The sequence below is a fragment of the Acinetobacter sp. NIPH 2100 genome (genome assembly GCF_000369805.1).
GTDB lineage: Bacteria > Pseudomonadota > Gammaproteobacteria > Pseudomonadales > Moraxellaceae > Acinetobacter.
Genome location: NZ_KB850224.1, coordinates 898,608 through 1,013,950, shown reverse-complemented (window position 1 = coordinate 1,013,950; position 115,343 = coordinate 898,608). Strand labels below are relative to the sequence as shown.

Here is a 115,343-nt window from a genome sequence, read left to right as displayed (position 1 = left end):
AGCGAGTTGAGTCAGCAGCTCAAAGACATTGAGCTTAAAGGTAAACAAAACACAGATTCAGCGCATCAGTTGATTGTTGCAATGACGGGTTTGACAGAACTTAAAGCCAACGAATGGTTGAATCAGCATGATCAACAACGTCAACAATTACAGAGCCAATATCAGCAAATTAAACAGAATTTCGAGCATGCCCGCCAAAACTTTGAGCAACAAAAAAGTGAACTGGAACAGCTCAAAACACAACAGCAGCATAATCAATCTAGATTGGCAGAATGTAAAACTGAAATAAGTATCTGGTTAGCAAAACATACTAATTTTAATGAAAATCAATTACTTGAGTTGCTTAAAATTTCATCAGAGCAAGAACAGCAGATACGTCTATCCTTACAAAATGCGGAACGCTTACGTAATGAAGCAGCATCTGCGCTGAAAACCGTACAAGAGCAGTTACATGCACATCAACAACAGCAACCTAAAATCGAGCATGGGCAGCTCACTGAGAACATCCGTCTAAATCTTGAAAGCTTGCAACAGCAGTTGGAGCAACGTGATCAACACAAACTAAAACTGGAAGTTCATCAGCAGAATGTCGCCAAACAGAAACAGTTTACCGAGCAGATTCTACAAATTCAGCAGCAAGAGCATCGCTGGAATAAGATTTCAAGCTTGATTGGGGATTCAAAAGGAAAAGATTTCCGTGATTTGGCACAACAATATAATTTAGACATTTTGCTGGAATACGCCAATCAACAGTTGGCGATGCTATCACAGCGTTATACCTTGAAGCGTTTAGATAACTCACTCAGCTTGGCAATTATCGACCATGATATGGATGGTGAAATCCGTTCGGTTGCTTCACTCTCAGGTGGTGAATCTTTTCTCACTGCCCTCGCGATTTCGTTGGCGATTGCCAATATGGCGTCTGGTTCCATGAAAATCGAATCGCTATTTATTGATGAAGGTTTTGGTACCTTAGATGCCTCGTCATTGCATATGGTAATGAATGCGCTGGATCAGTTGCAAAGCCAAGGTCGTAAAGTGATTTTAATTTCTCATATTCAGGAAATGCATGAGCGGATTCCCGTACAGATTCAGGTACAACCTGTTGGATCAGGTTCGAGTCGGATTGAAGTAGTGGGCTAATGAACATTCAATTGCTTCATACAGAACTATTAAAGCACTGTATCCAGTTTGAGACCGGCTTAACAGAGTATGAAATAGAAGCAATAGAGCAGCTTTTTAGATTTCACTTCCCTCCTGATTTGAAGCTCTTTTTAAAGTACGGACTTCCTGTTTCGGAAAATGAATGGAAATTTCCTCACTGGAGAGAAACACTTCATAGCGATAAAGCGAAAAATATGCTGATGGAGCGGCTCAACTGGCCTCAGGAAGGAATTGCTTTTGATATTAAAAATGGCTTTTGGCTAGATCAGTGGGGAGCCGCACCAGAGGAAATCTCAGACCGTCTGGCAATATTTGAGGAGCATTTTAAAACTTATCCTCAACTGATCCCCATTTACTCTCATCGTTATATTCCTGCTACACCACTTGAAAATGGAAATCCCATATTTTCAATCATGCAAACTGATATTATTTATTACGGGACAGACCTGATCAATTACTTTTGTAATGAATTTAACCTAGATAAAACGCTGTTTAATCAACTATTAGAAACTCCAAAATCGATTCAATTCTGGGGCACTCTGATCGAATTAAATAATAATTAAGACTTTGTTGAATAATCTCTTGCACCAAACAATGCTGTCCCGACTCTCACCATGGTTGAACCTGCAGCAATTGCAGCTTCCAGATCAGCCGACATCCCCATACTTAAGGTATCCCAATCTTGAGGCTGAGCATGTTGAGATTTCACTTGATCAAATAACGCTTTGGCATCTGCAAATGCAGCATGATTTTCAGGTGCAGGAATGACCATCAAACCACGTAAATGGATCTGTGGAAGCTGGCTGATTTGCTGAACCAATTCAGCCACTTCTTCTGGCTGGCAACCATCTTTTGAATCTTGTCCATCAATATTCACTTGCAGACAAATATTTAACGGCGCTTGCGATTCCAAACGCTGGTTAGATAAACGCTCGGCAATAATCAAACGATCAACCCCGTGTACCCAATCAAATTTTTCAGCCAGATGCTTGGTTTTATTACGTTGCACATGACCAATAAAATGCCATTCAATCTCTAGCTGTTTCAATTCTTCAATTTTTTCTAAGGCTTCCTGTAAATAATTCTCACCAAAACAGCGCTGCCCAACTGCATACATTTCCCGCAGGCTAGAACTTGGATGTGTCTTTGAAACAGCTAACAATTGCACAGTCGCAGGATCACGTTGAACATGCTGACAGGCTTGTTCTATTTGATTTAAAACAGTTTGGCGGGATTGTTGCGATTGATTCATTGACACAGTTCTCATTTACGAAATGTTTTTTTGCTTTCCCATTCTTTAAGGTGTTGGTAAGCCTGAATGAAAGCCTTATATTATTCTACAAAATAATGAGACTTTTGAGTTTGTTTCGGGGAAATTATGGATATTACAGAATTACTCGCCTTTTCGGTTAAAAACGGTGCATCAGATTTACACCTTTCAGCGGGTATGCCTCCGATGATTCGTGTAGATGGTGAAGTACGTCGTATCAATTTACCAGCGCTTGAACATAAAGATGTACACCGTTTAGTGTACGACATTATGAATGATAAACAACGTCGTGATTTTGAAGAAGATCTAGAAACTGACTTTTCATTTGAAGTCCCGAATATTGCCCGTTTCCGTGTCAACGCATTTAACCAGAACCGTGGTGCTGGAGCGGTATTCCGTACCATTCCATCGAAAGTGTTGACCATGGAAGATTTGGGACTCGGTACAATTTTCAAGGAAATTTGTGATTATCCTCGTGGGATTGTGCTTGTCACAGGCCCAACAGGTTCGGGTAAGTCGACAACGCTTGCAGCAATGATCGACTATATTAATGAAAACCGTTATGACCATATTTTAACGGTCGAAGATCCAATTGAATTTGTACACCAATCGAAGAAGTGCCTGATCAACCAACGTGAAGTACATCGTGATACACATGGCTTTAATGCGGCGCTCCGTTCCGCTCTACGTGAAGACCCTGACATTATTTTGGTCGGTGAGATGCGTGATCTTGAAACCATTCGCTTGGCATTGACCGCTGCGGAAACAGGTCACTTGGTGTTTGGTACTCTGCATACGACTTCTGCGGCAAAAACCATTGACCGTGTAATCGACGTCTTCCCTGCTGAAGAAAAAGACATGGTTCGTGCCATGTTGTCTGAATCTTTACAAGCGGTCATTTCACAAACGCTATTAAAGAAAAATGGCGGTGGTCGTGTGGCTGCACATGAAATCATGATCGGGATTCCAGCAATCCGTAACCTAGTGCGTGAAAATAAAGTCGCGCAAATGTATTCTGCAATTCAGACAGGTGCCAACTACGGCATGACTACTTTGGATCAAAGTCTGAAGACCTTGGTTTCAAAGGGTTTAATTAGCCCACAAACTGCACGCACTGTTGCAAAACAACCTGAGTCATTCCTATAAAAATAAATGGATTAGAGAAATATCATGGACTTTAATGATTTACTCAACTTGATGATTCAGCAAAATGCATCTGACTTATTTGTCACTGCAGATGTTGAACCTTCAATGAAAATTAACGGGCAGATTGTGCCTGTTTCCAAATCAAAACTTTCAGGGGAGATTGTCGGTCAATTGGTACAATCCATTATGACGGACAAACAACGTAAAGAATTCGCAGAAACCCGTGAATGCAACTTCGCGATCATGAATCGCGAAAAGACTGCACGTTTCCGTGTCAGTGCTTTTCAGCAACGTGATATGCCAGGCATGGTACTGCGTAAGATCGAAACTCATATCCCCACCATGGATGATCTAAAACTGCCTGAAGTACTCAAAGAATTGGCAATGACCAAACGTGGCATCATCATTTTTGTAGGCGCAACAGGTACAGGTAAATCAACCTCTCTTGCTTCGATGATTGGTTTCCGTAATCAAAATTCTAAAGGTCACATCATTACCATTGAAGACCCGATCGAGTTTGTACATCAGCACGGTGGCTGTATCGTGACTCAACGTGAAGTCGGAATTGATACCGATTCATTTGAAATTGCACTGAAAAATACACTACGTCAGGCGCCTGACGTGATCTTGATTGGTGAGATCCGTTCACGTGAAACCATGGACTATGCCATTGCTTTCGCAGAAACAGGTCACTTGGTCCTTGCGACCTTGCACGCCAACAATGCCAACCAAGCATTAGATCGTATTATTCACTTCTTTGAAGCTGACCGTCATAGCCAGCTGTATATGGACTTGTCACTCAACTTAAAAGCATTGGTGGCGCAGCAGTTAATTCCGACGCCTGATGGCAATTCACGTCGTGCAGCGATTGAAATTTTGATTAATACACCACTTTTAGCCGACTATATCCGTAAGGGTGAAATTCATGAGATTAAAGATCTGATGAAACGTTCGCGCGAATTGGGCATGCAAACCTTTGACCAAGCATTATTTGATCTTTATAAAGCGGGACAAATTACCTATAAAGATGCGTTAAAGCATGCAGATTCGCCAAACGACTTACGCCTCACCATCAAACTTTCCGAAGAAGGTGCAGACCAGTTATTAAGTGCCAGCCGGAATATTACCTTTGATGGACAATAATTCAAACTAAGCCATTAAAAAAGGGAAGGTTTTTGTAACCTTCCCTTTTTTATTTGTTCAATTTTCGTGAACATTTAAATTTTTACTCAATACAGCTTATTTTTTACGATAAGCCTCTTGGCATTCTGCATCGCTACAGTAGCCATATAGATTTAACGAGTGTCCAGTTAAAGCAAATTGGTGTTTATCTGCAACTGAATGCTGCTCTTTCTCGATAATATCATTAGTAAATTCAACAACTTTATTACAGTTTAAGCATACTAAATGATCGTGATGATCTTCTTGCATGATTTCAAAAACTGAATGGTTGTTTTCAAAATGGTGACGCTGAATAATACCCGCAGCTTCGAATTGTGTTAACACACGGTAAACCGTTGCTAAACCAACATCTTCACCTTGCTCGAGCAAAGTTTTATAAATATCTTCAGCACTCAAATGATGTTGTTTTGAATTTTCTAATAATTCCAAAATCTTAATACGAGGAAGGGTAACTTTAAGTCCAGCTTTGCGTAAGTCTTGATTAGAAATCGGCATAAAAAAAGGTCTCTCAACAAATCTTAAGTTGGAATAGGCAATAGAGTTTAGATGCAGTATGATCTATCCTTGAATCAAATGCATCATCATTTATCAGGATAGTGTAGCAAAATGCAAAAAATCATGCTGGCGTTGTTCGTCACTACAGTACTTAGCGGTTGTTCAGTCTTTGGTGTTTATAAAGTTGATATTCCACAAGGAACACCATTAACCAAAGCACAAGCTTCTCAAGTACAAGTGGGCATGAGCTTTCAGCAAGTCCGTTTCTTGCTTGGTAGTCCAACAGTAACAGATCCACTGAATCCACAACGTTGGGACTACATCTACAACTATATCCCAGGCACTTATGCGAAAAAAGCAAAAATACCTGCGGCACACGGTCAACATTTAAAAGTTTATTTTGATGCGAATGGTAACGTAGAACGCTTAGAAGGTTTAGATACGATTCCAGAATCACAACCTGGTTTACCGGCATCAAAAGAAGCTATTTTGACTGCGCCACCACTATAACGGCTTTCCAGTAAAAAGAAACCCCTCATCGAGTCAATCATGAGGGGTTTTACTTATCAGCTTTATGCCTTAAAACGATTACCTTTAATAAATCGTCCAACAGGGTTCTTTGCCGCCCGATTACGACGAATGTCGTTCGGGTTAATGGTCAGGGCGCGATAGATTTCAACACGGTCACCTGCTTGCAGGACTGTATCTCCTTCGATCCGGCTACCAAAGACACCTAACTGTAAAACTTCTGGTAAGACCGTCTGTACTGCGATGCCACTGGCATCAATTGCCTGCAGGGCCGTCATTCCCTCACGAAAGCTGACCGCAATATGGAATTGCTGTTCAGAGCTTGAGTAAGCGACCCAAACTTGTTTCGCCTGTTCCATTAGACCATTTGTCCAATCACAGCAACGATTGCCACAACAATTGAAAGTGGTAAAACGATGCGAATCGCAATACGCCAGATGTTATAAAACAATTCATTGCTAAAGCCCATTGCTTTACGCAGATGACTAATCTTCATAATCCAGCCAGCAAACACGGCATAAATCAAACAAATCACCAGTCCCCAAAGCATGAGCACGGTATTAAAGATTTGTTCCACTTGTGGTACAGCCCAAACGACGATAGCAGCAAGCAAAATCACCCATTGAACCACGATCGCAAGCTGACGCTGTGCCAACTGTTCTTTTGCAAATTGAATCAAAAGTGCTGCTGACATAATGGCCGCAAATACCCATGCCAATGCAGGTAACTGTGCTTGGACAGAGAAAAAACCAAAGGCGATCACGGCAAGTAATTGCGCCGCCCAAATGGGCAAGGCTGTCGTTGTAGCTGCTTCCTGCTTTTTCACTGCTGCTAAACTCGTTTGCCAATACAAACCAAGCCCTAAACCGCTTGCAACCAAAGCTAGAACCGTGGCATTGCCCCATTCTTTAAACTCGATTCCAGTCCAGTGCCAAGCTGGCAAATGTGTCCCCATGACATTGGCTAGAATGAATGCTGCAATCACACCAATCATTGTCAACGCAATTAAAAATTGGCGAGGAATAAAAGAAAGTCCAAGCGCAATAACGGCGAGGATTGCAAAAACAACCTGCCCAGATACAGCAAGCGTAAACTGCTGACTCACTACATGTGTTGTGGCCGTCAATACACTGCCTGCAAAGAATGGAACGAATATGACAGCCAACCAGCCCACAAGACGCCATCTAGGTGAAGCATCTGCATCACGTGTTAAGGTTGAAAGTGCTTGTAATGCTGTGGTCTGCGAACGCTTTGCTAAAGCAATTTCAAGATAACCGATGGGTAATGCCAACAGAATCATGGTACCTAACCAAAGCAGCCAGAAATCGAATTGACGATCAATCTGGATTCCAACAGTCGGTGCCAATGTCGTAATCATGACAAAAGATAGGCAAAACGCCATCACTGGTGCAAGCCAGCGTGACAGAGTTGTGTCCTGCATAATGCATTCCTTGAAAAATCTTTGAACTCATTGCACTTTATGGAGTTTGCAATGAAATATTCAATCTATTTTGCCTTTCTCAAGCCTGAAAATCAAAACAAAAGATCTCGAAAGAAAGAAGCAAATCACCTTACGGTGATTTGCTGCGCACGAATTATTATATTATTAAGTAGATCCCTTATGTATCACTCATACCACACCTTATTATTGTTTATCATAAGGGATCTTTTATTATTGTCTTATTATTATGAGAAGAATCGAGAAAACCAGTTTTTCCCTTTTTTCTTTTCATTTTCTTTAATGATTCCAAGCATATTTTCTTTTACTGCTCCAACATAATCAGCATCATCATGCCGAATATGATTAATCAACCATTTTGATAGCGCCTCATGTAACTCGCTATCAATTTCCTGCCCGAGTTCAAAACGTTGACGATAAGTCTCTATCTTTTTGATAAATAAGTCATGTACACGTTTATGTGGTACACGATATTTATAGTTTGCTTCTTCTTGTAAGCTTTCTTCAAAAGTGAAATGCGACTGGGTATAATCAATAATATTATCTAAAATACCTTTTAATTTTGCACGATCGTCGCTATCTTTTAATTCATAAATTTCATTAATATAATCTAGAATACGACGATGTTGATCATCGATCACCTCGATTCCTGTATTATATTCGACAGACCATTTCATACCCATATCGAACCCCAAACCATATTTGATTTATTGAATAAGAATATAATATCGGCAAATGAATTAAATAAAAACACAGCATTTTTGTCAGAATTTAAATATTTTCAAAGAAATAAATTAACCTATTGTTTTATATTTATTTTAATATTTATACCAATCAAAACACTCAAGTATTTTTTAACCAATAAGAAAAATTATCTATCTAATTTTATTGATATAACTAGAAAAACAACACTCAGATTCCATCAAAAAAAAACCTGCTAAATATATATTCTAGTTATATCTTATATATTAATACTGATCGGCTTTGGTTACTCGTTTTAATGCTGGGTTTTCTGCTTCCAGAATTAAACGTTCCACACGCGTAAGTGCATGCTGAATCGGTTTACCGTGCTGGAATAAAATCATTTCCCCAGCTTGGTATGCCTTCCATGCTTCATTATGCGTCAAAGGCTCCGTAGTAATTACTGCAACGCGATCTTCCGGCGTGGTGACCTGACTAAAATCGACTTCAACATCGAGATCAATTAAATGCGCAGGTTGAAATGGATATTCACGCACTAACCAATGTAACTTGGTGGTCGCATAGCTAAATAATGCTTTGCCATTGGACAAACAAAAATTGAATGTACCGTGCTCTGCAATTTGTGGCGAGATGCGTTCTAATAGTGAAAATATCTCTTCTAAACTTGGTTCAACATAGCCAAATTCTTCCACAAATTGATCCAGTAAATAGCAAAACGCTAATTCACTATCCGTATTACCGACAGGTTCAAATCGTCCGCTTAGTGTAGGGTTAAACTCGTGTAAATCACCATTATGGGCAAAAATCCAATGCCTACCCCAAAGTTCACGCAGGAAGGGATGTGAATTTTCAAGGTTGATTTTACCTTGTGTCGCTTTACGGATATGTGCAATGACATTGCGAGACTTGATCGGATAATTACGTATCAGATCGGCAATTGGGGATTCCACCGCAGATTGATTGTCAACAAACAAACGGCAAGCTTTATCTTCAAAAAAAGCGATTCCGAAACCATCACAATGATCAGACGTCACCCCTGCTCGTTGAGAAAAACCACGAAAAGAAAAAGTGATATCTGTCGGGGTGGCGCAATTCATTCCTAATAGCTGGCACATATCTTTTAACTATCTAACATCTATGCCTATTGTGCATGAGGTGCAGATGCCTTGTAAATCTTAATATGTGCTCACTATTAGATTAAGAATGATAAGAGGTTCTGTTGATATTACACAGATGCTTGCGACAGAGGGTATTTTTGGCTCATACGAGGCAGGGCTTGTAAAATTTAGTGACTCTAAATGAACAAGACATAACGACGTAGCAGCAAAAAATATCCCTGTCCCGTAGGGTTATGGCTAAAACAGCTCTAAACGTCGGTATGAAACTTGATAAGGACCATCATAGTAGGTATTTCATGCATTGATTATGTTGTTTTAGCTCATAACGCAATGCATGGTTGAAGTATCAACAAAACCTTACTAACGTTGCACCATTTTGTTCATCACAAAAGAAGTAGCAATCTTATTCACTTCAAGGAAAACAAAATAATCCAAGCATTTAAAATCTTCGTCATAAAATGCTTGTTTCGATAGTTTCGACTGCATTCCTAAATAGGTCTGAAACAGTTTTGGCATGCGTTCATCTTGTGGAAAGCTATAGTCGGGACGCTCTGGCTCAAAGCTACGTTTTGAACGGATATCAATGGTCTGATGATCACCCAATTGCTGAATCTGACGATGGGTATAATAGGCACGTGCCAAATTATCATCCAAATGGATACTGACACAGCCCATTAAGTATTTAGCACGCATTGACCAAAGTACTTTAGGGGTCAAGTTCAACCAGAGCATTGAGAGTGCTTTACCTGAACGGAATTTAGGGTGCACGCAAGTACGTCCAATTTCTAAGACACTGGGTAAGTGAGATAAATGCGGGACAATTTCGAACTCTTGGGCACTATAACTTTGCCCGATCTCATAGCCTTGGAACAATTTAAGACGGGTATAAGCGACAATTTCGCCTGTCCATTTTTCACGTAATACCGCATGCTCACAACCAAAATCATAAAGGTCTTGATCTAGACCGTCTTCAAAGTTCATACCAAATTGATGACTAAATTGCGTTGCTCTAAAGCGTTGTACTTCTTGTAATTCTTTTAAATTATCCACCCATTCAAAACGGAATTGATTTTGAGCTGGCTTGTGGCGTAAAGGTAAAGTCAATGTCTGGCGATATTGATTTAGTTTTTCTAGCATAATGAAAGCTCCTTATGACTAGACCTACCTTAAATTGCTTAAATGACATTGCGATGACTAAAACATGAACAGGTCATGACAAAAAAAGAGACCTGCTTGAGGTCTCTTTTAAAACAAATAAAATTAATGTTTCGCGCGATTGGTAATGAGTGTACCCACACCATGATCGGTAAAGATTTCCAGCAAGCTCGCATGTGGCACACGACCATCAACAATATGCGCACTGACCACACCGCCTTTAACAGCATCTAAGGCACAGCCAACTTTTGGAATCATACCGCCATAAATCACGCCTGTTTCGATCAAACGATCAACTTCTTGCGTACTTAAGCCTGTGAGCAGGTTCTTATTTTCGTCCAATACACCCGTAATATTGGTCAATAAAATCAACTTCTCAGCACCCAAAGCTTCGGCAACTTTACCAGCCACGAGATCTGCATTGATATTATAGGTATTGCCTTCTTCATCAACACCTAATGGTGCAATGACAGGAATGAAATCACTTTGGGTAAACATTTCCAGCACATCAGTTTTCACGCCAGTGACTTCACCAACCATACCCAAATCAATTTGCGAAATAGAACCGTCCGCTTCCTGTTTTTCCATCAGCAGTTTGCGTGCACGTAGTAAATTACCATCTTTACCAGTCAAACCAATCGCACGACCACCATGTTGATTAATCAGGTTGACGATCGATTTATTGACACTACCACCGAGTACCATTTCAACCACTTCCATGGTCGCTTCATCGGTCACACGCATGCCATCAATACGATCAGACTCTTGTCCTAAGCGTTTCAGCAATGAATCCACCTGTGGACCACCACCATGTACAACGATAGGGTTTAAACCCACTGTTTTTAACAACACGATGTCACGGGCAAATGAACTTTCCAACTCAGGATCAGTCATCGCATTGCCACCATATTTTACAACCAGCGTTTTTCCTGCAAAACGTTGGATATACGGCAAAGCTTCGATCAAAATTTTTGCTTTATCAATGCCGATATGCTCATGTGGCATGCGTCTCTCCTTTTAGACCTGTGCGAGTTCTTGTGCAATCTGTGGATATTGATCTTGCAACATAGAAACAAACTTCTGACGAATTTCAATTAATCTGTTCTGATTATCAGCATCAAAACGGACGGTAAAATATTCACCAGTATTTGATGCTCGAATAATGCCAAATCCATCGTCAAAATCAAGTCTTACGCCATCAATTTTACTTAAACGAGCGCCTAAACGGTGACTTAAGATTTCAATATCATTTAAAACCTGCTTAGGATTGGCATCATGTGTCCCAATATAGGTGTCTTCAGTGCAAAACCGTTCTGGATACGCTGCCAATAAATCAGACAGGCTGGTTGCCTCAGATTGGGTTAAATACTCCATCACGCGTAGTGCAGCATACAAGCCATCGTCATAGCCAAAGCCACGTCCATCATTAAAAACGTAGTGACCTGCATATTCACCACCGAACACCGCACGCCCTTGCGATTGAGACAAATAAGCACGCAGGAAACTACTGCCTGTGCGGATCATTTTCGCTTGCCCATCTAAATGCTGCACGGTATCAGCCACCATGCGAGAACACTTCACATCAAAGACAATTTCTTTATGTGGATGTTGCTGCAAACACATCTGAGCAAACAGTGATAGTAAACGGTCTGGGCTAATAATATGCGCGTGTTCATCCAACAAAACCACACGATCTCCATCACCATCCAATGCAATACCGAGATCGGCATTTTCGGCAACAATTGCGGCTTGTAACTTCATTAAATGTTCTGCATGAGACGGATCTGGTGCGTGATCAGGAAAATGTCCGTTGGCTTCGCAGCGTAAAGCAATCACCTCGCAGCCCAGTTTTTCTAAAACCAGTTTGGCACAACGCCCTGCCGAACCATGCAATCCATCTAAAACGACTTTTAATGGTCGTGCTAACTGAATGTCACTGATCAATGCTTTCTGATATTGCAAACAATATTGGGGAACAATTTGGTGTGCGGTATTTTTTAAGTGCAGAATATGTTCAAGATTGGGTATAGACACTTGTGCGAACTGCCCCACCTGTTGGATGGTTTCTGGTGTTGGGGGTTCACCTTTTAAAATCCATTTAATTCCATTATCGGATTTCGGATTGTGGCTGGCTGTCACCATCACACCATTCCCCCCAAAATCCCGGGCAATGTAATACATCATTGGGGATGAACAACAACCAATATTGGTCACCTGTAGACCCTGTTGTTCAAAAATATGTTGAAGGATATGAGCATAGGTTGGACTGGTTAAACGTGCGTCATAACCAATCACAACATGGGTTTGCTCAGCATTTTTATATTGTGATGCTAAAGCATAGGCGATAGAACAAATAATATTCGGTGTTAAATTGCTCAACTTCCCGCGAATATCGTAGGCGCGGAAAATGTTCAGAGGAAATGTATGTTTTATATTCACTGTAAGCCCCTATTTTTATAATCTTTTGATCTATAAAAAAAAGCAGAAACTATTAAGAAATTAATTAACCCTTATTCAGAAAAATTAAAGTAATCAGTCAGCTGCTTTGTAATATATATCGAGGCAACAATCAATATGAAAAATGCAATGTTTTTCAGCAAAACATTGCATTTAAAGTGATAATTACTTAAAAAACTTATTGTTTTCCTGTGTGCCCAAAACCGCCTGCACCACGCTCAGTTGCAACAAATTCATCTACTTGTTCGAATTCTGCCTGTACCACTGGAACCAGTACATATTGTGCTAAACGCTCACCTGGCTCTAAACGGAAGGTATTTTGTCCACGGTTCCAAACCGACACCATCAACTCACCTTGATAATCTGAATCAATTAAACCCACCAAGTTGCCTAATACGATACCGTGTTTATGACCTAGCCCTGAACGCGGTAAAATTAAACCAGCAAAGTTTGGATCTTCAATGTAGATCGCCAAACCTGTCTTTACTAAAACCGTCTCACCTGCAGCAATATCAATCGCTTCATCTAAACATGCACGTAAATCCAAACCTGCTGAACCTGTCGTCGCATAAGAAGGCAACGCCCACTCTTGACCTAAACGAGCATCTAATACTTTAACTTGAACTTTCATTAAATTTCCTACTTACAATTTTTTAACGTTTCAACAATGCTTTTAAATTAGCAAGGTACTGCTGGGCCTGTTCCTTCGGATCAACATTGGGTGCTAGTTTCTTCTTACGACCATGCCATTCCAGATCATCTTGTGGCATTTCGTCCAAGAAGCGACTTGGTGTCATTTGACGCATTTGTCCACCATTCTTACGCTGTTCCGCAAGGGTTAACGTTAAACCTTGACGCGCACGGGTAATGCCCACGTACATCAAACGACGTTCTTCTTCGACAGTTTCAGATGCGATCGAGTTTTTATGCGGTAATAACTCTTCTTCCAAACCAATCATATACACATAAGGAAATTCCAAACCTTTCGCTGCATGCAGCGTCAACAAATTCACCTTATCCGTATCTTCCTCTTCTTGTTGCTGCTCAAGCATATCTAGCAGCACCAATTTACGAATCACACTCTCAATATTCTTCTCATCGACATCATCAGTACGATTCAATAAATTTTGAATGCTGCTATAAAGGCTTTCAATACTGTCAAGCTTGGTTTTTTCCTGAGCAGGCGTCGCTGCCTGTTCACGGATATAATCGATATAACCTGCTTCGTTAATCATCTGACGAACCTTTGGCATTGGCTCATCATCGTCGAGTAATTCACGTGTAAATGTCGCGATAAATTCGGCAAACTCATGCAATTGAGTTGATGCCTTCTTCGGCAAGACCATTGCCAAACGCTGATCTGAAGATGCTGTCAGCAAAGACAAGGTATTCTCTTGTGCGAATAAACCGAGTTTTTCTAAGGTCACAGGACCAATCGCACGTTTTGGCGTATTAATAATACGTAGGAACGCACTGTCGTCTTCAGGGTTAATGATCAAGCGTAAATAGCTCATCACATCCTTAATCTCCGCGCGTGCGAAGAAGGATTGACCACCCGATAATTTATAAGGAATCTGCATTTGACGCAGTTGCGTTTCAATCACACGCGCTTGGAAGTTTCCGCGATACAGCACCGCATAATCTTTCCAGTTTTTACCATTCATCAGCTTATGCGTGATCAAATCTTTCACCACGCGTTCAGCTTCATCATCATCGTTTAAACAGGTGATCACACGAATGGTTTCGCCATGACCTTTATCACTCCACAATTTCTTATCAAAGATATGCGGGTTATTCTCAATCACGGCATTGGCTGCTTTTAAGATACGACTGGTCGAGCGATAATTTTGCTCAAGTTTAATGACTTTGAGATTATGGAAATCATCTTTCAATAAGGCCATGTTTTCAGGCTTTGCTCCACGCCAAGCGTAAATGGACTGGTCATCGTCACCTACAGCGGTAAACTGCCCCATCACACCCACGAGCAGCTTAACAAGCGTATATTGCGCAGTGTTGGTATCTTGATATTCATCCACCAATAAATAGCGAACACGGTTCTGCCATTTGTCACGCACTTCGGCATTTTCCTGCAACAAACGCGTTGGCATTACGATCAAGTCATCAAAATCGACTGCATTGTAGGCACGCAGATTTCGCTCATACAGCTGATAAAGATGAGCAAATTGCACGTCTTCAACCGTTTCACAGGTAGAATGCGCTTGTTCTGGTACGATTAGATCATTTTTCCAATCTGAAATTTTCTTCATTGCCTTGGCAAGCAGTTCTTTACTCTCTGCACCAGACAAATTGTCACGCTGCATCAAATCCATCAAAATTCGTTTGCAGTCATCGGCATCTAAAATAGAGAAGTTATTTTTAAGCGGTAGATGTTTTAATTCTAAACGTAATAAGTTTAAACCAAAGGTATGGAAGGTCGAAACCGAAAGACCTTTTGCCTCTTCACGTGAAAGCAGCTTTCCGACACGTTCTTTCATTTCACGTGCAGCCTTATTGGTAAAGGTCATTGCCGTAATACGATAGGCAGGAATACCACACTGCTGCACCAGAAACGCAACTTTTCGGGTAATTACAGAGGTTTTACCAGAACCTGCACCTGCAAGTACCAGCAATGGCCCCTGAACATATTTCATGGCTTCAAGTTGCTTGTCATTGAGTTGACTGGCAGATGACATGGGACGTACCTCTCTCGTTTCCGAGCCTGTTTTTTCGAGCACAATTATAGACATCTCTGTTTTAGAATCCCAATAGTAAATCTAGGGATATGTATAAATTATGATGTCTTACACAAATACCACGCCATAGCTTGTCGTCTATTTCAATATGCAATAAAAAAGCCACCCGAAGGTGGCTTTTTGAAATCAGTAAAAATTACTGTTTAGCATAAATGCTGATTTCTACACGGCGGTTTTGCTCTTTACCAGAAGCAGTCGTGTTTGAAGCGATTGGGTTCGCTGAACCTAAACCTTGCGCATCAATACGGCTACCCGCAATACCTTGACCAGCTAAGTAGTTTTTAACTGATTGAGCACGTGCTTGAGATAATGGGATATTGATTGAGTCATTACCCGTGTTATCTGTATAACCTGTTACAAGGATCGCACTCTTGTTATCTTCACCTAAAGTTTGCGCTACTTTATTCAAAGTACCGTAGAAGTTAGGTTTGATGTTTGATTTGTTGGTATCAAACGTGATGCTACCTGGCATGATCAATTGTACAGAACCATCTGGGTTACGGCCTACTTCTACACCAGTACCCGCCATTTGTTCACGTAATTTTTTCTCTTTGTTGTCGAGGTATAAACCACCCGCACCACCGAGAATCGCACCAATTGCCGCAGCACGGTTGTTTTGCTTACTTGAGTTTGCGTTACCCTTAGATACACCATAACCCGCAGCTGCACCAATTAATGCACCTAAAGCAGATTTGTCATACTCAACGCCGCCAATGTTATTACCTGTTGTTTGGCAACCAGAAAGTACCAATCCAGCCCCTACGAGTGTTGAAATTACTAATGCACGCATCGCGTAGCTCCTGTCTATGTATTTTGTTGTCTGGACAAATAATGAATGAGAAAATTGAGCTAGACCATTGATATTTTGTTAATAATAAACACTTTATTTATATTTTTGTAATATTTTGATGCATTTTACTTGAACAGAACCACACAATCCCTTCATTGTTGCATCAATTATCATAAAAAATATTTTTAGAGATATTCATCACATTAAATAATCTTGCAAGTTTTAGTCATTGGGAAGCGAAAGATTTGCAACATTGATCGGAAAAAAGCCCCTAAACCACCTAAATATATAAAAATTGTCACATCAATCAAATATACAGTTGTATTTCAACCTCTGTTGTTTATAGTTGAACCACCTCTTTTCCAAATATCTGCACTCAAGGTTTGATTTATGTCTACCGCAAATAAAAAAGCATCCTTATTGCAAAAGACCAGTAAAGGATTGGCCGTCAGCTCAGTGATTACAGGCAGCACTTTTTTTCATGGTCCTCCTGTTCTGGCTTTAGGTCTTACTAAATTATTCAAAAAATCAGCAAAAATAGATGAAACTAATATTCAACTCGCCAACAGTTGGATTAAGGTCAACAACCAACTCATTGAACATATCCTACCCAACTTAAAATGGGATATTAGCATTGATGAAAAACTCGATCTCAATTTACAAGGTCGATATCTCATGATGTGTAACCATCAAAGTTGGGTGGATACCACGGTAAATCAATATTTTGGTTTAACCCGTATGCCACTGACCCGCTTTTTTACCAAATGGGAACTTATTTTTATTCCTTTCGTTGGACAAGCATTCAAGATTTTGGGCTTCCCGATGATGAAGCGCCACACCAAAGAACAAATTGCAAAAAATCCAGAACTAAAATCACGTGATATGCTGGAAGCGCGTAAAGCATGTGAACAGTTACTCAGCCAACCTTTTACTTTATTGAATTATTTAGAAGGCACACGTTTTACCCCTGAAAAGCATGCGCAACAGCAATCGCCCTATCAAAACCTACTCAAACCGAAAGCAGGTGGTTTAGCTTTGGCACTGAATATTCTGGGCAATCAAATTGATGCTTTTGTGGATATGACCATTGTTTATCCTGATGGTGCACCAGGTTATGGCGAGTTTTGGTTGGGAGATGTCTCACGTATTGCCGTCGATTTACGTAAAATAGATATTCCAGATTGGGCACGTAGTGGTAATTATGAAGATGATCCCGTTTATCGTGAACGCTTCCAAAAATGGGTGGACCAAATCTGGACTGAAAAAGATCAGTTAATTACCCAAATGAAATCCAAGTATCATTAATAATCTCATCAGGGATTGAGCACAAACATGACCCAGCAGGACTCAGGAAAAAACTCTAAATATAGCTATGTCAATCCGAGCAGCAAGTTCTTCAAGCTGTTCCTTGTCTATGACATTTTCATGGTGTTTATTATTGTTTTTAATTTGTTCTGCCTAGGCATGAACTTTTTCTTGATGAGTAATATTGGTGCATGGTTTTTTAATACCATCCACCTCGCAAATGTACTCGATTTCTATCGTAGTTATTTACATCCTTGGGTAATTACCACCGAAGCATGGTTCATTATCTTTTTGATTGCTGAACTCTCGATTCGCTGGTTCCTCTCTATTGTACAAAAGCATCATGCGCGCTGGTGGTTCTTTCCCTTTATTCATTGGTACGAAATCATTGCGATTATTCCGCACTTCCGTTTTTTACGTTTATTCCGCGCGGGTATTATCGCCTACCGACTGCACGAACTGGGCTATAAAGTGGTCCCAGATGGAATTCGGGTCAAGGCCCTTTTCTACTATCGCGTGGTAATGGAAGAGTTGTCTGATCGTGTTGTCATTACCGTCATTGATGGAATCCGACATGAACTTGAAACCAGTTCCAGTCATAAAAAAATTATCCATGACCTTGTTGACCACCATCGACAATTGTTTACTGTGACACTTTCATCCATGTTGCAGGAATCTTTAGCAACCGCTTTACAGCAACAACAACCGCTGATTACTCAAAAAGTCGGTGTTATTGTCAATCAAGCCATTGAAGATACACCTGAACTGACGCAATTATTGCGCTTGATCCCGATTGTGGGTAGTCGAATCGAACAGCAAATCCAAAGTATTGGACAACGCTTAGGCGAAAATATTAGCGCAGGTTTAATTGAACCGTTTACGTCGGGCTCAGTTCAAAGACCAAATGAAAATTATCAATTCATTGCAGAGAAAGTTAGTGAGCTGAATATCGATAATCAGTACTTAGAAGAATTGGTCGAATCAGTGGTATTTGAAAGCCTTGAAGCGATTCGAAAACAAGTAAAAGTAAAGCAATGGCAGCAAACTTTGCAAGAATATGATCAATTGGATAAAAAAGCAGAATGATTACAAGAAAAATTACCAATCAAGCTAGAGAATTCGTGTAATTTGTTCTAGCATTTGCTTTTATTTACAACTGCTTTAACACAATAGAGCGCTTAAAAAGCCCTGAAGGATAAATTATGGCTGATATACGGATTACGGGCAGAATGGTGAATTTTAGTCGACTGACTTTCGACACAAATGACCATAATGCAATCCGACAGCAACTTACCAGCACGCTGAACGAAGGTTCTTATCTCGGAACATTGGTCATTCTAGACAGTACCGTTGAGCAAGAGTTAATCGCATTAATTCAGCTGTTAATCGATTTAGGTTTACAGCCCATGGCCGTTATTGATGGCATTTTGGGTGATGAAGCGCGTGCCATCCAATTCCCTGTTCTTGCTCCAGATCAACCGTTACAACGGATTAAAGCATCAAAAGAACAAGTGGTTGAGCATGCTCCTGCTAAAGCAGCCGATCACTCAGCAATACAAACACCACAAAAAAATACATCGAATGCATATATCACCTCTTATCATGATGAGATTTTGCGGACAGGCCAATGTTTGGTACAAGATCAAGGCGATATTATTTTAAATGCTGGCATGAATAGTGGATCAGAAGTGATTGCATCTGGAAATATTCACATTTATGGCAATGCTCGTGGTAGAGTCATTGCAGGTGCGGGTGGACAAGCTGCAGCACGTATTTTCTGCCATTCGCTCGAAGCAGAATTAGTCTCTATTGCAGGGACGTATTGTGTAGCAGATGATATTCCTAAAGATATGATCAAAAAGCCTGTACATATTTATTTAAATAACAAGCAAGAACTTGAATTTGAAGCCTTGCAGTTTTAATTTAACAAATGAAGTTTTAAAAGCACCAATAAGCCCTTTTAGGGGCGTATGACCATAAATAGGAGTGGATTCGGTGGCCAAAATTGTTGTCGTAACGTCAGGCAAAGGTGGTGTAGGTAAAACTACAACAAGTGCATCTTTTGCAACAGGTTTAGCCCTACGTGGTCATAAAACTGTTGTGATTGATTTCGATGTGGGTTTACGTAATCTTGATTTGATCATGGGCTGCGAACGCCGCGTAGTGTATGACTTTGTCAATGTCATTAATAATGAAGCACGCCTACAACAAGCACTTATTCGTGATAAAGAGATTGAGAACTTATACATTCTCCCTGCGTCACAAACACGTGATAAAGATGCGTTGAGCGATGAAGGTGTTGCACGTGTGATTGATGAGCTTTCTCAAGAGTTCGATTACATCATCTGTGACTCACCTGCGGGTATTGAGCGCGGTGCAATTTTAGCGATGTACCATGCGGATGAAGCAATCATTGTAACAAACCCTGAAATTTCATCAGTACGTGACTCGGACCGTATTATTGGTATGCTGGACAGCAAGACCAAAAAAGTTGAACAAAACGAAGGTCGTATTCGTAAGCACCTATGTATTACACGTTTTAACCCAGAGCGTGCGGATAAACAAGAAATGCTGACGATCGATGATATTTCGAAAGATATTTTACGTGTGCCAACTTTGGGTGTCATCCCTGAGTGTCCGAGCGTACTTCAAGCATCGAACGAAGGTAAACCAGTGATTCTGTATACAGAAGAAAAAGCTGGACAAGCCTATGATGACTTAGTGGCTCGCTTCCTTGGCGAAGACCGTCCTTATCGACACATTGCAGTACAGCCAAAAGGTTGGTTAGCTAGACTATTTGGAGCGTAATTATGGCAGGATTCTGGAGTAAACTTTTTAGCAGTGATGAAAAACCATCAAGTGCACAAACTGCCAAAGATCGTTTAAAGGTAATTGTTGCCTCTGAACAAGGTTTAGGCCGTCGCCTAGGCCAAGACAAAATCGACCAGATGAAAAAAGAAATCATGCAGGTTGTGAGTCGTTATGTTCGTGGTGTGGATGAACAGCATATTCAAATGCAAGTTCGTTCAGAAGCAAATATCGAAATGTTAGAAATGAATATCAATTTACCTGAAGATCGATAGAAGTTTTTTCATTAGCGATTTTTCGCAAATAAAGGCAGAATACGCGGGTGGATTTGGAAAGTAGGACTTTCCCCACTCCAAGTATTTTGCCTTTATTATTTTATAAGACTGAGGAGATTGTCATGGCATTATCACAGCCAGCAACTTTCAATGAAGAATGGTCAGATGAGCGTGTGTTTGCCTACCTTAACCAACTTCCTCCAACTGGCGTAAATGCTGACTTTCATGTGCTCTACCATGCATTCAAACATATGCGTCCAAATGACTATGAACGCTTGATTACCCAGTTTTTGGCTGATGGTCGTGATCTCAATGCAACTAATCCTGAAGGACAACGCATTCATGATGTGATTGCACAGTTCCCACGCCAAAAAGAGGGTTTCTTGGAAGTTTTAGCAAAGTTTGCTTAAGTACTAAAAAATAAAGCCATATCGCTGCAATAAAAAAGCCTCTATTGATAGAGGCTTTTTTATTAGGCTATTCAGATTAGACTAGAATATCACGCTTACCATTTGCTCCCATCGAGCTCACGATTCCATTCTCTTCCATTTGGTCGATAATTCGTGCTGCACGGTTATAGCCCAAGCTAAATTTACGCTGTAACGATGAGGTTGATGCTTTACGTGTTTCTAAGACAAAGGATACACATTGGTCATAAAGTGCATCACGACTTGGATCACCATCGCCATCTTCAAAACCACGTGATGTCGGTTCTTCATCAAATGGAGTCAGGATTTCATCCACATAGTCTGGTTCACCACGTTCACGCCAAGCATCACAAATACGGTTGACTTCATCATCACTAATAAAGGCACCATGCACACGCTCAGGTTCGATCTTACCAGGCCCAAGGAACAGCATATCACCATGGCCGAGCAAGTCTTCTGCTCCACCTGCATCGAGAATGGTGCGTGAGTCAATCTTACTGTTAACACGTAGTGCGACACGAGTTGGAATATTAGCTTTAATCAAACCAGTGATTACATCTACTGATGGACGCTGAGTGGCAAGTAAAAGATGGATCCCCGCTGCACGCGATTTCTGCGCCAAACGGGTAATCATTTCTTCAGCTTTTTTACCCACTTGCATGATCATGTCAGCAAACTCATCCGCAACAATCACAATCGACGGTAAAGGTGCTAAACGCGGAGCACGCTCACCGACAACTGAATCACTAGCTTTCCATGTTGGATCAATCAGATCCTCACCATTGGCAATTGCTTCTTCAACTTTACGGTTATAATCGCTCAGTTTACGAATTTTTAGGAATGACATGAGTTTATAACGACGTTCCATTTCATTAACACACCAATTGAGCGCGCTGACCGCATCTTTCATGTCAGTCACAACAGGTGTTAACAAATGTGGAATATCATTATAGTTAGCTAATTCAAGCTGCTTTGGATCGATTAAAATTAAACGTAACTGATCGGGGGTGTATTTTAGCAACATCGAAAGAATCATCGAGTTCACTGCAACTGATTTACCTGAACCAGTGGTCCCTGCAACCAACATATGCGGTGCTTTACCGAGGTCAGTAATTACTGGATTGCCTGAAATGTCTTTACCCATCGCCATAGAGAGCAAACCCGCAGGGTCTTCAAAAGCTGGCGTTTTCAATAACTCAATCAACCGTACCATTTCACGGCTACTATTAGGTACTTCAATCCCGATATACGGTTTACCCGGAATAACTTCAACCACACGCACAGAAGCCATCGACATAGAACGTGCTAAATCGCGGGAAATATTAGTGACTTTAGACGCTTTCACACCGGGTGCAAGATCCAATTCAAAACGCGTAACAACAGGACCTGGCTGAGCTTCTACCACCTGCGCTTTTACGTTAAATTCTTGCAACTTGATCTCGAGCAATTCAGAAAGACGTGACAATTGCTCGGCTGTAAAGTTCACTTTCTTATTTGGATCAACTTCATCCAATAGCTCTAAACCAGGTAAGGTTGGTAAATCACGACGTTTTTGTGCAACTTGCATTGAACGTGACATTGGACGGCCAAATGCATCTGTCAAAGGTGCATCTAAATCAAAGTCATCTTCAATTTCTAAATCAGACTCAGGCTCGACTTTACCCGCGGTTTCTTGCCAAGCTTCAATGAAAGCTTCTTTAGACAAAGTTTCTTTGGCTACTGAGTTGACTTCAATCGGTGCCTTCACGAAAGCAGATGATTGCGCATAGCTGGTGCTTCGAGGACTGCTATTTTCAGGTTCTTCGTCTACCAGAAGATCATTGAAATCGTCTCGTTCTTCTCGAATGCTATTGTGGTTTTCATCTTGAGCTGACGTTTGAATCGGAGAAGAATATGATTGCGGTGTTATTTCTGTCGATCGAGCAGATTCGGTAATTAAAGCTTCAATATCTGCTTCAAATTCAGCCTCAGGTACATGATGGTTTGCCGTTGTGGCAGGTTCTTGTGTAAATGGAGTATGCAAATCTGTCGCTGTCTTACTATTCGGTACAGCAGCCAACAATTCATCAAAGATTTGATCATCATTCCAATCTAAGTTGCTGGTGTTCGCTTGCTGTGTTGACAAGTTGGTCCCTGCCGCAGGCGCATAGTGTGCGGAAGCATTCGCTGAATCATCAGCAGCTCTTAATAACGCATCAATCTCCTGCTTGTGACTGGCATCATCACGTTGTAATGCGCGCCATACTTCACCCGTTTGCACCAGACGTTGACTTTCTGTCTCAAACTGATGAGCGCGTTGTAAGGTCTGTTCAAAATCTTCGACCTGTTCTGCAACTTGAGGTTGAGAACTGTGCTGTTGCTCTTTCGCCACAACATCGGCAAATAATTTTTCAGCCATCAATTGATGATGTGAATCATCAATTTTAATCAATTTCGCCTGAACTTGATTCGCTTTAGCTTCACTAGTATCTGCTACAGGATCAGGCTCAGTTTGTACTTTATTCTTAATTGCAGGTGTATCGGCAGCGGCTAATTGCTCAGTCAGATCATAAGCAGATTCGTGCTGCGGCACATTTTTATAAAACAAATCTTGTAAATATGCGGGTGTATTTTTCAACGTAATCCAAGTCTTATTCCACTGGATACCAAAGGCTAAAGTAAGCAATAAAATACTAAATGCCAGTAAAAACAGGGTTGCACCGTAAATGGTTAATAATTGAGATAAACTCTGCCCCAACTCATAACCAATGATGCCGCCTGCTGCATTGTCCAATGTATCCGCTGGTGTATTCCAATGTAGATACAATAAACTTGAAATTGAAAGAATTAAGAAGAACTGGGCAGCATAACGAAATGGACGGTTTAAAAAGCTTCTTGGCCACCAGACCTGAATGGCCTCGATAAACAAGAACAATGGAATGAGCAAGCTTGCCCAACCCAAAAATCCAAACAGTAAATCTGCGATCCAAGCACCTGCTACACCACTTGCGTTTGAGACCTGTTGGGTATCACTGGAAATATGCATCCAACCCGGATCAAACGGTGTATAAGTCACTGTGGCAAGAAATAAATAAATGCCAAAAGAAATCAAAAATAATGTCATTAAAAAGCGTTGTGCATAAACACTTGACACCGCAGTCATATACAGTCCTGTAACCCAATTCGTTATTTGTTAGTATCTTTTAAGGTCTAAATTACCTTAATCAATAAGTTTTATATTATGCACTCGTTCTTACAAAAAAGATGCACGATTGTTTACTGTTGTTGTTAACATCCTGCTCGGATATAGCTCAATTCGATTGAGTTAATCAGTATTATCCCGATGGATTTAGCCCACTCCCCTTCGGATTCACGTATAATTTTAGCAGTTTTGATATAAAAAGGATGTTCTTTAATGAGCGCTCGTCACTCACGGTTAATTATTTTGGGTTCTGGTCCTGCAGGTTACAGCGCAGCAGTGTATGCAGCACGTGCGAACCTCAAGCCAACACTGATTGCGGGTTTGCAATTAGGTGGTCAATTAACAACGACCACTGAAGTTGATAACTGGCCAGGTGACCCAGAGGGATTAACTGGTCCTGTACTCATGGAGCGTATGCAAGCTCATGCAGAACGTTTCGGTACAGAGATTGTCTACGATCATATTAATGAAGTAGATCTTCAAACCCGTCCATTCGTACTTAAAGGCGATATGGAAGAGTACACATGTGATGCGTTGATTATTGCAACAGGTGCAACTGCACAATACTTAGGTCTTGAATCTGAAGCTGCTTTTATGGGGCAAGGTGTGAGCGCATGTGCAACATGTGATGGTTTCTTCTACAAAAACCAAAATGTCATGGTTGTTGGTGGTGGTAACACTGCGGTTGAAGAAGCACTGTATTTATCAAATATCGCAGCACATGTAACACTGGTTCACCGTCGTGATAGCTTACGTTCTGAAAAGATCTTGCAAGATCATCTTTTTGCCAAAGAAAAAGAAGGTAAAATCAGCATTATCTGGAACCATCAAGTGGATGAAGTTTTGGGTGACAAAACTGGTGTAACCGCAGTGCGTATTCAATCAACTCAAGATTCAAGTACGCAAGATGTTCAAGTTCAAGGCTTGTTTGTTGCAATCGGACATAAGCCGAATACGGGAATGTTTGATGGCCAGCTTAACTTACGTGATGGCTATATCCAAGTGCATAGTGGTACTGCGGGTAATGCAACAGCGGCATCGATTGAAGGTGTTTTTGCGGCGGGTGATGTTGCGGACAGTATTTATCGTCAGGCGATTACTTCTGCGGGTTCAGGCTGTATGGCAGCATTAGATGCAGAGAAATATCTCGATAATTTAAACTAATCGGGCCAAAATTCAAGAACCACCAGACTTTGGTGGTTTTTTTATGCCTGCGTCCCTACAATCAAAAAATGACGACTTTTTGAATCTACATTTTGAGATAATTAATAGGGTAAATAAATGACAACAACATGGACCAACGGCTATCAAACTGAGGTGAATTATACCTATGGCTATTATCGTGACCTCAGCCCGAATTTCCAAAAGTTTTGCTTATTGTTAAATGGTATTGATAGTCCCGACTTTCAGGAAAACCAAACCCATTGCGAACTTGGTTTTGGTCAAGGCGTCAGCATCAATATTCATGCAACCTGTAATGAAGCAAAGTTTTACGGTACAGATTTCAACCCGGCCCATGCAGCGCATGCCAATCAACTGGCTGAACAAAGTAAGACTGAACATTATTTTTATGACGATAGCTTTGAAGAGTTACTCAACCGCCAAGACTTGCCGATGTTTGACTCAATCAGTTTACATGGGATCTGGAGCTGGATTAGCTATGAAAACCAGCACATTATTTTAAAATTTATCCGTAAATTTTTAAAACCCAATGGTATTGTCTATATCAGCTATAACTGTGTAACAGGTTGGGCAGCCAATATGCCGATCCGAGAGTTATTTCATAGTCACTTCAAATTCAATAGCAAAAGTACCAATCCCTTGCAAAAGGTCAATGAAGCCCTAGAGTTCAGCGATGAACTGCTCAAACAAAACCCTATTTTTGCGCAACGCAATCCGAATGCAATGCAAAAAGTCGCGGATTTAAAGCAACAAAATCCAAACTACTTGATTCATGAATATCTAAACCAAGACTGGCAATGTTTTTCTTTTCAGCAAATTGTCCGTATTTTAGATGAAATTAAACTGTCTTATGCAGGTTCAACTGATCTCAGTACTCACTTAGATAACATCAATTTCTCCCAACAACACCAAGCATTTTTAAATGCCATTGAACATCCAATTTTCAAAGAACAATGTCGAGATTATTTTGCCAACACACAATTCAGACGTGACTTGTTTATTCGCGGTAAAAATAATTTAACACCTCTACAAGTACAAGAACGATTACGTAAGACCGCCTTTATCTTGCTTACAGCGAAGGAACAACTCCCAACCAACATCAATGGTTTATTAGGCACCTTTAATTTAATCGAAGAAATTTATAAACCAATTGGTGATAAGTTCGCGCAGGAAAACTATCGACCATTGACCATTGCGGAATTAGAGCAAAGTTTTCCACAGTTAAATTATGCAAAAATTCTCAATGCCTTGGTGATTTTATCGCACCTAGGTTTGGCGCAACCTTGTCAAATATTGGAACCAAAACAAGAAACGTTGGAACAGTGCCAACGCTTAAATCACTATTTACTCAAGCAAGCCAACTTCCATCAAAACTATAGTGTCTTAGTCAGCCCATTAACAGGTATTGGCATCCCAACTGAGCATTTCCATCAATTGTTCTACCGTGCACATTTTGTTGATGGCTTAGCAGCAGCAAGTGACTTTGCAGATTATGTTCAGGATGTCATCAGTCAGTTGAATTGGTTGGTTTTAGACAGTGAAGGAAAAACCGTCACTGATCGAGAAAAAAGCCTCGAAATTATCCAAGGCAAAGTGCAGCTTTTCTTAGACAGCAACAAACTCCAAATTGCCAAACAGCTGCGTCTATTTAACTAAGCCCAGCGATTGAATGGCAATGACAAAGATTGCCATTCAATACAACTTCAGTTAGCTTAGAATCAGTCTCATTAATTTCTTCTTCTATGCAACAGCTCCCCCCTTCACAATATATTTTCCCCAATCCAATTGAAGCTGATCCCGAAGGTCAAGGATTTATCTGTATTGGTGCAGATCTTTCACCCTCGACTTTATTTGAAGCCTATACGCATGGCTTATTTCCTTGGTTTAATGAAGATGAGCCGATTTGTTGGTGGAGTCCTGAACCACGTTGCGTGATCGAACCCCATGCCTATACACCGAGTAAGTCTTTAATCCGCAATATGAAAAAGCATGATTATCGAATTACCATTAACCATGCCTTTGAAGAAGTGATCCGTTCTTGTTCATTGCCTCGAAGCTACACCAACGAAACTTGGATTAGTGACGATATTATTGATGGTTACTGTGCGCTATTTGAAGCTGGTTATGCTTATAGTGTTGAAGTCTGGCGGCAGGATAAATTGGTCGGTGGACTCTATGGTGTCAGTATTGGTAAAGGCTGTTTCGGTGAATCGATGTTTAGCACTGAAACTGATGTTTCTAAAATGGCATTCTATACGCTAATGCTGATCGGACAGGAAAATCAACTGCCTTGGATTGACTGCCAATTGGTCAATGATCACCTTTTAAGCCTCGGCGCGAGTACACTTTCTCGCCAAGACTATCTTAAATCGTTACAAGATGTAATTATTGCCCCCTCTATCAATTGGAAAAGTTATCAAGAACGTGTATTTTCAAGTAAAACAATAGCAGTTTTTGCAAAATTAGACGGTTAACGGATTAACACCTTGGAGGGACAGATTAATGAAATCATATCAACCCAAGTCCCTTTTAAATGACTTACAGTATTACATTACGCCACCACATGATTGCAGTTATCTTGATAACAAATCAGCGCGAATGGTGTTCTTAGACCCAATTCACCGTATCGATGTGGTGACTTTGTCAGAACTTTCTCGTGTTGGTTTTCGTCGCAGTGGTGATTTTGTCTATCGTCCAGAATGTCATTTATGTCGCCAATGTTTATCCTGCCGCGTTCCCGTTCAAGAGTTTAAAATGAACAGTAGCCAGAAAAAGGCATGGAAACGCAATCAAGATTTACAAATGAGTATTTTGCCGACCTCGCAGGCCACTCAACAACACTACGACCTATATGAACGTTATATTAATGAACGTCACTCAGATGGCGATATGTATCCAGCCAGTTTGGATCAATTTGAAAAATTTTTGGTGCATAGCTGCACAGAGAGTTTTTTTATCGAGCTTTGGAAAGACCAAAAGCTGATTGGTGTTTCAACTTGTGATTTGATGGATGACGGACTTTCAGCCGTTTATACGTTCTTCGACCCAGATGAACAACGTCGTTCTTTAGGTGTGTTTGCGATCCTCAAACAAATCGAATATGTACGCACATTAAACCTAGACTACTTATATCTAGGTTACTGGGTGCCGCATTCATCTAAAATGAATTATAAATCGCAATATACACCACTCGAATTATTACTTGATGGTCAGTGGCGCAGACTCAACCGCCCACTCTCAGATAATGAAATTCATCAACTTGGCAACTCATTAATGAGTACATTGCCTTCCGAGTGGAATAATTTAATTATTAAATAAAGCCGCAAAATCATCAGTGCATGTTTTGACCATAATCACAGCATGCTCTCTTGAGCCATCCGTATTTGGGTAATAATTTTTGCGTAAATCAATTTGATGAAAACCGGTCTTTTCATACAATCGAATAGCCGCTGTATTACTTTCACGTACTTCTAAAAAAATCTGGATCGGATTATTTTTTAATTGTTGAATTGAACTTTCTAACAACGCATAACCAAGTCCCTTACCCTGTTGACTAGGATCAATTGCCATCAACAATAAATTCGCTTCATCCAGAACTGGCTGCAAAATACAAAAACCCACCACTCGATTGGCTTGTTCATAAACCGTACATTGATAGGCAGCAAAGGATTCCTGAAACTGCTGCTTCGACCATGGATGGGTTTGGACTAAAGCTTCAATTGCAGCAACACGATCTAAATCTTTTTCTTGCATCAATCGAATCACGATCTATTACCTTTAAAAATACTGATGCAGATTATCAGCAATTTAAAGCAAAATTTGAATAAAAAAATGGGCAGTTTTCACTGCCCGTTGAAGTTAACTCAGATTAAAGCCCAACTCAGCACGCCATTTATTCAATAACGCAGTGGTATCCTGATCATTGGGATGAAACTTCAGTCTTAAGAAATCCAATAAGGTTGGGATTTGACGGGTCATAAACCCTTTATAACCATACATAAATTTGATCATGTATTTGGTATCACGCCATGTAAGCTTGTCATCAGTACGCAAAAGTTTCGCTGTGAAATAAGACTGGGTAATAAAGATCAGTCCCATTGCAATCACCAATGCCAATGAGCGCATAAAATAGGCTTTCGCACCTTGACCATACATCGCTTCATACACATCAAAAGCGACCGCCTTATGTTCATTTTCTTCTACCGCATGCCACATCCATAAATGGTACATGGTTTGATCCATAAACATCGCTTGAATGTCTGGATTACTTAACAGCTCTTCTGCAATGGTTGAAGTAAAGTGCTCTAATGCACACGTCCCAGTAAGCCCGATCATCTCTTTACTAAAACCAAAAGGTTTGAGTATTTTTGAAGCAACACCAATAGTGCGGTTAATCAAGCGCCCTGTTTGAGCTTCTAATTCACGAACATCATAACCATAAGCTTGTGCTGAAGCATTAAAAGCCAAATGTTCTTTAGAATGCATCGCTTCTTGACCAATAAAGGCACTGATCTCTTTCTGCAGTCGCTGATCGGCCAATTTAGGGTCATTACGTACCGCACGTGTACTATTCACAAAGAATTGTTCACCCTCTGGGAATAGTGCTGAAAGCGCAGTCATAAAATGTGTTAATGCTGCATCACCATTGGCCCAATAACGAGGCACTTCAGCAAATTCAAAGTCCATTCGGCGTACAGGAAAACTGGCGCCAGCTCGGTTTGAAATATTGACTTTAGCATTCATTCCTTGTTCTCCTATACGATAGATATTCATCATTGATCACTTTCTATACTTCATTTATACGCTCTTTTAAATGCAGGTAATAAGTGCAGATAAGGTCAGAAAAGCATCATCTTAGGACATGTCAACAGATTCAAAATATTCTATGAAATGAAAGATTAAAAATATAAAAGGGCAACCAAGTTGCCCTTTTATAAACGATGTTTGTTGAATGAATTTGTACAGATTACAAACCTAATTTCGCTTTCCAATCTTGCAATAATTGTACGGTGTCTAAGTCATTCGGATGGAAACCTGGTTTAAAGTAAGCCAGCATTTCACCTGCCATACCTGAAATAATTCCTTTTGATGGACTATAAGCATATTTATAAATCATGCCTAACTCTTTTAAATTCAATTTTCCATCATCTTTCAAAAGCTTCACCACAAATGAAGATTGGGTCAGGAAAATCGCCACCATCGCAACAACCAAAGCACTATTGCGTAAAGCGTAAGCTTTCACACCACGCCCAAAGATTTCTTCATAAACATCATAAGCAACTGCTTTATGTTCATTTTCCTCTACTGCATGCCATAACCACATATATTCCATAGTCTTGTCTTGCATCAATTCTTGGATATATTGGTTACGCAATAGCTCCGATGCAATTGTGGCAGTAAAGTGCTCAAGTGCCGTTGTGGCTGTTAAGTCCACCATTTCTTGAGTCATACCGAATGGTTTAACCAATTTGGCAAATAATTTACGGCCCGTTTGAATGACAACGCCAGTTCTTCTTTCCAGCGTTTCAATATCATGACCATATTTTTGAGCTGAAGCATTGAAATTGACATGCTCTTGGGTATGCATTGCCTCTTGCCCAATAAAAGCACTGATTTCTTTTTGCAATTTTTCATTGTCTTTAATGGCTGGGTGATAACGTACAGCACGGACTGAATCGATAAATAATTTCTCACCATCTGGAAACAAGGCAGATAAGCCAGTCATAAAATGAGTTAATCCAGCAGAACCACTCACCCAATACTCAGGAACTTCATTAAAATCAAAATTCATACGACGTACTGGGAAACTTGCACCTGCACGATTTGAAATATTTACTTTAGCATTCATGCTGCCTACTCCTTTTCAGTGGTTTATTTCCACTGAGCACTTTTGTTCGTTTTCTTGAGTTTTATATTACGGTTTTATCTGAATCAATTAAGTGCAGTTTAGGACAGCGTAGTATCAGTTTAGGACACTCTTACAAAAAAATTGTCGAACAATAGACGAAAAAAACACCCCAGAGGGGTGTTTTTTTTCACTCTAAGCGATTATGCAGTTACTTTAGCAACAACACCAGCGCCTACAGTACGACCACCTTCACGGATCGCAAAACGTAGACCTGGGTCCATTGCGATCGGGTGAATTAATTCTACTGACATCTCAACGTTGTCACCAGGCATTACCATTTCTACGCCATCTTGTAATTTGATCGCGCCAGTTACGTCAGTTGTACGGAAGTAGAACTGTGGACGGTAACCGTTAAGGAATGGAGTATGACGACCACCTTCTTCTTTAGAAAGTACGTATACTTCTGCATCGAATTTAGTGTGCGGCTTGATTGTACCTGGCTTAGCAAGTACTTGACCACGTTGTACATCTTCACGCTTAGTACCACGAAGAAGAACACCACAGTTCTCGCCTGCACGACCTTCGTCAAGCAATTTACGGAACATTTCTACGCCAGTTACAGTTGTTTTAACCGTATCTTTGATACCTACGATTTCAACTTCTTCACCAACTTTTACGATACCAGCTTCTACACGACCAGTTACTACTGTACCACGGCCTGAGATAGAGAATACGTCTTCGATTGGCATTAAGAATGCTTTGTCGATTGCGCGCTCTGGCTCTGGAATGTAAGAATCAAGTGCAGCAACTAAATCGATTACAGCTTTCTCGCCATAAGGACCGTCGTTACCGTTTAATGCTTGAAGCGCTGAACCACGGATGATTGGAGTGTCATCACCTGGGAAGTCATAAGTAGAAAGAAGTTCACGAACTTCCATTTCTACTAATTCAAGTAATTCTTCATCATCAACAAGGTCACACTTGTTTAAGAATACGATGATGTAAGGTACACCAACCTGACGTGAAAGAAGGATGTGTTCACGAGTTTGTGGCATTGGACCATCAGTCGCAGCACATACAAGGATCGCGCCGTCCATCTGAGCAGCACCAGTAATCATGTTTTTAACATAATCGGCGTGGCCCGGGCAGTCTACGTGAGCGTAGTGACGGATTGGAGAATCGTATTCTACGTGTGAAGTATTAATTGTAATACCACGTGCTTTTTCTTCAGGAGCTGAGTCGATTTGTGAGTAATCTTTCGCTTCACCGCCGTAAGTTTTTGCACAAATAGTTGCAATCGCAGCAGTTAAAGTTGTTTTACCATGGTCAACGTGACCAATTGTACCCACGTTTACGTGTGGTTTATTACGTTCAAACTTGGCTTTAGCCATGATGATCTTCCTTTATAAACTGCTCATGAGGGTCGCCCATGAGCACTTGGTTTTTTAACTAAATTTAGTTGGGTAATATAGTAATCGAAAGATTACTCGTCGTCACCTTTTTTACCGCCAGCTTGGAACTTAGCGATGATGCCTTCAGCCACGTTACGTGGTGTTTCAGCGTATTTAGCGAATTCCATAGAATAAGTCGCACGACCTTGAGACATAGAACGCATTTGAGTCGCGTAACCAAACATCTCAGCCAATGGAACTTCTGCTTTAATGGCTTTAGTTCCACCAGGAAGATCATCCATACCTTGAACCATACCACGACGACGGTTTAAGTCACCCATGATATCGCCCATGTAGTCTTCTGGAGTTTCTACTTCAACTTTCATGATTGGTTCAAGAAGGATAGGATCCGCTTTCATGAAACCGTCACGGAAAGCGTATGAACCTGCCATTTTGAACGACAATTCATCAGAGTCGACATCGTGGTAAGAACCATCGAATAATGTCGCTTTGATACCCACAACAGGGTAACCAGCCAATACACCATTCTTCATACGTTCTTGAATACCTTTGTCTACCGCACCAAAGAATTCTTTAGGTACAGTACCGCCGACAACTTCTTCAGCGAATAGGTATTCTTTACCAGCTTCTTCAACATCCATAGGCTCTAAACGAACATATACATGACCGAATTTACCTTTACCACCTGTTTGACGAACAAACTTACCTTCTTGCTCAACAGACTTTTTGATCGTTTCACGGTAAGCAACCATTGGTTTACCAATGTTCGCTTCAACACCGAATTCACGCTTCATACGGTCAACGATGATGTCAAGGTGAAGCTCACCCATACCAGCAATAATTGTTTGACCAGATTCTTCATCTGTACGAACGCGGAACGATGGATCTTCTTTCGCCAAACGGCCTAAAGCAATTGACATTTTTTCTTGGTCAGCTTTAGTTTTTGGTTCAACAGCCAATGAAATTACTGGCTCTGGGAATTCCATACGCTCAAGTGTAATGATGTTTTTCTCATCACATAATGTATCACCCGTAGTAACGTCTTTAAGACCTACACACGCTGCGATATCACCTGCACGGATTTCATCAAGATCTTGACGTTCGTTCGCATGCATTTGCACGATACGACCGATACGTTCACGCTTAGATTTAACTGGGTTATAAACCGGATCACCTTGTTTAAGAACACCAGAGTAAACACGTACGAATGTTAAGTTACCTACGAACTTATCGTTCATGATTTTGAACGCAAGTGCAGAGAACGGAGCTTCGTCAGATGCTTCACGAGATGCTTTAGTTTCATCTTTGTCGTCAAGAATACCTTCAATTGCTTTAACTTCTGTTGGAGAAGGTAAGAATTGAATTACAGCATCCAACATACGTTGAACACCTTTGTTCTTGAACGCTGAACCACAAAGCATAACTTGGATTTCAGACGCCAAAGTACGAGTACGTAAACCAGCGATGATTTCTTCTTTAGAAAGATCGCCTTCTTCTAGGTACTTGTCCATTAACTCTTCAGATGCTTCAGCCGCAGCTTCAACCATCTTAGTACGCCATTCGTTCGCAGTATCAACGAGGTCAGCAGGAATATCACCGTATTCGAACTTCATACCTTGAGATGCTTCATCCCAGATAATCGCTTTCATTTCGATGAGGTCAACAACACCTGCAAACGTATCTTCTGCACCAATTGGCACAACGATAGGAACAGGATTACCGCCTAGACGCGTTTTAACTTGATCAACAGCACGGAAGAAGTTTGCACCAGTACGGTCCATCTTGTTCACGAACGCTAAACGAGGCACTTTATATTTGTTCGCTTGACGCCATACAGTTTCAGACTGAGGTTGTACGCCACCAACTGCACAGTAAACCATGCACGCACCATCAAGAACACGCATAGAACGTTCAACTTCGATTGTGAAGTCTACGTGTCCCGGTGTATCGATTACGTTGATACGGTGTTGTGGGAATTGGCTACTCATACCTGACCAGAAACAAGTGGTTGCAGCAGAGGTAATTGTAATACCACGCTCTTGCTCTTGTTCCATCCAGTCCATTGTTGCTGCACCATCGTGTACTTCACCAATTTTGTGAGATACACCTGTGTAGAACAAAATACGTTCTGTTGTAGTTGTTTTACCTGCGTCGATGTGCGCAGAAATACCGATGTTACGGTAATTACTAATCGGGGTTTGGCGAGCCATGATGTCTACATTCCTAAATGTTATTTTTAAAACAGGACGCATCAATTAAATTGATGCGCACGAATATCCAAGCAGGCAACTTAAATACCCGCAAAGCCCCCACTTTGATAGAGAGCGATGTTGAATCGAGCTGCGGTACGCATGAATATTCTCCTGATTAGGGACTGTTTTATCCGCTTAGAAACGGTAGTGAGAGAAGGCTTTGTTGGCTTCAGCCATACGATGCACGTCTTCACGTTTTTTGATCGCAGAACCTTTACCTTCAGCTGCATCAAGCAACTCACCAGCAAGACGTAAAGCCATCGTTTTTTCAGAACGCTTAGCAGCAGCATCTACTAACCAACGCATAGCTAAAGCAGTACGACGGGATGGGCGTACTTCCATAGGTACTTGATAAGTAGCACCACCAACACGGCGTGCTTTTACTTCAACCATAGGACGAACTTTTTCAAGAGTAGTCTCGAAAAATTCAACTGGGTCTACTTTGTTTTTTTCTTGAACGCGGTCTAAAGCACCGTAAACGATACTTTCAGCAATAGATTTTTTACCATCTTGCATTACGTGGTTCATGAATTTAGCGATTGTTTGGCTGCTAAATTTTGGATCTGGAAGGATCTCACGAGCAGCGACTACGCGACGTCTTGGCATTTTAATACACCTAATAATATGACACTTCAGGATAATCCAGCAGTTTGTACGAGTGTCATGTACTTTCGCTGGCCTTACTATACGTCGCTTGAATTACAAAACTATGAAGAATTCAAACAAGCGAAACGCTAAAGGGTTGCTTGGACTAGTTTCCTAGAATTACTTCTTAGGACGCTTAGTACCGTATTTAGAACGTGACTGGTTACGATCTTTAACGCCAGCACAGTCTAAAGAACCACGAACGGTATGGTAACGTACACCTGGTAAATCTTTAACACGACCACCACGGATAAGAACAACACTGTGCTCTTGTAGGTTATGACCTTCACCACCGATATAGCTAGAAACTTCAAAACCTGAAGTTAAGCGAACACGGCAAACCTTACGCATTGCTGAGTTAGGTTTTTTAGGTGTAGTAGTATAAACACGTGTACATACACCACGACGTTGTGGACAAGCCTTCAACGCAGGAACTTTAGATTTTTCAATCAAAGTTGTACGACCCTTACGGATCAACTGATTTGTTGTTGCCATTTGGCAATTCTCCCGTTATTAAACAACCTTAAAAAAAGAAAAGAACCTCTTTTTAAGGGCACATAATTGTAAGCTAAGAAGTAAAAATGGTCAACATTTCAAGTGTCGACCATTTCTGAAGTTTGTTGTGTTTTTAATACCTAAAACACCACACCCACATTTAGCTATGTTTTGTTGAGGCTGGCTCTATATCAATTGATTTTTGCTCAGCGGTGATTTCTGTTTCAGCATCCTCAAAAGTTTCATCTTGCAGCACCTTTAATGCAGGCTGTTGCTCTGCATGAGGATGCTCAACCACATGCTGTTCAGCAAGTTGTTGAATTCCAGCTTCAACCTTGTCATCTACAGCGACTGTTGGTGTTGTATTGTCTTTGGTTTTAACGGTTACATTGGTAATCACATCATTCGGTTCGTCTAATGAGGTCTTATTATTTTCAACTGTTGTAGAACTTAATAACCGTGGACTCGCCTTCTTCAATAATGCTTCTGCTTTAAAATATGCTTCTAGCGGCGAAATCTTTTCATTCGGATATTCATTCATATAAAAGCGTGCAGCACCAAAAATCGATTGCGATTTATGTCCAACATCTTCTAACAGTCTCCAACTATAGAAACCACCCAGTGCTGCGCCTGCGATTGGTGTCAGTTTACCAATCACTGAAGCTTGAGGAATACGATTGAGCCAGTTCCATTTAAACTGGCCACTTTCATCCACCAGCCATTTTTTTACCAACTCTATATCATTATTCGAACCTAGCAATTGCTGAAACTGTTGCAAATCATGGGTTTCCAACATGGATTTCAAAGCTTTTAACGCAACCAACAAGGTTTGTTTTTCTGCAACCAGACTCAAATCAATTTCTTTAAAGATAAATGCAACAATTTCTTGGTCAGCATCTTCAGATAAATCAAAACCGTGTGAACGGCCCGTTTGATAAATTGTTCTCAAGGTCAAAACAATAGATGCTGGGATATCGATTGCAGCACCCCAAACACCCGTTGCACCTGTAATTGCACCTTGCGCGGCAGCTAATAATTTATTTTGTTCGATCAAAGCCTGACTCAAACGCTGTGAACGCCCTGTATCTGTCGTCAGTTCCATAATATCTTTCACCCCTGCTTCCTCAAGGATTTTTTCAGTCAGGGAACTATTCGAACTAAATTCATTTAACCACTGAAATAAATAGTCTGAGACCTTATCGCCTAAATCTGGCGATACAAAAGAAGCCACACTATTCACTCGATTATAATGACGGCCTAATAATTGATGCGATAGTTTTGGGAATTGTTGACGCAGCATTTGTTGAGGATTTTCATATTTCTCTACCTCAAATGGACTTTTGAAACGTGCTTTTCCTTCAACAATATTGGATGAATTTGCAAGTTCTGCACCCGATGTGGTTGGGGCAACTTGAAATTTCTGTAATTCTGAACTGAGCTTTTTAGCCACTCCAAAGGCTTGTGCAAATAAACCTGAAGATTGCTTGTTTTTAGATTTTGTCATCAAGTACCTCTGTTGTGTAATCTGTGCATTTCTAGGTAAATACTAGGTTGAATGCAGATTTATCTCAACTTTTATCTGTGTTCTTTCTTTACGTTTCGTCACAACATCGCGAATATTTACGAATATTTACACAACTGGAAATAGGCATAAGATTTGCCATAAGAAATAAAAAACCTTTCTGCTATCATGGTGTCATTCACTCATAAGCCATTTTAATCGTTATTTTTCTCCTGATTTGTATTCATAGCGAGATGCACAGGGCTTAAGTATTACCATAAAAGGGATCTGTAAATGAAACGTGTTGTAATCACTGGTATGGGCATTAACTCATGTATCGGTAACTCTTTAGAAGAGGTCACTCATTCTTTAAAAAATGGAATCTCAGGAACACGTTTTAATCCGACTTATGCCGAACTGAATTTTAAAAGCCATGTCAGCGCAGCAGCTGCACAAGATTTTGACGGGATTGACCGCAAAGTTAAACGCTTTATGGGCGTATGTGCCATGTATGCCTACAACACCGCAATTGCAGCCGTAGAACATGCAGGGCTGAAACAAGAAGATTTAGCAAATAATCCTCGTTATGGAATTGCGGGTGGTTCAGGTGGTAACTCAACTGCATCAGTTGTCGAAATGGTTAAACTTTTAGAAGAGAAAGGCGCACGTAAAGTCGGTCCATTTTTCGTTCCTCGCAATATGAGTAACACGATTACAGCCAATGTTGGCGTTGCGTTAAAACTTCAAGGTGTTGCGCACTCGATTACCAGCGCATGTGCAACTTCTGCCGATGCCATTGGTTATGCCTATAACCTGATTCAATTGGGTAAACAAGATTTAATGCTTGCTGGGGGTGGCGAAGAAGATCACTGGTCTCAAAGCTTGTTGTTTGATGCCATGGGTGCATTGTGTTCAAAATATAATGACAGCCCTGAAACTGCATCACGTCCATATTCAAAAGATCGTGACGGTTTCGTTATTGCAGGCGGTGGTGGTTTCGTGGTGCTTGAATCACTTGAACATGCGCAAGCACGTGGTGCGAATATTTTAGCTGAAGTAATTGGCTATGCTGCAAACAGTGATGGTGCAGACATGGTTGCCCCAAGTGGTGAAGGCGCGACACGCTGTATCATCATGGCACTGGATGAAGCAAAACAGCACGGCGTAGAAAGTATTGACTATGTCAACACACATGGTACATCAACACCAGCAGGTGACGTGACCGAACTTAAAGCAATGGAACGTGCATTTGGTGAAGGACAAGTTCCGCCACTCAGTTCAACCAAATCAATGACGGGTCACAGCTTAGGTGCTGCTGGTGTTCAGGAAGCGATTTATTCTGTCTTGATGATGCAAAATGACTTCATTGCACCAAACATCAACGTGACTGAGCTTGATGAGGGCGCGCAAGGTTTCGATATTGTACTTGAAAAACGTGATGCAAAACTGAATACTGTCATGAGTAACAGTTTTGGCTTTGGCGGTGTAAACGCCTGCCTTATTTTCAAGAAGTGGGATGCATAATCCTGCGTAGGATTATCGATGGATGCACCTTCTGATGCTTTCTTGTGGGTAAAAGCATTACATATTATTGCCGTGGTTTGCTGGTTCGCTGCATTGTTCTACTTACCACGCCTTTATGTCTACCATGCCATGAGCGAAGATGCGGTAAGTCATCAACGCTTTGAAGTCATGGAACGTAAGTTGTATCGCGGGATCATGTGGCCGTCTATGATTGCCACACTCATTACGGCTCACTTTCTCGTTGATTGGGGTGATGCAACCCGACATTATCATGAAGCCTTATGGTTTTATCTTAAGGTCGGTTTGGTAGGCCTATTGGTGATTTACCATTTTGTTTGCGGTTATTACCGTAAAAAGCTGATTGGCAATGCCCACTATAAATCACATAAGTTCTGGCGTTTTTTTAATGAGATGCCGACCCTGATCTTATTTGCCGTGGTCATCTTAGTGGTGGTAAAACCTCAGTTTTAACTGAGGTTTTTTTATTCTAGAATAAAAAATAACTAATGTTTTTTCACGCTTGAATTCCAGATGATCAAACCATTTATATACAGATTAAAAGCGCGATTGATTTCCAGCTTAATTTTTTATCTCAAAATGAATCAATTTCAATATCGGGGATTGACGTCTGGCGAAATCAAAATTGCTCGCTCGGTCTTTGGCGAACTCATCGATTATGCACAAATAAAGATTTTTAATATCCCCTATCTACCTTGGCAACCTGCCAATATTTTTATGGCACCGAACGGCAACTTATTTGTACATCAGAAATATTTCCGTCCTGACTATTCAATATGTTCAATGTCCCTACAAGGAATCTTTATTCATGAGTTGGCGCATATTCTACAGTTTCAGCAAGGAACCAATGTCATTGTTAAAGGCGCAATACTTCAAGCAGGCTATTACCTCAGCTTTAAGCAATACAACCCATATCGATATCAATTTATAAGAAACAAAGCCTTTTCGAGTTATAACATCGAACAACAAGGTGATATTGCACGAGATGTGTTTTTCCACAAAATCCCCAACATTCTTCTAGAAAAATAAAAAGCCCTGTCAGTTTCAACTACAGGGCTTTTTAAGTAAGCATTTTGCAAGAAAAATTATGCAGTAGTGCCTTTTTGAGTTTCAGTTTTAAGCTCATGACTATCATCCATATCAGTCGTAAAATCTACACGCATCGCATCCTTAACAATGGTACCAATACGCCCGACACCAATAGCTAAAGCTAAGGCGATTACAGGCAATAAAATCGTTGAAGTCATAATTTCGTACCTCTTTATTTAAAATGACTATTTAATAAATCAGCTTAAGCTTGTTGATCTTGTTCACGGAACATTACTGTTCCAATACGACCAACAACGACAGCTAAACCAAAAGCAATGACTGGAAATAATAAAACTGACATCGTTCGTTACCTCATCCAAAATGAATTAAAATTTAATGATCAATTAAACTTGTTGATCTTTTTCTTGGAACATCACTGTACCCACACGACCAACCACTACAGCTAAGCCAAATGCAATTACAGGAAATAATAAAACTGACATTGTTGTTACCTCATCATTTTACGTGCTTGGGTACACTTGATGCGTATCAAAGTGCACATCCGTTCACATTAATTAGGATAATAGCAGTGCACAAATGTACACTCAAGTGTCGCAAAGATATTCCCGATGAACGGTATAAAAAACACACAACAAACGATCAAGCTATTGAAAATAATTACTTTATAAAAAAGCACAACTGTTCTATTTTTCAGATAGTATGCGCAACAAACCAAAAGTGATTCTTTTTACTCAAATTTTTTATTGTTTTTGCATGCTGTCATTGAGGTGTCACAGCAAAATGCGAAAATGACATGAAAAAAAACTTTATGTGACTCTATTCAATTTATTCACATTCATGCACCATAATCACGCAAACATTGAGAAATGTTGCTGTTTTATACAGAAAAACTTGTTATTTTTACGCAGAAAAATGTGCATTTAGTATATATTAGTAAACTTGTAATTTTTGTTTAAGATATAAAATGTTTGGCGCCATGATATACACTTGTTTTTAATAACTATACTTATATAAATCAAAAACTTGTATATCATAACTTGTTAAGACTTAGGATTAGGTTTGAATGAAAAATTTTAAAATTGCCCTTGCTCAATTCTCTCCGCATATTGGCAATCTTGATGCAAATACTCAAAAGATGGTTGAGCAAGCAAATTTAGCGAAACAACAACAGGCTGATTTGATCATCTTCCCTGAACTTTCTACATTAGGTTACCCTGCTGAAGACTTAATACTTCGCCCAAACCTACAAAAACGCACTCAAAAAGCGTTTGCTCAGTTAAGCGAAGTAAAAGATATTCTCATGGTGTTTGGTTTTGTGCACCAAACTGAAGACGGCCATCGTTATAATTCCGCTGCTGTAATGAAAGATGGACAAGTTTTAGGTGTTTATAACAAACACAACTTGCCAAATTATGGTGTATTTGATGAAAAACGCTACTTCCAAGAAGGCCATCAACATCTGGTTTTTGAATATTTAGGACATAAGTTTGGTGTCTTGATTTGCGAAGATGTATGGTCACTGAATACTGTGAAGCAACTCAGCCAACTGAATGTTGAAACGGTTCTGGTCTTAAATGCTTCACCTTATGAAGTAGGTAAACCACAGCACCGTATTCAAACCTTAAATGAGCTTGCTAAACAATTAAGTCTAAATATCGTTTATGTGAACCAAGTCGGTGGGCAAGACGATCTGATTTTTGATGGTTCAAGTTTTGTCAGCAGCAATAATGGACAACTGGTATTACAAGTACCAAGTTTCCAAGAGTCGATTGCGATTGCTGAATTTGATGCCGAACAAAAACAATTTAAAACCGCAGATGCAACACCTGCTTTAGAAACCTTTGCTGAAATTTATCAAGCTTTGGTAATGGCAACACGTGACTATGTACAGCGTTCAGGCTTCCCAGGGGTAATTTTAGGATTATCAGGTGGGATCGATTCTGCTTTAACAATGGCGATTGCAGTTGATGCCATTGGTGCCGATAAAGTCCAAGCCGTGATGATGCCATATACCTATACCTCACAAATGAGTGTAGAAGATGCAACTGAACAAGCACGTCGTATGGGTGTTACATTCGGTATTGCCGAGATTCACCCAATTGTAAATAGTTTCATGCAGACCTTGTTCCCGTTCTTTGGCAACACACCAGCGGATGCGACGGAAGAAAACTTACAAGCGCGTACTCGTGGCACCCTGCTCATGGGCTTATCCAATAAGTTTGGTAACCTCGTACTCTCTACTGGTAACAAGTCTGAGATTTCAGTTGGTTATTGTACCCTTTACGGCGACATGGTTGGTGGCTTCTCAGTTCTCAAAGATGTCTATAAAACCATTGTGTTTGAGTTAGCGAAATACCGTAACACGCTAGATGAAACACCTGTGATTCCTGAGCGTGTCATTACTCGTCCACCATCAGCAGAACTCCGTCCTGATCAAAAAGATCAAGACTCACTCCCTGCTTATGATGTACTTGATGCTATCTTATATGCTTATATTGAAGAAGATCTCAGCCAAGCAGACATCATCGGCAAAGGCTATGAAGCCGCAGTCGTAGAAAAAGTGATTCGTTTGGTTGATCGCAATGAATACAAGCGTCGTCAGGGCGCGATTGGACCACGTATTAGTTCACGTGCCTTCAGTCGTGAGCGACGCTACCCGATCGTCAACGGATGGACCGCGAATGACTGAAAAAATTGTTTCTGAAAAGTCACAATTACTTGCTCAAGCACTTATGCTTGAGCAAGTTGCATTTTATAAACACCAACTCACCACTCAACTTTCTGCTGATTTTTTCCAGCAATTTATTCAGCTTTTTCTCCAACATGCACCCAACATCCAACTCAAAGAAGTGGTGGAGTTAGAGCAAATCCAAGCCGTGGTAAAACGCTATGCTTTTGAAATGCAGCTTGGTGCAGGTTTATTAGAGTTTATTGGGGAAATTGCACAAAGACTGCATGTATTCTCACTGCAATCATCAGCTCAGTTACAAGATATATTTTCAGACCACCAATTTGAAATGTGGTTATCCAAATTTTTGGAACTTGAAAATATTCGCCATTATTTGAATCAATTTTTAAAAGAAAGCCCTTCTATTCAACAGTTGTGCCAATACATTGCGACCACAACTTTGCAAAACAAACTGCCAAAACTATTTACTCAGTCCGATGAAGAGCGAATTTCTGAGAGCAAATATGAGTGGCAACACAAATTAAAAAGTTTTTCTCATCGCCAGCAGCAACGCATTGAGCAGAAAATTGAAGAGAGTATCGCCCGCTTCATACAAGAACAATTGGTCGATCTCAGTTTGCTTTCAAATGATGATTTAGAGAGCCTTGCACGCAATGTTTGGGACGATAACAAAGCCAAACCGTTATCTGAATATACCAAACAAGTCACACCACTGGATGTGGAAGAATTCTTTGTGATGATTTATGAGTATTGGAAAGAATTGCGTCAATCCTCTTTCATACAAGATTTGATCTTATACGGCGTGAAAGTCTTTTATGACTTCTATAAAGATGAAAGTCTGGAAGATGTTTTTGCTGCAATTGGTATAGAAGAAACAGATTTACTCAATGAAGCGGTGCGTTTTTATCCAAAAGCTGTCGTTGCATTAGATGAGCATGATGTACTGGAACCGATCATCACTTTAATTTTAAAACCTTTCTATGAAAGCGCCCAGACGCTCGCCACAATCGAAAAACATCTATAAACAACAAAGCCTGTAAATAAATGAATTATTTACAGGCTTTTGCACATCTGATCTATTATTTTTACATATCACGTAGATAAAAAGAAACCACGCAGGAGCGTGGTTTTTAAAATGGTGGCTATGACGAGACTTGAACTTGTGACCCCCGCATTATGAGTGCGGTGCTCTAACCAACTGAGCTACATAGCCGTAAACTGTGTGCGCATTATCTAGTGTTCAGCATTACGGGTCAAGTCTATGATCTTGAAAATATAGAACATATGAACAGTTTTTATGCTATCAACCATCAATTGATCACTTTTCAGCAAATCTAATCACAAACTTAAAAATTGAATCAAGATAAACGCTGTCATTGTTCAGAACTGAATGATGCAAAGCCTTTTTGAAGATGATAAAAACTGCAGATAAAAAGAGACCACGCAGGAGCGTGGTCTATAAAATGGTGGCTATGACGAGACTTGAACTTGTGACCCCCGCATTATGAGTGCGGTGCTCTAACCAACTGAGCTACATAGCCGAAAACTGTGGGCGCATTATCTTAACTTTCACTACACACGTCAAGCACAATTTTCAAAAAATCTTTGAAGTGGGCCTGTAAGCCGGGTTCTGTCGAGGACGATCATTCCTCTAGGCGTACAATCACTCATACGCTCAAGCGACCTACCCGAATCCAGCACGGGCCGTGCCTCAGGATTCCTATTTGGTCTTGCTTCTGGTGGGGTTTACCTTGCCGTGAACTGTTACCAGACACGCGGTGCGCTCTTACCGCACCCTTTCACCCTTACCGAATCCTACCTAGCCTCCCTTTATTAAAGGGAGGAACGGAGGGATTGGCGGTCTACTCTCTGCTGCACTTGCCGTCGGCTTTCGCCGCCCAGGCGTTACCTGGCACCTTGCCCTATGAAGCCCGGACTTTCCTCCCCTGTTTCAGTCACGGAGACCTCCACAGCAGCGACCGTCCGGCCCACTTCGTGGCGCATCTTATCAAACTTAAGCGTTAATTGCTCGCATTTTTTTGCCCAGTTAATTTTTTGTATTTCGCCATCAGGTCATCATGCGATTCGACATGTTGAGGATCGAGCGGAATACAATCAACTGGACAAAACAACTGACACTGTGGCTGATCATGATGACCGATGCATTCTGTACAGAGTGCAGGATCAATCTCATAAATCAGCTCACCCATATAAATGGCTTCATTCGGACATACAGGTTCACAGACATCACAGTTAATGCATTCATCTGTAATATATAAAGACACGCTACCAACCTTGTTGATGTTTACGTTCAAAGGCCTCAACCACAACGGCAGGCACAAATTTAGTCACATCACCTTGTAAACGAGCAATTTCTCTTACCAATGTCGATGAGATAAATGAATATTGCTCAGAGGGAGTTAAAAATACCGATTCAAAATGTGGGTCAAGTTGACGGTTCATATTCGCCAATTGAAACTCATATTCAAAATCTGAAATTGCTCTTAAACCACGTAGTACTGCTGTTGCACGCTGTTCACGGAAGAAATTGACCAACAGACCATCAAAGCCAACAAACTCAACATTGGTCAAATGACTAAGAGAAGCTTTGGCTAATTCAACACGCTCTTCTAAACTAAACACAGGATTTTTATGATGGCCAATCGCGATTGCAACCACCACCTCATCAAACATTTTTGATGCTCTTGCAACCAAATCAACATGTCCATTGGTAATTGGATCGAAAGTCCCCGGATAAATCACACGTGTTTTAGACATGCGTTGTACTCTAGTTAATGAGATAAGACGCGTATTTTAACAAATCTTCGGCCTAAACGCGAAATTCCTAAACAATGGAAAAAGGTTGCGTTTTACGGCACAATAGCTGTAATTGTGGAAGTTTAGATTATGGCGCAAGCAACAGTTGTAAAAAAACATAATGGTGGCACGATTGCTCAAAACAAAAGGGCGCGTCACGATTACTTTATCGAAGAAAAATTTGAAGCAGGCATGTCCTTACAAGGTTGGGAAGTAAAATCTCTACGTGCGGGACGTATGACGCTCACAGAAAGCTATGTAATTTTTAAAAATGGCGAAGCTTTTTTATTGGGCTCACAAATTCAGCCTTTATTGTCTGCATCAACCCATGTGGTTCCAGAAGCAACACGTACGCGTAAGTTGCTGCTCTCTCGTCGTGAGTTAGAAAAGCTTTTGGGTGCAGTCAATCAAAAAGGCTATTCATGTGTACCATTGGCTTGTTACTGGAAAGGCCGTTTGGTTAAGTTGGAAATTGCACTGGTGAAAGGTAAGCAATTACATGACAAGCGTGCTACAGAAAAAGATCGTGACTGGCAACGTGATAAATCTCGCCTGCTGCACAAATAAAAAAAACCTCCAGTGATTGGAGGTTTTTTTTATTCAAGATTAAACAGAGACATGCGTTAATCTTAATTCTGCTAAATATTTTCCAAACTTACGTGCTGTTTCTAAATCACCTTCTGGTGGGGTAATTTCAACGCTGGCATTATCAGACTGGGTCATTAAGCCTAAAAAGCTCGACATACGGTTAATATCTAACGAACTTCTTCCCGTCGGCATAAATGGCAAACCAGCCCACAACATGCCATGTTGCATCGCAAATAAGTTAATTTGCTGCAATACCGCCAATTTGTCTCCACTGAGACCGCCGCCATTAGTAAAACCAGCAGCCAATTTGCCTTGCCATGCCCGCGCTAACCAACGTTTAGACGAGTCTTCCATAAACTGTTTCAATGCGGCTGTCAGACTGCCCATATAGGTTGGGCAACCGATAACAATCACATCTGCTTGGTCCAATAGATCCCATTGTGGCGCAGCCACAGAAATGAGATGCACTTCTGCACCTGCCTGCTCGGCACCTTGAGTAATATATTGTGCAACTTTGGCGGTATGCCCATAAGGACTATGATAAACCACACAAACTTTAACTTGAGGAGTAATTTGCTCAATAACAGACATGGAGAATTTTAAAAACCAATGAATTAGATCAAGTTTAACATTTTCACTACGACATGGCGAATCAACAACGCAACGAATGCAATTTATTGCATAAATACAAAAGTTGCCATTCGCCCTGTTTTTGCATCACGGCGATAAGAGAAATAGTCTTCGGCTTGTTGATATGAGCATTGATCTCCACCTAAAACAGTTTCGACACCCAAATGTTTTAAAATAAAGCGAGCAATCGCATAAAGATCCGCTTGATATTTATCCTCAACCTGACCAGCAATAAAAGCAGTGTCGAGCTCAGGATATTTTTCACAAAATGCTGCCTTGACTTCTGCTCCAACCTCAAAACACGGTTGACTAATCGCAGCACCCAACCATGCCCAAGTGGGTTTAGATTTCATTTCAGCAACTGTATTTTCAATGATTCCACTGGCCAAGCCACGCCAACCTGCATGTAGATTAGCGACCTCAGTTCCCTCATGGTTACCCAATACCACGGGCAGACAGTCTGCTGTCATCATCATTAAGGCATGGCCAGCACGTTGCGTCACCAAACCATCGCCTTCAAGGGCAATAAATGGAATCTGTTCATTCACGGTATGACAGATCGTGCTATGGGTTTGCGTCATCCAGGTCATTTTATCTACACCAAATGCAGCAAACTGATTCAACAAGACCATCCGATGCTGCTGAACACGCTGCGCATCATCATTCACATGCAAAGCCAAATTAAACCCAGCCAGGTTTTGATTCAATGTTGCAATGCTTTGAGGATGTTCAATCCGTGTTTGACCGACATAAATACCCTGAGGCAGACCTTGTACAAATTGCATAAAATTCCTTCCAACCTCCCGTTTCAAAGGGAGGGAGCTGAATATGTCACCCTTTATTAAAAAGGAACTTTACTTAATAGGCTTCATTTTCGCTGCGTAATACTTCAAGCAACTGAGTAAAATCTTCAGGCCAAGGTGCTTCAAACATCATCTCTTCACCCGTACGTGGATGCACCAAACCAAGTTTGGCGGCATGTAATGCTTGGCGCTTAAAGCTGCGCAGCATATCAGTTAATGTTTCTGATGCACCTGCTGGGAAGCGAACACGATTGACATAGACAGGATCACCCACCAAGCCATGCCCAAGATAACTAAAGTGCACACGAATTTGATGCGTACGGCCGGTTTCTAGCTGCGCCTGAATTCGGGTAAAGTCACGGAAGCGCTCTTTCACATTATAGTGCGTTACTGCATCACGCCCGCCCGGTAAGATCGCCATTTTGATACGATCTACAGGATGACGCTTAATCGGTTCGTCAATAGTGCCGCCTGCAATGACATTGCCATAAACAACCAGATCATAAACACGATAAACAGTTTTCTTGGCCAATTGCTTGCTCAGAGAAAATTGTGCTTCCAAGTTTTTTGCAACCACCAATAAACCACTGGTGTCTTTATCAATACGATGTACTAAACCTGCACGAGACAGCTCTGCCAATTTTGGGGCGTGATAAAGCAAGGCATTAACCAAAGTTCCAGTTGGATTACCTGCACCTGGATGAACCACCATCCCGACTTCTTTATTGATCACAATAATATCGTCATCTTCATAGACAATATTTAAAGGAATATTTTCTGGCTGGCTTGAGGTTTGTGCTTCAAGTTCAACTTCAAGCGTGAGGAGCTCATTACCTTCACAACGGTACTTGGGTTTAACAATGTTACCATTTACCAACAGATGCCCGTCTTTCATCCATTGCTTGAGTTTCTCGCGTGAAAAGTCACTCCAGACCAATGCGGCAACCTGATCTATGCGTTGGCCTAAATAGTCTTCATCAAGTTGAATTTGCAACGATAAACGTGTTGCAGTTGAGTCAGAATTATGATTATCTGCATCGACAGAATCTTCGAGTAAGAAATCTGTTTCAGAGATGTTTGAATTGGAAGATTGTGCTGAAGTCATTTGATGATCGGTACAAAAATGGTTTAATAGCACCATTGTAGCTCATTGCCCAGAATAACAGAGGAGTTTTTATGTCGCTACCACGTTATAAAATTACGGTGCTTGCACTTTCTTTAGGTGTAGCATCTGCATTTGTGGGCTGTAGCAGCAATCCAAGTAAGAAAGAAGTGGTGGATAAAGGACCACAATCAAGTGAACAAGTTTATTTCGACAAAGCACAAAAATCGCTTGATCGTAATCAATATACTGATGCAGTAAAGTCACTTGAAGCTTTAGATACCTACTATCCGACTGGGCAATATACACAACAGGCTCAACTTGAGCTTCTTTATGCGAAATTCAAACAAAAAGATTATGAAGGCACAATTGCGCTTGCAGATCGTTTCATTCGTTTAAATCCGCAGCATCCAAATGTCGATTATGCTTACTATGTTCGTGGCGTAGCCAACATGGAACAGAATTACGATAGCTTGATTCGTTATACCTCTTTACAGCAATCACACCGTGATGTCAGCTATGTGAAAGTGGCATATCAAAATTTTGTTGAACTGATTCGTCGTTTCCCAAGTAGCCAATATTCAGTAGATGCGGCACAACGCATGAAGTTTATTGGTCAAGAACTTGCAGAAAGTGAGATGAATGCAGCACGTTTTAACATTCAGCGTAAAGCATGGCTGGCTGCTGCTGAACGTGCACAATGGGTAATTGAACATTATCCACAGACGCCGCAAACGCCTGAGGCATTAGCCACTTTGGCCTATAGCTATCAACAGCTTGGTGACAAAGCGACCTCGCAACAATATATTGATATTTTAAAACTAAACTATCCGAACTTGGTCAAATCGAATGGCGAAGTGAATTTACGTGCAGCACGTAAAGAAGGAAGTTGGGTTAACCGCGCAACGCTAGGCTTACTTGGTCGTGAATCAAAAACCAATCAAGTTAAAGATGAAGCGAAAAGCGATACCGAACAACGTAGCTTAACCAATCGTTTAAGTCTTGGTTTGTTGGATAAACCAGAAACTGAACAAGCAGCACCTGCGCCAGTCGCAGCGCCTGAAGCACCTGCAGCGACAACGGAAAATAAACCAAGTTGGAAAAACCGTTTAAGCTTTGGGCTGTTAGATAAGCCTGAAGCTGAAAAAACAGCTGAGGATGATGCTGCAAACTAATCTGCAATCTTCTGATACACCAAACAGGCAAGTATTCCCTTGCCTGTTTTTCATTTTATGCAACAATGATTTCTGACATTTTTGCCGAGCAAGGATGTTCTCCCCCTGTTTGAGATGGTTAAACGCGCATGGCAATTCCACAACATACGATTGATCAAATTTTAGATCGAACCGACATTGTCGATTTGATCGGTCAACGTGTGAAGTTAAAAAAGACTGGGCGAACCTATTCTGGCTGCTGCCCTTTCCATCAGGAAAAGTCACCCTCATTCCATGTTTATCGAGATAAACAGTACTATCATTGTTTCGGCTGCCAAGCCAACGGTAATGCCATTCGCTTTTTAATGGACATCGATAGTCGTAACTTTGTCGACGTGATGAAAGATTTGTCTAATCAGACAGGCGTTGAATTACCAAAAGATAATCACGACAATAAAAAACTTTCTTATAAACGCAGCCCACAACAGACCGCAGTTCCACAAATAACACCACCAAAACAAGAACAACCAACCGCACCAGCCCAATCTATCCATGAAGCACTGGACGATCATTTTGTCGATATGGATCGCTTTATGGATGATCCTTTTGCACAATTTGATCCTTCATTTAACATTGAAGAACAAGTACAAGAAGGCAACCTCTATGACCTGTTGGAAAATGTTGCGCAGTTTTATGAACGTCAACTGCCCAATAGCCAAAAAGCACAACACTATTTCAAACAACGTGGTTTATCTGCACAAACCATTCAATTTTGGCGTTTAGGGTATGCCCCAGAAGATTGGCAACATTTAGAAAAAGCCTTTCCACAAGATATTGAAGGTTTAAAACAAATCGGTCTGATTCGTTCCAGCGATAGTGGTCGAGATTTTGACTTATTGCGCGAGCGCGTGATCTTTCCAATCCGTGATCATAAAGGTCGTGTTGTTGGTTTTGGTGGTCGTGCCTTAAACGATGAAATCAAACCCAAATACATCAACTCCCCTGATTCCGAAGTCTTCCATAAAAATCAATTGCTCTATGGCCTATATGAGGGTCGTAAACTTAAGGCCAATGACTGGTTCATGGTTGAAGGCTATATGGACGTGATTGCCTTACAGCAATATGGCATCAATGGTGCAGTCGCGACACTCGGAACAGCCAGTAACGCAGATCATTTAACCACGCTATTTAAACAAAATTCTCGTATCACAATTGCATTTGATGGTGATGCCGCAGGGCAAAAAGCAGCACGAAGGACTTTAGAAATTGCGCTTCCGCTGCTTAATGATGGTCGTGAATTAAAATTCTTTGTGCTACCCAATGAACACGATCCTGACTCGCTGATCCGTCGTGAAGGCTTAGAAAATTTCCAAAAACTATTACAGCAAGCGCCGCTGCTATCAGACTTTGTGTTCGCACATTTGACTGGACAGCATGATATTAGTTCCCCAGAAGGCAAAAGCTTGGTGATGGGTGAACTGCGTGAATTGACGGAATTGTTACCCAAACATGGTTCATTTCGTTATTTGCTCACGCAATCTTTCCGCGAAAAACTCGGTCTCGGCAAACGCTTTACCCCTCAGATCAGCCATGATGCATCTTTATCTTTTAACATTCATACCAAAGATGAAGATTTTGCGGTAGCAATTTTGATGCATCACCCGTTCCTGTATATTCATTTTGAAGAATTACGTGCAGTGATTGATCAAAATGAATTATTGGCGAAAATTTTAGCTGCACTGAATATTGTGTTTGATGATTTACCTGATGATCAGGAACTGGCGACCTATTATGTACTCGGTGCATGTAGCAGTTATAGCCATGAGCTGGCTGATATTATGCAACGTACCAATATCCAATCTTTAACGCAAGCACCTGAAATTGCGGACAAACTTGCCAAGGAATATGCTTTAGGGTTACAAGAAAAATATTTACGCTTAAAGCTGAAATCGCCTATTTCTTTAATTGAATCACGCAATTTACGCCAACAGCTGAATGAACTCACTAAGCAGATTAGTTTGCGCTTATTGTCCTAAGAAAAATCTCTCGTGCAACGAGAGATTTTTATATCCTGATCTTTTGAATTACCATTGATACCCAATAGCAGCAGAACCACCAAAATCACCCTGAGTATTACCTGTCCCTGCCAACTTATAAATCACTTTATTATCTTCAGAGATTCCACTCATTCCAATTGCAAATCCTTGTTGACCTTTCCAGGTCCCAGTACCTGCACTTACCATGCTATAGCCAGCATTACTCGGCTGTGGTAAAGATGCTGTTGCAAGACTTGCTGCAGTGGCTGCATAAGAATCCTTTTTAAAAGATTGCAAATCTTCATTTAAGCGATCAACACGGAAATCAGTATAAGATTTAGAATTATTTAAAACATTGATACTCGCTCTTTCCATTTCAGAACGAATCGTTGCGGCTGTCTCAGTCGTATTTTTATACGCCCGTGCTAAAGTTTCTTTATCACCATCCTGCATCGCTTTATTTACTTTAGCAGTTTCTGCTTTATTTTCATCGCGCAAAGTTTTTGTAGCATTATCTGTATATGACTTGGAGTTGTTTAAAACAGTTGTATCTGCTTTTTCCATGTCTAAACGAATCGTTGCCGCTATCTCTGCAGTATTTTTATTTGCTAAGGCTAAAGTTTCTTTATCACCATCTTGTATTGCTTTATTTACTTTTACAAACTCCGCCTTATTCTCATCGCGTAAACTTTTTGCAGTGTTATCAGTATAAATTTTCGCATCAGCTAAATTTTTAGTTGATGCTGAGTTCAATTGTCTTAAATTAACCGCCTGATTATCTTGTGTAGCATCAGCTAAAGAAGAGATATTGGTTCCTTGTAAATCTATATTTTTTGCATTTAAACGCCCAGTTACTTCTAATGACTGAGTTCTCTGATTTTCACTCTCTAAGAACTTTACATAGATGTCATTACTCACAATATTGCCAGAAAGATTCCCTCTTATTGTGCCGTTAACTTCCAAATCTTTTGTAATAATTTTTTCACCAACAACTAAATCATCGCTTATATGACTATAGCCTTTTAAATATAAATTAGCCTTACCATCGTTCTGCTCTGAAATTTCTAACAGCGTGTTGTTATTGTTATCTGTCATACGTATATTATCAGCATTCAATTCTGTTGCTTTTAATTCTCCTATGACGGTAGATGTACCATAGATATAGCTCTCTCCTCGCATATAGAAATAAGCATCTTCTGCAGCCCCTGCTGAGATTGAAGCTACCACTGCACCATACGGACTCTTGACTTGAAGATTCTCTGTTACAACATCTTCAGCATGAAGATGTGTATTTAAAATTGAGATTAGCGACAGGGTTAATATTTGATGTTTTAATTTCATTATATACTTCTTTCTTAAAGTAATTTTTTTCAGATGCATAAAATACTTCTATTCTATCTACTATGCAAATAAAATATAAATCGTTATTTACTCTAAAAAAGTTATTCAGTTAATATCGGACTAAGGCAAATCAATTTTTACTTATAAATTAAAATAAATTATTAAATTCGACTAAAAAGCCTCCTTACTGTCTCGGCTTACGCTCATGCTCAAACACATCTTGAAGATGTTGTTGCAGCCATTCAAAGTAATCTGGATTTTCCGCTTTTGCCGCTTCTCTGAGTAAAATAGAAGTTGGATGCATCAGCTTTTGCGTTAAACGATGTGCAAACTCTTGAAGTACCTGTTCAGCAGAATTTCCGTGCTGTAAAGACTCAAGCGCATGCGACAATTCTTTTTGGCTCACTTCTTCACTATGCTGGCGATAAGCCTGAATCGTACCACTCGCCTCTTTTACTTTTTGTTGCGTCATCAATTGGGTTGCCAATTGATTGACCATGATTTCAGCTTCAACCGCAGCCTGACGACGTTGCGCTAAATTTTCATCAATGACGCTTTGCAAATCGTCAACGCCATACAAATAGACGTTATCCAGCGATTCAACTTTTGGGTCAATATCACGTGGAACCGCTAAATCGACCAATAACATTTGTTGGTAACGGCGTTTCTTTAAAGCGACTTTAACGTCAGCATATCCGATCACTTGATGCAAACTACCTGTACAACTGGAAACAACATCAGCTCTATGCAAATTTTGTGCAAGCTCTGCAAATGGAATAATTTCTACATCGACTTGATGTGCAATTTCATGTGCAAGAAGATCTGCCCGCTCGCGACTACGGTTACAAATCATGATTTTGGCAACACCCATTTCTGCTAAATGCTTGGCAACAAGACTATTCATCTCACCTGCTGCAACCACCATAACGGTTAACTTTTCAGGGCGACTAAAAACTTGCAATGCCAACTGTGCAACGGCATAACCCATTGAAACGGCATGACTTCCAACAGACGTCTCAGAACGAACCCGTTTTGCAGCATAAAATGCATATTCAAAAACACTATTCAATTCAGGCGAAACAGTTTCTGCATCTTTAGAGAGCGCTAATGCACTTTTAACTTGCCCTAAAATCTGTGGCTCACCCAACATCAATGAGTCTAAACCACTGGCAACACGCATTAAATGTGTAACAGCTTGGGCGTTCTCGTAACGATAAACATGATGAATTAACTGTTTTACATCAATATTATTCACTTGGGCCAGCCAATTCAGAACGCTATCTGCATCCTCTGTCATGGCATACACTTCGGTACGATTGCAGGTCGACACAACCACCATATCATTCAATGATGAACCTTGGTTTTGTTCAAGCAATAGCGCAGCTAATCGCTCTGCATTGAAAGCGATTTGTTCACGAAGTTCAACAGAAGCTGTTTGATGGTTGACGCCCAATGCAAAGAAAGACATATCAGATCATCATTTCGCTAAATTTATGTTATTGTGCAACATCGGTGTCATAAAAAGCATTACTTTGGATCAATAAAAATTGCGTCAGCTATATCGCCGTACCCTTTTTAGCGGCAAGACGATTAGACGGTATTCTACCACAATCTTGTTGTTAGGTAGCATGAGCTCTTATGTCTCTGCACAAGCAATACACGACATGTATGCAGATAACAGCTTTGAACATGCGCTTCAACAAAGCATGATTGCTGAATTTTCTCTTGCTTATGATGATATTGCAACCGCGCTACACAACTATACTGTACTTGCGATTCGAAGCAACTCGACCACCATTAAGCAACGCGCTCTAGATATTGCTTTAGAATATAATGATTTACAGTCTGCTTTGGACATTGCAACCCATTGGGTTGAACAAGAACCTAAAGATGTTCCCGCTTTATTTTATTTGTCGCATATTGCATTAAAAACACATGAGTATGAACTCGCAGCCAAGACGCTAGATAAGATTTTAAATATTGATCCGACTGCCGATCTTGAAGAAATTTTAGCGGGAATCGCACCTGAACAAGCACAAGATCGTGAGATTCTGCTCAATGCACTTCGAGCAAGTGCAGAAAGGAACAATCCTTCCATTTTAGCCCTGATTGCTGGTTTAGAAGCACAAGATGGCTTGTACGAACAAGCACTAAATAATATTAATCGTGCATTACGAAAACGCTCAAAATCGACCAGCTTTATTTTAATGAAAGCCAATCTGCTAATGGCTTTACGTGATGATGAAGAGACTAAAAAGTGGTTTGAAAAAGCCAGTCGGAAAAATAAAAATAATATTGATGTACGAATGGCTGAAGCGCGTTATTACATTCAAATCAATCAGCAACAAGAAGCTTTGGATAAACTTGAAGATATCATTAAAGATCACCCAAAAGCCGAAGAAGCCCTGTTTATTGCAGGTCTGACCAGTATCGATTTAAAGCAGTATGAAAAAGCTGAACAATATCTGGTTGAATTACGTTCATCTGCAAAATACCAAAATGAGGCTTACTATTACCTTGCGATCAATGCACAACGTAAACAGCATTATGAAACCGCAAAAGCCTATTATCGTCTGGTTGATGGCAGCTTATATATTGTTTCCCGCCGTAATATGATTGCGATTTTTGAGAAACAGGGGCAGTTGAATGATGGCTTACGTTTTTTAACGCAAGAACGGGTCAACTATCCGCAACATGCAAGTTTTTTATATCAAGCGCAGGCTGACATTTTAAAGAAAATGGACAACAAAAAGGCAGCTTTGGCCTTGCTGGATGAAGCCATTAAGAGTTTACCTGATGACCCTGAACTGATTTATGCAGAAGTATTATTGCTTGATCCGTATACAGATAGAGATAAATTAGACAAAACCTTAAAACAACTTTTAACGATTGAGCCAAATAGTCCGACCTATCTGAATGCTTATGCCTACACTTTGGCACTGCAAAATCGCCGTCTCAAAGAAGCGCGTAAATACGCAGAATTGGCACTGGATTTCGCACCTGAACAAGCATCGATTTTAGATACATTGGGCTATATCGCCTTTTTACAAAATGACTTTGATACTGCGTCTAAAGTTTTAGGCCAAGCTTATTCCATTAGTGGCAATGTCAATATCGGTATCCGTTATGCCAAAGCATTGTATATGCAAGGGGCACTCACGCAATTTAGCGAGGTGTTACAGCAATTGAAACAAAAACATGCCAATGCCCCACAATTACAACAACTTGATAGCTTAATCTTACCCATCACTGTAAAAAAGAGTTAAAAGAACATGCGCTTGTTTTCAAAATTATGCGTCGCGGTATGTAGCAGTAGCGTTCTATTGTTAACTGGCTGCCAACATTTAAGCCAGCCCAATAAAGTGATTGCTTCACCCCAAATCCAAGATGAAAATAATTTTAGCTTACAGGGCAAAATTGGTGTGCGTACCCCTCAGCAATCGGGCAGTGCTTTTTTTACCTGGGTACAGCAACAAGAGCAGTTTGATATTGAACTGACTGGAATTTTAGGGGTTGGGAAAACACATATTGAAGGCAAACCAGGTCAAGTCACCTTAAACAGTGCGAAAACAGGTCTGATTACGGCAGCTACACCTGAAGAATTACTGGAAAAAGCGACAGGTTGGCAGGCACCGATTATGCACCTTGCCTACTGGGTACAAGCCAAGCCTGCAACGCAAAATGCACAAGCGAGCAAAGACGAACAAAATCGCTTGAAACAGCTCATTGAAGATGGCTGGACTGTTGATTTCAGCTATAACGATGACCAAACCTTGCCCAATAAACTTTTGTTGAAGCAAGCACTTGCTGATGACAAAGAAAACCGTATTACAATGGTAATTCAAAACCGATAATTTAGATTGTTTTTATGATTAGAGTGCCTTCCCCTGCCAAATTGAACTTGTTTCTGCATATCACAGGTCGTCGTGAAAATGGTTATCATGAATTACAGACTATATTTCAACTCATTGATTTATATGACTGGATGACTTTTGAACCGCATACAGAAGAAACCATTCAAATTGCGGGTTTAAGCGAAGTCACACTCGAACAGAACTTAATCTATCGTGCAGCACAATTATTACGCCCACATGCAAAAAAACCATGTGGGCTCAGCATCAATATCGAAAAAAATATTCCAATGGGTGCGGGTCTTGGTGGTGGTTCATCCAATGCAGCAACCACACTAATTGTACTCAATCAACTCTGGCAATGTGGCTTAAATGAACAGCAATTGGCCGATTATGGCGTACAGCTTGGTGCAGACGTTCCGATCTTTGTTTTAGGTCGTAATGCATGGGCCGAAGGCATCGGTGAACATTTATCATTCATAGACTTAGCTCAAAAAAAATTCATAATTTTAAAACCTGACTGTTTTATCAGCACTCAACAGCTTTTTTCGCAAAAAACATTGACAAGAGATTCTAAGATCACTACATTTTGCGCCTATCAGTTAGAACCTTCTAATTTTGGAAATAACTTTGAACCTCTGGCTCGACAGTTATACCCTGAAGTAGAAGAAGCAATGCAATATTTAGATCAGTTTGGTCTAGCAAAGCTTACAGGTACAGGTGCTTGTGTTTTTATTGAAGTAACCTATGAAATGGATATAGAGCAAATTTTGCAAAACTCGCCTTGTAAAGCTTACTTGGTTAACAGTCTAGCAGAATCACCTTTACGACATTTTTCAGTTACATGTTAGGGGCGTCGCCAAGTGGTAAGGCACCGGGTTTTGATCTCGGCATCCGTTGGTTCGAATCCAGCCGCCCCTGCCAATTTTCATCTGTAGATATATGTAATATTTAGGGGCGTCGCCAAGTGGTAAGGCACCGGGTTTTGATCTCGGCATCCGTTGGTTCGAATCCAGCCGCCCCTGCCATATATTAAGACAGACTTGTTTTATATTGATATTTGATCAATTATATTGACATTATCATCTAAAACCTTTAAAGTTCTGCCGCATTAGGGGCGTCGCCAAGTGGTAAGGCACCGGGTTTTGATCTCGGCATCCGTTGGTTCGAATCCAGCCGCCCCTGCCATATATTAAGACAGACTTGTTTTATATTGATATTTGATCAATTATATTGACATTATCATCTAAAACCTTTAAAGTTCTGCCGCATTAGGGGCGTCGCCAAGTGGTAAGGCACCGGGTTTTGATCTCGGCATCCGTTGGTTCGAATCCAGCCGCCCCTGCCATCCAAATTCATTATAAGCCAACCGCCAAGGGTGCTTCATGCCCAATCTTGTCGTTTTTAGTGGAAGTGCTCATCCACATTTCGCTCAAAAAGTCGTAAGCCATTTACATATTCCATTAGGTGCTGCTTCTGTTAGCAAGTTCTCTGATGGTGAAATTTCAGTTGAAATTACTGAGAATGTTCGTGGTAAAGACGTTTTTATCGTCCAGTCTACCTGTGCGCCTACCAATGATAACCTGATGGAAATCTTGGTTATGGCTGATGCTTTGCGTCGTGCAAGTGCTGGTCGTATCACTGCTGTCATTCCTTATTTCGGTTATGCACGCCAAGATCGTCGTCCACGTTCTGCTCGTGTACCAATTACAGCGAAAGTTGTTGCAGACATGCTAACAACCGTTGGAATTGACCGTGTGGTAATGATTGACTTACACGCAGACCAAATTCAAGGTTTCTTCGATATCCCTGTTGACAACATTTACGGTACGCCAGCGTTACTCGCTGACTTACGTCAACAACAACATCACAACCTCGTGGTGGTTTCACCTGACGTAGGTGGTGTTGTTCGTGCCCGTGCTGTTGCGAAACAAATGGGTGATATCGACTTAGCTATCATCGATAAACGTCGCCAAAAAGCAAATGAATCACAAGTGATGCATTTGATTGGTGATGTAAATGATCGTGACTGTGTCATCGTTGATGACATGGTAGATACAGCAGGTACGCTTTGCAAAGCTGCGGATGCACTGAAACAGTTTGGTGCGCGCCGTGTTGTTGCTTATGCAACTCACCCTGTTTTATCTGGCAAAGCCATTGATAACCTTCGTAATTCTGTGATTGATGAATTGGTTGTTACAGATACCATTCCTCTTTCAGATGAAGCATTGAGCTTAGGCAAAATTCGCCAAGTTTCTGTTGCTAGCATGGTTGCTGAAACAATTCGTCGTATCAATAACGAAGAATCTATTAGCGCAATGTTCGATAGTTATCTATAATAGCCCAGCTTTTTTTCTTAAACCCTAGCTCGCTAGGGTTTTTCTATCACTAAACTGGTCGCAAGTTTAGTTACTCAAACTCAATGAGGATATGCCCATGGCAAACTTCGTATTAAACGCTCAAGCACGTGAAGTAGCACAACAAGGGAAAGGTTCGAGCCGCCGCCTTCGTCACGCTGCTCAAATTCCAGCAATCATCTATGGTGGTAGCGCTGAGCCTGTAACAATTACTTTAGAGCTTCGTGAAATCGTTAAAGCTTTAGAAAACAACGCTTTCTTCGAAGAAGTTATCGAAATCAAAATCGGTGACAAAGTTGAAAACGTTAAAATCCAAGCGTTACAACGTCACCCTGCTAAAAATACACCTATGCACGCTGACTTCAAACGCGCGTAAGTGTTAAAGGCGTAAATTAGTGTCAAATATTTCGCTAATTGTTGGTTTGGGCAACCCTGGAAAGGAATATGCCCAAACCCGCCATAATGCAGGTTTCTGGTTCGTAGAACAGCTTGCAGATCGTTATGGCATTTCTCTAAAAGCTGATCCAAAATTTCATGGATACAGTGGTCGTGGCCAAGTTGAAGGTCATGATGTTCGCTTATTACTCCCTACCACTTTCATGAACCGTTCTGGTCAAAGTGTTGTTCCTTTCTCTAAATTCTATCAAGTTGCACCTGAAGCAATCCTGATTGCACATGATGAACTGGATATGGATCCTGGTGTTATTCGTTTGAAAACAGGCGGCGGACACGGTGGACATAATGGTCTTCGTGATATCGTTCCTCATATCGGCGCTAACTTTCACCGTTTAAGAATTGGAATTGGGCACCCTGGTGCTAAAGAGCGTGTTTCTGGTCATGTGCTCGGCAAAGCGCCTAGCAGTGAACAAGCTTTAATGGACGCAGCAATTGATCATGCCCTCTCTAAAGTGAAAATGCTTGTTGATGGACAAGTCTCACAGGCCATGAATCAAATTAACGCTTACAAGCCCGCTTAACTTAAACTGAATTGTTGATCAATCCCGCTTGCCATATTGCATTTTTAAGCGCAAAATGCGCATCAAACCGCCTATAGCCCGCGGAAAACGTGACAAGTCACCCATAAGATATTCATCTTAGGTCTTACTCAGGAGACGCTAGCCATGCTATCTCGTTTATTAAAATGTAAAATTCACCGTGCAGTTGTGACTCATGCAGAACTTCATTATGAAGGCTCTTGTGCAATTGATGGCGTATTAATGGACTTAGCAGGGATTCGTGAATACGAAGAAATCCACGTATGGAACGTAACTAACGGCAAACGCTTCACAACTTATGCAATTCGTGGTGAAGACGATTCAGGTATTATTTCAGTCAATGGTGGCGCTGCGCATCAAGCTGATGTAGGCGATTTAGTGATTATTGCGACTTTCGGTGACTTTACTGAAGTAGAAGCAAATCTTCACAAACCACGACTTGTGTATGCAAATCCAGACAATACAGTCAATCACACCGCAAACTGTATTCCTGTGCAAATTGCATAAGCAATAAAACAGATTCTGAAAAAAGCCACTCAATATGAACTGGCTTTTTTTTATTGTGAAAAACTCCCAAATCTGCCATTTCTTAAAAATACAAAAACACTGAAAAATAAGGCCGAGTTTTACCTAACCCAACTTGTAAAACAGCACTAGCCCTTATTCAATAAATAGACAATAACGATAATTTGAAAAATATGGATATTCTGAATATTCTCAGCAAAGTCAGCCTCTTTGCAGAATTAGATCACGCGACGCTGGAAAGCTTGGTTGCCTATTGTCATATTCGCCATCTGCAAACAGGACAACAGTTGTATTGTGCGCATGATATTGCTGATCATGTCTATATTGTTGCCTATGGCCGAGTAAAGCTCACCAGCTCAGCAGGTTTACTCAGCTATTACGGTCGAAACGAAATTGTCGGTGAAACGGGTGTCATTTCCAACCAACCGCATCACTGTACAGTCAATGCCATTCGAGATACTGCATTATTGGGTATTCCACAGCAACAGTTTTTAGATTTCATCCACGAATATCCCAAAGTTTTGTTTGCACTGTCTCGTTTGATTATTCATCGCTCTCAACCTGAGCAGCAACTCACCCATGCCATGGGGCATAGTCGCACCCTTTCGGTCATTCCTGTCTCGACGCATATTCCTGCCACTCATCTGGCAGAGAAACTGACAGAACATTTACAACGCTGGCCTCATGCACGTTTAGTCACCGCAGCCCATGTAGATGCGCTGTTTGGTTCTGGGTTTAGCCAAACCCCTTTGGATTACAGTAGCGAGGATTTACAACTGCGCCAATGGCTGGCCAGCCTAGAAGAAAAGCATTGCTATGTGCTTTATGCCGCCAATAGTAGTGACGATGAATGGTCAAAACGCTGTCTCCATCAAGCAGATCGAATCCTCATATTGGCTGAAGCAAATCAAACACCGACACAGACCCCTTTATCGCATGTGCTTAATCAACATGAATGGCAAAGTCCGATTGAATTGGTCCTGTTACGCTCCGAAGGTGACCCTTCCCCACATACGCTGATTTGGAAGCAGTTGTACCATGCCCGCGCGCATTACTTTATTCATCCTTGGGCCCAAGCTGATATCTGTGCGGTTGCTCGCCAAATTTCCAGTCAGGGTGTTGGCTTGGTACTTGGTGGTGGTGGTGCACGTGGTTTTGCCCATATCGGTTTGATTCGGGCGCTAGAACAATTACATATCCCGATTGATATAGTCGGTGGTACCAGTATGGGGGCTTTTGTCGCTGCTTTGGTTGCCTGCGGTTTTGATAGTGTTGAAATGACCCATATCGCCTATGAAACTTTTGTGGCGCGAAACTATCTCAATGACTACACCATGCCTCGCGTTTCCTTGATTCGAGGCCAACGTTTCCATAGCCGCCTGCATGCCATTTTTGGACATCGTCGAATTGAGGAACTCCGACAGACCTATTACTGTATTTCAACCAACCTTACTACAGGTCAGGCCGTAATTCATGATCAAGGTGAACTGGCCACTTGGGTCGGAACCAGCATGAGCGTGCCAGGTGTTGCGCCTCCTGTGGCTTGGCATGAAAACCTGCTCTGTGATGGCGGTGTAATTAATAACCTCCCTACCGACGTAATGCAGAATCTGGAAAGAGGGACCATTATTGCCAGTAATGTCAGTCTACATGACGATATCCGAGTCCCAGGCATCGGTTTGGACGAACCTGATCAAAGCGCCTTACTGAATTGGAATAAAATCATTAAAGATAAATTGCTACATGCACCACGACTAGCAGAAATTTTAATGCGGACAGCAACCCTAGCCAGCGACACCATGATTCAAACCGCTGCAATCGAACGTGCCAATTTACATATTCGCATGCCCATCGAAGGCATTGGCATGTTTGACTGGCATAAATTAGATACATTGGTAGAGCGCGGTTATGAGCATGCTTTAGAAACACTACTCCCGATTCGTGAGACTTTACCAAACGCTTAATCTATCCATGTGATGGCGTCAACGAAGATTGAATGTGGTAGCGATCCAATAAACTATCCAAATATTGATAGGTTTCAGGGTCTAATTGCTGCATATAACCATCAAGGATACGATGGCATTGTTGCTGCTTTTCAACAGGCATGCGCCGCATAATGTCAAAGGTGACTTCCCATTGTGAACGTAGCAATGAGGCATAGGCAATATGATGCAATACCTCCTCATCGATCTGCGCAATTGCGGTTGCCACCGTTTGCCGTGCTTCGTCTTGCATATAATTGACGATCACCAGCATATCTGCCCACAAATCACAGCGATCTGCGGCCTCCACAATACTTTGAATAATTTCAACTTGTCTCAAAGCTGGCAGATTTGCCACAAAGTTTTGTGCTTGTGGAGATAAACAAGCCACTACAGGCAACATATCCTCCCAAAGCTGGTCTTCCTGTGTTGCTTGAATAATCGCATTCACTACAGATTCTCCTTGCTGAACTGCCAGATCACCCAACTCCTGTTTCAAGCCATAACTGATATAACTCATTAAAGCCAAAACTTTGGGCCATACCAACCGTTGTGTCGGATCACCTACAATCAATAACGCTTGCTCGATACGCTCTTTTGGCAATACATGCACCAAATGATCGATCTGCTCACGAGATTCAATATAAAACGCAATTTCCAATAAATCACTTTCACTTTCGACAATCTGTGCAACATCTAATAAAACCGTGTCAGATAGCATACTGACAAAGCGTCCAATGGTCACAAAATCACGCTGCGCTAACAGAACTTGAGTAATATCGGTAATCTGATGCGTGGTCAGATAACCCAATAACTCTCTTGCTAATCTTGGATCTAAATACACCGAGATTGCAGCCACAGTTTTAGCAGGCAAATGCTTGGCGATTCGATAAGAACTTTCAGTAGGCAAATACACTGCTATTTGCGCCACGATAAACGGGTCCAAAAAGTGCTTGACCATAAAAACACTGATCCAATGCGGTAGCCAATTGACCCATGTCGCCAAATAACGGAAACGCTTTTTTTGCTGCTTTTGTAAACGCTCCAAGATCGCAAAACGAAATTGTCTTAAGCTCTCAGGTGCCAAAGGCTGCATAAAGGCCAATTGCTGCTCTGTGACCTTTAAGATGCGAGAGAGCTTGATAATTTCTGCCTGTACTGCAAGTCGAGTCATGGTGTCCCATCCTTTTATTTATCTCGAAATAGCCAACGCAGGAAAAAAGGCGTTTGATACAAACTTTGATTCAGTTTCTTGTCTTCATTTTCTATGGTTTGTTGTAATTGTTGATTAAGCCAACTCAAATCTTGATTGGATAACTGTGAAAATGCTTGAAGACTCATCACTGGCCGATGTAACTGTTGTGCCAATTGTTCTAACTCTGTTTTATCTGCTTTCTCCATTGGAGTGATCCTTCCGCTTTATTGTTGTTTTATCTTTTGAGTCTATGCTCAATTTAAATGTATTACCAGTTTCACTGAGCAGTTAAAAAAGTTGATCCAATTCTCAGCAATTTTTTGAATTTTTATAGAACGATTCATTCTATAAAAAGTTGCCTTTTCACTTAAAAATCTGGCTATAATCAAAGTACATCGCTTCAGGGCGGGGTGAAATTCCCCACCGGTGGTAAGTTAGGCATTGTACTCATATGACCTAATCAGCCCACGAGCCTGTATATATTTTATATACTCGCAGATTTGGTGAGATTCCAAAGCCGACGGTATAGTCCGGATGAAAGAAGACGAAACCCCCAAAACAACTTTTGGTTTGTTTTGGTGTCCGCTTATTTTTACATCAGTCCTGAAATGTTCAACCGTATCCAATTTACGAGAGCGTTTCATTATGTCTAGTTTAGTCCAACCCGAACTTTTCTTTTCAGCCCTTTCCCCTGCTGAACAACGTATTCAACAAGCTTTAGAAGATATCCGTCAAGGCAAACCTGTATTGGTGATGGATGATTTTGATCGTGAAAATGAAGCTGACCTGATTATTGCTGCTGAAACCTTAACTGTCGAAACCATGGCACAAATGATTCGTGATGGTTCAGGTATTGTGTGTTTATGCTTAACAGAAGCATTAGCTGATCACTTAGCGCTACCGCCAATGGTGGTCGATAACTCTAGCCAGTTTAAAACTGCATTTACCGTGACCATTGAAGCTGCTCAAGGTGTAACAACTGGCGTATCAGCAAAAGATCGTGTGACCACTGTTCTTGCTGCAACCCAAGATGGCGCTATTGCCAGTGATCTTAGTCGACCTGGTCATGTATTCCCATTACGTGCACGTGAAGGCGGTGTCTTAAGCCGTCGCGGTCATACCGAAGGTACAGTTGATTTAGCGCGTCTAGCGGGTTTAAAGCCATCTGGGGTCCTATGCGAATTAACCAATCCAGATGGTTCTATGGCTTCAGGCATTCAAGTTTTGGCGTATGCGCAAACACATGGCTTGACCGTGATTAGTATTGAAGAACTAGTACAATACCGTTTAATACACAATGTCTGATTAGACATAAAAAAAGCCTCGAATCATCGAGGCTTTTTTAACAGTTCATTTTATGAAACTTTGCGTTCTGCATTGAGTTCATTAATACATGCAATTAATGCGCTAAATTGCGAAATTTGAGTCACTGGTTGTGCTTGAGCCAACTCTTCTGCCGTGCCATAACCATAATTCACTGCAATAGTTTCAATTGCATTGGCGCGCGCACCAATAATGTCATATTGGCGATCGCCTACCATAATACACTGCTGTGCATCTAACTGTTCTTGTTCAAGTATATAAGCGATTAAATCTGCTTTGTTGGTTCGCTCGCCTGTCAGTTCACTGCCGTACATTTCGGCAAAATACTGGGCTAGATTAAAATGAACCAAGATTTGTTTCGCATAAATTGTTGGCTTTGCTGTTGCCAAAAACAAAGCATAACCTTGTGATTGCAATTGTTGCAAAGTCTCAGCCACCGATGGATACACTTCATTTTCAAATAAGCCGGTCACCGAGAAACGCTCACGATAAGCAAGCAAGGCCTGCTCAGCCAGATCATCATCTTGGGTATTTAGTAATTTTGCGAGAGATGCTTTCAATGGCGGACCAATGGTCCAGTCCAGATTAACCTCGTCAGCCAAAGGTTGCCCTAACTTTTCTAAAGCAAAACGAATTGAACCATGAATCCCTGTTTTAGGATCGGTTAAAGTCCCATCTAAATCGATTAGAATATTTTTGATCGTCATTCGTTCAATCTCTTACAGCCTTACACAACACAGTCGAGAGTTTCTCGAAACTTCCTTATACTACCGTAGATTGCAGAATAAAAGGAAATTGCAGTGCGTCCTACCGTACTTTGTTTTTCAGGGCTAGATCCATCTGGGGGTGCTGGCTTACAGGCAGATATTGAAGCGATTGGGCAAAGTGGTGCACATGCTGCAATTGCATGTACCGCTTTGACGATTCAAAACTCACAACAAGTATTTGGTTTTGAAGCAACCTCAAAAGCGTTACTACTCGCGCAAGCAAATGCAGTGGTGGATGACTTACCAATTAAATGTGTAAAGTCAGGCATGTTAGGCACGACAGACAATATTGCTGCGCTGGCTGAATTTTTACGTGAACATCCCGATTATCTCTATGTGCTCGATCCAGTTTTAGTGGCAAATAGCGGTGGTTCACTGGGTGATCAAGCCACATTAGTCAAAGCCTTTGTTGAACTGATTCCCTTGGCAACGGTGATCACACCGAATACGGTTGAGTTAAGAGCCCTAACAGGTCTCGATGATATTGAACAAGCCACACAAAAACTTTTTGAAATGGGTGCAAAAGCGGTATTGGTCAAAGGCGGTCATGAAGATACTCCTGATCATATCCGTAATGTACTCTATGCTGACGGTAAAATGATTGCAGAAAGCCGCTGCCCTCGTTTAGAAGGTCAATACCATGGTTCGGGCTGCTCATTAGCAAGCTTTATCGCGGGTCGTTTGGCACTCGGTGATTCATTAAAAATTGCAGTTCAACATGCGGAAACGTGGCTATTTGGCGTGTTAAAACATGCTGAAACACCTGTACCGAATGGGCAAAAGATTCCAAAACGGTTTTAGGCTACTTTGAAAGTGATCAATTTTCTGGAAATAATCAAATAAAAAAGGCGCATTCAGCGCCTTTTTGAGTGTCCACACATTACTGTGGAATACGCAATACTTGACCTGGGAAAATGTCATCTGCATTTTTGAGTAATGGACGATTCGCCTCAAAAATTTTATTGTACTGGTTTGGATCACCATAATATTCTTTTGAAATCTTAGACAAATTGTCACCTGATTTCACGGTATAAAATTTACTTTCTGGCTCAGGGGTTTCCACACTAAGTTGATCATCAACTTGCGCTACATGATCAATATTTCCGACAGCAAGCACAATCTTTTCTTTATCTGCTTGGGTTTTAACCTGCCCTTTAATCGTTGCTGTATCGGTATTACCATTATATGTGACCGATAAACCATCAACCGGAAGACCTAAACTTTTAATCAAACCTAATAATTTATTCGCAATCTCTTGAGCTGATGGTTCAGCTGGCGTTGCTGGTGCAGCTTGTGGCTCTGCAGGTGCTGTATTCTTCTTACCAATACCTTTAACAAAATCAAAAAGACCCATTGTTATTTCCTCTGTAATTATTAATTGCATATAGTCAAAATAGACCTACATCTAGTTATACAGAAAAAATAAATGGCTCAAGTTTCAATTTAACGCGGTCTTGTAAATATATGTATATAAATTAGAACTCGATGAAAAACATTCTGTTGCAAAACATATTGGGACAAAAAAGCCACCTTTCGGTGGCTTTTGATCATGCAAGATGATTAACCAAGTTTCTTAGTTACGTAATCGATTGCAGATTGAACAGTTGTGATTTCATTTGAATCTTCATCTGGAATCGTGATGTCAAAATCATTTTCAAAAGACATTACAAGTTCAACCAAATCTAAAGAGTCAGCACCTAAGTCATCCATGAAAGATGCTTCGTTTTTAATCTCTTCAGCACGCATACCTAATTGTTCAGCTACTGCTTGTTTGATGCGTTGTTCGATATCGCTCACAGGAATTCTCCTCATTGCTTGTGGCGTTTTAATTTGCCACTAGTTTAATTGAATATAAGATTTTTTAAAAGTTTATACATCGCCACTTAGGCCATGTATAGACCACCATTTACGTGTAAAACTGTACCAGTAATGTAACTAGCCTTATCGCTCGCCAAGAAACTCACTGCATTTGCAATATCTTGAGGTTCACCTAGACGATTTAAAGCTACTTGATCAGTCATTTTTTTACGAATATCTTCGCTTAACTGATCAGTCATTTCAGTGGCAATGAAACCAGGTGCAACACTGTTCACTGTAATCTGACGGCTACCCATCTCTTTGGCTAAGCTACGACTGAATGCTTCAATCCCTGCTTTTGCTGCTGAGTAGTTCGCTTGCCCAGGGTTCGCAAAATGTGCAACCACTGAACTAATATTAATAATGCGGCCAAAACGTGCTTTGGTCATGCCTTTCAATACACGCTTAGACAAACGGTAAACTGCTTTCAGATGAATATTGAGAATGTCATCCCAATCATCTTCAGACATACGCAGCAGCAAATTGTCTTTGGTAATACCTGCATTGTTGACCAATACCAGCACCGAACCATATTTTTGCTCAATGTCTGAAACCAGTGCATCAATCGCTTCGCCATTGCGAACATCGAGTACAGCACCTGTCCCGTGTTCAGCAAAGCTTTCTGTCAGCTTTTGCGCGCCTGCTTCAGAAGTTGCGGTACCAACCACAAAAAAACCGTCTTGAATGAGTTGCTGTGCAATCGCTGCGCCAATGCCTCGGCTTGCTCCTGTCACTAACGCAACTTTTCGTTGTTGTGTCATGCAATTTTTCCTTCTGCCACTAACACTGCGTTTAGGGCATCTTCCATACGTGCTTTGCTATCTAGGGCAAATGCTTTTTCTATGTTCGGTAATCGCTTAGCAAGATTACTCAGCACCGTACCTGGTCCACATTCAACCATGTACTGGATACCTTGATCTTGCAGATATTGCATCGTACGCGTCCATTGTACTGATTGGTACAATTGAGCCGTTAACGCCTGACGTAATTGAGCAACATCTGTCGCGATTTCCGCGTTGACATTTTGTATTACAGGAAGGCATGGTAGCTCAATGGCAGTTTGTTCCAAAGCTTCAGCAAACTTTTCTGCCGCTGGTTTCATTAAAGTGCAATGCGATGGTACAGAAACAGGCAATGCGATCGCTTTACCTGATTGTTCTTTGGCTTCGGCCATGACCTGCTGAACCAATGCAGCACTACCAGCAATTACGACTTGGCCTTGTGCATTATAATTTGCAGCTTCAACTGAACCTTGACCCGCAGCAGATGCATTTTGACAAAGCTCAACCACTTTCTCATCCGCCAAACCGAGAATTGCAGCCATTGCACCTTCACCAGAAGGAACAGCATTCTGCATCAGCTTGCCACGCAAATGAACCAGTTTAACGGCATCAGCCAAGCTCATTGCTTCCGCAGCAACAAGCGCACTGTATTCTCCCAAAGAGTGACCAGCCAAGTATTTCGGCACAATACCACCCAGCTCTAACCACACACGCCATAGCGCAATACTTGCGGTCAGTAACACAGGTTGTGTATTTTCAGTTTGATCCAAGCCTTCACCCGTTTGGGCAATCTGCCACAGGTCAAAACCTAGCGCAGCCGATGCCTCAGCAAATGTATCTTGAACAACACCAAACTGCTCTGCAAGTTCAGCCAGCATACCTGCTTTTTGAGAACCCTGACCCGGAAAAACAAATGCTGTTTTTGTTGCTTGAGCAGCCTGCTCAAGTCGTTTAGTCGACATATAAAAATCCTTAAATTAGTCTACCGCCAATTTTATCAACACTCATAATTCTACATGAGAATGACAATAGACTCTTTAGCGATGCGGCAATTTAACATTGATTAATTCTTTTTATAATTGCGAAAAACAACAAAAAAGGGAGCTTTCGCTCCCATTTTTTCTATACTTTAAGCTAACGCTTAATGCATATAGTTCAATTATTCAGCATCAGCTGCTTTAGCGAATAATTGACGACCACGGTAAATACCGTCTTTAGTCACGTGGTGACGACGATGAGTTTCACCAGTAGTTTGGTCTACAGATAATGCATTCTCGGTTAAAGCGTCATGTGAACGGCGCATGTCACGGCGAGAGCGACTTTTACGGTTTTGCTGAACGGCCATGATGGCTCCTTACAAAGATCGAAAAAATGGATCAGAACAAATTCAGTTGTCTTAACTCAACATTATAACATAAATTATGAGTTAAGTTTACCCTTCAGACCTGCCAAAACATCAAACGGATTATCCCGTTTCTCTTCGACAACATCTGGAGTGGCAGGTTGATGCTTATGCTCACAAGCATCATGCTTAGGAGATAAAGGCACCAACAATAACAGCTCATCTTCTAGTAGTGCGAGCAAATCTATCACTGCAGGTGCATCATAATCACCTTTTTTTGAAGATTCACTTTCACCTAGAACGATGAAATCAGCATCCTCATCCAATCGCTCTATCAGTGACTCATCATCAATCAAAGCTAAATGAAAGTCTGAAACCAATTCAATTTCAACGGCTTCCAAACAACGTTGGCAGACCATTGGAACTTTGGCTTCAGTGTGTCCATCTAACCATACAATACGATGATAGATATCCATTGATAGCTTACAGTCTATGTTGATCAATTGATCATCAATTGAACCAACAGCTTCTCGAGCAATACGAGCAAAGCGAGACAATGGCAGTGTTCCTGACCATGTAAAGCCCTGTTCAGCCCATTTAAATGGCTCGATTTGGCTTGGAAAAGTATTTGCTGACATAATTAAGGCGGCAATTCTACAAATTCATCGGTACTCTGTCAAAGATTAAGATACAATTTTGTACTTCTTTAGACAGAACTCGGGGTAAATTAAGCAATGTACCTGTTGCAGCCGCAACTTGAAGTAACATCTTCATTACTTGGAAGCACCCATTCAACCTCTGTTCCTGTGTTAACGCTAGATCAAGTGCAACGTTCATCTTGGCAAAAGGTAACAACAGAACCAGAACAGGTCGATTGGCTTATTTTACACTTTAATCACTGGTTTTCCCACCATAATGTCACACTAGTTAAAGGTGATTTTGAACCAGAGTATTTCCCAGCTACTTCTGAGCACCCTGCCAAGATCCAATTTGCCCATGGTTTCTTCAATAGTGCCCTGCATGAAATCAGCCATTGGAGCATTGCTGGCGAGCAACGCCGCCTGCTTTCCGACCTAGGTTATTGGTATGCGCCTGATGGACGAAGTTCAGAGCAACAAACACTGTTCGAGCAAGTTGAAATAAAACCTCAGGCCATAGAATGGCTATTTGCGACTGCTTTTGGTCGAAAATTCCGTGTGTCACTGGATAACTTAACCGGCGATGGCGGTAATGGCGATCAATTTAAAGATCATGTTTTTGCGCAAGTACAACGTTATTTTTCTGGCGAAGCAAAATTACCGCGTGATGCAGCACATTTCATTCATTACATCTGTGTGTCTACCCGCAATGGAACACCATTACAACTCGATGAATTTAAACGTGAACACCTTGATTAAATGACAAAATTATCACATCTAAGACTTGCAACATGCCCCTAACAAGTTTCATACTGAATTTAGCCGTATAAATCAGGGAGTTAAAATAATGTTGCATTTACATATTCATCCTGAAAATCCACAGGCGCGCTTAATCACACAAGCAGTAGACCGTATCCGTGCGGGTGATGTTGTGGTCTATCCAACAGATGCTGCGTACGCAATCGGCTGCCAAATCGGAAATAAAAATGCAATGGAACGGATTGCACAAATTCGTGGTTTGGGACCCAAGCACCAATACGCCATCATGTGTTGTGATTTATCCGATATTGCCACGTATGCCAAAGTCGATAACGCGATGTATCGTTTGTTAAAAAATAATACGCCAGCGGTCACTACTTTTATTTTGCCCGCGACCAGTGAAGTACCTAAACGTTTAATGCACCCAAAGAAAAAAACCATTGGTTTACGCATTCCAAGTAATCCCGTGGCTCAGGCGCTATTAAAAGAACTAGGTGAACCACTTTTAACCAGTACCCTCATTTTACCTGATCAAAAAGATCCGCTGGATGATCCCTTTGATATTGAAAATCAGCTTGGTAAACGTATTGATGTGTTTATTGATAGTGGCTTCGGTACGTTATCCACCACCAGTATCGTGGATTTATCTGGAGAAAACCCTGAAGTTATCCGTCGTGGTGTCGGTGATGTCAGTGCTTTTGAATAGGCCTAGAATAAAAGAGAAAAAAATGGATTTATTCCAAATTTTACTGAACATACATGATTATCAAGATGATCAAACAATATATGCCATTGAACCTTGGCTCTTAGAGTCACAAGCTCTTGTTTTAAAAGAGCCCCACGACGGATTAATACAAGTTCGGTATAACAACTCGATTTTTGAATATTTTTTAGAAGTTCTTTTAGTAAAAGAACTATTTGCAGATTTAGAAAGTCAAAATTTGTGCATTCGAGATCAATGTCAACGCATTATCGAATATGCAATTTATGATGCTTAGTATCTGAATCAAATTACATTAAAATCTGACAATCGCTGTTTCTGAAAACCTTGCGCATCAAAATTATCAGGGCTTAACCACTGTTGATAGATTTTTTCCAATGCGGGCCATTCTTCATCAATAATCGAAAACCATGCCGTATTGCGGTTATGCCCTTTTGTAATTCGATCTTGACGAAATAATCCTTCATACTGAAAACCAAAACGTAAGGCCGCCGCTTTAGACGGTGCATTACAATCATCACATTTCCATTCCACTCGTCGAAAACCATGGGAAAAACATTGTTGTAAGAATAAGAAGATCACTTCGGTTGAAGCTTTGGACTTTTTCATTCGATGAGAAAAATAGACATTGCCAATTTCAATCACGCCTTGTTCAAGTCTTGGATTTAATAGCGCAATCCAGCCTTGTATCTCACCAGCTACTTCAATCAAAAAATGAGTTGAGCCTTTAAAACCAAATAGATTTTGTAATGTGTCTTTTAATATTTCTCTGCTCTGCGGTGCAGAATAAGGTAAATAAGTCCAACATGCTGCATTCGGTTCTGTGGATACAGCTTCCCAAATCTGACTTGCTGCTTGATCAGAAATTTCATCGGTAATATGAATCAGTTTGACATATTGACCCACCAAATTTTCATTGATCGCTTGGCTAGGCGCATCGCTTTCGACGAAGAAACCGATACGTTGTCCAAACTGGTTCTGTTGTGTTTTTAAATATTTTTTCATCGCAATTTATAATTTAATAAAAATAATGATTTCGTTGTTAATTTAAGCATAAGTTTTTTATATGCCCTAGCTCATGTTATATAAATAAAGAAAATACCCTGAGAAGTTTAAGGTTTTTGTAAGCTAGTAATTTATTAAATTGGGGATTTCGATTAGAATAGGCGTGCTCTCGGTAGCATGTGCCCTTTTTGCACACAAAATTATATCTTTCATGCTTTTGAAAATTCGCGTGGCTCATAACGGTAATGAATCAAATTCTCCCTTCAACAACTTTGGAGCTAACACCTTCCATTCGTGTCCTTGACGAGTGGCAAGAAGTCATACCCGAAGATTTGTATATACCGCCCGCTGCGTTTGAAATTTTACTCGAACAATTTGAAGGTCCTTTAGACTTTCTGATCTATCTGATTCAAAAAAACGGCTTTAATTTATTACAGCTCGATATTTCACCGATTGCCACGCAATACTTATCCTATATGGATAGCATGAAATCACTCAATATCGAACTAACCGCTGATTATATGGTGATGGCGGCATTACTCGCAGATTTGAAATCGCGTTTACTGCTCCCAAAACCTGCGGCCGTTGATCAATTTGAAAAAGATCCAAAACAAGAACTGATTGATCGTTTAGAAACCTATTTACGTATTAAGCAAGCGGCTGAAAGATTGGGACAAATGCCAATCTTTGAGCGCGATACCTTTAGCACCAACGTGAGTATTGGGCACATTGCCCCCATTTATGAAGGTTATGATGTCGATGCATTACGTGATGCTTTATTCTGCGTATTCAATCGCCCTGAACCGATCACCCATGTCGTGGCTCAGGAACCGGTCTTGTTAGAAGAACGAATTGCTTTTATTGAAAGCCAACTCGCATCAGGCGAGGCTTTAAGTTTTATCGAATTATTAAATCCCCAACAAGGTCGTATGGGTATGGTGGTGACCTTTATGGCGGTACTTGAGTTAACACGTCAGCAAAAGATTCAGATTATTCATAGTGGAATTGAAGCTCCTTTGACCATTCAAGGAGTTGCAGCATGAGTTTAGAGCAACTTGATCAAACTGAAGGCATGTCACTCGAAGACATTCATCATGACGTTTTATTGCAAATTGAAGCAATCTTGTTCGCCAGTGACTCGCCAGTTTCACTTGCGCGACTAAAAGAAGCGTTTCAAAACCAATATAATAAACAGCAATTACGCTTTTTTTTACAGCAGTTGGCGATGTTACAACATGGTCGCTCAATTGAACTGATTGAAACTGCACAAGGTTTTCGTTTTCAGGTACGTGCAAAGTATAGAAATATCATTGCACAAGTTTGGCCAGAGCGTCCGACTAAATTGTCACCTTCATTACTCGAAACCGTCGCAGTCATTGCATATCATCAGCCGGTAACACGTGCTGATATCGAACAAATCCGTGGTGTATCCAACAATAGCCAAATCTTGAGAAATCTTTTTGACTGGAACTGGATTAAAGAAGCTGGTTTCAGAGATTTGCCTGGAAGACCTGCGTTGTTAGTTACAACGCCCCAATTTTTAAATGCATTTGGTTTAGCATCGCTAGGTCAATTGCCTCCCCTGCAGAACGCCAAGGAAGCATTCATGACACTCGACGCACATGCGCCGAAGTCCTGAGAAAGGTGAACTGTTGATCATTATGTCTAAGGTTGTGCTGTCATGAGTGAAAAATTACAAAAGGTTTTAGCGAGAGTCGGGTTAGGCTCGCGTCGCTATATGGAAGAAGTCATTGCTGCTGGTCGTGTCAGCATCAATGGTCGTATTGCCCAAGTTGGTGAGCGTATCGAACCCACTGATGAACTCCGTATCGATGGTCGTAAAGTACAATTCCAAATTGAAGACGAAATTCGTCGTCGCGTTTTAATTTACTATAAGCCAGAAGGTGAAATTTGCTCGCGCAACGACCCTGAAAAACGTCCAACGGTATTTGATCATTTACCACAAATTGCCAATGACCGTTGGGTAATGGTAGGCCGTCTAGATATTAACAGTACCGGTTTATTATTATTCACAAACGATGGTGAACTTGCGAATCGCTTGATGCATCCATCAAATGAAGTTGAACGTGAATATGCTGTACGTGTCATGGGTGAAGTCACACCACAAATTCGCAACACCATGCTCAAAGGTGTTGAACTTGAAGATGGTCCAGCCAAGTTTGAATCATTCTCTGAAATTGGTGGTGATGGTATCAACCGTTGGTATCAAGTTGTGGTTAAAGAAGGCCGTAATCGCGAAGTACGTCGTATCTTTGAATCTCAAAGTTTGAAAGTAAGCCGCTTATTACGTACCCGTTATGGCACGGTGATTCTACCACGCGAGTTACGTACAGGCCGTTGGATGGAATTGGATAAAACAGATATCGACAATTTAGCGAAATCAGTTGAATTAAAACCACGTCAAGGTACTGGCTTGTTTGGTATGGCAAAACGTCGTACTGAAAAAATGGCAGAAAAACCATTGGCTGCACGTCGTGGTGGTTATTTACGTCAGCAACGTCGTGATGATGAACAAGATCAGTCACAGCAACAGCGTCCAAGCGGTAATGGCAACAATAACAATGGTCGTAAAACCATTGGTTTTAATAAAGGCTTTAAGAAGTTCTAATTCTTGGCTTTAAAATAAAAAAACGCTCTGATTAGAGCGTTTTTTTATGCTTGAATTTTAATGATGATGGCTTACCCCCTGCGGAATGGCATTCAGTAGTTTCTTGGTATATTCATGTTGTGGATGTAAATACAACTCATCCGAATTGGCGATTTCAACCAATTCACCATGATTCATCACCATCACTTGGTCTGAAATGTATTTCACTACGGATAAATCATGCGAAATAAAAATATAACTCAAACCAAATTCATCCTGTAGATCCTGCAATAAATTCAATACTTGTGCCTGCACCGAGACATCCAGAGCAGAAACGGATTCATCACAGATCAAAATTTCAGGTTTTAAAGTCAGACAGCGTGCGATGGCAATCCGTTGTCGTTGCCCACCTGAAAATTCATGCGGATAACGATCATAAGCTTGTATTGGTAAGCTGACCCTTTCCAATAGCTCAAGTGCAATTTTCTTGCGTTCAGCATCATTCTGTCCAATGCCATGAATTCTCATCGGCTCCAATAAAATCTGCCCGATGGTAAAGCGTGGATTGAGTGAAGCGTATGGATTCTGGAAAATGATTTGAATCTTACGCTGATACTGCGCAAACTCTTTTTCGGTCATGGCAAGAATATCTTTGCCACCAATCAACGCCTGTCCACCTGTGGCCTCATGCAAACGCATTAGCAATAGACCAATGGTGGTTTTCCCAGAACCAGACTCTCCAACCAAACCTAAAGTCTTGCCTTTAGCCAGTTGGAAGGACACGCCTTTTACGGCCTGAAATTCATCACGGCCCCATAGTCCTTTACGGCTATAAAACGATTTTTTCAGATCTTTGACTTCTAAAACAATGGCTTCTTCACCAGTGAGTCCTCTCGACCGTTGTTTCAGATTCAATTCGGACAAATTGGTTGCTTCAATCAGCTGTCCATTTTCGTCCTGCTTCATAAAATCACTGGTCACAGGTAAACGGTATGGACGTGTTGAAAGTTGCGGACGGCAATGTAGCAAGGCACGAGTGTACACATCTTTCGGTTGTTCTAACACTTGCTCAACAGCACCAGATTCACGGATTTCACCATGACGCATTACGATCACTTCATCAGCAATTTCGCCCACCAGTGCTAAATCATGGGTAATGAACAGCATCGACATTTCATGGCGTTGTCGTAATGATTCCAACAAATCAATGATTTGCTTTTGAATGGTGACATCTAAAGCCGTGGTTGGTTCATCCGCAATCAATAATTTTGGTTCACAGGCGATTGCCATCGCAATCATGACCCGTTGCTGCTGACCACCAGAAAGCTGACTTGGATAAGCATCTATTTTTGTTTCAGGTGCAGGGATACCGACTTCTCGAAGTAACTCAAGCACTCGTACTCTGGCCTGCTTGCGTCCCATACCCAAATGAATGCACAGCACTTCGGCAATCTGATCACCCACAGTAAATACAGGATTCAGTGAAGACATCGGCTCTTGGAAAATCATGGCAATTTCCTTACCACAGATTTTCCGAATCTCTTTTGCAGATAAATTCAGTAAATCCTTACCCTCAAAAGTAATACGACTTTGCGCTGCAATTTGACTCTGTCCTTTCGGTAATAAACCCATCACCGCCAAGGAAGTGACAGATTTACCACTACCTGACTCACCAACCAAAGCCACGGTTTTATTTTTAGGAATTGAAAATGAAATTCCTTTAACCGTTTCGATCCATTGTTTATTTTCGCCTTTAAAGCTGACCCGAAGATCGTCTACCTGTAATAGCGGTGTTTCATTTTGAGGTTGCATAATTTTGTCTCCGCTATTTCAACTTAGGATCTAAAGCATCACGCAATGCATCGGTAAACATGGAGAATGCTGTGACCAGAATAGCCATTGCAATCGATGCCGCAGCCAGCTGCCACCATTTGCCCAAAATCAATTCACTTTGTGCCTCATTCAGCATACTGCCCCATGACACCACCCCCACAGGAACACCAAAACCAAGGAAGCTCAGAATCACCTCTGATTTGATAAATGACACCACCAGAATCGAAATTTGAACCAACGCGATATGACTGACATTCGGAAAAATATGCACAAACATACGGCGTAAATGGCTAACACCAATCGCTTTTGCGGCAAGCACATATTCACGCGATTTATGCTTCATATATTCGGCACGAATCAGACGAAATACCCCTGTCCAACCCGTTAGACCTAAAATCAGCACAATCGATAGAATGCCCTTTTGTTGCAGCACCGCAGCAATGGCCAATACCAACAATAGATAAGGAATCGAAGTAAAAATGTTGTAGAACCAGTTCAGAACATCATCCACCCAACCACCGAAATAGCCCGCAATTGCACCTAAGAAAGTACCAATGACCACAGCCAATAAAGCGGATAATAAACCGACCAGAATTGAGGTTTCAGCACCTTTAATGGTTTTGAGCAGGATATCCTGCCCCCACTTATCTGCCCCAAAAGGCAACGTGGTTTTTAACTCTTGTTTTTGATCAAGTAGATGCCCACCAAGCTGTTGATCAATTTGCTGCATATCCTCTGCTAAAGGATCAACCACACCATAATTATCAATGACTGAGCTACCTTGTTGTTCAGCCTGAATTTCGGCATTGAGCTGTTGAATCACATCTTTTAATGGATCAACTGGATTTTCAGGTAATGCCTCTATCTTCTGGCTACTGTCTTTAATTTGATCTGACTCAGTATCCGCCCCTAAAAATGTCGGTGGCGCGTAGCTGACTGCGACTTCTTTATTCCAGTTGGAAGCAATCACGCCTGTCATCGATAACGCGAGCAAGATGAAATAAAACAGCACCACCAAGAAAGAAACCACGGCGATTCGATCTGATTTCAATCGATTCAATGCCAACTGCCATAATCCTGTTGAAGCAGATGATTCATTTGAGGAGGTTTTGCCTTTAAAAATTGTACTTAGCATCTTCATCCCCCCTACTTCAACTGTACGCGAGGATCGAGGAGCTTATAAATCAGATCGGCGATCAAGTTAAAAATCATGGTCACCGCAGCGATATATACCGTGATGGCCTTAATTACAGGGAAATCACTACGCTCAACCGCAATAATAATTTCACGCCCGATGCCTGGGATACCAAAGAATCGTTCAATCAAAAATGCTCCAATCAATAAAGCAGGTAAGCTGGCCATCACTTCGGTCACAATTGGAATTGAGGCATTACGCAAGACATGCACCCCAAGTACCCGAGACTCACCTACACCTTTGGCACGGGCAGTTCTGACATAATCCTGATTAATTTCATCCAGTACAAAACTACGATACAAACGTAAAGTTGGGGCAATACTCACCACCAACATGATTAAGATCGGCAGCAATGCATAATGGAATAAATTTTGGCTAAAACTATCACTCCAGCCCTGTACGGGGAACCAACTGAGTTGGTATGCCAACACATACTGGAACACAATGATATAAACTAAAATACTGATCGACATGCCAATGGTACATAACATCATCACCATACGATCTGTCAGTGATCCACGAACTGAAGCAACCGCTAAAGCGAGGATAATTGAAATCACCGTTTGTAAAATCGTGAGCGGAATCAATAAAGTCAGTGAAGGCCCTAAACGGGTCAGGATAATCTGTGATACAGGCTCTCCCGTACTCCAACTTGCGCCATAATCAAAAGTCAGAATCTGCTTGATAAAAATCCACAACTGCACATAGTAGGGCTGATCAACACCCAACTGCTTACGGATGTTATCAATTTGCTCTGGGTTCGACATTTTGCCTGCCAAAATATATGCAGGATCTCCCCCCACCCAGTTAAAAAGAAAGAAAATGAGCAAAATGACACCCAACATGGTCGGGATCATTTGCCATAGTCTGCGTACGACATAAGCGAGCATAATGGCAAATCCTTATTTGACCCGTTGACCTGTGATTTCATTAAAGAATGCTTTGTTATCAGGCTCTCGACCTAAAAAGTCTTTCACCAGTTGAGCTGCATCTTTTTGACTGCCTTGTGAAAGAATGGCTTGACGATAACGCTGCCCAACTGCTGGATTATTCAAGTTATCGCCAAAAGCAGACAACATATCGAGCGCTAAGACTTCAGACCACATATAGCCATAATAGCCCGCTTGATAACCCATCAAATGCCCAAACTGACCAGGGAATTCAGTATTCGGTACATAGCCCAGAGCGGTTGCCGATTCCATTTTTTTCCAAACATCCAGCGGCTGTACTTTGAGTGCGTCTGCCCCATGTAATGCCATGTCGTATTGTGCATAAAGGGTTTGACGTGCATAACGCATACCACGTCCATAGTTGTGTACTGATTTCAAACGGGCAATCAGTGCATCATCTACCCGAGGACAGGCTGGATCACAATAATCAGCAACTTTAGATAATGTTTCTTTACGGCGTGCCCATTCTTCATACATTTGCGATGGTGCTTCAACAAAGTCACGTTCTACAGATGTACCCGACTGACCTGAATAACGGGTTTTTGATAAAATGCCGTGTAGCGCATGACCAAACTCATGCACAAATGTTTCTAACTCATCGCTATTTAAACCTTTACGGTTAAAGTTGGTAACCAAAACTGAAATGGGCTTGCGCTTGCTTAAAGTACTGCCGCCATAGACGCCCCACACGGCTGCATGGCCATATTTACCTTCACGTGGAAATTTATCCATGTACAGGCCACCCAACACTTCACCTGTTTTCTTGTCGGTTACATCATAATATTCAACTTCGTCTTGCCATGTATCCACTTTGGCAGGCTTGAATTCAATGCCATATAAGTCAGAAGAAATTGCAAATAACCACTTTTGTGCAGCAAGGGTCGGGAAATAATCACGTAGTTTTTCTTGGTCAATCTGATATTTATCTTTCCGTAGTTTTTCGCTCCAATACCCTACATTCCAGCGATTGATTTCAGCTTTATCCAAAGAGGTATTTAAAGTTTTTGCTTTAAATGCACGTAACTCATCCACTTCTTTTTGCTCTAACGGTGCCACGACTTTATGCACATCAGCCAAAAAGTTATTGACTGTTTTTGGCGTTTTCGCCATACGTTTCTTTAATGCCCAATCGGCATAACTTGGCTGACCAAATAACTGTGCCAGTTCATAACGTAAATCGATGATTTGCTTGAGTAAGACAAGATTCTTTTCAGTACCCCGACGTGTAAATGCGGTCTGATAACGTTTTCGAGCATCATCACTGTCCGCCAACTCCATAAACGGTTGGTATTCAGGGTACTCAAACCCTAATAAATAATTGCCTTTATCGTTTTTCTTTAAACCTGAGATATAACTGTCAGGTAAGCCCTTCAGCTCAGCAGGCGTAAACTCTAACTTTTCTGGATTATCACGAATGTTGCGAGAGAACTCTTGCGAGAGTTTGGTCAACTCATCAAAAATATTTTTAACACGTGCTCTTTTTTCAGGTGGAAGTTGTACCCCCGTATCTTCAAAGGCATCTAGAATATCCTGACGATATTTACGATCAATCGGATCAGTTGCTTTGGTATTTTTAAATCGTTGGTACAGCTTCGGATTTTGATAAATTTCAGTTTGTAATTGATTCAATTTTACTTCGCAGTCTTCAGCTGCCTTACGTAAGCTGGCATCAGGATCAACATTGCTATATAAGCTGATCGGGCCAGCAAAGTCCTCAACTGTTGCCATCAACCGATCCCACTCAGCCAATACAGGTGCAGCATCGGACTGCGGTTTAATACTTTGCTTTTCCAGTTGAGCAATACTTTGTTTTAACGTCTGTATATTGGCATCACACCACTGGGCACTGGCACTGGTTTTTAAAATGGGTAAGGTGGTTCGTGTATTTTCTTCAGCCCATACACCTTGACTGATCCCTGTTACAGCCATCGATAACAAGCCAAGGGTTGATAATTTCAACATTTTTTTCGCCATGCTTTTTCTCCAATTTAATGTGTTTGTTATTTCTTATCTTGAATATCGATGTACATCCACTCTGCAGGCAGCACAGGATGCTTTTTATAGCCAATAACACGTGGTTGTACGACGACAGTACGGTAACGGGTCGACATGAATTGTACTGGCGAATAGAACTCTAACAGACGTGACATTTTGCGATACAGCACATCGCGCTCAGGTCCATCATCAAGTTTCTGTGATTGCTCATATAAGCGATCATATTCAGGCAATTTAAAACAGGTATGGTTGGTTGCATGAATATTATTGCCATAGAACAACTGTACAAAGTTATCCGCATCTGGATAGTCCGCAATCCAAGCCGAGGCCTTAAACATGGTCTTACATTGCTTTTCTGCCTTTAAGCCTTCAGCAAATGGAACGGGTTTCGACACCATATTGATCTTGATATTGGTGAGATCTTTTTTCAACAATTCTGCCATTTGCATACTGCGGGCACTGCTGGTTGAAGGCATAAATTCAATCACCAACGGCTTGCCATCAGGTAAAGTCCGCCAACCATCCTTGCCGACTTTATAATTGTAGCGATCCAATAAAAGATTAGCTGCCTTGACCGAATAAGGAATGCTGCTCTTATAATTTGGATCATGTCCAGCTACACCAAACGGGATTGGCGATTCTAATTTTTGGGCATTACCTTTGGCCAAGATGGTAATAAATTTTTCTTTGGAAATCGCCATGGACATGGCACGGCGTAGTGCAATTTTGTCTTTACTGAGACCACCGACCACTGGGTTCTGAATATTCCAATACAGATAATCAATCGATGGATCTAGAATTCGAGACAGTTGGATGCCCTTCTTGGCGAGTTCAGGTTTTAATGACCCATCCGCTTGCAATGCCTGTACTGGCAATTCGCCATCCAAGGTAAATAAATCTAAGCCATCTTTTTGAAAAGATAGCCAACCCGATTGAGATTCCTCGATCACCTGAATATCGACTACACCCACCTGTGGCATTTTTTTGCCTTGCATCTGCTGCACGATTTTTTGGTCTTCTGGATTGCTGGCCTTAAAGTCCCATGTGAAGCCACGATAGTCTGGATTGGCTTTTAGAATAATCCGTGAACCTGGTGTCCAATGCGCAAGGACATAAGGTCCCGTGCCGACTGGACGCCCCATCACATAACCCGCTTTATCTCGATAATGCTCAATCACCTCTCTTGCCACTGCACCTGTAGGTTGATGTGCCAAGAGCATCGGGAAATTATGATTCGGTTCTTTTAAGCGAATCACCAAAGTATAGCGATCGGGTGTTTGTATCCCTGCCATCGGCTGATCGTAGCTAAATTTTCCAGTTTTACTGGCCTGCTGAATAAAAGGTTCAATCCCTGCAATTTTATCCTCAAATAACCAGCTATTCGGCGAGTGTAAATTGGGATCAATTAAACGCTTAAAGGAATAAGCATAATCTGCTGCGGTGAGTTCTCTTGGCTTGCCCTTGAACACGGGATCAGGGGTGAAATAGATCCCTTTTTTGATCCGAATGGTATACGTTAAACCGTCTGCACTTACTTCGGGCAAAGCAACGGCTGTTTTCGGAACCAGTTTTGCGGGTGAGGCTAAATAGTCATAGGTATAGAGTGTTTCAAAAATAGAATACAGCACATGTGCTGAATATAGATCTTGTGTGGCAACAGGATCAAAACCCGTTTCTGCCACAGGAAAAGCATAACGCAGCACTTTTTTAGGATCTGCTGGACTTTTCGCCTCTGCAACAGATACTCCAAAACTTGTGGTTGCCCCCAGTAACAATGCCAAACCGTAAGGTGATATCGAAAATTTAAAATTTTGTTTCATCATACATGCATCACTTATTTTTCACTTGGTGAAACAATATCTAAATATTGCCAATTGGTATTCATAATCGGATGTGCTTTAAAGCCCTGAACTTCAGGTTGGATCAACCAGTTACGAATCCGTGTATCTTGTAAAATCCAAGTTCCATCTGCTTCAATTTGGCGGCTCATTTTTTCATAGAAAGGCATACGTTTTTCAGGCGGTTGCTGCATCGCCTGTTTATATAAATTGTCATAGGCTGCTGACTTATAGCAAGATTGATTACCACGCCCAACATTCGGGCCATAAAGTAATTGCGTGAAGTTCTCACCCTCTGGGTAATCCGCATGCCACGCACCACTCCACATCATGTATTGACATTGCGTCGCTGCTTTTAAGTTATCGGCAAAATTACTCACTTTAAAATCAGCTTGAATCCCAATCGCATCTAAATTTTTCTTCCACAATTCAGAATACATCACCGAAGCTGTACCGCTTTCAGTATTGATTTTTAAAGTTAAAGGCTTACCATTTGGCAGATTACGATAGCCATCCGTTCCTTTTTTATAACCAAAATGATCAAGTAATTTGTTGGCTAAAGCAGGATTGTAGCCAATGCTGCTTCGATAATTCGGATTATGTCCATTAATCCCTGCAGGTACGAGCATTTCAGCTTTAACAGCCTGTCCCTTTCTTAGAATACGAATATATTCATTCACATTAAAAGACATTGCAATTGCGCGTCTTAACGCAATTTTATCCAGACTATTACCACCAACGACAGGATCACGCATATTCAACATGGAATAGGTAATTTCAGCTTCTTTATTGGCATAAAGACGTATGCCCTGCTTTTGCATCGCTGCTTTCAACTGGTTATTTGGGTCGAGTACTTTAGGAATTGCACTTGAAGTGACTTTGTCAAAATCAAGTTGTTTAGACTGAAAAGCAAGCCAACGTGATTGTTCTTCTTCAATAATGCTGATGTTGACCTTGCCAATTTGTGGCATTTGCTTGCCACTCATTTCTTTGACAAGTTGATTATCCCAGGCAGTGCCTGTCGATTTAAAATTCCAGACAAAACCACGATAATCTGGATTGGCAACCAGTTCGATCTTACTGCGGGGTACATATTTACTCAGCATGTATGGCCCTGTACCAACAGGATGCATCGCTAAACGGTCTTTATAGTACTCAACCACTTCTCGTGCTGTCGCGCCAAAGGTGCTATAGGCCAAAATATAGGAAAAATTGTAATCAGGTTGTGTCAACGTAAATTGAATTGTATATTTATCCAGTGCCTTGATTCCTGCAATCTGGGCATCGTAGTTAAAGGTTCCTGTTTTTTTGGCCTGATCAACCAGTGCATTTGCACCCACAATTTTATTATCAATAAAAGAAAATGATGGCGCATGATTTTTAGGGTCTAATATTCGCTTAATGGCATAAACATAATCCTCTGCAACCAGTTCTCTACGCTTGCCTTTAAAAGCAGGATCATCAGTAAAATAAATACCTGGCTTTATTTTAAATATATAAACCTGCCCATTTTTCTCAATCACAGGAAGGCTTTCTGCTGTCGATGGAACTAACTTTACTGGGTTAGCTAAATAATCGTATTGAAGCAATCTTTCAAAAATTACATCGGCAACATTCCCACTGTAAAAATTAAATGTTTTAACCATATCAAAACCATCATCTGGTGCTTCAAAAGCCACACGAAGGACTTTATCCGCCTGTGCCGGTGTTTTGGCATACCCCATTGGCATAAATGCAATAACGGTTGATAACAAAGTGACCGTAAAAAAAGTTGACTTCAAATCAGTGCTCACATCATCGTTTTTTAATAAATACTAGACTTTCGCATAGCATTCAACATTACTACAGTTTCTCTCCTCAAGATTTTCATTCCATTTTTTTATTAAAAAATCATTCAGTTAATGATTTTTACCAGCTGGAAAAATTAAACCAAAAGAGAAACGCCTTAAAGCTTGGAAATTATCTAGCGAATTTCATGCCACTTTTCAATTAAAAAAAATATGCACAAAATTTCACCAGCAAGAATTTAAATTGAAGTTAATTTTCAGGCATCTTAAATAAAAGTAACTTTATGCCAAATCATATTTTTATATATTATTTCCTGTTTCAATGAAATAAAAATTATAAAATACAGGTTTTATTGGAATAAAAAAGCATTTGCACCACAAAAATGCAAAAATAAAACTTTATGATTCATTTTAATGCGTTGCTTAATCTCACATAATTTGAAACTTTATGACAATAAAATCACAGCACAATTTATCTTTGGTTTTTAATATTTAGTAAAAATATGAAAAGCTTATATATAAAAACTAAAACACTTTTACATAATTTATTCTACATTAAGCGAAATCTAAAAATAGGGTTTGGCACAGGTCTTGCTAAAACGGATTTATTGAATTTTTAGAGTGGCAAACCATTTAGGGGTTAAATAATCAATGAAAAAAGCCAACTTCGCTCCACCTAGCACTTCGCCAAAAGCGAGCAAAACCATACTTAAACTCAGTACACTCAGTTTAAGTATGTTGTGTTTAACCATGACTCACGCTGCCGAGGCTGAGTTACCCTCAGAGGAAAAAGCAGCCAAAGTCGTAAAAGTTGCGGTCACAGGTTCGTCAATTAAAGGTGTTGCAGCACAGAGTGCCTCGCCCATTACAATTATCAAAGCCGACGACCTTGCCAAACAAGGCGTAACCACCGTTGAAGAGGCTTTAACCAAAGTCAGTGCTAACCAAGCTGGTTTTGCTACCGCACAAAATGTTGGCGCCAGTAATACCGAAGGTTCATCAGCAAATCTACGTGCATTGGGTACGGATAAGACTTTGATTTTACTCAATGGCCGTCGTTTGGCCTATAGTCCTTTTAGTACATCAACAACCAACCTGAATATTATTCCAATGGCTATGGTTGATCGCATTGAAATCCTTCGTGATGGAGCTTCTGCAATTTACGGTGCAGATGCAATTGCAGGTGTAATCAACTTTATTACCAAAAAATCCTTTGAAGGATTGAATATTAGTGCAGGTTTGATCCAACCTGAAGAAAGTGGTGGCGATAAGCAGGATGTCTCTATTTTTGGTGGTTATGGTGATTTAGAAGAACAAGGTTTTAATGTCATGGGCGTCATTGATTACCGCCGTTCAAATGACATTATGGCAAGAGATCGTAAAGCCAGTAAAAGAGGCGGCATTCTGCCTGAGCTAGGAATTGATGCAAGTTCAGCCAATGGTTTTCCTGCCAATTTTCGTGATCCGAAAACAGGAAAACTCGGCAACCCTTATGCAAATACAGGATGTAATAATGCGCCAAATACAGTTGCAGATGGTGGGCTGTGCTATCTAAATACACAAGCATTGATCGGTATCGTTCCCAAATCAGAAACAATTTCTGCACTCGGACGCGGCACATTCAAATTAAATGACAATTTTAATGCCATTGGTGAATATATTTATTCACGTAATGAAGTTACAACCTCCATTGCACCTGATGTTTACAGCCGCTCCGTGACACTTCCCTCAACAAGCCCTTATTACCCTGGAAATGGTATAACCCCTGCTGTAAGTGGTTTAAGTGGAGAACCTTTAGAGCTTTATTTACGTTCACAAGCGGGCAATCGTATATCCAATCCTGTCAATGAATCACATCGAGCGCTAATTGCTTTAGAAGGTGAAGCTTATGGATGGGATGTTAATACGGGTATTTCCTATGCACGTAGTGAAGCAACCGATGGTTTTGCAGGTGGCTATCTCAATCAAAGTCAAGTACAAGCCGCGTTAAATGGAGGGAAACTTAATCCATTTGGCCCAAGTGCGGATCAAAATATATGGCAATCCTTCGAAGTTAAAGGCGATACCAATAAAGGCACCTTAACTGCAACGACATTTGACTTTAATGTCAGTCGTCCAATCTATACCCTTCCAGCTGGTGATGTCGGTTTTGCATTCGGCGGAAGCTTTAGTTCTCAGGACTGGAAAGCCAATGTTAACTCAGACATTGTAAGACAAGTCCCAGGTAGTGGAATTGATCCAGACAAGCCTGAAAGTAAGGGCAAACGAGATATCACAGCCGTCTTTACTGAGTTACACATTCCTGTTACCAAAACATTAGAAGCCCAACTTGCCGCCCGCTATGACAAATATAGTGATTTTGGTGATACTTTCAATCCTAAAGTTGCCTTCCGTTGGGAACCTTTAAAACAGTTAATGTTCCGTACTTCCTACAGTACAGGTTTTCGTGCACCAAGCCTGTATGACATCAATGCACCTCAGAGTAAAACCTATACAGGAGCGAAATACAACGATCCTGTACTTTGCCCAAATGGACAAGCAATCTCAGACCAATATAAGACTGAATGTAATACACAATTTTATCGTACTCAGGGCGGAACCAAGGGTTTACAACCAGAAGAATCCACCTCGATCACTGCTGGTTTTGTAGTAGAACCGATTAAGAATCTTGTTTTCTCTGCCGACTATTACAACATCAAAATTGATGGTCTGATTAATAGTATTGGTGAAGCCATGATTTTTGGTGATCCAGAAAAATATGCAGATCGCTTCATTCGTGGAGAAGATGGCCGTCTCCAATATATCAATAGTGCATTAACCAATATGGGTGGGGTTAAAACCCAAGGGATTGACCTTGCTTTAAATTATCTCTCTCCAATGACTGTAACAGGTCGCTTTGGCTTTGGAATTGATGGAACTTATATTATTAATTATGACCGACAAGAAGAAAAAGGTGGAACTTGGGACAGTTATGCAGGCAAATACGATGACCCTGCAATTTTACGTTGGAAGCATGTTGCCAATGTAAATTGGAGCTATGAAAACTGGAAAATGGTATTCGAGCAAGAATTCTACCGAGGTTATAAAGACCAGAATGAAACGGGTGATGATAAATTCGACAACCATCGTGTTAGTGACTATACCCTGTATAACATTTCAGGAACCTATAAAGGTTTTAAAAATCTAGAGCTTACCGCAGGTATAAAAAATATATTTGACGCAGAACCATCCGCATCAAATGTATTAGACAACTTCCAATATGGTTACGACCCCCGCTACAGCGATGTAATTGGTCGAGCATATTTCCTGAGAAGTACCTACAAATTTTAATGTGTTTCGCCACTACGACATGATATTCCTTCTGTCGTAGTGGTTCACCGTAATCCTCTGATTCATCAAAAATTAACGCGGTCCGTATCAATTTTTTAATTGATCCCCTCCTCCAAACGACGATGAATCCATGATTACAATTTCAGGAGTAATTATGGGCATACCCTTTTCTGAGAATGAAAATCAACCTGCCAAACGCCTTGTTGGTATTGGTCTGGTGTTATTTCTACATCTCATTATCGCCTATATTCTGATGACAAGTTTAGCGACCGACTTTACCAAGCCTGTCGATAAGCCTGTAGAACTACAGATTATTCAGGACATCAAACCACCACCACCTCCAAAACCAGAGGAACCAAAAGAAAAGCCACCTGAACCACCGAAAATGGTAGAGAAAGTGGCCAAAATGCCAGACCCACCAAAACAGGTGGAGAAAGTCACACCTGTGCAAAAACCAGCACCAGCACAGCCAACCAAAACAGCAGTTGCGACCCCAACGCCTGCACCTGCAACACCAAGCCCGAGTCCAGTTGCCGCACCCGTAGCCTCGGCTGCACCTGCAGCCCCTGCCAAACCAGCAGGGATTTCACGCGGTGTTTCTGAAGGCGAAGCGGGTTGTCAAAAACCTGAATATCCACGTGAAGCCTTAATGAATGAAGAAGAAGGTACGGTGCGTATTCGTGTATTAGTGGATGGTTCAGGCAAAGTCATTGACTCAAAAGTTAAAAAATCGAGTGGCAGTAAAAGCTTAGATAAAGCAGCGATTAAAGCTTATAGCCTGTGTACTTTTAAAGCAGCGATGAAAGACGGTGTACCACAACAAGAATGGTACGAAATCGAATATCCATTCACGATTTCCTAAATAAATGCATTGAACAAACAAATTTTTGGAGAGTTTAAAGATGAAAAACACAGCAAAACGTATTTCACGAATCGCAGCAATTGGCCTCATCGCAGGTACGACCTTACTTCCTGTGGCAACAGTGTGGGCCGATGAAGCCACGCAAACCACAGCAGTCACAAGTGTGAGTACAGATGCCACCACATCAGCGACTCCAACACCACCACCGTTACCTGCAACAGCTGAAAAAGTACACAACCCTTATGGTTTAGAGGCACTCTGGCGTGAAGGTGATTTAGTTGCAAAATCGACTTTATTTATCTTAGTGCTGATGTCTATTGGCACGTGGTACATCATTCTGTCTAAAGTTTTTCAGCAAAGTAAAATCAAACGTCATGCCACTGAAGCTGAACGTAACTTCTGGGAAGCGGAGTCTTTGAATAGTGCAGCCGACAGCTTAAATGCAAACAGTAGCTATCGTTATATTGCAGAAAAAGGCATTCGCTCGACCAAACACCATGACGGTACTTTATTAGAACGTATTGATTTCAATACATGGGTGACCATTTCAATTCAGCGTGCCATTGAAAAAGTACAAAGTCACCTCAGTAATGGCCTAGCCTTCCTTGCAACGGTAGGTTCAACAGCACCATTTGTCGGTTTATTCGGAACGGTTTGGGGGATTTATCACGCACTGACTGCAATTGGTATTTCAGGCCAAGCATCCATTGATAAAGTGGCTGGCCCTGTGGGCGAAGCATTAATTATGACTGCGATTGGTCTTGCGGTCGCAGTTCCTGCTGTACTGGGCTATAACTGGTTAACCCGCCGTAATAAAGCCGTGATGGACAATGTTCGTTCATTTGGTTCAGATCTACACGCTGTCTTACTCAGTGGTGACTTAAACGGCAATCACCCAAACCGTGATTCTAAATAAGGAATAACACTATGGGCATGATGATTAATTCAGATCAAAGTGATGATGATGTCATTGGAACGATTAACACGACGCCGCTAGTCGACATCATGCTGGTGCTGCTGATTATCTTTTTAATCACAGTTCCAGTGGTCACACACACGGTTCCCGTAAAACTACCTGAAGAAAAAAATACACCTTATGCCACTACACCACAGAATATCCAGCTCTCAGTGAATAAAACAGGCGATATTTTCTGGAATGAACAACATGTTGCGAATAAAGAAACTTTACTTGCTCGTTTGCAGGCTGAAGCGCAAAAACGTCCGCAGCCTGAAGTTCATATTCGTGGCGATCAACTAACCCATTACGAAGCAATTGATCAGGTGATTAGTACAACTCAGCAAGCGGGTATTGGCAAAATTGCATTTGTCACCACCCCACCTGCGACTTCGCCATAACAGGAGGATCACATATGGGTATGAAAGTGGGTTCAAAAAATGATGAAGAAGATGTGATGCTCGACGTCAACATGACACCATTGATTGACGTCATGTTGGTGTTGTTGATTATGTTCATTATCACCATCCCAATTCCGAACAATGCCATTAACATCAACTTACCGAATGGTACACCGCCGCCACCAACGGATCAGAAACCACCAGAAACGATCAACCTGCGTGTCGATGCACAAGGGCATATTTTCTGGAATGATCAGACCGTTGCAGACCGTCAGGCACTCAAGGTTTTATTCGAATCTGTGGCTCAAAAAGCTGATCAGGATCAAATTAAATTTAAGCCTGATGCACAAGCGGAGTATAAAAATATCGCGATGGTCATGGCCTTGGCTCAACAAACCAATGTCACTAAAATCGGCATTGTCAGTAATAACTAAAAAACGAGAACAATAAATTAAATCCAATAACAACTAACTTACTCCTGCGCTAACAAGTTCGTTTGTTAGCTTTTTTTATTTTATTTCAGTGATCACGATAGGAATCAACTTGCTGCTTACTTTATAGCCTTGGGGTTTATTATTACAGGCATTCCCTGTGACTGTAGTCTGAACTACATAAGGGGCATAAGGCATGACATTTAAATAGCCCGAATTATCACGACCCGTTCGGCAATCCTCTGCACCTAATTTGTCATCATAACGTCCGTCATAGGAAGATTCTTCGACCTCTGCAATCAACTTACTCGTCCATTGATTTAAATAAACCAGACTTTTACTCGACTCAACAGTCCCCTGTCCTGAACCTGCACTTTCAAATTCTACCAGTTGAATCGGTTTACCTTTATAAACAGTGGAATGTACTGTGAAGCTATTCGATTGACCGCCAAACTCTTTTAGGATTCTCGCCTGCTTTAATTTTGGACGGGTTAACACATAGCCTGCCCAAAAATTACGTCCCGCATTTTCAAAACTCACACCTGATAGATAAGCTTCTTCTCCCGAGATCAATTTCACTGCTTCGGTAGAATCGATCTGAATGGCTTGAGGTGGGTTGGCATTTGAATCCTGAAAGTTAGTAATCCAACTAATAATAGTTTTATCTGTTGGTACAGCAGCATGAGTTGACGAGATTAGGCCTGATAGACAGAGGGCTATAAAAATAAAATTATTTTTATTCATTGTTAGTCACCTTAAATTTATTAGTTAAATAGCTTCCAAAATCTATTAGCTATCGTGACGGCGGCATGGATGCCGCCCGTAGGGCTGCGGTATAAGGATATACCGTCAGCCCTACAAAGGATTTTTGTTACTTTTCATCCTTGAAAAGTAAGATCATGCAGTATTCATTTGAGAAAACTCGGGAAGACACTGCGGTTCCCCCTATTGAATAAGATTCTAATTTAATGAATTAAATTAGAATTTTTCCAATTCAATCCATTGAGCATCAGGAAAATGCTTTGCTAAATAAGTCTTTAAATAATCTGCGGTATCTTTTGAAATAAGCGGGTCTTTCGACTCATCCTTTAAGTTATACACCAAGGCATGCAAGCTCAAACCACGCTGCTTTAGAGCCTCTAAACTTAACAAAGTATGATTGATACTTCCTAAACGCCCAGAAGTCACCAAAATCACAGGAAATTGATGTTGCACAATATAATCAATGGTCAACAGTTCAGTGGTTAAAGGCACCATCAAACCACCCGCACCTTCCAAAAGCACCACATCAAAACGCTGGGCAAGTTGTTTAGTCGCAGCTTCAATCTTGGCAAAATCTAAATCTCGCCCGTCCAACCGCGTTGCTAAATGGGGTGAAGCCGGATAAGTAAAAATTTCAGGCATGGTCAGTTTGTCATGGTCTTCTTGAAACCAGCCACTACCCATAATTTCACGATGCTTTTCGATGTCCTCAGATACGTCCACATTCCCCGTTTGCACCAGCTTTTGAGTAATGACACGTTGCCCCTGTTCTGTCCAGAGCTTGGCGAGATAGCCTGTGGCATAAGTTTTACCAATCTCAGTATCAATACCACTGACAAAATAAATTGCTGCACTCATGCTGTTCTCCGCGCAATCACATAAATCGGATGATAAGTCAGACTAAAACCCTGCTCATCATGAAACTGTTCATAATCTGAATAAAATTTCTGCAAGGATTGCTTGGTCCAGCGATGTGACCTTGCTGTTGCGGTCACACCTGTCGCCTTTAAATGCTGCAATATGGATTTGGGATGATCAAAATAACGCTGCTTATGTTGTTCTTGTATTAACAGTATTTCAAATTCTTGTTGTTCAAGCTGCTGTTGCAAAGTATCCAAATCGACATAATTTAAACCTTGTCCTGTTAACTGCTTAATTTCGGTCAAATTGTCAGGGCCAAAGGTAGAAAAACAAAAATAGGCATTCGGTTTTAACGCAGAATGAATCCGTTGTAATAAAGCAGCTAAGTCAATCATCCATTGCAAAGCAGAACTGGAGATCACCGCTTCTAATCCACTGGGTAATTCAAGCTGTTCAATATCACCAATCAACCAATTAATATTGTCGACGCTTAAAAAATGCTGCTCTACATCTTCATACAAGTCATTTAAAAACAGTTGCTCAACTTGAAAATGAGACTGAAACAAATGGGTTAAATTGCCTGAACCGCAGCCGATCTCAAGGACAGAGTCTAAAGATTGCGGACAATAGACTTTGAGATATTCAAATAGCTGTGCACTAATCTGCTTTTGTATAACCGCATGCTCAACATAGCTTTGCCCTGCTTTGGCAAAACGCTGTGCAACCAGTGCTTTATTGATACTCACAAACACTCTACCAATTGTTCCAATTCATTTTTTTGTACCATAGACGTTAACGAGATACGTAAACGTGAACTATTCTGCGGTACGGTCGGTGGTCGTACCGGCATCGCATAAAAACCCTGTTGCTGGACAAAGCACGCCTTTTCAATTGCAGCTTGGCTTTCCCCAACAATAATCGGAATAATATGGCTACTCGACGGGCTTGAAAAACCTTTTGCAATCACCGCCTGCTGTAAATATTGACTGATTTCAGCCAAATGCTGACGCTGTTGTTGCATGTTCAAAACTTTGTTAAAGATAAAATCAGACCATGCCATCGAAATTGGAGGCAATGCGGTACTAAAAATCAATGGACGCATTTTATTGATGAGATAGTCACGGATGATTGGATCACAAATGATATAGCCACCCACCGACGCAATCGCCTTACCAAAGGTTCCAACCAAGAAATCAATCTGATCCAGCACCCCATATTGCTCGGCACACCCCAGACCTTGCTCACCTCTTACACCAATGGCATGCGCCTCATCAACATATAACATGGTTTTGTTAAAACGCTGCTTTAACTGAGCCAACGCAGCTAAATCAGTTTCATCACCATCCATACTAAATATGCTTTCTGTCACCACAATAATCCGTTCAACTTGCTCATCTTGATGATACTTTTGCAATAATTGTTTCAGATGTTGCAAATCATTATGTCGATAACGCACATATTGAGCGGTCGATAATCGAATCCCATCAATCATACTGGCATGCACCAATTTATCAGCCAGAATCACAGTTTTACTATCCGCCAAAGCAGGTAAGATACCGATATTCATGTGATAGCCACTATTAAAGAGTAAAGCAGCGCGACCAAATGCTTTGCTTAGGCTATTTTCAAATTGTTCATATTCTGCAAAATTACCAGTCAGTAAGCGCGAGGACGATGAACTAAATAATGCACGTTCGATTTTCACTGTATCGAGAAATTCTTCTCTTAAACTTAAATCAGCGGCTAAGCCCAAATAATCATTGGATGCCAAATTCAACATGGTCCGATCTTGGATGGTTATCCATTTTCCCTGCTGTTGATTTGACGTAAATTGACGAAAATTCCCGTGTTGTTTGAGCTGGTCAAGCTGCTCGACATAATGATCAAGCAAGGACATTGGCATTGTCTCCCTGCATGCTTTTCACTACTTCGATCAACTGTGTTAATAAATAGTGTAGTTCATCATCGCTAATCACATACGGCGGCATCACATAGACCAATTTTCCAAATGGTCGTACCCAAATGCCACGTTCTACAAACTGTTGCTGTAAGGTTTTCATATCAACATTGGCGGTTAACTCCACCACCCCAATCGCACCTAAAACCCGTACATCTGCAACATGGTCAAGCTGAGCTAAATCCGTTAATTGTTCAGCCAGAATCTTTTCAATCCGTTGAATATTCGCTTGCCAATCTTGCTCAACCAATAATTGGGTACTTCTCAAGGCAACAGCACAAGCCAATGGATTTGCCATAAAGGTGGGGCCGTGCATAAATACACCCGCTTCACCACGACTGATGGTTTCAGCTACCTGCTTGGTGGTTAATGTTGCGGATAATGTCATATAGCCACCAGTCAAACCTTTACCGATACACATAATATCGGGTTCAACTTGTGCATGTTCCCAAGCAAACATTTTGCCTGTCCGCCCAAAACCTGTTGCGATCTCATCAAAGATCAACAATAAATTATATTGCTCACATAAAGCTTTGGCTTGACGTAAATATTCAGGATGATAAAAACGCATGCCGCCCGCACCTTGTACAATCGGCTCAATAATCAGTGCAGCAATGCTGTGATGATGCTGTTCAATCTGCTGTTTCAGTTCCTGAATATCTTGCGGATCCCATTCTCCATCAAATCGACTTTGTGGCGCAGGGACAAAAATTCGATTCGGTAAACTTGTACCAAAAATCTGATGCATCCCTGTGACTGGATCACACACAGACATCGCATTCCAGGTATCGCCATGATAACCAGAACGAGTAGTAATAAAATTGGTTTTCTCTGGTTGATTCAACGCAACCCAATATTGCACTGCCATTTTTAAGGCTACTTCTACTGAAACCGAGCCTGAATCTGCATAGAAAATCTTATCTAAATTGGGCGGCGTAATCTTTAATAATAATTTGCCTAATTCAATCGCAGGTTCATGGGTCAGACCACCGAACATGATATGCGCCATGTTCTGTAATTGATCTGAAACCGCTTGGTTCAGTTCAGGATGGTTATAGCCATGAATCGCACACCACCATGATGACATGCCATCAACTAAAGTTTGCCCATCTTCTAGTTCGATAGTCGCACCATAGGCACGTTTGACTTTAAAGGTTGGCAGTGGATTTAACATCGAAGTATAAGGATGCCATATATGTTCTAAATCAAATAAATCTGTCATCCTTTACTTACTCCTCATCCTAAGCCAACTAAATTCATGGCAATGTCTACGATCATGGAGGCGGCATGGATGCCGCCCGTTAAGCTGTGGTACAAGGATGTACCATCAGCTTAACAAATGCCTTTCTTGCAAAGCTTCGCTTCTCATTTGGGCGAAACCAAAGTAAGTCTAGCTGAAAGCTTATCCAGAAATTAAAACTCAGCACGACTCCACCCTAACAACTATAAAATCTGTATGTGCAATCTTAAACTTGTCAAAATTTAAAATAAATTGCGAGAACTCTCAATTCAAGCAAGATTAAACCTTCTCATTCATAAAATCCTCAATTATTTGCACAGTCTGCTCAAGCATAAAGCACGGAAAACCATGTGAAGCGCCTTCAACAGAAACCGCGGATAAATTCTTTGCAGATAAATCCTGAATATTCTGTATAATTTGGTAAGGAACTAAAGCATCATGCTCCGCAAACACATGCAACTGTCTCCCCAGATAATTTTTATACATTTCAACCAGATTTAATTTTTCTAATAACTGCAGACCCTGCTTCAATAATGCAATCGGTTGTGGACGAATTAATTTCTGCATGACTACGAAGTCTTTTTTTGCCGAACTTGCACCTTGACAGACCAATAAGCCAAATCGTTTTAGCGTGGTAATCGCATCCTGTTCAAATGACTGCTTGAACTGCATAAAGGTTTCTACAGACATGGCTGCCGACCAATCTGATTGAACAACAAAACAGGGATTTGAAGCTAAAGTGATTAAAACTTTCTGTTGAGCATATTGTTGTTGTATTTGATTGGCCAAGATTGTTGCCAGTTGTCCACCAAGCGACCATCCGATAATCACATCAAACTTCACTGCAAGTTCGACATGCTGTTGTAAAACGTCATCATTCAAGGCATTAAAAATATCAATCCGCTCAACGACATGCCCTTGTTGTTCTAAGGCCTCATGTAACGGTTTTAATAATTCAGCACCACCGCCCCATCCCGTAATCAGTAAAATCTTATGTTCCACACTTTTACCTAATTATTCACACTTGCTCCGAAGTATAACCTGTTTCGTTCTCATCATTATTTTCCAAATCAATCAATAATTTTGCAGGAATTATTTGCTCCCAATGCTGCTTAAACTGTTGATGAACTTTATCAATTTCAAAGGAACTATTTCTTGCCGCCTGTTGCGCCTGAGCAATATCTTTAGCACGCATATAAGCAAGCAAATAATGTTCACCATTCAATTCAAGTTGAAACCACGATTCCACTTTCACACCTTCAGCTTGAAGCGTTTCAATTGCTTCCGCCTTACGTCGCTCAATTTCTTGCTGCCAAGCATCGACCTCAGCCTGCCTATTTGTTTTTAATTTAATGAGAACTGCGCCAACATCCATTGATTTACCTTTTCTTTTTTTAAATCACTATTCAATTTAAATATATAAAGCAGATCAAAATTCTGTAAAGAATTTTCTAACACATTCAATTTCTAAATTTGCTAAAGTATGTGCTATTACACTTTGAGAATAGAATGATGAATACGATAAAGTCCAAAGTTCTAGTGCTATGCAGTTCACTTTTTTTACTCAGCGCACCCAGCCTAAGTACAGCGCAAAGCACCTTATTTTCTAAGCAAGATAACGCACAAAAAGAATGGGTTGGACAATCGGCGCCAGATTTTAAACTGCAAGATCAAAGTGGCAAATGGCATACCTTGAATCAATATAAAGGCAAATGGGTCGTCTTGTATTTTTATCCTAAAGATAACACCGCAGGCTGTACCCAAGAAGCCAATCAGTTTAAATCGCTGTATCCACAGTTCTTAAAATCGAATGCGGTTGTACTCGGTGTGAGTCTGGATGATGTCGCATCACATCAAAAATTCTCAGAAAAACTTGGTTTACCGTTCCCAATTCTTGCAGATGATAAAGGCGAACTTGCAACTAAATTTGGCATTGTCCGAAACTTAGGCATTGCTAAAATTGCCAAGCGGGAAAGTTTTTTAATCAATCCTCAAGGTGCAGTGATGTATCACTATACCAGTGTGAATACACAGACTCATGCGGATCAAGTGTTGAAAGATTTAAAAACATTGCAAACCAAATAATCTTTTCAAATACGGTTCAATCAACCTATTGATCAATAGCCTAGTTCACATTTCTGAGACTAGGCTTTTTTATGAACATACTTTAAAAATCAATCCCAACCGAATCATCAATCGGGTTTTGATCGAGTGTAAATACAGTCCGTTGATATGGAATACCTTCCAGATCATAGACCTGATAAACACAATCAAATAACAGCTGTAAGTCTTCGCTACGATCCATTGCCCGTGCAGTCAAAAAAATTGGGCTAACCGCGCCATTGTCCAGAATCGGAATATAATTCAAATGTGGAAAGCGAATGGTATCAGCACTAGCAGGAATCACACACAAGCCTTCACCTGCTGCGACCAAACCTAAGGCCAATTGAATTTCTCGCACTTCATGCATATTTTTCGGCACTAAACTATGCTCAGCAAAGATATTCAGAAGCTGAGTCGAAAAATTAGGCTTTGGAGAGGTCGGATACATAAACATCTTTTCATCAATTAGATCAGCCAGATATACCCCTTCTGTCCGCTGCGCAATCGGATGGCTGGTATGTGCCGCCACAACCAAACGCTCTTTACGCAACAAAATCCGTCTTACCGCAGGATCACTAATCCTCAAACGTCCAAAACCCACATCAATTCGGCCTTCTTTTAAAGCTTGTAGCTGCTCCGTGGTGCTCATTTCCACCAGTTGAATATTTAAATGAGGTTGCTGCTGCCGAAACAAATAGATGATTCGAGGTAACAATCCATACAGTAACGACCCCACAAAACCAATCGTCACACTGCGTTCAATCAATCCAATGCGTTTGGCCATACTCTTAATTTCTTCAGCATTAGACAAAAGTTTAATCGCATGCTGATAAAAGAAATGCCCAGCAGGCGTGGTCTGTAAGGGTCGGCTGCCTCGCTCAAACAGTTGAATTCCAAGTTCTCCTTCCAAGTTTTGAATCTGCCGACTCAAAGGTGGTTGAGCAATAAATAGTTTTTCTGCTGCCTTGGTAAAGCTTTGTTCTTCAACAACCGCTACAAAATACCGCAAATGACGTAGTTCCATGAGGTTTCCATACCTTTAAGATATATAAAAATATAAATTCAGTCTTAGACACAGTTTACTCATTCTTTTAAGGTATAGACAAGGGATAAACCGATGAAATATGAATCGCCCCGCTGAGATTGCTGCCTGTATTCATCATTATCGGTTCAAGCCAAAAGCCCCACACAGAATTTAACCCTTTAGGATATCGAGATACTTTCGAGAGCATCTCGGTGACTTCCACAGATTTGGAAAGTCGGAGAACGGACATGCCACGTATTCCTGTAATCAATACCAGCCACCTTGACCGTATTGATGAGTTACTTGTAGACAATATCGACACGGGTGAATTTAAACTTCATCGTTCAGTGTTTACCGATCAAGCCTTATTTGATCTCGAAATGAAATATATTTTCGAAGGCAATTGGGTTTATCTTGCACACGAAAGCCAAATTCCCAATAACAACGATTTCTACACCACACATATTGGTCGTCAACCAATCATTATTGCCCGTAATCGTAATGGCGAACTGAATGCCATGATCAATGCCTGCTCACATCGCGGTGCACAACTCTGTCGTCATAAGCGCGGTAACAAGGCCACCTATACCTGCCCTTTCCACGGCTGGACCTTCAATAACTCAGGTAAATTGCTCAAAGTCAAAGACCCAAGCGAGGCAGGTTATTCGGATTGCTTCAACCAAGATGGTTCGCATGACCTGAAAAAAATTGCGCGTTTTGAGAATTACAAAGGCTTCTTATTTGGCAGCCTCAATCCAGATGTGCCATCACTTGAAGAATTCTTAGGTGAAACCAGCAAAATTATCGACATGATTGTTGATCAATCTGAACATGGCCTAGAAGTTCTGCGTGGTACATCGTCTTATACCTATGAAGGTAACTGGAAGCTGACCGCTGAAAATGGTGCTGATGGTTACCACGTTTCAGCAGTGCACTGGAACTATGCCGCAACCACACAACACCGCAAAGAGACACAAGCTGCCGATAATATTCGTGCCATGAGTGCTGGGTCTTGGGGTAAGCAAGGCGGCGGTTCTTATGGTTTTGAAAATGGTCATATGCTGCTTTGGACACAATGGGCCAATCCTGAAGATCGTCCGAACTTTCCGAAGGCAGAAGAATATACCGAGAAATACGGCGCTGCCATGTCGAAATGGATGATCGAACGCTCGCGCAACTTATGCCTCTATCCAAACGTCTATTTGATGGATCAGTTCGGTTCGCAAATTCGTGTATTGCGCCCTATTTCAGTCGATCGCACTGAAGTCACGATTTACTGTATTGCACCGAAAGGTGAAGCCCCAGAAGCACGTGCACGTCGTATTCGCCAATACGAAGATTTCTTTAATGCTTCTGGTATGGCCACGCCTGATGATCTGGAAGAATTCCGTGCCTGTCAGGCAGGTTATGCAGGCATCGCGCTGGAATGGAATGACATGTGTCGTGGTTCAAAACACTGGATTTATGGCCCTGATGATGCAGCCAATGAAATTGGTCTCAAACCGATGCTGAGCGGGATCAAAACCGAAGATGAAGGTTTATATCTGGCGCAACATCAATACTGGCTGCATACCATGAAACACGCCATTGTCGCAGAGAAGGAAATCGCAGCTCAAGGAGAAAACGCATGAATATTCAAGACAAAACCAGCTTGGAAAATATTGCCCAGTTTCTCTATCGTGAAGCACGTTTTTTAGATGATGAGCAATGGGATGACTGGCTGAATTGCTATGCCCCAGAAGCCAGTTTCTGGATGCCCGCTTGGGATGACAATGATCAACTCACCGAAGATCCACAATCTGAAATCTCACTGATTTACTACCCAGATCGCCAAGGTTTGGAAGACCGAGTATTCCGTATCAAAACCGAACGCTCCTCTGCCACCATGCCCGATACCCGTACTTGCCACAATATTGCAAACGTTGAAATCGTAGCGCGCGATGGAGATAAACTCACGGTTCGCTTTAACTGGAATACCTTGAGCTTCCGTTATAAAACCACCTATAGCTACTTTGGCATGTCACGTTATGTGATTGATTGTTCTGGTGAAGAACCAAAAATCCTAAGCAAATATGTGGTGCTTAAAAATGATTACATCAATCAAGTGATTGATATTTACCACCTCTAAAAATAGGTCTCCTCAGTCAAACGGACTGTTGGCTGAGGTCCCAAATTAAAATTATTTTGTAGGATACGTCTCATGTCAAACCACAATGTAGCCCTTCAATTTGAAGATGGTGTGACACGTTTTATTAGTGTCGCTCAAGGTGAAACCCTATCCGATGCAGCTTATCGTCAAAAAATTAATATTCCTCTGGACTGTCGTGACGGTGCCTGCGGTACCTGTCGTGCCTTCTGTGAATCTGGTAGTTACGATATGCCAGAAGAAACGTATATTGAAGATGCCTTGACGCCTGAAGAAGCGGAACAAGGTTATATTCTAGCGTGCCAATGTCGCCCAAGCTCAGATGCAGTCTTTCAGATTCAGGCCTCCTCTGATGTCTGTAAAACTGAAATTCATAGTTTCCAAGGGACTTTGGCCCGCGTTGAAAATCTATCTGATTCCACCATTACCTTTGATATTCAACTGGATGAAGGTCAACCCGATATTCATTTCCTTGCAGGGCAATATGTCAATGTTGGTATTCCAGCAACGGGTGAAACCCGTTCATATTCCTTTAGTTCCAAGCCTGGCAATCGTTTAACAGGCTTTGTGGTTCGTAATGTCCCAAACGGTAAAATGAGCGACTTCTTGAGTCAAACCGCACAAGCTGGCGACAAGATGACCTTTACCGGGCCATTCGGTAGCTTCTATCTCCGCAATGTCACTCGTCCTGTTCTTATGCTCGCAGGCGGTACGGGTATCGCTCCTTTTATGTCAATGCTACACGTACTGGAAGAAAAAGGCTCAACCCAACCGATTCGTTTAGTGTTTGGCGTAACCAACGATTTTGATCTAGTCGCTTTGGAAAAATTAGCTGAATTACAAGCTAAATTCCCTTGGTTTGAATATCGAACTGTGGTTGCACATCCAGATAGTCAACACGAGCGTAAAGGCTATGTCACAGGACATATTGAGACTGAATGGCTAAACAAGGGCGATGTCGATATTTATCTGTGTGGTCCTGTGCCAATGGTCGAAGCAGTCCGTGGTTGGTTAGATGCAGAACACATCAAACCTGCCAATTTCCTATTTGAAAAGTTCTCTGCGAATTGATGCTTACTGGAGAATTATGTATGTCTCAAGCACAAAGATTTAAGCATAAAGTGGTGATTGTGACTGGCAGTGCTCAAGGCATTGGCCGCGGTGTGGCGCTACAACTGGCTGCCGAAGGTGCGCAACTGATTTTGGCAGATCGTTCTGATTATGTCGAAGAGGTATTGGCTGAAGTCAAAGCATTGGGTGCTGATGCCATGACCATCCAAGCCGATCTGGAAAGCTTTGTAGGTGCACAAGCGGTTGTTGCAAAAGCGATTGAACATTTTGGTCGAATCGATGTATTGATCAACAATGTCGGTGGCGCAATCTGGATGAAACCTTTTCAGGAATTTTCTGAAGAAGAAATTATCAAGGAGGTCAATCGCTCGCTGTTTCCAACGCTCTGGTGTTGTCGAGCGGTTTTACCTGAAATGATCAAGCAACAGGCGGGTGTGATTGTGAATGTTTCCTCGATTGCCACGCGTGGGATTAACCGTATTCCCTACTCGGCAGCGAAAGGTGGTGTCAATGCGCTGACGGCATCGCTGGCCTTTGAACATGCCAAAGATGGAATTCGCGTCAATGCCATTGCCACAGGTGGAACTGAAGCACCGCCTCGCAAAGTGCCTCGCAATAGCAATCCACTGAGCCAAAACGAAAAAGACTGGATGCAACAGGTGGTTGATCAAACCATAGACCGTACATTTATGGGCCGTTATGGCAGTATTGAGGAACAGGTTAAAGCCATTGTCTTTCTTGCATCCGATGATGCATCTTATATCACAGGCAGCGTCATCCCCGTCGGAGGTGGAGATCAGGGTTAGTCCTGATCTTTTTCGTTTCGGATGAGCAAGGAGGCCATCATCCCATGACAACTTTACTCAAAACATTAAAACAGGATTGGTCTATTTCAGCCACGGTTGCAGGCTTTCTGGCGGTGCTGATTTCCTATTCTGGCCCACTGATCATTTTCTTTCAAGCAGCGCAACGCGCCAATGTTTCTACCGAAATGATGGTGTCATGGATTTGGGGTATTTCCATCGGTGCGGCAGTTGCAGGGATTTATCTCTCAATAAAATATAAAACACCCGTTATTACCGCATGGTCTGCACCGGGTACCGCATTATTGGTGACACTATTTCCTGACATTTCGCTGAATGAAGCAGTCGCGGCCTATATCACTTCTGCGATTGTGATTTTCCTCATTGGAATAACAGGCTATTTCGACAAACTCCTAAAGTGGATTCCACAAGACGTTGCTGCGGGCATGATGGCGGGTATCCTGTTTCAGTTTGGGATCAATTTATTTACGGCATCAGATAGCATGCCTTTGATTGTATTCAGCATGCTGATTGTGTTTCTGATTGCAAAACGGCTAATGCCTCGCTATACCATGATCTGGGTATTGGCAGCTGGTATTTCACTCAGTTTATTCTTGGGAAAAATGAATCCTGTAGAAGTGAGTTTTCATCTGGCAATTCCACAATGGATCAGCCCCGAATGGACGTGGAACTCCACCTTAAATCTGGCACTGCCCTTGATTTTGGTCAGCCTGTCAGGTCAGTTTTTGCCGGGTATGGCAATCATGAAACTGAGTGGTTATGACACGCCAGCCAAACCCATTATCAGTGCAACCAGTATCGCGTCTTTAGCGGTTGCCTGTGTTGGTGGTATTACCATCGTCCTCGCCTCGATTACCGCGGCATTATGCATGGGTAAAGATGCACATGAACTGAAAGAAAAGCGTTATATCGCAGGGATTGCCAATGGGATTTTTTATATTCTCGGCGGACTGTTTGCTGGCAGTATTGTTATGCTATTTAGTTTATTGCCAAAAGAACTGGTTGCGGCTTTGGCAGGCTTAGCCTTACTGGGAGCGATTGCAACAAATATCACTGCTGCCATGCAAAATCCTCAACACCGCGATGCTGCACTGATTACCTTTCTTGCTACCGCTTCTGGTATGCATTTTCTAGGCTTAAGTTCGGTGTTTTGGGGGATCTGTATTGGGATCATTGCTCATCTTATTCTCTCTCAATCCTCTCCAGTACAATCGACCAAAAGCAACTCATAAATACACAATCTTGCTGCTTGCTGGCGAATAAAAGAGACTTTGATCATGAAGTTAAACTTTTAAGCGTCAGCAATCCATTTCAAAAAACTCGCCTTTAAATATAAAATCTTCTCCCTAAATAAAATTTTCTGTATTTTTATCTCAACAACTCAAATAAAAATATCTACTTCATTAAAAACAGAGGGTTTATTTACCTCATGATTTCCCAATTTAAAAATCAGCTAAAAAGCCATAAAAAATCATCAAAATTCTCACTATTTAATATTTAATTCAATTTTAACAGCCAATCAAAAAATTAAATTTAAACAATAATTATCAATACTTTATATTAATAAAATCACAATACTTTAATGACATAAAGATATATCAATTAGGTTTTTGACTCCGACTCAATAACAAAATAGCTTAATAAAAAATAACCTGTACTTCACAAATCGGAGGTGAAGCAATGGACACAAACAAGGTCAATATTAATGACATTATTGATAAAGCTCGTTTTGCAGCTTTTCATTGGAAAGTCTTAATTTGGTGTTTAATCATTATTATTTTTGATGGATACGATCTGGTGATTTATGGTGTGGCGCTGCCATTACTGATGCAGCAATGGTCACTCACTGCCGTGCAAGCTGGATTGCTTGCCAGTGCAGCCTTATTCGGAATGATGTTTGGTGCCATGATTTTTGGCACGCTCTCAGACAAACTGGGCCGCAAAAAAACCATTCTGATCTGTGTCACTTTATTCAGCGGATTTACCTTTCTCGGTGCTTTTGCCAATAATCCAATTGAATTTGCAATTTTACGTTTTATTGCAGGCTTAGGCATTGGTGGTGTAATGCCGAATGTCGTGGCCCTGATGACTGAATATGCGCCTAAAAAAATTCGTAGCACCTTAGTTGCATTGATGTTTAGTGGCTATGCGATTGGCGGTATGAGTTCAGCCTTACTTGGTGCATGGTTGGTCAAAGATATGGGTTGGCAAATCATGTTTTTAATTGCAGGCATTCCCCTGTTATTGTTACCTGTGATCTGGAAATTCCTGCCTGAGTCTCTGGCATTTTTGGTGAAATCCAATCATCACGATCAAGCCAAAATGATCGTCACTAAAATTGCACCTGAAACTGAATTAACCAGCAATACACAACTGATCCTCAATGAAAGTACCACCACCGAGGCACCTGTCCGTGCACTGTTCCAGCAAGGTCGTACCTTTAGTACTTTCATGTTTTGGATTGCCTTCTTTATGTGTTTATTGATGGTTTATGCATTGGGAAGCTGGTTACCAAAACTGATGTTACAAGCAGGCTATTCTTTGGGTGCCAGCATGTTATTCCTATTCGCACTGAATATTGGAGGCATGGTGGGCGCAATTGGTGGCGGTGCACTGGCAGATAAATTCCATTTAAAACCTGTCATTACCAGTATGTTCGTGATTGGCGCGGCTGCCCTGATCTTGCTTGGTTTTAATAGTCCACAATTTATTTTATATAGCTTAATTGCGATCGCAGGTGCAGCAACCATTGGCTCACAAATTCTACTCTATACTTTTGTCGCTCAATTCTACCCTACTGCATTACGCTCAACAGGCATGGGCTGGGCTTCAGGCATTGGACGGATTGGTGCCATCATTGGCCCTGTCTTAACAGGTGCCTTGCTCACCTTTGAACTGCCTCACCAAATGAACTTCCTCGCGATTGCCATCCCGGGCATTATCGCAGCCTTTGCCATCTTTATGGTCAATTTAAAAGCCTCAGTGGCAGCACAATCTGCACCGAACTTTAATACACAAGCTTCACTTACTCAGCAATAACACGAGGTGCGCCGAGGACTGGCGCATCACATTTGGATATGGATTATGACATCATTACAACGCCTGAGCCCACATTGCTTAACGGTCTCTACATTGCTTTTAATGGGAAGTTTTTACAGCCCGCTACTTGCTGCTGCAGAATCGACTCAAACTGCTCAAGATGAATGGAAATTTACCCTGAAGAATGCCTATATCAATCGAGACTTTGACAATCCAAATCTCAAAGATACTGGCAGTTGGTCCCAAGCAGCATCCTTATTTTATAAATCCAAAATGCAGGAGACACCACTGCAAATCGCAGATAAGCCGATCACCATTGGTGCAGATGCTTCGGTGCAATATGCAGTGCGTTTGAGCCAAGATAAACATGTGGCTGATACAGTCCTGCCGTTTGATATTCAGACACAATCACAGGCATCTGACTATTTAAAATATGGCGCTACTTTAAAATTGGGCTACGACAAAACGTTATTGAGTGTGGGCGAACTTTGGTTGGATTTACCCGTGACAGCGGTGGATAGTAGCCGTCAGTTACTCACCTCTTATTGGGGGACAAATTTAAAGTCACAAATTACTGATCAGCTATATGCCGAAATAGGAAGAATCGACAAAGTCTCACCACGGAATGAAGAAGATTTTAAAAAGTTTTCCTTTACCTCGAATGGAAAAACCATTTACTCAGAGGGTTTAAATTATCTGGATCTGCGCTATCAGCTCACACCATCCTTGAAGGCGGAATACTATTTTGGCAATTTAGAAGACTTATATAACAAGCATTATCTGGGAGTAGACCATCAGTGGAAACAGCCTAATTTTAGTCTTAATTCCAGATTTAAATATTTTAATGCCAAGAATGATGGTGCTAACTTCGATATCGATGCTCAAAATATTGGTTTGCTTGAAATGCTGAAAGTGAACAATCAGTCTTTTGGTTTGGGTTATCAGCAAATTATTGGTGAGTCGGCTTATCCCTTGCCTGATGGTTTCTTGCCTGAGACCTATTTTATTAACTGGAACGCAACGGGCTTCTTCAAAAAAAACGAAAAGTCTTATCACATGATGTATGGCTATGATTTCAAGAACTATGTTCCTGGTTTCAATGCTATGGTGAAATATGTCTATGGTCATGATTTTAAAGCCGCCAATGGTGAAAAAAATCATGAATCTGAATCCAATATTATTCTCAACTACGCATTCCAACAGCCTTCTCTCAAAGGTTTTTCGCTACAGTACATCCGGATTGACTATAACGTGAAACATGGCAATGACTTTGGTGAAGACCGCCTATTTGTGAACTACAGTAAAAAATTCTAAACCTTCATTTCAGCTTTCTATTCTTTCATCATTTTGAATACAAAATAAAAAAGGAACTTCATTTGAAGTTCCTTTTTTATTCATCACGCTAATCGCTTAGATTTGTGATTGAATATAATTTTGCAGACCAATTAATTCAATTAAACGTAATTGTTTTTCTAACCAATACGTATGATCTTCTTCTGTGTCAGAAAGCTGCTGACGCAACATGTCACGACTAATAAAATCGCCTTTTTCTTCACACAATTTAATACCAACTGCAAGTTTTTCACGGACATGATATTCAAGTGCTAAATCTGCTTTTAAGCAGCTCACAACATCCGAACCCACATTGATATCTTCGCGGTTCATATTTGGTTGAGCACCGAGGAACAAAACACGACGAATGATTGAATCGGCATGAGACGCTTCTTCCTGCATTTCATGATCAATACGCTCATAGATTTTGCTCAAGCCCCAATCTTCGTACATTCTTGAATGAATTAAATATTGATCACGAGCAGCCAATTCACCGCCAATGAGCATATTTAAATAGTCGATGACTTCTGGATTGCCACGCATAATACTTACTCCTATCGAATGACAACATTATGGTCAACTTAAACTAAAATTGCAAAAACAAAAGTGTGTAAGTTTATGATTTTTATAAAATTAAAATGAGAAACATACGCATTTACAATTCGAATTGGCTAAATTTATCTAAATAAAATAAGCCTTTGCATATCATTTATGGCTTTAAAAAGTGATAATCCTATTGAAAATCATTTGTTTGATTTTTTGTAACCATTAGCAATGCTTCTTATTCCGCTGATGTTTTGATCAAAAAATCGTAAAAAATGACTGCTCAGCTGTTGTTTGTTTGAGCGAAATTCGGTAAATAACAGCAATCACAAAAACATAATGTGGAAACCACAATGGATAAAAGCAAACCAATTTTGGTCACTGGCGCGACGGGTTATATTGCAGGCTGGATTATTGAACGTCTGTTGAATCAAGGCTATACGGTTCATGCGACGGTGCGTGACCCATCCAAGAAAAATAAAATCCAGCATTTGTATGATCTTGCCGATCAATCATCTGGACAGATCCAGTTCTTCAAAGCAGATTTGCTTGAATCAGGTTCATTCGATGAAGCCATGAAAGGTTGCGAAATCGTGATTCATACCGCATCGCCTTTCGTTGTCACCAATTATAAAGATGCAGTGAAGGACATCATTGAGCCTGCGGTCAAAGGCACAGAAAATGTTTTGAACAGTGTTAATCGTACTGAATCGGTAAAACGTGTCGTACTGACCTCAAGTATTGCATCGACCTATGGTGATGCGGTTGAGATTCAAAATACCGCCAATAATGAATTTGATGAAAGTCACTGGAACAATACCAGTAGCGAGACACATCAGCCTTATCCTTATTCAAAAGTCGCAGCAGAACGTAAAGCATGGGAAATGGCCGAGCAACAAAACCGTTGGGATCTGGTATGCATTAACCCAGCTTTAGTGATGGGGCCATCTCTGACCGATGCGAGTCAGTCAGGGAGTATTGAAGTATTACAACAATTTGGTAATGGCACGACCTTGTTCGGTGTTCCACCCATGTGGAATGGAATTGTCGATGTTCGCGATGTTGCGGATGCACATGTCGCTGCTGCATTAAATCCACAAGCACAGGGCCGCTATATCATTTGTGGTGGCACACTCAGCTTATTGGACATGGGCAAAGCACTTACGCAGAAGTTTGGCTATAAGTTTCCATTCCCGCACTTTACTGTGCCAAAAACAGCCTTTTCTTTTGTTGCACCGATCCTCGGCCATTCACGTGAATTTGTGCGTTTAAATATGGGTTATCCAATCTATTTTAATGCGCAGCGTAGTCAGAAAGATTTAGGAATTCAATATCGCGATATTCGTGAAAGTGTCTGTGAACATTTCCAACAATTGCTGGATGACGGCATTGTGAAAAAATATATTTGATACAACATCGTATAGGTATTCGACTCAAGTTATAAAATTGGATACTCGGAAACGTCATCCACAACCTGCGTGATACAAAAAAGAGACTTTTTCTGCGATAGATTAATCAATTGTAGGAAATGAACAGGTTTTGTGGATGACAATGCCTTTGCTTACTTTGGGCAAAACCAAAGTAAGTCCAGCTGAAAGCTTATCCTGAAATTGAGTGTAAACTCGGCAAGACTCTGGTCAAGATAATTATTTCCCAGTCTCAGGATATAATTAAATAGTCCCATTCAACTCACATTCATTGAATGGGCTTTTCTTGGTAGATTAAGCCTCGTATTGCGCCAAAAATTCCAAGAACTCTTGCTCATTCAATACTCGAATATCTAACTTCTGCGCTTTATCCAGTTTACTGCCTGCTTTCTCACCGGCAACCACACATTTGGTTTTACTGGACACACTGCCACTGACACGTGCACCTAAAGCTTGAAGCTTCTGCGTTGCCTCATCACGCCCCATCGTTTCCAACGTTCCCGTGACCACCCAACTCTCACCATTCAACGGTTGCCGTGTCGGTGCTGTCGGTGCATCCCAATGGATTCCAGCAGCCAATAAACGATCGAGTACTTCAAGGTTATGTGGTGCTTGGAAGAAATCAGCAATCCATTCAGCAGTAATATCACCAACATCAGGGGTTTTTTTCAGTGCTTCAATATCCGCAGCTTTCAGTGCTTCAAGCGTTTGGAAAGTATTGGCAAGCATACGTGCGGTCGTCTCCCCTACGCCACGAATTCCCAGAGCATAAATAAAACGTGCCAAAGTGGTTTTCTTGCTCGCTTCAATCGCATCAATCAAATTTTGGACTGATTTCTCCCCCATTTTCTCGATGGTCAATAAAGTGTCACGATGCTCATGCAAATGATAAATATCAGCCACATCTTTGAGTAAGTTGAGATGCAGAAGTGACTCCACCCAACGATCACCTAGGCCTTCAATATCCAAGGCTTTGCGCGATACAAAATGACGAATTGCCTCAATACGCTGTGCCGCACAATATAAACCACCTGAGCAACGTGCCAATGCCTCACCTTCTGGCATGACCACAGGCGAATCACAGACGGGACAATTTTCAGGAAGATGTACCATTTCGGCATCCACGGGACGAAACTCCGCCCAAACTTTCTCAACTTTTGGAATTACATCACCCGTGCGGTAGACACTAACGGTATCCCCGACACGCACATCTAAACGATGAATTTCACCAATATTATGTAGAGTCACATTGGATACCGTCACCCCACCAACAAAGACTGGTGCTAAACGTGCAACAGGCGTCAGTGTTCCAGTACGTCCCACTTGCCAGTCAATATTTTCCACTTTGGTGAGTGCAGCCTGTGCTGGAAATTTATAGGCCGTTGCCCAACGCGGTTCGCGACTCAGGAAGCCTAATTGTTGTTGCTGTTTAAGGCTGTCGACCTTAATCACCATGCCATCAATTTCAACCTTGAGGTCTGGACGTTCTTGTTGAATCTGTTCATAACGTTGTTGGACTTCTTCAATCGAAGCACAGAGGAACTGACGCTCTGCAATTTCAAAACCGAACTTAGTTAGCCAATGCAAACTATCATGCATGGTCTCAAGTCCATGATTCGGTACACACTGCGCAATTCCATAGGCATAGAACGCCAATGGACGTGAGGCTGCAATGTTTGGGTCAAGCTGTCTTAAACTACCTGCTGCCGCATTCCGGGGATTGGCAAAGGTCTTATCGCCTTTAGCTTCCTGATCCGCATTGAGTTTTTCAAAGCCTTGCTTCGGCATCAACACTTCGCCACGCACTTCCAAGAAATCTGGAATCGCTTGATGCTGACTCGATAAAACTTTTGGCAAGTTGCGTATGGTTTTGACATTTTGAGTAATATCTTCACCAGTCTCACCATCTCCACGGGTGACACCACGCACCAATACACCATTTTCATACCACAATGAAATCGCTAAACCATCTAGTTTCAGTTCAACATCATATTGGACCTTCTGATTCGGTAAACGCTCGTCTATACGACGCGCAAAGGCAAACAAGTCTTCCTGATTAAAGACATTGCCTAATGACAACATGGGCACCGCATGGGTGACACTTTCAAATTTTGATAAGGCTTGCCCACCTACTTTATTGGTCGGCGTATCTGCCTGAATACAGTCTGGATATTGTTGTTCTAAGGCTTTCAATTGATGAAATAAATGGTCATATTCACTGTCAGAAATGGAGGGTTGATCCATCACATAGTAAGCATGATTATGTTTTGCAATCAGTTGAATCAACTGACGCATTTGCTCAATAACTGAGTTGTGTTCCATTTAAATTTCACCATATAAAAGGGCGGAAAAACCGCCCTGTAACTTTTACTGAATTTATTATAAAAGATTCATTAGACTGTTGCTTGATTTGGACGATAATCAATCACATGATGACGCCAATGTTCTTTCAACTGTGGCGTAAACTCTAAATTGTTTTCATCATAGACCTTACCATCGACTTCACGCGCAATTAAGCCGGCAATACTGGTCATCATGTCATAACCCGTAACAGCTTTGCTATTTGGTAAAGCCAAGAAGAAAGCAAGACCTTGCACTTGTTCACCCGATAAAGTTTCTAAATCAAAACCTGCAGGACCGTTATCAGTCATACGCAATACCGAGAACATCAAAGCACTTGGCTCATCGGTATTTTCATAACGATGGAAACACGACATTTCACCGAAACGTAAGCCGTATTTCAATAATACTTTGAGTGCTTTATCACCAGACAAGGCACGGCGTGGATTCGGATAAACATTCAGGGCAATAATTTGTTCTGCGGTTGCTAAGGCACTTTCGTCGTCGTAGCGCTGCTGTTCATGTAAATGTACATCCAGAATATTGCTTTCACCGTCGAATTCTTCAATTGCAACCGTTTCAATATTTGGATTCAAGCTCAGCTCTGCTTCAGTTTTAGTTTCCTCAGCCTTGTCTGCTGCTACATCTTCAGAAACAACTTCAGTTTCAGACTCAGCGATTATTACTTGCTCTTTCTGTACAGCGTCAACTTCTACCACAGGTTCAGCAGTTGCTGTTGGTATGGCTGTTTGTTCTGTTTCTGCTGCAATGCTTGACGTATCAGCAGCTTTTTCAGCTTGAGGCTCTGCTGGAATCGATTCAGTATTTAAACTTGGCTCAACACGCTCAGTTGTGGTCAGCACTTCATTTTGTAAAAGTTGATCGCGCACATGACGAGGAATGACAGGTTGCTGACTATCAGGATTAATATGTAAATCTGCTTCTAAAGACGGCTCAACCGGTTTTGGTTTTCTTAAAATCATTATCAAACCAACGAGCATAATCACAACGGCGATAACAATGCCTATTATTGTATTCATTTCCATACTAGGACTCCGCAACTAACCCGTATTCTTTTGCCTGTTCTAAATCGACAGTCACTAATTTTGATGTACCTGGTTCTGGCATGGTTACTCCAAGTAAATCAGTTGCCATGGTCATCGCCAGTTTATTATGTGTAATGTAAATGAATTGCACTTGTTCAGAAAGCTCTTTTACCAAATTACAATACCGTTGTACATTGGCATCATCAAGTGGCGCATCAACTTCGTCCAATACGCAGAATGGCGCAGGGTTCAATCTAAAGATGGCAAAGACCAGTGCCAAGGCCGTTAAGGTCTTTTCCCCCCCAGAAAGCAAGGCTAAAGAGCTATTGCGCTTTCCTGGTGGACGTGCCATCAATTTCACACCTGACTGCCAATCATCTTCAAGGCTCAACGTCGCCTCACCGCCGCTAAATACCTTTGGAAACAGCACTTGTAGCTCTTGATTGACCTGATCAAAAGTCGTCATAAACAGTTTACGTGTTTCCTGATCAATGCTTTTCATGGCATCTTTGAGTTGATCGACGGTATTTTGTAGATCCTGCATCTGATGGCTGAGTTCATCAAAACGTTGCGACACTTCTTCATATTCTTGTGAAGCTGCCAGATTGACCGCACCAATTTTTTCAAATTGCTGCTGAGCCTTTTCCAGTTTTTGTTGATGGTCTTTAATTTCAATCGACAGATCAGCTAAAACTTCTGCATTCAACTCCTTGAGTTGTTCCAGATAATGCTCACGATCTGATTTTGCAGCCTGCCATGCTAAACGCTTTTGTTCCAACTGCTCACGCACCTGCTCGTCTTTCTGCTGAGCCAGATGACGCTGTTCAGTGAGTTGCTGTTGCTTCTCTTGAACTTGATTGAGTTCAAGTTGCCATTCATTCCACGTTTTTTGCAGCTTTTCTGTTTGCTGAAATTGCTCGTGGAATTGCGACTCTAAATTTGGCAGTTCAAGCTGAATCGGGTCAACAAATTTCTTGGCCTGCTCAATTTGTTCAATGATTTGACGATATTGTGTTTTCAGGAACGAGATATCTTTCTCTAACAATTCAATTTGCTGATTGGCCTGAGATGTTTGACGACGCAAACTTTCACGTTGTTGTAATTGTTGACTAAGCTGTTGCTGCTGTTCATCTAACTGTTCATTGAGATGTTCAACCTGAAACTGCAAGGTCTTGTAATTGGGTAATACCGTTTCCAATTTGATTGCCAATGCATGTAGATCAATTTCCAGATCATCCCGTTGCATCGCATCTTCTTCAAGTTGCACATCCAACTGCTTGAGTTGGTCGGCAAGTTGCTGTTGCTGTATGACAAATGCCTGCGCTGTACTTTGTAATTTGGCAATCTGTACATCCAGCTGTTGCAGCTCTTTTTGCTTTTGTTTCAGGCTTTGCTGCTGTTGCTGCAAGCTCTGCTGATGCTGTTGTAAAGTTTGCTGCTGTTGTGAGAATTGAGTTTCCAGTTCAAGTAACTGTGGTTGTTTCTGTGCAAGTTGCTGTTCGATTTCCTCTAAACGCACTTGATGACTGAGCATGCCCTGCGCAGTTTGACTGTCTTCATCATAATGCAGCGCAATAACCCAATCGGCACCGACATGATAACCATCCAGTGTTAGAATCGACTGTGCTTGATTGAGATCCGCTTGATGTTCCAATGCAGCCGCTAAGGTGTCAGTTACAGCAACATTTGCCCATAATGATGATTGGGGTGCTTCGATCCAGTCTGATAGATATTTTAAATCTCCCCTAACCCCTCTTTGAAAAAGAGGGGAACTCCTCCCTTTATCAAAGGGAGGTTGGGAGGGATTTCTTAACTGTCTCGCCACACCTTCTTGAAATGGTTGTTCGCCTTCCAATAAATGCGCTTGCAACCACTTGGCTAGGAATTTTTCAATAATCGTCGCGTGGCTTTTACCTTGAACTGTCAAACGCAAACCTTGCATCAGACGAGTCACATTTTGATTCTGTTTCGGACTTTGCTTTGCAACGAGTTGATTCAAATTCTTTTGTTCAGCCAGTAAAACTTGAATCTCTGTTTTCAA

Annotated in this window: 110 protein-coding genes, 6 tRNA genes, 1 other RNA gene and 1 riboswitch (2 of these 118 cut by a window edge); of the genes, 57 read left to right on the top strand and 60 right to left on the bottom strand. The window is 41.2% G+C overall.

The genetic code is table 11. From position 1 onward, the window contains the following. Together F887_RS13195 and F887_RS13200 are read left to right on the top strand one after the other, a co-directional pair. Nucleotides 1-1,143: the end of an AAA family ATPase gene (locus F887_RS13195; protein WP_005292297.1), read on the top strand. Its footprint begins 2,454 nt before the window's first position; 1,143 of the gene's 3,597 nt are visible here — the last part of the coding sequence; the start codon falls outside the window, past its left edge; it ends in the stop codon at nt 1,141-1,143. Next, nucleotides 1,143-1,727 (top strand): hypothetical protein, encoded by a 585-nt coding sequence (locus F887_RS13200; protein ID WP_005292295.1) that lies wholly within the window; start codon nt 1,143-1,145, stop codon nt 1,725-1,727. The genes F887_RS13195 and F887_RS13200 overlap by 1 nt, the downstream gene beginning before the upstream one ends. Here F887_RS13200 and F887_RS13205 read toward each other — a convergent pair. Beyond that, nucleotides 1,724-2,416, bottom strand: a complete 693-nt coding sequence (locus tag F887_RS13205; RefSeq protein WP_005292293.1) for a YggS family pyridoxal phosphate-dependent enzyme — start codon at nt 2,414-2,416, stop codon at nt 1,724-1,726. The two genes, F887_RS13200 and F887_RS13205, sit on opposite strands and share 4 nt — an antisense overlap. Before the next feature lie 126 nt (nt 2,417-2,542). Between F887_RS13205 and F887_RS13210 the strand changes: the two genes are divergently transcribed. Next, nucleotides 2,543-3,580 carry a type IV pilus twitching motility protein PilT gene (locus tag F887_RS13210; protein ID WP_004770978.1) on the top strand — a complete coding sequence of 346 codons (1,038 nt, stop codon included), beginning with the start codon at nt 2,543-2,545 and terminating at the stop codon, nt 3,578-3,580. A 24-nt stretch (nt 3,581-3,604) separates the two neighbouring features. After that, nucleotides 3,605-4,723 (top strand): PilT/PilU family type 4a pilus ATPase, encoded by a 1,119-nt coding sequence (locus F887_RS13215; RefSeq protein WP_005150953.1) that lies wholly within the window; start codon nt 3,605-3,607, stop codon nt 4,721-4,723. 96 nt (nt 4,724-4,819) lie between these two features. On the opposite strand, the gene fur is transcribed toward F887_RS13215, so the two are convergent. Next, complete coding sequence (gene fur, locus F887_RS13220; RefSeq protein ID WP_005150955.1) at nt 4,820-5,257, bottom strand: ferric iron uptake transcriptional regulator; 438 nt, start codon at nt 5,255-5,257, stop codon at nt 4,820-4,822. Between the two features lie 111 nt (nt 5,258-5,368). Here fur and F887_RS13225 point away from each other — a divergent pair, with 111 nt between their 5' ends. After that, nucleotides 5,369-5,767, top strand: a complete 399-nt coding sequence (locus F887_RS13225) for an outer membrane protein assembly factor BamE (protein ID WP_004805189.1) — start codon at nt 5,369-5,371, stop codon at nt 5,765-5,767. Nucleotides 5,768-5,829: 62 nt separating this feature from the next. On the opposite strand, the gene F887_RS13230 is transcribed toward F887_RS13225, so the two are convergent. The 10 genes from F887_RS13230 to F887_RS13275 all read right to left on the bottom strand — a co-directional run bounded on the left by F887_RS13230 (nt 5,830) and on the right by F887_RS13275 (nt 16,219). Then, nucleotides 5,830-6,144, bottom strand: coding sequence for an RnfH family protein (locus F887_RS13230; protein ID WP_005292291.1), 315 nt, complete (start codon nt 6,142-6,144; stop codon nt 5,830-5,832). Next, nucleotides 6,144-7,226 carry an SLC5/6 family protein gene (locus tag F887_RS13235; RefSeq protein ID WP_005292288.1) on the bottom strand — a complete coding sequence of 361 codons (1,083 nt, stop codon included), beginning with the start codon at nt 7,224-7,226 and terminating at the stop codon, nt 6,144-6,146. Before F887_RS13235 ends, F887_RS13230 begins: the two co-directional genes overlap by 1 nt. Before the next feature lie 245 nt (nt 7,227-7,471). Further along, nucleotides 7,472-7,927 (bottom strand): bacteriohemerythrin, encoded by a 456-nt coding sequence (locus F887_RS13240; protein ID WP_005292286.1) that lies wholly within the window; start codon nt 7,925-7,927, stop codon nt 7,472-7,474. 285 nt (nt 7,928-8,212) lie between these two features. Next, complete coding sequence (locus tag F887_RS13245) at nt 8,213-9,061, bottom strand: class II glutamine amidotransferase (RefSeq protein WP_032862777.1); 849 nt, start codon at nt 9,059-9,061, stop codon at nt 8,213-8,215. A 363-nt stretch (nt 9,062-9,424) separates the two neighbouring features. Beyond that, nucleotides 9,425-10,201, bottom strand: a complete 777-nt coding sequence (locus F887_RS13250) for a GNAT family N-acetyltransferase (RefSeq protein WP_005150965.1) — start codon at nt 10,199-10,201, stop codon at nt 9,425-9,427. Between the two features lie 123 nt (nt 10,202-10,324). Next, nucleotides 10,325-11,224 (bottom strand): acetylglutamate kinase, encoded by a 900-nt coding sequence (gene argB, locus F887_RS13255; protein WP_005292282.1) that lies wholly within the window; start codon nt 11,222-11,224, stop codon nt 10,325-10,327. Between the two features lie 12 nt (nt 11,225-11,236). Next, the gene (locus F887_RS13260) at nt 11,237-12,658 is read right to left on the bottom strand and encodes a phosphomannomutase/phosphoglucomutase (protein ID WP_005292280.1); all 1,422 of its coding nucleotides are present in this window, start codon (nt 12,656-12,658) and stop codon (nt 11,237-11,239) included. A gap of 196 nt (nt 12,659-12,854) precedes the next feature. After that, nucleotides 12,855-13,307, bottom strand: a complete 453-nt coding sequence (gene dut / locus F887_RS13265; RefSeq protein ID WP_005150972.1) for a dUTP diphosphatase — start codon at nt 13,305-13,307, stop codon at nt 12,855-12,857. A gap of 22 nt (nt 13,308-13,329) precedes the next feature. Beyond that, the gene (locus F887_RS13270) at nt 13,330-15,369 is read right to left on the bottom strand and encodes a UvrD-helicase domain-containing protein (RefSeq protein WP_005150974.1); all 2,040 of its coding nucleotides are present in this window, start codon (nt 15,367-15,369) and stop codon (nt 13,330-13,332) included. Nucleotides 15,370-15,565: 196 nt separating this feature from the next. Then, nucleotides 15,566-16,219 (bottom strand): YiaD family glycine zipper/OmpA-like lipoprotein, encoded by a 654-nt coding sequence (locus tag F887_RS13275; RefSeq protein ID WP_005150975.1) that lies wholly within the window; start codon nt 16,217-16,219, stop codon nt 15,566-15,568. A 390-nt stretch (nt 16,220-16,609) separates the two neighbouring features. Here F887_RS13275 and F887_RS13280 point away from each other — a divergent pair, with 390 nt between their 5' ends. The 6 genes from F887_RS13280 to F887_RS13305 all read left to right on the top strand — a co-directional run bounded on the left by F887_RS13280 (nt 16,610) and on the right by F887_RS13305 (nt 21,017). Then, the gene (locus F887_RS13280; RefSeq protein ID WP_005292278.1) at nt 16,610-17,524 is read left to right on the top strand and encodes an acyltransferase; all 915 of its coding nucleotides are present in this window, start codon (nt 16,610-16,612) and stop codon (nt 17,522-17,524) included. Between the two features lie 27 nt (nt 17,525-17,551). After that, nucleotides 17,552-18,610: a hypothetical protein gene (locus F887_RS13285; protein WP_005292276.1), complete on the top strand. Its 1,059-nt coding sequence runs from the start codon at nt 17,552-17,554 to the stop codon at nt 18,608-18,610. Between the two features lie 116 nt (nt 18,611-18,726). After that, nucleotides 18,727-19,446 carry a septum site-determining protein MinC gene (gene minC, locus F887_RS13290; RefSeq protein ID WP_005292273.1) on the top strand — a complete coding sequence of 240 codons (720 nt, stop codon included), beginning with the start codon at nt 18,727-18,729 and terminating at the stop codon, nt 19,444-19,446. 73 nt (nt 19,447-19,519) lie between these two features. Then, nucleotides 19,520-20,332 (top strand): septum site-determining protein MinD, encoded by an 813-nt coding sequence (minD, locus tag F887_RS13295; protein WP_004805162.1) that lies wholly within the window; start codon nt 19,520-19,522, stop codon nt 20,330-20,332. A 2-nt stretch (nt 20,333-20,334) separates the two neighbouring features. Beyond that, nucleotides 20,335-20,607: a cell division topological specificity factor MinE gene (gene minE / locus F887_RS13300; protein WP_004655180.1), complete on the top strand. Its 273-nt coding sequence runs from the start codon at nt 20,335-20,337 to the stop codon at nt 20,605-20,607. 122 nt (nt 20,608-20,729) lie between these two features. Beyond that, nucleotides 20,730-21,017 (top strand): PA4642 family protein, encoded by a 288-nt coding sequence (locus F887_RS13305; protein ID WP_005292271.1) that lies wholly within the window; start codon nt 20,730-20,732, stop codon nt 21,015-21,017. Nucleotides 21,018-21,093: 76 nt separating this feature from the next. Here F887_RS13305 and F887_RS13310 read toward each other — a convergent pair whose 3' ends face one another. Further along, the gene (locus F887_RS13310; protein WP_005292268.1) at nt 21,094-24,177 is read right to left on the bottom strand and encodes a DNA translocase FtsK; all 3,084 of its coding nucleotides are present in this window, start codon (nt 24,175-24,177) and stop codon (nt 21,094-21,096) included. Nucleotides 24,178-24,429: 252 nt separating this feature from the next. On the opposite strand from F887_RS13310, the gene trxB reads away from it, so the two are divergent. From trxB to F887_RS13330, 4 genes are all read left to right on the top strand, one after another. After that, nucleotides 24,430-25,380, top strand: a complete 951-nt coding sequence (trxB, locus tag F887_RS13315) for a thioredoxin-disulfide reductase (RefSeq protein ID WP_005292266.1) — start codon at nt 24,430-24,432, stop codon at nt 25,378-25,380. A 117-nt stretch (nt 25,381-25,497) separates the two neighbouring features. Next, the gene (locus F887_RS13320; protein ID WP_005292264.1) at nt 25,498-27,054 is read left to right on the top strand and encodes a methyltransferase regulatory domain-containing protein; all 1,557 of its coding nucleotides are present in this window, start codon (nt 25,498-25,500) and stop codon (nt 27,052-27,054) included. An 86-nt stretch (nt 27,055-27,140) separates the two neighbouring features. Continuing rightward, nucleotides 27,141-27,872: a leucyl/phenylalanyl-tRNA--protein transferase gene (aat, locus tag F887_RS13325; protein ID WP_005292262.1), complete on the top strand. Its 732-nt coding sequence runs from the start codon at nt 27,141-27,143 to the stop codon at nt 27,870-27,872. A gap of 28 nt (nt 27,873-27,900) precedes the next feature. After that, nucleotides 27,901-28,716: an arginyltransferase gene (locus F887_RS13330; RefSeq protein ID WP_005150985.1), complete on the top strand. Its 816-nt coding sequence runs from the start codon at nt 27,901-27,903 to the stop codon at nt 28,714-28,716. On the opposite strand, the gene rimI is transcribed toward F887_RS13330, so the two are convergent. From rimI to F887_RS13370, 8 genes are all read right to left on the bottom strand, one after another. Beyond that, the gene (rimI, locus tag F887_RS13335; RefSeq protein WP_212749624.1) at nt 28,702-29,163 is read right to left on the bottom strand and encodes a ribosomal protein S18-alanine N-acetyltransferase; all 462 of its coding nucleotides are present in this window, start codon (nt 29,161-29,163) and stop codon (nt 28,702-28,704) included. The genes F887_RS13330 and rimI overlap by 15 nt on opposite strands. Before the next feature lie 93 nt (nt 29,164-29,256). Beyond that, nucleotides 29,257-30,141, bottom strand: coding sequence for a metal-dependent hydrolase (locus F887_RS13340; RefSeq protein WP_005292257.1), 885 nt, complete (start codon nt 30,139-30,141; stop codon nt 29,257-29,259). Nucleotides 30,142-30,364: 223 nt separating this feature from the next. Further along, the gene (locus tag F887_RS13345; RefSeq protein ID WP_005292254.1) at nt 30,365-31,246 is read right to left on the bottom strand and encodes a metal-dependent hydrolase; all 882 of its coding nucleotides are present in this window, start codon (nt 31,244-31,246) and stop codon (nt 30,365-30,367) included. A 200-nt stretch (nt 31,247-31,446) separates the two neighbouring features. After that, complete coding sequence (tuf, locus tag F887_RS13350) at nt 31,447-32,637, bottom strand: elongation factor Tu (RefSeq protein ID WP_004802222.1); 1,191 nt, start codon at nt 32,635-32,637, stop codon at nt 31,447-31,449. Nucleotides 32,638-32,729: 92 nt separating this feature from the next. After that, nucleotides 32,730-34,868 (bottom strand): elongation factor G, encoded by a 2,139-nt coding sequence (fusA, locus tag F887_RS13355; RefSeq protein ID WP_005292251.1) that lies wholly within the window; start codon nt 34,866-34,868, stop codon nt 32,730-32,732. Between the two features lie 177 nt (nt 34,869-35,045). Beyond that, complete coding sequence (rpsG, locus tag F887_RS13360) at nt 35,046-35,516, bottom strand: 30S ribosomal protein S7 (RefSeq protein ID WP_005190966.1); 471 nt, start codon at nt 35,514-35,516, stop codon at nt 35,046-35,048. A gap of 159 nt (nt 35,517-35,675) precedes the next feature. After that, complete coding sequence (rpsL, locus tag F887_RS13365; protein WP_004648013.1) at nt 35,676-36,050, bottom strand: 30S ribosomal protein S12; 375 nt, start codon at nt 36,048-36,050, stop codon at nt 35,676-35,678. 160 nt (nt 36,051-36,210) lie between these two features. Continuing rightward, entirely contained in the window at nt 36,211-37,554 is a 1,344-nt protein-coding gene (locus F887_RS13370; protein ID WP_005292248.1) for an EcsC family protein, read from the bottom strand. 291 nt (nt 37,555-37,845) lie between these two features. Between F887_RS13370 and F887_RS13375 the strand changes: the two genes are divergently transcribed. From F887_RS13375 to F887_RS13385, 3 genes are read left to right on the top strand one after another with little or no spacing between them, the layout of a single operon-like run. Then, the gene (locus tag F887_RS13375; protein ID WP_005292245.1) at nt 37,846-39,075 is read left to right on the top strand and encodes a beta-ketoacyl synthase N-terminal-like domain-containing protein; all 1,230 of its coding nucleotides are present in this window, start codon (nt 37,846-37,848) and stop codon (nt 39,073-39,075) included. An 18-nt stretch (nt 39,076-39,093) separates the two neighbouring features. Further along, nucleotides 39,094-39,546, top strand: coding sequence for a protoporphyrinogen oxidase HemJ (hemJ, locus tag F887_RS13380; RefSeq protein ID WP_004805133.1), 453 nt, complete (start codon nt 39,094-39,096; stop codon nt 39,544-39,546). A gap of 60 nt (nt 39,547-39,606) precedes the next feature. Beyond that, the gene (locus F887_RS13385; protein WP_005292243.1) at nt 39,607-40,122 is read left to right on the top strand and encodes a hypothetical protein; all 516 of its coding nucleotides are present in this window, start codon (nt 39,607-39,609) and stop codon (nt 40,120-40,122) included. Nucleotides 40,123-40,178: 56 nt separating this feature from the next. Here the strand turns inward: F887_RS13385 and F887_RS18605 are convergent, their stop codons facing one another. After that, nucleotides 40,179-40,340: a hypothetical protein gene (locus F887_RS18605; protein ID WP_005292241.1), complete on the bottom strand. Its 162-nt coding sequence runs from the start codon at nt 40,338-40,340 to the stop codon at nt 40,179-40,181. An 866-nt stretch (nt 40,341-41,206) separates the two neighbouring features. Between F887_RS18605 and F887_RS13390 the strand changes: the two genes are divergently transcribed. Together F887_RS13390 and F887_RS13395 are read left to right on the top strand one after the other, a co-directional pair. Next, nucleotides 41,207-42,832, top strand: a complete 1,626-nt coding sequence (locus F887_RS13390; RefSeq protein ID WP_005292239.1) for an NAD+ synthase — start codon at nt 41,207-41,209, stop codon at nt 42,830-42,832. After that, the gene (locus F887_RS13395) at nt 42,825-43,856 is read left to right on the top strand and encodes a hypothetical protein (RefSeq protein WP_005292237.1); all 1,032 of its coding nucleotides are present in this window, start codon (nt 42,825-42,827) and stop codon (nt 43,854-43,856) included. Before F887_RS13390 ends, F887_RS13395 begins: the two co-directional genes overlap by 8 nt. A gap of 112 nt (nt 43,857-43,968) precedes the next feature. On the opposite strand, the gene F887_RS13400 is transcribed toward F887_RS13395, so the two are convergent. From F887_RS13400 to coaD, 5 genes are all read right to left on the bottom strand, one after another. After that, a tRNA-Met gene (locus F887_RS13400) sits at nt 43,969-44,045 on the bottom strand. A 251-nt stretch (nt 44,046-44,296) separates the two neighbouring features. After that, nucleotides 44,297-44,373: transfer RNA gene (locus tag F887_RS13405), tRNA-Met, on the bottom strand. 62 nt (nt 44,374-44,435) lie between these two features. Beyond that, nucleotides 44,436-44,827: RNase P RNA component class A (gene rnpB / locus F887_RS18180), an RNA gene on the bottom strand. A 26-nt stretch (nt 44,828-44,853) separates the two neighbouring features. Continuing rightward, nucleotides 44,854-45,117, bottom strand: a complete 264-nt coding sequence (locus tag F887_RS13410; protein WP_004805118.1) for a YfhL family 4Fe-4S dicluster ferredoxin — start codon at nt 45,115-45,117, stop codon at nt 44,854-44,856. A 1-nt stretch (nt 45,118) separates the two neighbouring features. After that, nucleotides 45,119-45,610: a pantetheine-phosphate adenylyltransferase gene (gene coaD / locus F887_RS13415; RefSeq protein WP_005292235.1), complete on the bottom strand. Its 492-nt coding sequence runs from the start codon at nt 45,608-45,610 to the stop codon at nt 45,119-45,121. A 129-nt stretch (nt 45,611-45,739) separates the two neighbouring features. Here coaD and smpB point away from each other — a divergent pair, with 129 nt between their 5' ends. Beyond that, nucleotides 45,740-46,216 (top strand): SsrA-binding protein SmpB, encoded by a 477-nt coding sequence (gene smpB / locus F887_RS13420; RefSeq protein ID WP_005292233.1) that lies wholly within the window; start codon nt 45,740-45,742, stop codon nt 46,214-46,216. 39 nt (nt 46,217-46,255) lie between these two features. Here the strand turns inward: smpB and F887_RS13425 are convergent, their stop codons facing one another. From F887_RS13425 to rluD, 3 genes are all read right to left on the bottom strand, one after another. Further along, complete coding sequence (locus F887_RS13425; protein ID WP_005292230.1) at nt 46,256-46,828, bottom strand: flavodoxin family protein; 573 nt, start codon at nt 46,826-46,828, stop codon at nt 46,256-46,258. Nucleotides 46,829-46,911: 83 nt separating this feature from the next. Then, entirely contained in the window at nt 46,912-47,652 is a 741-nt protein-coding gene (gene pgeF / locus F887_RS13430; RefSeq protein ID WP_005292228.1) for a peptidoglycan editing factor PgeF, read from the bottom strand. A 73-nt stretch (nt 47,653-47,725) separates the two neighbouring features. Continuing rightward, nucleotides 47,726-48,775: a 23S rRNA pseudouridine(1911/1915/1917) synthase RluD gene (gene rluD, locus F887_RS13435; RefSeq protein ID WP_032863082.1), complete on the bottom strand. Its 1,050-nt coding sequence runs from the start codon at nt 48,773-48,775 to the stop codon at nt 47,726-47,728. A 71-nt stretch (nt 48,776-48,846) separates the two neighbouring features. Here rluD and F887_RS13440 point away from each other — a divergent pair, with 71 nt between their 5' ends. Continuing rightward, nucleotides 48,847-49,947 carry an outer membrane protein assembly factor BamD gene (locus F887_RS13440; protein ID WP_005292224.1) on the top strand — a complete coding sequence of 367 codons (1,101 nt, stop codon included), beginning with the start codon at nt 48,847-48,849 and terminating at the stop codon, nt 49,945-49,947. Between the two features lie 128 nt (nt 49,948-50,075). Further along, nucleotides 50,076-51,962: a DNA primase gene (locus tag F887_RS13445; RefSeq protein ID WP_005292222.1), complete on the top strand. Its 1,887-nt coding sequence runs from the start codon at nt 50,076-50,078 to the stop codon at nt 51,960-51,962. A 48-nt stretch (nt 51,963-52,010) separates the two neighbouring features. On the opposite strand, the gene F887_RS18600 is transcribed toward F887_RS13445, so the two are convergent. Both F887_RS18600 and hemA read right to left on the bottom strand, forming a co-directional pair. Next, entirely contained in the window at nt 52,011-53,303 is a 1,293-nt protein-coding gene (locus tag F887_RS18600; protein WP_005292220.1) for a YadA C-terminal domain-containing protein, read from the bottom strand. A gap of 184 nt (nt 53,304-53,487) precedes the next feature. Next, nucleotides 53,488-54,771, bottom strand: coding sequence for a glutamyl-tRNA reductase (gene hemA, locus F887_RS13450; RefSeq protein WP_005292218.1), 1,284 nt, complete (start codon nt 54,769-54,771; stop codon nt 53,488-53,490). A gap of 79 nt (nt 54,772-54,850) precedes the next feature. On the opposite strand from hemA, the gene F887_RS13455 reads away from it, so the two are divergent. The 12 genes from F887_RS13455 (at nt 54,851) to F887_RS13510 (ending at nt 62,995) form a co-directional block, all read left to right on the top strand. After that, nucleotides 54,851-56,569 (top strand): tetratricopeptide repeat protein, encoded by a 1,719-nt coding sequence (locus F887_RS13455; RefSeq protein WP_005292216.1) that lies wholly within the window; start codon nt 54,851-54,853, stop codon nt 56,567-56,569. Between the two features lie 6 nt (nt 56,570-56,575). Continuing rightward, on the top strand, nt 56,576-57,157 hold the full coding sequence (lolB, locus tag F887_RS13460; protein ID WP_005292214.1) for a lipoprotein insertase outer membrane protein LolB: 582 nt from the start codon (nt 56,576-56,578) through the stop codon (nt 57,155-57,157). A gap of 14 nt (nt 57,158-57,171) precedes the next feature. Beyond that, nucleotides 57,172-58,005 (top strand): 4-(cytidine 5'-diphospho)-2-C-methyl-D-erythritol kinase, encoded by an 834-nt coding sequence (gene ispE, locus F887_RS13465; protein WP_005292212.1) that lies wholly within the window; start codon nt 57,172-57,174, stop codon nt 58,003-58,005. Then, nucleotides 58,004-58,078, top strand: a tRNA-Gln gene (locus F887_RS13470). The genes ispE and F887_RS13470 overlap by 2 nt, the downstream gene beginning before the upstream one ends. Nucleotides 58,079-58,107: 29 nt before the next feature. Next, a tRNA-Gln gene (locus F887_RS13475) sits at nt 58,108-58,182 on the top strand. Nucleotides 58,183-58,267: 85 nt separating this feature from the next. After that, a tRNA-Gln gene (locus F887_RS13480) sits at nt 58,268-58,342 on the top strand. Nucleotides 58,343-58,427: 85 nt separating this feature from the next. Then, nucleotides 58,428-58,502, top strand: a tRNA-Gln gene (locus F887_RS13485). Between the two features lie 37 nt (nt 58,503-58,539). After that, on the top strand, nt 58,540-59,493 hold the full coding sequence (locus F887_RS13490) for a ribose-phosphate pyrophosphokinase (protein WP_005210915.1): 954 nt from the start codon (nt 58,540-58,542) through the stop codon (nt 59,491-59,493). A gap of 97 nt (nt 59,494-59,590) precedes the next feature. Then, nucleotides 59,591-59,887, top strand: a complete 297-nt coding sequence (gene rplY, locus F887_RS13495; RefSeq protein ID WP_004655250.1) for a 50S ribosomal protein L25 — start codon at nt 59,591-59,593, stop codon at nt 59,885-59,887. A gap of 19 nt (nt 59,888-59,906) precedes the next feature. Continuing rightward, nucleotides 59,907-60,488, top strand: a complete 582-nt coding sequence (gene pth, locus F887_RS13500) for an aminoacyl-tRNA hydrolase (protein ID WP_005151029.1) — start codon at nt 59,907-59,909, stop codon at nt 60,486-60,488. A 144-nt stretch (nt 60,489-60,632) separates the two neighbouring features. Then, the gene (gene panD, locus F887_RS13505; RefSeq protein ID WP_004655255.1) at nt 60,633-61,013 is read left to right on the top strand and encodes an aspartate 1-decarboxylase; all 381 of its coding nucleotides are present in this window, start codon (nt 60,633-60,635) and stop codon (nt 61,011-61,013) included. Nucleotides 61,014-61,204: 191 nt separating this feature from the next. Beyond that, nucleotides 61,205-62,995 (top strand): patatin-like phospholipase family protein, encoded by a 1,791-nt coding sequence (locus F887_RS13510; protein ID WP_005292208.1) that lies wholly within the window; start codon nt 61,205-61,207, stop codon nt 62,993-62,995. Between the two features lies 1 nt (nt 62,996). Here the strand turns inward: F887_RS13510 and F887_RS13515 are convergent, their stop codons facing one another. Together F887_RS13515 and F887_RS13520 are read right to left on the bottom strand one after the other, a co-directional pair. Next, nucleotides 62,997-64,187: a hypothetical protein gene (locus tag F887_RS13515; RefSeq protein WP_005292206.1), complete on the bottom strand. Its 1,191-nt coding sequence runs from the start codon at nt 64,185-64,187 to the stop codon at nt 62,997-62,999. Between the two features lie 14 nt (nt 64,188-64,201). Beyond that, nucleotides 64,202-64,414, bottom strand: coding sequence for a hypothetical protein (locus F887_RS13520; RefSeq protein ID WP_005292203.1), 213 nt, complete (start codon nt 64,412-64,414; stop codon nt 64,202-64,204). A gap of 187 nt (nt 64,415-64,601) precedes the next feature. Further along, a riboswitch (FMN riboswitch) is annotated at nt 64,602-64,758 on the top strand. Between the two features lie 95 nt (nt 64,759-64,853). Here F887_RS13520 and ribB point away from each other — a divergent pair. Continuing rightward, entirely contained in the window at nt 64,854-65,513 is a 660-nt protein-coding gene (gene ribB, locus F887_RS13525) for a 3,4-dihydroxy-2-butanone-4-phosphate synthase (RefSeq protein ID WP_005292202.1), read from the top strand. 50 nt (nt 65,514-65,563) lie between these two features. On the opposite strand, the gene F887_RS13530 is transcribed toward ribB, so the two are convergent. Further along, on the bottom strand, nt 65,564-66,238 hold the full coding sequence (locus F887_RS13530) for an HAD-IA family hydrolase (protein WP_005292200.1): 675 nt from the start codon (nt 66,236-66,238) through the stop codon (nt 65,564-65,566). 93 nt (nt 66,239-66,331) lie between these two features. Between F887_RS13530 and F887_RS13535 the strand changes: the two genes are divergently transcribed. Then, a complete protein-coding gene (locus F887_RS13535; RefSeq protein WP_005292198.1) occupies nt 66,332-67,099 on the top strand; it encodes a hydroxymethylpyrimidine/phosphomethylpyrimidine kinase in 768 nt (255 codons plus the stop codon). Nucleotides 67,100-67,178: 79 nt separating this feature from the next. On the opposite strand, the gene lysM is transcribed toward F887_RS13535, so the two are convergent. From lysM to F887_RS13565, 6 genes are all read right to left on the bottom strand, one after another. Then, the gene (gene lysM, locus F887_RS13540) at nt 67,179-67,652 is read right to left on the bottom strand and encodes a peptidoglycan-binding protein LysM (RefSeq protein ID WP_005151042.1); all 474 of its coding nucleotides are present in this window, start codon (nt 67,650-67,652) and stop codon (nt 67,179-67,181) included. A 206-nt stretch (nt 67,653-67,858) separates the two neighbouring features. Then, on the bottom strand, nt 67,859-68,095 hold the full coding sequence (gene acpP / locus F887_RS13545; protein WP_004655272.1) for an acyl carrier protein: 237 nt from the start codon (nt 68,093-68,095) through the stop codon (nt 67,859-67,861). 86 nt (nt 68,096-68,181) lie between these two features. Then, nucleotides 68,182-68,916: a 3-oxoacyl-ACP reductase FabG gene (gene fabG, locus F887_RS13550; protein WP_005151045.1), complete on the bottom strand. Its 735-nt coding sequence runs from the start codon at nt 68,914-68,916 to the stop codon at nt 68,182-68,184. Beyond that, on the bottom strand, nt 68,913-69,899 hold the full coding sequence (fabD, locus tag F887_RS13555) for an ACP S-malonyltransferase (protein ID WP_005292194.1): 987 nt from the start codon (nt 69,897-69,899) through the stop codon (nt 68,913-68,915). The genes fabG and fabD overlap by 4 nt, the downstream gene beginning before the upstream one ends. Before the next feature lie 197 nt (nt 69,900-70,096). Beyond that, nucleotides 70,097-70,282 (bottom strand): 50S ribosomal protein L32, encoded by a 186-nt coding sequence (gene rpmF, locus F887_RS13560; protein WP_004638135.1) that lies wholly within the window; start codon nt 70,280-70,282, stop codon nt 70,097-70,099. Between the two features lie 74 nt (nt 70,283-70,356). Then, nucleotides 70,357-70,917 (bottom strand): YceD family protein, encoded by a 561-nt coding sequence (locus tag F887_RS13565; protein ID WP_005151051.1) that lies wholly within the window; start codon nt 70,915-70,917, stop codon nt 70,357-70,359. A 96-nt stretch (nt 70,918-71,013) separates the two neighbouring features. On the opposite strand from F887_RS13565, the gene F887_RS13570 reads away from it, so the two are divergent. From F887_RS13570 to F887_RS13580, 3 genes are all read left to right on the top strand, one after another. Next, on the top strand, nt 71,014-71,676 hold the full coding sequence (locus F887_RS13570; protein WP_005292191.1) for an elongation factor P hydroxylase: 663 nt from the start codon (nt 71,014-71,016) through the stop codon (nt 71,674-71,676). An 88-nt stretch (nt 71,677-71,764) separates the two neighbouring features. After that, a complete protein-coding gene (locus F887_RS13575; protein ID WP_005292189.1) occupies nt 71,765-72,382 on the top strand; it encodes an L-threonylcarbamoyladenylate synthase in 618 nt (205 codons plus the stop codon). Further along, nucleotides 72,363-72,674, top strand: a complete 312-nt coding sequence (locus F887_RS13580) for a hypothetical protein (RefSeq protein ID WP_228129822.1) — start codon at nt 72,363-72,365, stop codon at nt 72,672-72,674. The genes F887_RS13575 and F887_RS13580 overlap by 20 nt, the downstream gene beginning before the upstream one ends. An 8-nt stretch (nt 72,675-72,682) precedes the next feature. On the opposite strand, the gene F887_RS13585 is transcribed toward F887_RS13580, so the two are convergent. Further along, nucleotides 72,683-73,402 carry a GNAT family N-acetyltransferase gene (locus F887_RS13585; protein WP_005292184.1) on the bottom strand — a complete coding sequence of 240 codons (720 nt, stop codon included), beginning with the start codon at nt 73,400-73,402 and terminating at the stop codon, nt 72,683-72,685. Between the two features lie 245 nt (nt 73,403-73,647). On the opposite strand from F887_RS13585, the gene F887_RS13590 reads away from it, so the two are divergent. From F887_RS13590 to rluB, 3 genes are read left to right on the top strand one after another with little or no spacing between them, the layout of a single operon-like run. Then, on the top strand, nt 73,648-74,445 hold the full coding sequence (locus tag F887_RS13590) for a segregation and condensation protein A (RefSeq protein WP_005151062.1): 798 nt from the start codon (nt 73,648-73,650) through the stop codon (nt 74,443-74,445). Then, nucleotides 74,442-75,041 (top strand): SMC-Scp complex subunit ScpB, encoded by a 600-nt coding sequence (gene scpB, locus F887_RS13595; RefSeq protein ID WP_005151063.1) that lies wholly within the window; start codon nt 74,442-74,444, stop codon nt 75,039-75,041. Before F887_RS13590 ends, scpB begins: the two co-directional genes overlap by 4 nt. Nucleotides 75,042-75,083: 42 nt before the next feature. Continuing rightward, the gene (rluB, locus tag F887_RS13600; RefSeq protein WP_005151069.1) at nt 75,084-76,031 is read left to right on the top strand and encodes a 23S rRNA pseudouridine(2605) synthase RluB; all 948 of its coding nucleotides are present in this window, start codon (nt 75,084-75,086) and stop codon (nt 76,029-76,031) included. A 57-nt stretch (nt 76,032-76,088) separates the two neighbouring features. Here the strand turns inward: rluB and F887_RS13605 are convergent, their stop codons facing one another. The 6 genes from F887_RS13605 to F887_RS13630 are packed head-to-tail and all read right to left on the bottom strand — an operon-like array spanning nt 76,089 to nt 85,602. Continuing rightward, complete coding sequence (locus F887_RS13605) at nt 76,089-77,822, bottom strand: ABC transporter ATP-binding protein (RefSeq protein ID WP_005292181.1); 1,734 nt, start codon at nt 77,820-77,822, stop codon at nt 76,089-76,091. Nucleotides 77,823-77,835: 13 nt separating this feature from the next. After that, the gene (locus tag F887_RS13610) at nt 77,836-78,978 is read right to left on the bottom strand and encodes an ABC transporter permease (protein ID WP_005292179.1); all 1,143 of its coding nucleotides are present in this window, start codon (nt 78,976-78,978) and stop codon (nt 77,836-77,838) included. An 11-nt stretch (nt 78,979-78,989) separates the two neighbouring features. Next, a complete protein-coding gene (locus F887_RS13615; RefSeq protein WP_005151078.1) occupies nt 78,990-79,928 on the bottom strand; it encodes an ABC transporter permease in 939 nt (312 codons plus the stop codon). Nucleotides 79,929-79,940: 12 nt separating this feature from the next. Beyond that, entirely contained in the window at nt 79,941-81,962 is a 2,022-nt protein-coding gene (locus F887_RS13620; RefSeq protein WP_005292176.1) for a M3 family metallopeptidase, read from the bottom strand. Nucleotides 81,963-81,988: 26 nt separating this feature from the next. After that, on the bottom strand, nt 81,989-83,803 hold the full coding sequence (locus F887_RS13625) for an ABC transporter substrate-binding protein (RefSeq protein ID WP_032863076.1): 1,815 nt from the start codon (nt 83,801-83,803) through the stop codon (nt 81,989-81,991). A 14-nt stretch (nt 83,804-83,817) separates the two neighbouring features. Beyond that, complete coding sequence (locus tag F887_RS13630) at nt 83,818-85,602, bottom strand: ABC transporter substrate-binding protein (RefSeq protein ID WP_005292172.1); 1,785 nt, start codon at nt 85,600-85,602, stop codon at nt 83,818-83,820. Nucleotides 85,603-86,259: 657 nt separating this feature from the next. Here F887_RS13630 and F887_RS13635 point away from each other — a divergent pair. The 5 genes from F887_RS13635 (at nt 86,260) to F887_RS13655 (ending at nt 91,590) form a co-directional block, all read left to right on the top strand. Next, entirely contained in the window at nt 86,260-88,938 is a 2,679-nt protein-coding gene (locus F887_RS13635; protein ID WP_005292170.1) for a TonB-dependent receptor, read from the top strand. 154 nt (nt 88,939-89,092) lie between these two features. Next, a complete protein-coding gene (locus F887_RS13640) occupies nt 89,093-89,800 on the top strand; it encodes a TonB family protein (RefSeq protein ID WP_005292169.1) in 708 nt (235 codons plus the stop codon). A 40-nt stretch (nt 89,801-89,840) separates the two neighbouring features. Next, nucleotides 89,841-90,716, top strand: a complete 876-nt coding sequence (locus F887_RS13645) for a MotA/TolQ/ExbB proton channel family protein (RefSeq protein ID WP_005292167.1) — start codon at nt 89,841-89,843, stop codon at nt 90,714-90,716. A gap of 11 nt (nt 90,717-90,727) precedes the next feature. Beyond that, on the top strand, nt 90,728-91,156 hold the full coding sequence (locus F887_RS13650; protein ID WP_005151095.1) for an ExbD/TolR family protein: 429 nt from the start codon (nt 90,728-90,730) through the stop codon (nt 91,154-91,156). Nucleotides 91,157-91,170: 14 nt separating this feature from the next. Continuing rightward, entirely contained in the window at nt 91,171-91,590 is a 420-nt protein-coding gene (locus F887_RS13655) for an ExbD/TolR family protein (protein WP_005292165.1), read from the top strand. 75 nt (nt 91,591-91,665) lie between these two features. Here the strand turns inward: F887_RS13655 and F887_RS13660 are convergent, their stop codons facing one another. From F887_RS13660 to F887_RS13690, 7 genes are all read right to left on the bottom strand, one after another. Then, nucleotides 91,666-92,331, bottom strand: coding sequence for a hypothetical protein (locus tag F887_RS13660; RefSeq protein ID WP_005292162.1), 666 nt, complete (start codon nt 92,329-92,331; stop codon nt 91,666-91,668). Between the two features lie 234 nt (nt 92,332-92,565). Continuing rightward, nucleotides 92,566-93,207, bottom strand: coding sequence for a dethiobiotin synthase (gene bioD, locus F887_RS13665; RefSeq protein WP_005292160.1), 642 nt, complete (start codon nt 93,205-93,207; stop codon nt 92,566-92,568). Further along, nucleotides 93,204-93,956, bottom strand: coding sequence for a malonyl-ACP O-methyltransferase BioC (gene bioC / locus F887_RS13670; protein WP_005292158.1), 753 nt, complete (start codon nt 93,954-93,956; stop codon nt 93,204-93,206). The genes bioD and bioC overlap by 4 nt, the downstream gene beginning before the upstream one ends. Beyond that, nucleotides 93,953-95,107: an 8-amino-7-oxononanoate synthase gene (locus F887_RS13675; RefSeq protein WP_005292155.1), complete on the bottom strand. Its 1,155-nt coding sequence runs from the start codon at nt 95,105-95,107 to the stop codon at nt 93,953-93,955. The genes bioC and F887_RS13675 overlap by 4 nt, the downstream gene beginning before the upstream one ends. Further along, the gene (bioA, locus tag F887_RS13680) at nt 95,094-96,389 is read right to left on the bottom strand and encodes an adenosylmethionine--8-amino-7-oxononanoate transaminase (protein ID WP_005292153.1); all 1,296 of its coding nucleotides are present in this window, start codon (nt 96,387-96,389) and stop codon (nt 95,094-95,096) included. Before bioA ends, F887_RS13675 begins: the two co-directional genes overlap by 14 nt. A 297-nt stretch (nt 96,390-96,686) precedes the next feature. Beyond that, a complete protein-coding gene (locus F887_RS13685) occupies nt 96,687-97,409 on the bottom strand; it encodes an alpha/beta hydrolase family protein (protein ID WP_005292151.1) in 723 nt (240 codons plus the stop codon). 16 nt (nt 97,410-97,425) lie between these two features. Beyond that, nucleotides 97,426-97,782: a DUF6176 family protein gene (locus tag F887_RS13690; protein ID WP_005292150.1), complete on the bottom strand. Its 357-nt coding sequence runs from the start codon at nt 97,780-97,782 to the stop codon at nt 97,426-97,428. Nucleotides 97,783-97,916: 134 nt separating this feature from the next. Between F887_RS13690 and F887_RS13695 the strand changes: the two genes are divergently transcribed. Then, nucleotides 97,917-98,492: a peroxiredoxin gene (locus F887_RS13695; RefSeq protein ID WP_005292148.1), complete on the top strand. Its 576-nt coding sequence runs from the start codon at nt 97,917-97,919 to the stop codon at nt 98,490-98,492. Between the two features lie 82 nt (nt 98,493-98,574). On the opposite strand, the gene F887_RS13700 is transcribed toward F887_RS13695, so the two are convergent. Continuing rightward, the gene (locus F887_RS13700; protein WP_005151112.1) at nt 98,575-99,534 is read right to left on the bottom strand and encodes a LysR family transcriptional regulator; all 960 of its coding nucleotides are present in this window, start codon (nt 99,532-99,534) and stop codon (nt 98,575-98,577) included. A 248-nt stretch (nt 99,535-99,782) separates the two neighbouring features. Here F887_RS13700 and benA point away from each other — a divergent pair, with 248 nt between their 5' ends. The 7 genes from benA to F887_RS13735 all read left to right on the top strand — a co-directional run bounded on the left by benA (nt 99,783) and on the right by F887_RS13735 (nt 107,928). After that, the gene (gene benA, locus F887_RS13705) at nt 99,783-101,165 is read left to right on the top strand and encodes a benzoate 1,2-dioxygenase large subunit (protein ID WP_005292144.1); all 1,383 of its coding nucleotides are present in this window, start codon (nt 99,783-99,785) and stop codon (nt 101,163-101,165) included. Continuing rightward, nucleotides 101,162-101,662: a benzoate 1,2-dioxygenase small subunit gene (gene benB, locus F887_RS13710; protein ID WP_005292142.1), complete on the top strand. Its 501-nt coding sequence runs from the start codon at nt 101,162-101,164 to the stop codon at nt 101,660-101,662. The genes benA and benB overlap by 4 nt, the downstream gene beginning before the upstream one ends. A gap of 72 nt (nt 101,663-101,734) precedes the next feature. Beyond that, nucleotides 101,735-102,751 (top strand): benzoate 1,2-dioxygenase electron transfer component BenC, encoded by a 1,017-nt coding sequence (gene benC, locus F887_RS13715; RefSeq protein WP_005292139.1) that lies wholly within the window; start codon nt 101,735-101,737, stop codon nt 102,749-102,751. A 20-nt stretch (nt 102,752-102,771) separates the two neighbouring features. After that, a complete protein-coding gene (gene benD, locus F887_RS13720; RefSeq protein WP_005292136.1) occupies nt 102,772-103,557 on the top strand; it encodes a benzoate diol dehydrogenase BenD in 786 nt (261 codons plus the stop codon). Nucleotides 103,558-103,601: 44 nt separating this feature from the next. Further along, nucleotides 103,602-104,807 carry a benzoate/H(+) symporter BenE gene (benE, locus tag F887_RS13725; protein ID WP_005292134.1) on the top strand — a complete coding sequence of 402 codons (1,206 nt, stop codon included), beginning with the start codon at nt 103,602-103,604 and terminating at the stop codon, nt 104,805-104,807. Between the two features lie 448 nt (nt 104,808-105,255). Then, on the top strand, nt 105,256-106,614 hold the full coding sequence (locus F887_RS13730) for an aromatic acid/H+ symport family MFS transporter (protein WP_005292131.1): 1,359 nt from the start codon (nt 105,256-105,258) through the stop codon (nt 106,612-106,614). A gap of 102 nt (nt 106,615-106,716) precedes the next feature. Then, nucleotides 106,717-107,928, top strand: a complete 1,212-nt coding sequence (locus F887_RS13735; RefSeq protein WP_228129833.1) for an OprD family outer membrane porin — start codon at nt 106,717-106,719, stop codon at nt 107,926-107,928. Nucleotides 107,929-108,024: 96 nt separating this feature from the next. On the opposite strand, the gene ftn is transcribed toward F887_RS13735, so the two are convergent. Continuing rightward, the gene (gene ftn, locus F887_RS13740; RefSeq protein WP_005292124.1) at nt 108,025-108,489 is read right to left on the bottom strand and encodes a heteropolymeric bacterioferritin subunit Ftn; all 465 of its coding nucleotides are present in this window, start codon (nt 108,487-108,489) and stop codon (nt 108,025-108,027) included. Between the two features lie 353 nt (nt 108,490-108,842). On the opposite strand from ftn, the gene F887_RS13745 reads away from it, so the two are divergent. Further along, complete coding sequence (locus F887_RS13745) at nt 108,843-109,898, top strand: SDR family oxidoreductase (protein ID WP_005292122.1); 1,056 nt, start codon at nt 108,843-108,845, stop codon at nt 109,896-109,898. A 312-nt stretch (nt 109,899-110,210) separates the two neighbouring features. Here F887_RS13745 and ligA read toward each other — a convergent pair whose 3' ends face one another. From ligA to smc, 3 genes are all read right to left on the bottom strand, one after another. Then, the gene (gene ligA / locus F887_RS13750; RefSeq protein WP_005292120.1) at nt 110,211-112,238 is read right to left on the bottom strand and encodes an NAD-dependent DNA ligase LigA; all 2,028 of its coding nucleotides are present in this window, start codon (nt 112,236-112,238) and stop codon (nt 110,211-110,213) included. A gap of 71 nt (nt 112,239-112,309) precedes the next feature. Next, the gene (locus F887_RS13755; protein ID WP_005292118.1) at nt 112,310-113,302 is read right to left on the bottom strand and encodes a cell division protein ZipA C-terminal FtsZ-binding domain-containing protein; all 993 of its coding nucleotides are present in this window, start codon (nt 113,300-113,302) and stop codon (nt 112,310-112,312) included. 1 nt (nt 113,303) lies between these two features. Continuing rightward, nucleotides 113,304-115,343: the 3' portion of a chromosome segregation protein SMC gene (smc, locus tag F887_RS13760; protein WP_005292117.1), read on the bottom strand. The gene runs 1,446 nt beyond the window's last position; 2,040 of the gene's 3,486 nt are visible here — the last part of the coding sequence; its start codon lies beyond the right edge, outside the window; it ends in the stop codon at nt 113,304-113,306.

Coding starts and splice junctions, on each gene's coding strand:
- F887_RS13200 (WP_005292295.1), top strand. CDS start 1,143: ATGAACATTCAATTGCTTCATACAGAACTATTAAAGCACTGTATCCAG.
- F887_RS13205 (WP_005292293.1), bottom strand. CDS start 2,416: ATGAATCAATCGCAACAATCCCGCCAAACTGTTTTAAATCAAATAGAA.
- F887_RS13210 (WP_004770978.1), top strand. CDS start 2,543: ATGGATATTACAGAATTACTCGCCTTTTCGGTTAAAAACGGTGCATCA.
- F887_RS13215 (WP_005150953.1), top strand. CDS start 3,605: ATGGACTTTAATGATTTACTCAACTTGATGATTCAGCAAAATGCATCT.
- fur (WP_005150955.1), bottom strand. CDS start 5,257: ATGCCGATTTCTAATCAAGACTTACGCAAAGCTGGACTTAAAGTTACC.
- F887_RS13225 (WP_004805189.1), top strand. CDS start 5,369: ATGCAAAAAATCATGCTGGCGTTGTTCGTCACTACAGTACTTAGCGGT.
- F887_RS13230 (WP_005292291.1), bottom strand. CDS start 6,144: ATGGAACAGGCGAAACAAGTTTGGGTCGCTTACTCAAGCTCTGAACAG.
- F887_RS13235 (WP_005292288.1), bottom strand. CDS start 7,226: ATGCAGGACACAACTCTGTCACGCTGGCTTGCACCAGTGATGGCGTTT.
- F887_RS13240 (WP_005292286.1), bottom strand. CDS start 7,927: ATGGGTATGAAATGGTCTGTCGAATATAATACAGGAATCGAGGTGATC.
- F887_RS13245 (WP_032862777.1), bottom strand. CDS start 9,061: ATGTGCCAGCTATTAGGAATGAATTGCGCCACCCCGACAGATATCACT.
- F887_RS13250 (WP_005150965.1), bottom strand. CDS start 10,201: ATGCTAGAAAAACTAAATCAATATCGCCAGACATTGACTTTACCTTTA.
- argB (WP_005292282.1), bottom strand. CDS start 11,224: ATGCCACATGAGCATATCGGCATTGATAAAGCAAAAATTTTGATCGAA.
- dut (WP_005150972.1), bottom strand. CDS start 13,307: ATGAAAGTTCAAGTTAAAGTATTAGATGCTCGTTTAGGTCAAGAGTGG.
- F887_RS13270 (WP_005150974.1), bottom strand. CDS start 15,369: ATGTCATCTGCCAGTCAACTCAATGACAAGCAACTTGAAGCCATGAAA.
- F887_RS13275 (WP_005150975.1), bottom strand. CDS start 16,219: ATGCGTGCATTAGTAATTTCAACACTCGTAGGGGCTGGATTGGTACTT.
- F887_RS13280 (WP_005292278.1), top strand. CDS start 16,610: ATGTCTACCGCAAATAAAAAAGCATCCTTATTGCAAAAGACCAGTAAA.
- F887_RS13285 (WP_005292276.1), top strand. CDS start 17,552: ATGACCCAGCAGGACTCAGGAAAAAACTCTAAATATAGCTATGTCAAT.
- minC (WP_005292273.1), top strand. CDS start 18,727: ATGGCTGATATACGGATTACGGGCAGAATGGTGAATTTTAGTCGACTG.
- minE (WP_004655180.1), top strand. CDS start 20,335: ATGGCAGGATTCTGGAGTAAACTTTTTAGCAGTGATGAAAAACCATCA.
- F887_RS13305 (WP_005292271.1), top strand. CDS start 20,730: ATGGCATTATCACAGCCAGCAACTTTCAATGAAGAATGGTCAGATGAG.
- F887_RS13310 (WP_005292268.1), bottom strand. CDS start 24,177: ATGACTGCGGTGTCAAGTGTTTATGCACAACGCTTTTTAATGACATTA.
- trxB (WP_005292266.1), top strand. CDS start 24,430: ATGAGCGCTCGTCACTCACGGTTAATTATTTTGGGTTCTGGTCCTGCA.
- F887_RS13320 (WP_005292264.1), top strand. CDS start 25,498: ATGACAACAACATGGACCAACGGCTATCAAACTGAGGTGAATTATACC.
- aat (WP_005292262.1), top strand. CDS start 27,141: ATGCAACAGCTCCCCCCTTCACAATATATTTTCCCCAATCCAATTGAA.
- F887_RS13330 (WP_005150985.1), top strand. CDS start 27,901: ATGAAATCATATCAACCCAAGTCCCTTTTAAATGACTTACAGTATTAC.
- F887_RS13340 (WP_005292257.1), bottom strand. CDS start 30,141: ATGAATGCTAAAGTCAATATTTCAAACCGAGCTGGCGCCAGTTTTCCT.
- F887_RS13345 (WP_005292254.1), bottom strand. CDS start 31,246: ATGAATGCTAAAGTAAATATTTCAAATCGTGCAGGTGCAAGTTTCCCA.
- tuf (WP_004802222.1), bottom strand. CDS start 32,637: ATGGCTAAAGCCAAGTTTGAACGTAATAAACCACACGTAAACGTGGGT.
- fusA (WP_005292251.1), bottom strand. CDS start 34,868: ATGGCTCGCCAAACCCCGATTAGTAATTACCGTAACATCGGTATTTCT.
- rpsG (WP_005190966.1), bottom strand. CDS start 35,516: ATGCCAAGACGTCGCGTAGTCGCTGCTCGTGAGATCCTTCCAGATCCA.
- rpsL (WP_004648013.1), bottom strand. CDS start 36,050: ATGGCAACAACAAATCAGTTGATCCGTAAGGGTCGTACAACTTTGATT.
- F887_RS13370 (WP_005292248.1), bottom strand. CDS start 37,554: ATGACAAAATCTAAAAACAAGCAATCTTCAGGTTTATTTGCACAAGCC.
- F887_RS13375 (WP_005292245.1), top strand. CDS start 37,846: ATGAAACGTGTTGTAATCACTGGTATGGGCATTAACTCATGTATCGGT.
- hemJ (WP_004805133.1), top strand. CDS start 39,094: ATGGATGCACCTTCTGATGCTTTCTTGTGGGTAAAAGCATTACATATT.
- F887_RS13385 (WP_005292243.1), top strand. CDS start 39,607: ATGATCAAACCATTTATATACAGATTAAAAGCGCGATTGATTTCCAGC.
- F887_RS18605 (WP_005292241.1), bottom strand. CDS start 40,340: ATGACTTCAACGATTTTATTGCCTGTAATCGCCTTAGCTTTAGCTATT.
- F887_RS13390 (WP_005292239.1), top strand. CDS start 41,207: ATGAAAAATTTTAAAATTGCCCTTGCTCAATTCTCTCCGCATATTGGC.
- F887_RS13395 (WP_005292237.1), top strand. CDS start 42,825: ATGACTGAAAAAATTGTTTCTGAAAAGTCACAATTACTTGCTCAAGCA.
- coaD (WP_005292235.1), bottom strand. CDS start 45,610: ATGTCTAAAACACGTGTGATTTATCCGGGGACTTTCGATCCAATTACC.
- smpB (WP_005292233.1), top strand. CDS start 45,740: ATGGCGCAAGCAACAGTTGTAAAAAAACATAATGGTGGCACGATTGCT.
- F887_RS13425 (WP_005292230.1), bottom strand. CDS start 46,828: ATGTCTGTTATTGAGCAAATTACTCCTCAAGTTAAAGTTTGTGTGGTT.
- pgeF (WP_005292228.1), bottom strand. CDS start 47,652: ATGCAATTTGTACAAGGTCTGCCTCAGGGTATTTATGTCGGTCAAACA.
- rluD (WP_032863082.1), bottom strand. CDS start 48,775: ATGACTTCAGCACAATCTTCCAATTCAAACATCTCTGAAACAGATTTC.
- F887_RS13440 (WP_005292224.1), top strand. CDS start 48,847: ATGTCGCTACCACGTTATAAAATTACGGTGCTTGCACTTTCTTTAGGT.
- F887_RS13445 (WP_005292222.1), top strand. CDS start 50,076: ATGGCAATTCCACAACATACGATTGATCAAATTTTAGATCGAACCGAC.
- F887_RS18600 (WP_005292220.1), bottom strand. CDS start 53,303: ATGAAATTAAAACATCAAATATTAACCCTGTCGCTAATCTCAATTTTA.
- hemA (WP_005292218.1), bottom strand. CDS start 54,771: ATGTCTTTCTTTGCATTGGGCGTCAACCATCAAACAGCTTCTGTTGAA.
- lolB (WP_005292214.1), top strand. CDS start 56,576: ATGCGCTTGTTTTCAAAATTATGCGTCGCGGTATGTAGCAGTAGCGTT.
- ispE (WP_005292212.1), top strand. CDS start 57,172: ATGATTAGAGTGCCTTCCCCTGCCAAATTGAACTTGTTTCTGCATATC.
- F887_RS13490 (WP_005210915.1), top strand. CDS start 58,540: ATGCCCAATCTTGTCGTTTTTAGTGGAAGTGCTCATCCACATTTCGCT.
- rplY (WP_004655250.1), top strand. CDS start 59,591: ATGGCAAACTTCGTATTAAACGCTCAAGCACGTGAAGTAGCACAACAA.
- panD (WP_004655255.1), top strand. CDS start 60,633: ATGCTATCTCGTTTATTAAAATGTAAAATTCACCGTGCAGTTGTGACT.
- F887_RS13510 (WP_005292208.1), top strand. CDS start 61,205: ATGGATATTCTGAATATTCTCAGCAAAGTCAGCCTCTTTGCAGAATTA.
- F887_RS13515 (WP_005292206.1), bottom strand. CDS start 64,187: ATGACTCGACTTGCAGTACAGGCAGAAATTATCAAGCTCTCTCGCATC.
- F887_RS13520 (WP_005292203.1), bottom strand. CDS start 64,414: ATGGAGAAAGCAGATAAAACAGAGTTAGAACAATTGGCACAACAGTTA.
- ribB (WP_005292202.1), top strand. CDS start 64,854: ATGTCTAGTTTAGTCCAACCCGAACTTTTCTTTTCAGCCCTTTCCCCT.
- F887_RS13530 (WP_005292200.1), bottom strand. CDS start 66,238: ATGACGATCAAAAATATTCTAATCGATTTAGATGGGACTTTAACCGAT.
- lysM (WP_005151042.1), bottom strand. CDS start 67,652: ATGGGTCTTTTTGATTTTGTTAAAGGTATTGGTAAGAAGAATACAGCA.
- fabG (WP_005151045.1), bottom strand. CDS start 68,916: ATGACACAACAACGAAAAGTTGCGTTAGTGACAGGAGCAAGCCGAGGC.
- fabD (WP_005292194.1), bottom strand. CDS start 69,899: ATGTCGACTAAACGACTTGAGCAGGCTGCTCAAGCAACAAAAACAGCA.
- rpmF (WP_004638135.1), bottom strand. CDS start 70,282: ATGGCCGTTCAGCAAAACCGTAAAAGTCGCTCTCGCCGTGACATGCGC.
- F887_RS13565 (WP_005151051.1), bottom strand. CDS start 70,917: ATGTCAGCAAATACTTTTCCAAGCCAAATCGAGCCATTTAAATGGGCT.
- F887_RS13570 (WP_005292191.1), top strand. CDS start 71,014: ATGTACCTGTTGCAGCCGCAACTTGAAGTAACATCTTCATTACTTGGA.
- F887_RS13575 (WP_005292189.1), top strand. CDS start 71,765: ATGTTGCATTTACATATTCATCCTGAAAATCCACAGGCGCGCTTAATC.
- F887_RS13580 (WP_228129822.1), top strand. CDS start 72,363: ATGTCAGTGCTTTTGAATAGGCCTAGAATAAAAGAGAAAAAAATGGAT.
- F887_RS13585 (WP_005292184.1), bottom strand. CDS start 73,402: ATGAAAAAATATTTAAAAACACAACAGAACCAGTTTGGACAACGTATC.
- F887_RS13590 (WP_005151062.1), top strand. CDS start 73,648: ATGAATCAAATTCTCCCTTCAACAACTTTGGAGCTAACACCTTCCATT.
- scpB (WP_005151063.1), top strand. CDS start 74,442: ATGAGTTTAGAGCAACTTGATCAAACTGAAGGCATGTCACTCGAAGAC.
- rluB (WP_005151069.1), top strand. CDS start 75,084: ATGAGTGAAAAATTACAAAAGGTTTTAGCGAGAGTCGGGTTAGGCTCG.
- F887_RS13605 (WP_005292181.1), bottom strand. CDS start 77,822: ATGCAACCTCAAAATGAAACACCGCTATTACAGGTAGACGATCTTCGG.
- F887_RS13610 (WP_005292179.1), bottom strand. CDS start 78,978: ATGCTAAGTACAATTTTTAAAGGCAAAACCTCCTCAAATGAATCATCT.
- F887_RS13615 (WP_005151078.1), bottom strand. CDS start 79,928: ATGCTCGCTTATGTCGTACGCAGACTATGGCAAATGATCCCGACCATG.
- F887_RS13620 (WP_005292176.1), bottom strand. CDS start 81,962: ATGGCGAAAAAAATGTTGAAATTATCAACCCTTGGCTTGTTATCGATG.
- F887_RS13625 (WP_032863076.1), bottom strand. CDS start 83,803: ATGAAACAAAATTTTAAATTTTCGATATCACCTTACGGTTTGGCATTG.
- F887_RS13635 (WP_005292170.1), top strand. CDS start 86,260: ATGAAAAAAGCCAACTTCGCTCCACCTAGCACTTCGCCAAAAGCGAGC.
- F887_RS13640 (WP_005292169.1), top strand. CDS start 89,093: ATGGGCATACCCTTTTCTGAGAATGAAAATCAACCTGCCAAACGCCTT.
- F887_RS13645 (WP_005292167.1), top strand. CDS start 89,841: ATGAAAAACACAGCAAAACGTATTTCACGAATCGCAGCAATTGGCCTC.
- F887_RS13650 (WP_005151095.1), top strand. CDS start 90,728: ATGGGCATGATGATTAATTCAGATCAAAGTGATGATGATGTCATTGGA.
- F887_RS13655 (WP_005292165.1), top strand. CDS start 91,171: ATGGGTATGAAAGTGGGTTCAAAAAATGATGAAGAAGATGTGATGCTC.
- F887_RS13660 (WP_005292162.1), bottom strand. CDS start 92,331: ATGAATAAAAATAATTTTATTTTTATAGCCCTCTGTCTATCAGGCCTA.
- bioD (WP_005292160.1), bottom strand. CDS start 93,207: ATGAGTGCAGCAATTTATTTTGTCAGTGGTATTGATACTGAGATTGGT.
- F887_RS13675 (WP_005292155.1), bottom strand. CDS start 95,107: ATGTCCTTGCTTGATCATTATGTCGAGCAGCTTGACCAGCTCAAACAA.
- bioA (WP_005292153.1), bottom strand. CDS start 96,389: ATGACAGATTTATTTGATTTAGAACATATATGGCATCCTTATACTTCG.
- F887_RS13690 (WP_005292150.1), bottom strand. CDS start 97,782: ATGGATGTTGGCGCAGTTCTCATTAAATTAAAAACAAATAGGCAGGCT.
- F887_RS13695 (WP_005292148.1), top strand. CDS start 97,917: ATGATGAATACGATAAAGTCCAAAGTTCTAGTGCTATGCAGTTCACTT.
- F887_RS13700 (WP_005151112.1), bottom strand. CDS start 99,534: ATGGAACTACGTCATTTGCGGTATTTTGTAGCGGTTGTTGAAGAACAA.
- benA (WP_005292144.1), top strand. CDS start 99,783: ATGCCACGTATTCCTGTAATCAATACCAGCCACCTTGACCGTATTGAT.
- benB (WP_005292142.1), top strand. CDS start 101,162: ATGAATATTCAAGACAAAACCAGCTTGGAAAATATTGCCCAGTTTCTC.
- benC (WP_005292139.1), top strand. CDS start 101,735: ATGTCAAACCACAATGTAGCCCTTCAATTTGAAGATGGTGTGACACGT.
- benD (WP_005292136.1), top strand. CDS start 102,772: ATGTCTCAAGCACAAAGATTTAAGCATAAAGTGGTGATTGTGACTGGC.
- benE (WP_005292134.1), top strand. CDS start 103,602: ATGACAACTTTACTCAAAACATTAAAACAGGATTGGTCTATTTCAGCC.
- F887_RS13730 (WP_005292131.1), top strand. CDS start 105,256: ATGGACACAAACAAGGTCAATATTAATGACATTATTGATAAAGCTCGT.
- F887_RS13735 (WP_228129833.1), top strand. CDS start 106,717: ATGGGAAGTTTTTACAGCCCGCTACTTGCTGCTGCAGAATCGACTCAA.
- ftn (WP_005292124.1), bottom strand. CDS start 108,489: ATGCGTGGCAATCCAGAAGTCATCGACTATTTAAATATGCTCATTGGC.
- F887_RS13745 (WP_005292122.1), top strand. CDS start 108,843: ATGGATAAAAGCAAACCAATTTTGGTCACTGGCGCGACGGGTTATATT.
- ligA (WP_005292120.1), bottom strand. CDS start 112,238: ATGGAACACAACTCAGTTATTGAGCAAATGCGTCAGTTGATTCAACTG.
- F887_RS13755 (WP_005292118.1), bottom strand. CDS start 113,302: ATGGAAATGAATACAATAATAGGCATTGTTATCGCCGTTGTGATTATG.